The organism is Pseudomonas sp. NFACC41-3, assembly GCF_900109505.1.
In the GTDB taxonomy this organism is placed as follows: domain Bacteria; phylum Pseudomonadota; class Gammaproteobacteria; order Pseudomonadales; family Pseudomonadaceae; genus Aquipseudomonas; species Aquipseudomonas chlororaphis.
The window spans coordinates 386441-501783 of sequence record NZ_FOAE01000006.1; the positions used below are offsets into that span (position 1 = coordinate 386441).

The following is a 115343-nucleotide window of genomic DNA, read 5'->3' on the forward strand; positions in this document are numbered from 1 at the left end:
AAGCTGCTGGTGAGCATGGGCGCCCAGATCGAAAACATCTTCATGGTCGACCGTACCGGCGTGATCCACTCCGAGCGCGACGACCTGAACCAGTACAAGGCGGTCTTCGCCCATACGACCGACAAGCGCACCCTGGCTGACGCCCTCAAAGGTGCCGACGTGTTCGTTGGCCTGTCCGGCCCGAACCTGCTGAGCGCCGAAGGCCTGAGCTCCATGGCTGCCAACCCGATCGTGTTCGCCTGCTCGAACCCTGATCCGGAAATCGCCCCGGAACTGGCGCACGCCACCCGCAACGACGTGATCATGGCCACCGGCCGTTCGGACTACCCGAACCAGGTCAACAACGTGCTGGGCTTCCCGTTCATCTTCCGTGGTGCCCTGGACGTTCGCGCCAAGCGCATCAACGAAGAAATGAAAGTGGCCGCGGCCAACGCCCTGCGCGAACTGGCCAAGCTGCCGGTGCCTCAGGAAGTGTGCGACGCCTACGGCGGCATCAAGCTGGAATTCGGTCGTGAGTACATCATTCCGAAACCAATGGATGCCCGTCTGATCACCGTGATCTCCGATGCCGTGGCCAAGGCCGCGATCGAGACCGGCGTGGCGACCCTGCCGTATCCGAAGAACTACCCGCTCAAAAGCGTGGATGACGTGTTCAACGGCTAAGTCGAAGACGTGTTGAAAAAAAGCCCCGGCTCGCGAGAGTCGGGGCTTTTTTGTGGGTGTCGTTTTGGATCGGGGGGAGATCCGTGGCGGCTTTGTCGCGGGTAGACCTCGTTCCAGTGGAGAGGTCTGCCCGCGAAGGCGGTCAGAACAGATCGATCGGCGCCGACTCGTCCGCCGGCAGCGGGCTGCCAGGAGCGTAGCCATTGCCCAGTTCGTTGACCGAAGGCGGAGTGTCTTCGCTCTTGAACAGTTCGAAGTAGGCGTTCGGCGTGCCCGGTGTCGCGGCGCGGCCGCTGACCGGATCGACCCGCAGGCTGAGAATGCCTTCCGGTTCGGCCTGGGTATGGGCCGGCTTGTCCTTGAGGGCGGCACCCATGTAGTTCATCCAGATCGGCAGGGCCACGGTGCCGCCGTACTCGCGGCGTCCCAGGCTTTCCGGCTGGTCGAAACCGGTCCAGACCGTGGTCACGTAGTCGGCGTTGTAGCCGGAGAACCAGGCGTCCTTGGATTCGTTGGTGGTCCCGGTCTTGCCGGCCAGGTCGGTGCGGCCCAGGGCCAGGGCGCGTCGCCCGGTGCCGAGTTTGATCACGTCTTCCAGCATGCTGTTGAGGATGTAGGTGGTGCGGCCATCGATGATGCGTTCGGCCACCGCAGGTGCCTGTACAGGTGCCTGGCTCGGGGTTTCGCCAGGAACGTTGTTCACCGTGAAGCTTTGTTCTGTTGGTGCCGCGATCCCGCTGCTGGCCGTGTCGCCAGTCGGTACGCTTGGCGGGTTGGCGGTGAACAGGGTTTCGCCGTTGCGGCTTTCGATCTTGTCGATGATGTACGGCGTGACCTTGTAGCCGCCGTTGGCGAACACGCTCCAGCCAGTGGCGATTTCCATCGGGGTCAGGGTCGCGGTGCCCAGGGCCAGCGACAGGTTGCGCGGCAGGTCCTGTTTGTTGAAGCCGAACTTGCTGATGTAGTCGATGGTACGGTCCACGCCCAGGCTCTGCAGGAGGCGGATCGAAACCAGGTTGCGCGACTTGTACAGCGCCTCGCGCATGCGGATCGGGCCGAGGAAGGTGTTGGTGTCGTTTTTCGGACGCCAGACCTTGTCCAGGTACTCGTCGACGAACACGATCGGCGCATCGTTCACCAGGCTGGCGGCGGTGTAGCCATTGTCCAGCGCGGCGCTATAGACGAACGGCTTGAAGCTGGAACCGGGTTGGCGCTTGGCCTGCAACGCCCGGTTGTAGTTGCTCTGCTCGAAGGCGAAGCCGCCCACCAGCGAGCGAATGGCGCCGTTTTGCGGGTCGAGGGACACCAGCGCGCCCTGAACGACCGGGATCTGGCGGAACTTGAGCGAGTTGTCTGCCTGGCGCTGCACGCGAATCAGGTCGCCGACCTGGGCGACATCGCTCGGCTGCTTGGGAGCGGCGCCCATGCTGTTGGTGTTCAGGAACGGGCGCGCCCATTTCATGCTGTCCCAACCTACGTGCTCTTCGCCGGTGCGGGTCAGTACCTGCAGGCCGTTCTTGTCGACCTGGGTGACGATCGCCGGTTCCAGGCCGCTGATGCTGCGTTGCTTGGTCAGTTCCTGGGCCCAGGCGGCGTGGGTCTTGCCGGGCAGGCGCGACTCGGGGCCGCGATAGCCATGGCGCTGGTCGTAGGTGATCAGGCCTTCATGGACGGCGGTGTTGGCCAGTTCCTGCAGATCGCTCGGCACCGTGGTGGTAACGCGGAAACCTTCGGTATAGGCATCGCTGCCGTAACGACCGACCATCTCGGCGCGAGCCATTTCGGCGATGTACGGTGCGTTCACTTCCGGCGTCGGCACGTGATAGCTGGCGTTCAGAGGCTCGTTGATCGCCGCGGTGTAGTCCGCCTCGCTGATCTTGCCGAGCTTGTACATGCGCCCGAGGATCCAGTCGCGGCGCTCTTTACTGCGCGCCGGGTTGGCCAGCGGGTTGAAGCGCGACGGCGCTTTCGGCAGGCCGGCGATCATCGCCATCTGCGCCAGGCTGACATCGCGAATCGACTTGCCGTAATACACCTGGGCCGCGGCCTCGATGCCGTAGGCGCGGTTACCCAGGTAGATCTTGTTGACGTACAGCTCGAGGATCTCGTCCTTGGTCAGTTGGCGCTCGATTTGCAGGGCCAGGAGGATCTCGGTGGTCTTGCGCGAGAAGCTGCGTTCGCTGCTCAGGAAGAAGTTCTTCGCCACCTGCATGGTGATGGTGCTGCCGCCGGACTGGATGTGCCCGCTCTTGACCAGCTGGGTCGCGGCACGCATCAGGCTGCTGGGATCGACGCCGTAGTGGTTGGCGAAATTGTCGTCTTCAGCACTTAGTAACGCATTAATGAAGTTGGGGGGAATGTCGGCGAAACGGATTGGAGTGCGGCGCATTTCGCCGAATTCTGCAATCAACTTGCCGTCGCTGCTGTACACCCGCAGGGGAATCTGCAACTGGATACTTCTGAGCGCCTCTACCGACGGTAACCCAGGACTAAGATAGAGAAACGCGCCGGAGAGAGCGAGGAGCAGCCCGCAGAACACAGCGACGATGGACCACCCGAAAAACTTCAGCAGACGAATCAAGGCTTTTGGATTTCCAGAGAAAGGAATGAATTGGGCGTCAGGTATTCACAGTCAGGAATCGGCTCACGCAGCAGATAAATCGCGGAAAAATCGCTGGGCATTATAAGCATTTTTCCGCCAAGGGCGTCATTTGCCCGTCTGTCAAGACGTGGTGATTGAACGCAATGGACATTCCAGAGTCCGTAAGTCACGGATAGTCATAGGGAATTGGTAGTGCTAGGACTCTTCAGTAAAAAGGCGAGTTCCCTTCTGGGGATCGATATCAGCTCCACCTCGGTCAAGCTTCTTGAATTGAGCCGTGTCGGTGGCCGCTTTCGGGTCGAGGCCTATGGCGTGGAGCCGTTGCCGGCCAACGCCGTGGTCGAAAAAAACATCGTCGAGCCTGAAGGGGTCGGGCATGCCCTGTCTCGCCTGCTAGCCAGGGCCCGGCCGGGTGCGAAGCACGCGGCGCTGGCGATGGCCGGTTCGGCGGTGATCAGCAAGGTCATCGAGATGGAGGCCGGGCTGTCCGACGACGATCGGGAAAGCCAGCTCAAGGTCGACGCCGACCAGTACATTCCCTACCCGCTGGACGAGGCCGCCATCGATTTCGACGTCCTCGGCTATTCGGCCCGCAATCCCGAACGCGTCGATGTGCTGTTGGCGGCCTGCCGCAAGGAGCACATCGAAGTTCGTGAGGCGGCGCTCGAACTTGCGGGCCTGACTGCGCGAGTGGTGGACCTGGAAGTCTGCGCGCTGGAGCGTTCGTTCGCCCTGGCGGCCGGCTCGCCGACTGCCCGGACCGTGGCGCTGGTCGATATCGGCGCCACCCTGACCACCCTGAGCGTCGTGCATGAAGGGCAGATCGTCTATTCCCGTGAGCAGTTGTTCGGCGGACACCAACTGACCGAACACATCCAGCGCCGCTACGGGCTGTCGAAAGAAGAGGCCGGCCAGGCAAAAAAGCAGGGCGGCCTGCCGGACGATTACGCCAGTGAGGTGCTGCAACCCTTTCAGGAGGCGGTCGTGCAACAGGTTTCGCGCTCGTTGCAGTTTTTCCAGGCCTCCGCCCCGCAACACCAGGTCGATTCCATCCTGTTGGCGGGTGGCAGCGCCTCGGTTCCGGGGCTTGTCCCATTGATCGAGCAGCGCCTGGGCTTGCCTGCGCTGATCGCCAACCCCTTCGTTGGCATGAGCATCGGCGCCAGGGTCGACGCCGCGGCCCTGGCCAGCGAGGCCCCATCCTTGATGATCGCCTGCGGGCTGGCCTTGCGGAGTTTCGACTGATGGCGCGGATCAATCTTCTTCCCTGGCGCGAGGCGCGGCGCGAACAGCGGCGTCGCCACTTTTTCCTGGCCCTGGCGGCGGCTGCGGCGGTGGCCCTGGGTGTGTTGTTCGCGGGCGACAGGATCATCGACCGGGCGATCGACAGGCAACTGGCGCGCAACAATCACGTAGGCGCTCAAATCACCTTGCTCGATCAACGGATCGCCAAGATCGGTGAGCTGAAGCTGCATCGCGAGCAACTGGTGGAACGGATGAAGATCATCCAGGACCTGCAAGGCAATCGCTCCACCAGTGCGCGGGTGTTCGACCAATTGGTCCGCACCCTGCCGGACGGGGTGTATTTCACCGATGTCAGGATGAGCGGGCAGACTCTTTCCATCACCGGGGCGGCCGAATCGAACCATCGTGTTTCGGACCTGATGCGCAACCTGGACGCCTCGGACTGGTTCGATGCGCCGAGCCTGACAGAGGTCAAGGCCGCCGGGGCGGACAACGCCGATCAGGTCAATGTGTTTCAGCTGACCGTTCATCAGACCCGGCCCGCCCTGGGTGAGGAAGGGCAATGAACCTGTCCGGCGGGTGGGCACAGATGCGCCGGATCGATCTCGGCGAGCTGGAAATGAGCAACATGGGGGCGTGGCCGGCGCTGGTCAAAGGCGTGGTCGTGGCGCTGCTCATGCTGCTGGTACTGGCCCTCGGCTACAACCTGTACCTCAAGGATCTGTTGCTGCAACTCGACCAGCGCCGGGCGGACGAGGCCGTGCTGAAACAGCAGTTCGCCAGCAAGGCGCGCCTGGTGGCCAACCTCGGGCCTTACACCGAACAGATGAAGACCATGGAAACCGCCTTTGACCTCATGCTGCGCCAGTTGCCCAGCGATACCGAGGTGCCGGGCCTGCTTGAAGACATCAGCCGCACCGGGCTTGGTAGCGGGCTGGAGTTCGAAGAGATCAAGCTGTTGCCGGAGGTGGTCCAGCCGTTTTACGTCGAATTGCCAATCCAGATCAGGGTTACCGGCGGCTATCACGCACTGGCGACTTTCGTCAGCGGCGTGGCCGGTTTGCCGCGAATCGTCACCCTGCATGATTTCGAGATCAAACCGGTCACGCCGCAGGTCGGTTCGAAGCTGCGCATGAACATTCTGGCCAGGACTTACCGCTACAAGGGGCCACGCTCATGAAGCGCGTTCACGGCTTGTTGCTTGTGCTGGCATGTGTCGGGCTGGCTGGCTGTGGCAACGATGACGACTTCAGTGATCTGGATGCCTACATGAACGAGGCGCGTTTGCAGTCGCCCGGCGAGATTGAACCAATGCCGGCATTCGGGTCTTACCCAACGTTCACCTATAACGCCGCACCCTTGCGCAGCCCGTTTCAGCCTGCGATCAGGGTGGACCTGGCGGCACGTCGGGCAGGCTCGCCCGCGGTCAAGCCGGATCCGAACCGTAGCAAGCAGTATCTCGAGGGCTTCAGCATCGAACAGTTCGAGATGGTGGGCACCCTTTCCAATGCTTCCGGCTTCTTTGCGCTGTTGCGTGGCGCCGGTGGCGTGCATCGGCTGAAGGTCGGCGATTACCTGGGGCGTAACGACGGGCGGATTGTCGCGATCAGCGATTCACAGGTCGACGTGGTCGAGATTGTTCCCGATGGAGCGGGAGCGTGGCTGGAGCGACCACGGACCATTCCATTAAAAGAACACTCATAGTGGAACTCGCATCATGAACAGGATCTTTTCAGCCTTCGGTATTGCGCTATGGATGGCGTTGCTTTCACCGATGGCCATGGCGGCCAGCCTCAAGGCCCTGGATGTCGCAGCACTGCCGGGGGATCGCCTGGAGTTGAAGCTGACCTTCGATGGACCGGTGCCCGAGCCGCGCGGCTATACCACCGACCAGCCGGCGCGGATCGCCCTCGATCTGCCCGGTGTCGTCAGCCAGCTGGCAGACAAGAGCCGTGACCTGGGCAATGGCAATGCGCGCAGTGTGACGGTGGTCGAATCGGGGCAGCGTACCCGGGTTGTCGTCAATCTGGTCGCGCTGGCGCCCTACAGCACTCGGGTCGCTGGCAATCAGCTGTTTGTGGTGATCGGCCAGGGGGCGACGGCGGCGCTGAGTGCGCCGGGGCAGCCGGCTGTCGCGTCGGGACGGGCCAAGGCCGTGGCTTCCGTGGGGCGGTCGATTCGCAGCGTGGATTTTCAGCGCGGCGAGCAGGGCGAGGGGAATGTACTGATCGACCTCTCAGACTCGGAAATGAGCCCGGACATACAGGAGCGCGACGGCAAGCTCGTCCTCACCTTCGCCAAGGCCCGCCTGCCCGAGCCCCTGCGGGTCAGGCTGGACGTCAAGGATTTCGCCACCCCCGTGCAGTTCGTCAGCGCCCGGGCAGAGTCCGGCAAGGCCATCGTCACCATCGAGCCCGGCGGCACTTTCGATTACTCGACCTACCAGACGGATAACAAACTCACGGTGAGCGTCAGGCCGATGACCTCTGGCGACCTGCAGAAACGCAACGCCGAGCGCTCGGCCTACAACGGCGAAAAGCTCTCGCTGAACTTCCAGGACATCGAGGTTCGCTCGGTGCTGCAACTGATCGCCGACTTCACCAACCTCAACCTGGTGGCCAGCGATACGGTGCAGGGCGGCATTACCTTGCGCCTGCAGAATGTGCCGTGGGACCAGGCCCTCGATCTGGTGCTCAAGACCAAGGGGCTGGACAAGCGCAAGGTGGGCAACGTGTTGCTGGTGGCGCCGGCCGATGAAATCGCTGCCCGCGAACGCCAGGAATTGGAGTCGCAGAAGCAGATCGCCGACCTGGAACCATTGCGGCGCGAACTGCTGCAGGTCAACTACGCCAAGGCCGCGGAGATCGCCAAGTTGTTCCAGTCGGTCACCCGCGCTGAGGACAAGTCCGACGAACGCGGGTCGATCACTGTCGATGAGCGGACCAACAACATCATCGCCTACCAGACCCGGGAGCGCCTGGACGAGCTGCGGCGGATCGTCAGCCAGCTGGATATCCCGGTGCGCCAGGTGATGATCGAGGCGCGGATCGTCGAGGCCAACGTCGACTACGACAAAAGCCTGGGCGTGCGCTGGGGCGGTTCGATCCAGAATCAGGGCAACTGGAATGCCTCGGGGGTCAGCAACGGCACCAATGGTTCCTCCACCATAGGCACGCCGGGCAGTACCAGCAGCAACTCACCGTTCGTCGACCTGGGCACTACCGCCAATACCTCCGGCCTGGGTATCGCCTTCATCACCGACAATGTGTTGCTGGACCTTGAGCTGACAGCCATGGAAAAGACCGGTAACGGGGAAATCGTCTCCCAGCCCAAGGTCGTCACGTCCGACAAGGAGACGGCGAAGATCCTCAAAGGCACGGAAATCCCCTATCAGGAAGCCGCCTCCAGCGGGGCGACCTCGGTGTCGTTCAAGGAGGCCTCGCTGTCCCTGGAGGTAACGCCACAGATCACCCCGGATAACCGCATCATCATGGAGGTCAAGGTCACCAAGGACGAGCCGGACTACCTGAACAAAGTCCAGGACGTGCCGCCGATCAAGAAGAACGAGGTCAACGCCAAGGTCCTGATCAACGATGGAGAGACCATCGTCATCGGTGGAGTTTTCTCCAATACGCAAAGCAAGGTTGTAGATAAGGTGCCATTTCTCGGCGATGTGCCGTATCTTGGCCGCCTTTTCCGGCGTGACGTGGTGTCGGAGAAAAAATCCGAGCTGCTGGTATTTCTCACTCCGCGTATCATGAACAACCAGGCGATTGCTGTGAGTCGTTGATTCTGTGCGAAATTTGATTCTTGTTGGGCCAATGGGGGCTGGAAAAAGCACCATTGGTCGCTTGCTGGCCAAAGAGCTGCGCCTGCCATTCAAAGATTCCGATAAGGAAATTGAGTTGCGCACGGGTGCCAATATCCCGTGGATCTTCGATAAAGAAGGTGAGCCGGGCTTTCGTGATCGGGAACAGGCCATGATCGCCGAGCTGTGCTCCGCCGATGGCGTGGTCCTGGCGACCGGCGGCGGCGCGGTGATGCGCGAAGCCAACCGTCTGGCGCTGCATGCCGGGGGGCGTGTGGTCTATCTGCATGCTTCGGTGGAGCAGCAGGTCGGTCGCACCGCACGGGATCGCAATCGACCGCTGCTGCGCACAGCCGACCCGGCGAAGACCCTGCGGGACTTGTTGGCGATTCGCGATCCGCTTTATCGGGAAATCGCCGACCTGGTGGTTGAAACCGATGAACGGCCACCGCGCATGGTGGTGCTGGACATACTGGACCGCCTGCAGCAACTGCCTCCCCGTTAATGCGCAGCGTGAAATGCGCTATCCTCGGCGCCTTGCCATGATCGCTCACGGTTGTGGCGCATGGCTATTGCGCGGCGTCAGAAAGCCTGGCGATGCCAGTCGTTAATGCAAGGCAGGACACCAGCTTCCATCTTCACTGTGGGGACACATGCAGACACTTAAGGTCGATCTAGGCGAGCGCAGCTACCCGATTCATATTGGCGAAGGTTTGTTGGACCGGCCCGAGTTGCTGGCTCCGCACATCGCCGGGCGACAAGTGGCGATCGTTTCCAATGAAACCGTAGCGCCGCTGTACCTTGAGCGTCTGAAACGCAGCCTCACCCAGTTCTCGGTGATCTCGGTGGTTCTTCCCGACGGCGAAGCGTTCAAGAACTGGGAAACCCTGCAGCTTATTTTCGATGGCCTGCTGACCGCACGCCACGATCGTCGCACCACGATTATCGCCCTCGGCGGTGGGGTGATCGGCGACATGGCCGGCTTTGCCGCCGCCTGCTACCAGCGTGGCGTCGATTTCATCCAGATTCCTACCACCTTGCTATCCCAGGTCGACTCGTCGGTGGGCGGCAAGACCGGTATCAACCATCCGCTGGGCAAGAACATGGTCGGCGCCTTCTATCAGCCGAACGTGGTGCTGATCGACACTGCCTCGCTCAATACCCTGCCGCCTCGCGAGTTGTCGGCCGGCCTGGCGGAAGTCATCAAATACGGTCTGATCTGCGACGAGCCGTTCCTTACCTGGCTCGAAGACAACGTCGACCGCTTGCGAGCCCTGGACCAGCAGGCGCTGACCTATGCCATCGAACGCTCCTGCGCGGCCAAGGCGGCCGTGGTGGGCGCCGACGAGCGTGAGTCCGGCGTGCGCGCCACGCTGAACCTGGGGCATACCTTCGGCCACGCCATCGAAACCCACATGGGCTATGGTGTCTGGCTGCATGGTGAAGCGGTCGCCGCTGGCACTGTAATGGCACTGGAGATGTCCGCACGCCTTGGCTGGATTACCGCCGAGGAGCGTGACCGCGGCATTCGCCTGTTCCAGCGCGCAGGCTTGCCGGTCATTCCGCCCGAGGAAATGACCGAAGCGGATTTTCTCGAACACATGGCAATTGACAAGAAAGTGATCGATGGTCGTTTGCGTCTGGTGCTGTTGCGCCGCATGGGCGAAGCCGTAGTGACCGACGATTATCCGAAAGAGGTTTTACAGGCCACGCTGGGAGCGGATTACCGCGCCCTGGCTCAGCTTAAAGGTTAATAAGATCCCCATGACTAGTTTGCATGCCGACGAGGCTTTCCTCGGCCACTATCAATTGAGCCATGACCCTTTTGCTCCACGGGTGCCTGGCTTCAAGTTTTTCCCCGCCCAGCGCAAGCCGGTGCTGGGGCAGCTGCATCACCTGGCGCGCTACAGCCAGCTGCTGCTGGTCGTTACCGGCCCGCAAGGCAGCGGCAAGACGCTGCTGCGTCAGGCCCTGGTAGCCAGCACCAACAAGCAGTCGGTACAGAGCGTGGTGGTTTCCGCCCGTGGTGCCGGCGACGCGGCGGGCGTGCTGCGGCAGGTGGCCCAGGCGCTGAACGTCGAGCAGGCCGAAATCGGGCCGATCCTGGCGCAAGTGGTGCAACTGGCCCTGACCGGCCAGGAAGTCTATCTGCTGGTGGATGACGCCGAGCAGCTCGACGAGTCGGCGCTCGAGGCACTGCTGGCGCTCGCCGCCGGCGCACCGGAAGGTCGCCCGCATGTGTTCCTGTTCGGCGAGTCGTCGCTGATTGCCGGCCTGGAGCTGCTGAGCGCGGAAGAAGAGCGCTTCCATGTCATCGAGCTGCAGCCTTACACCGAAGAAGAAACCCGCGAATACCTGGCGCAGCGTCTCGAAGGCGCAGGGCGGGGTATCGAACTTTTCTCCGCGGATCAGATCAGTGATATTCACGAAGGCTCCGATGGCTGGCCTGGCAACATCAACCAGGTCGCCCGGGATGCAATGATCGAAGCCATGATTGCCAGCCGCTCAGCGGTCAAGCGTCCAAGTATGGGGTTCAACATGCCGAAGAAACACGTATTGGCGATATCCGCAGTCGTAGTGGTGGCCGTTGCCGCTGCCTGGCTGATGCCGGGTCGCAGCAAGGCACCAAGTACTGCTGGTGCGCCAGCCAACGAACAGGCGCAGCTGCCGCTGGGCCAGACGCCACAACCGAACAGCAATGGCAGCCCGGCTGTCGAGTTCGCCGGTTCTTCCCAGCCAATGCCGCTGCCATTGGTCGGCCAGTCGCAACCGGTGATGCGCGGTCCTCTGGCCGAAGCCGCCGGTGGGATCACCGAGGGTGACGATGGCGTGCCGGTGGAAGGCTCCAGCGCCACGCCGCCGACCGTGACCACTATCGCACCACCAGCCGGCGTGCCGGCCGGCCCGGCGCCGACGCCTGAAGCCCGTCCGACCCCGGCGCCGACCCAGGTCGCTGCCGCCAAGCCAGCTCCGGTGGTCAAGCCTGCGCCTGCTCCGGTCAGCAAGCCGGCTGCACCGGCCGCCAAGCCTGCCGAGAAACCTGTCACCGTAGCCAAGGCCGCCACTGGTGGTAGCTGGTACGCCGGTCAGGCGCCAGGCAACTACGTCGTGCAGATCCTGGGCACCAGTTCCGAAGCCGCGGCGCAGAGCTTCGTCAAGGAGCAGGGCGCTCAGTACCGTTATTTCAAGAAAGTCCTCAACGGCAAGCCGCTGTATGTGATCACTTACGGCAGTTTCAGCAGCCGTGATGCAGCCGTTACCGCTATCAAGGCCTTGCCAGCGAAGGTTCAGGCTGGTAAACCTTGGCCTCGCACTGTCGCCAGCGTCCAACAGGAACTGGCAGCAACTCGCTGAAGATTCGGCGGCCTTACCCAGGCCGCCTCTCCCAGCACCTCAAAAAAATCCGCATGCGCATGCTGCCTTCAAGGCCGCGTGCCTTGTGGTGTCTGCGTCACAGTAGCTTTTGAGTCGTCGCGGTCCGAACTAAAAAAGTTTTGACTAGCACAGCATATCGCTTTAAACCTTTCATAAATGCGACATAGATTTGCGACATTTCGTCGCCAAATTTGTGAGCGTCTGTGTCGGTGTGTACAATGACCTCCCTTTTGCCCCCGCAAAGCCGGCGTACGTTCGGCGTGGATGGTAACTGGTTGAATTGAAAAGAAATTTGTCTCGATAAGAGGCAGCCTGGTGAGAAAGTGTCTATGAAAGCAGGTCTGTACCAACCAGATGAATTCAAGGATAACTGCGGTTTCGGCCTGATAGCCCATATGCAGGGCGAACCCAGTCATACCCTTTTGCAAACGGCCATCGAGGCCCTGACCTGCATGACCCACCGCGGTGGGATCAACGCGGACGGCAAGACCGGCGACGGTTGCGGTCTGCTGATTCAGAAGCCTGACGCGTTCCTGCGAGCCATTGCCCAGGAAACCTTCAGTGTCGAATTGCCCAAGCAATATGCCGTGGGCATGGTCTTCTTCAACCAGGATCCGGCCAAGGCCGAAGCCGCTCGCGAGAACATGAACCGCGAGATCCTGGCCGAAGGCCTGCAACTGATCGGCTGGCGCAAAGTGCCGATCGATACCAGCGTTCTCGGCCGCCTGGCCCTGGAGCGCCTGCCGCAGATCGAACAGGTCTACATCGGCGGCGAAGGCCTGAGCGACCAGGACATGGCGGTCAAGCTGTTCAGTGCCCGTCGTCGTTCGTCGGTAGCCAACGCCGCCGATACCGACCACTACATCTGCAGCTTTTCCCACAAGACCATCATTTATAAAGGCCTGATGATGCCGGCGGACCTCGCCGCCTTCTATCCGGACCTGGGTGACCCGCGCCTGCAAACCGCGATCTGCGTGTTCCACCAGCGCTTCTCCACCAACACCCTGCCGAAATGGCCGCTGGCGCAGCCGTTCCGCTTCCTCGCCCACAACGGCGAGATCAACACCATCACCGGCAACCGCAACTGGGCCCAGGCCCGGCGCACCAAGTTCACCAACGACCTGATGGATCTGGAAGAACTCGGCCCGCTGGTCAACCGCGTGGGTTCCGACTCCTCGAGCATGGACAACATGCTGGAGCTGATGGTCACCGGCGGCATCGACCTGTTCCGTGGCGTGCGGATGATCATTCCGCCAGCGTGGCAGAACGTCGAGACCATGGACGCCGACCTGCGCGCGTTCTACGAATACAACTCCATGCACATGGAGCCGTGGGACGGCCCCGCGGGCGTGGTCATGACCGACGGCCGCTACGCCGTCTGCCTGCTCGACCGTAACGGCCTGCGCCCGGCGCGCTGGGTCACCACCAAGAACGGTTTCATCACCCTGGCTTCGGAAATCGGCGTCTGGAACTACCAGCCCGAAGACGTGATCGCCAAGGGTCGTGTCGGCCCGGGCCAGATCTTCGCCGTGGATACCGAAACCGGGCAGATCCTCGATACCGACGCTATCGACAACCGCCTGAAGTCCCGTCATCCGTACAAGCAATGGCTGCGCAAGAATGCCCTGCGCATCCAGGCGACCATGGAAGACAACGACCACGGTTCGGCGTTCTACGACGTCGACCAGCTCAAGCAGTACATGAAGATGTACCAGGTCACCTTCGAGGAGCGCGACCAGGTGCTGCGTCCCTTGGGCGAGCAAGGCTATGAGGCGGTCGGCTCCATGGGCGACGACACGCCGATGGCCGTGCTGTCCCAGCGTGTGCGCACGCCGTACGACTACTTCCGCCAGCAGTTCGCCCAGGTCACCAACCCGCCGATCGACCCGCTGCGCGAAGCCATCGTCATGTCGCTGGAGATCTGCCTCGGTGCCGAGCGCAACATCTTCCAGGAATCGCCTGAGCACGCTTCCCGCGTGATCCTCAGCTCGCCGGTGATCTCGCCCGCCAAGTGGCGCTCGCTGATGAACCTCGACCGCCCGGGCTTCGAGCGCCAGGTCATCGACCTGAACTACGAGGAAAGCCTCGGCCTGGAAGCGGCGATCCGCAACGTCGCCGACCAGGCCGAAGAAGCCGTGCGCGCCGGTCGTACCCAGATTGTCCTCAGCGACCGCCATATCGCCCCGGGCAAACTGCCGATCCACGCGTCCCTGGCCACCGGCGCGGTGCACCACCGCCTGACCGAGAAGGGCCTGCGCTGCGACTCCAACATCCTGGTGGAAACCGCCACCGCGCGCGATCCGCACCATTTCGCGGTGCTGATCGGTTTCGGCGCCTCGGCGGTCTATCCGTTCCTGGCCTACGAAGTGCTGGGCGACCTGATCCGTACCGGTGAAGTGCTGGGCGACCTCTACGAGGTGTTCAAGAACTACCGCAAGGGCATCACCAAGGGCCTGCTGAAGATCCTGTCGAAGATGGGTATCTCGACCATCGCGTCCTACCGCGGTGCGCAGCTGTTCGAGGCCATCGGCCTGTCCGAGGAAGTCTGCGAGCTGAGCTTCCGTGGCGTGCCGAGCCGCATCAAGGGCGCGCGTTTCGTCGACATCGAAGCCGAGCAGAAAGCCCTGGCTGCCGAAGCCTGGAGCCCGCGCAAGCCGATCCAGCAAGGCGGCCTGCTGAAGTTCGTCCATGGTGGCGAATACCACGCCTACAACCCGGACGTGGTCAACACCCTGCAAGCCGCCGTGCAGCAGGGCGATTACGCCAAGTTCAAGGAATACACCGCGCTGGTGGACAACCGCCCGGTGTCGATGATCCGCGACCTGTTCAAGGTGAAGACCCTGGACACGCCGATGGACATCAGCGAAGTCGAGCCGCTGGAATCGATCCTCAAGCGTTTCGACTCCGCCGGCATCTCCCTGGGCGCGCTGTCGCCGGAGGCCCACGAAGCCCTGGCCGAAGCCATGAACCGCCTGGGTGCGCGTTCCAACTCGGGTGAGGGCGGCGAAGACCCGGCGCGCTACGGCACCATCAAGAGCTCGAAGATCAAGCAGGTGGCCACCGGCCGTTTCGGCGTGACCCCGGAATACCTGGTCAATGCCGAAGTGCTGCAGATCAAGGTGGCCCAGGGCGCCAAGCCCGGCGAAGGCGGCCAGCTGCCGGGCGGCAAGGTCAACGGCCTGATCGCCAAGCTGCGTTACGCGGTACCTGGCGTGACCCTGATTTCGCCACCGCCGCATCACGACATCTATTCCATCGAAGACTTGTCGCAGTTGATCTTCGACTTGAAGCAGGTCAACCCGCAGGCGCTGGTTTCGGTGAAACTGGTGGCGGAAGCCGGCGTCGGCACCATTGCCGCTGGTGTGGCCAAGGCCTACGCCGACCTGATCACCATCTCCGGCTACGACGGTGGCACCGGCGCCTCGCCGCTGACCTCGATCAAGTACGCCGGTGCGCCGTGGGAACTGGGCCTGGCGGAAACCCACCAGACCCTGCGCGGCAACGACCTGCGCGGCAAGGTCCGGGTGCAGACCGACGGCGGCCTGAAAACCGGCCTCGACGTGATCAAGGCGGCGATCCTCGGCGCCGAAAGCTTCGGCTTCGGCACCGCGCCGATGATCGCCCTGGGTTGCAAGTACCTGCGTATCTGCCACCTGAACAACTGCGCCACCGGCGTGGCGACTCAGAATGAGAAGCTGCGCAAGGACCACTACATCGGTACCGTGGAGATGGTGGTGAACTTCTTCACCTATGTCGCCGAGGAAACCCGTGAGTGGCTGGCCAAGCTGGGCGTGCGTTCGCTGGAAGAGCTGATCGGTCGCACCGATCTGCTGGAAATCCTCGAAGGCCAGACCGCCAAGCAGCATCACCTGGACCTGACCCCGCTGCTGGGCAGCGACCATATCCCGGCGGACAAGCCGCAGTTCTGCCAGGTCGATCGCAACCCGCCGTTCGACCAGGGCCTGCTGGCCGAGAAAATGGTCGCCATGGCCAAGCCTGCGATCAACGACCTCAGCGGTGCCGAGTTCGCGCTCGACATCTGCAACTGCGACCGTTCCATCGGTGCGCGGATCTCCGGCGAAATCGCCAAGGTCCACGGTAACCAGGGCATGGCCAAGGCGCCGATCACCTTCCGCTTCAAGGGCACTGCCGGTCAGAGCTTCGGTGTGTGGAACGCCGGCGGCCTGAACCTGTACCTCGAAGGCGACGCCAACGACTACGTCGGCAAGGGCATGACCGGCGGCAAGCTGGTGATCGTTCCGCCCAAAGGCAGCGCCTACAAGACTCAGGACAGCGCGATTATCGGCAACACCTGCCTGTACGGCGCTACCGGCGGCAAGCTGTTCGCCGCCGGCACCGCGGGCGAGCGTTTCGCCGTGCGCAACTCCGGTGCCCACACCGTGGTGGAAGGCACTGGCGATCACTGCTGCGAATACATGACCGGTGGTTTCGTCTGCGTGCTGGGCAAAACCGGTTACAACTTCGGCTCAGGCATGACCGGCGGTTTCGCCTACGTGCTCGACCAGGACAACACATTCGTTGACCGGGTCAACCACGAGCTGGTGGAAATCCAGCGGATCAGCGGCGAAGCGATGGAAGCCTATCGCAGCCACCTGCAGCGCGTGCTGGACGAATACGTCGAGGAAACCGGTAGCGAGTGGGGCCGTAACCTGGCCGAGAACCTCGATGACTACCTGCGTCGCTTCTGGTTGGTCAAGCCGAAGGCTGCCAGCTTGAAATCGTTGCTTTCCAGCACCCGTGCCAACCCGCAGTGATATGCGCCTGAAGAGTTTGATGAGGTTTTAACTATGGCTGAACGTCTGAATAATGACTTCCAGTTCATCGAGGTCGGGCGCAAGGATCCGAAGAAGAAACTGTTGCGTCAACGCAAGAAAGAGTTCGTGGAGATCTACGAGCCCTTCAAACCCCAGCAGTCGGCCGACCAGGCTCACCGCTGCCTGGGTTGCGGTAACCCGTACTGCGAATGGAAGTGCCCGGTGCACAACTTCATTCCCAACTGGCTCAAGCTAGTGGCCGAGGGCAACATCCTCGCCGCCGCCGAGCTGTCGCACCAGACCAACACCCTGCCGGAAGTCTGCGGCCGGGTGTGCCCGCAGGACCGTCTGTGCGAGGGTGCCTGCACCCTCAACGACGGCTTCGGCGCGGTGACCATCGGTTCGGTGGAGAAGTACATCACCGACACCGCCTTCGCCATGGGCTGGCGCCCGGACATGTCCAAGGTCAAGCCGACCGGCAAGCGGGTCGCGGTGATCGGCGCGGGCCCGGCGGGCCTGGGCTGTGCCGACGTGCTGGTACGCGGTGGCGTGACCCCGGTGGTGTTCGACAAGAACCCGGAAATCGGCGGCCTGCTGACCTTCGGCATCCCCGAGTTCAAGCTGGAAAAGACCGTGTTGAGCAATCGTCGCGAAGTCTTCAGCGGCATGGGTATCGAGTTCCGTCTCAACACCGAGGTGGGCAAGGACGTGACCATGGAGCAACTGCTCGAAGAATACGATGCGGTATTCATGGGCATGGGCACCTACACCTACATGAAGGGCGGCTTTGCCGGCGAGGACCTGCCGGGCGTGCACGACGCGCTGGACTTCCTGATCGCCAACGTCAACCGCAACCTGGGCTTTGAAAAGTCGCCGGAAGACTTCGTCGATATGAAGGGCAAGAAGGTCGTGGTCCTCGGTGGCGGCGACACGGCGATGGACTGCAACCGCACGTCGATCCGCCAGGGCGCCAAGGCGGTGACTTGCGCCTATCGTCGTGACGAAGCGAACATGCCCGGCTCGCGCAAAGAGGTAAAGAACGCCAAGGAAGAAGGCGTGAAGTTCCTCTACAACCGCCAGCCGATCGCCATCGTCGGCGAAGACAAGGTCGAAGGCGTGAAGGTGGTCGAGACCCGTCTCGGCGAGCCGGACGCCCGTGGCCGTCGCAGCCCCGAGCCGATCCCGGGTTCCGAAGAGATCATCCCGGCCGACGCCGTGGTCATCGCCTTCGGTTTCCGCCCGAGCCCGGCGCCGTGGTTCGAGCAGTTCAGCATCCAGACCGACAGCCAGGGCCGCGTCGTGGCGCCGGAACAGGGCCAGTACAAGCACCAGACCAGCAACCCGAAGATCTTCGCCGGTGGCGACATGGTGCGCGGTTCCGACCTGGTGGTGACGGCGATCTTCGAGGGCCGCAACGCCGCCGAAGGCATCCTCGACTACCTGGGCGTCTGATACAGCAAAGGCTATCCCTGTAGCCGCTGCCGCAGGCTGCGATAAGGCCGCAGGCCTTCAGCGATCTCACGATCCTGCGCCCGCGTTGTCGGAATGCCGCCCAGATCGATCGCAGCCTTCGGCAGCGGCTACAGAAGCGGCACTTGTGGCGCGACAAATTGACCCGATAGATAAAAGGCACGGCTCTCGCCGTGCCTTTTGCGTCGCGCTCTGAGAAAATGCCCGCACTTTTTTTCCGGATGCCGACATGACTGCCCTGAAGAACGACCGTTTCCTTCGTGCCCTGCTCAAGCAACCCGTAGACGTCACCCCGGTGTGGATGATGCGTCAGGCTGGGCGCTACCTGCCTGAATACCGCGCCAGCCGTGCCAACGCCGGTGACTTCATGAGCCTGTGCATGAACCCGGAGTTCGCCTGCGAAGTCACGCTGCAACCGCTGGACCGCTATCCACAACTGGATGCGGCCATCCTCTTCTCCGACATCCTGACCATCCCCGACGCCATGGGCCAGGGCCTGTACTTCGAAACCGGCGAAGGCCCGCGTTTCAAGAAGGTCGTCAGCACCCTGGCCGATATCGAGGCCCTGCCGATCCCCGATCCGCACAAGGACCTGGGCTACGTGATGGACGCGGTCAGCACCATCCGCCGTGAGCTCAACGGCCGCGTGCCGTTGATCGGCTTCTCCGGTAGCCCCTGGACCCTGGCCACCTACATGGTCGAGGGCGGCTCGTCGAAAGACTTCCGCAAGACCAAGGCGATGCTCTACGACAACCCGCAAGCCATGCACCTGCTGTTGGACAAGCTGGCGCAGTCGGTCGTCAGCTACCTCAACGGCCAGATCAAGGCCGGCGCGCAAGCGGTACAGATCTTCGATACCTGGGGCGGCAACCTGTCGGCGGCGGCTTACCAGGAGTTCTCCCTGGCCTACATGCGCAAGATCGTCAGCGGCCTGATCCGCGAGCACGAAGGGCGCAAGGTGCCGGTGATCCTGTTCACCAAGAACGGCGGCCTGTGGCTGGAAAGCATCGCCGACGCCGGTGCCGACGCCTTGGGCCTGGACTGGACCTGCGACCTCGGCGAAGCGCGCCGACGGGTCGGCAGCAAGGTCGCCCTGCAAGGCAACATGGACCCGACCGTGCTCTACGCCAAGCCGGAGGCGATCCGTGCCGAAGTCGGGCGCATCCTCGCCAGCTACGGCAAGGGCAGCGGCCATGTGTTCAACCTCGGCCACGGCATCACCCCGGAAGTCGACCCGGAACACGCCGGCGCCTTCCTGCGCGCAGTACACGAACTGTCGGCGCAATATCATCAGTGATCGCGATCCGATAACCAGGCCCGGCATTTGCCGGGCCTTTTTTTTGCGCCCGGGAAACGGCCTGGCGGATTAAGTTTCAATTCAGTCTGACTGGTTAATCTGGCGCTATCGAAACCCACATTGGATCACTGCCATGAAAACCCGTTACCTCGTTCTATTGCTCGCTCCGCTGTTCAGCACCGCTGCCCTGGCTGTCGGCTACACCGGTCCCGGCGCCCAGGCCGTCACCAGCGTCGCGGCGGCCAACGATGCCGCGGACGATACGCCGGTGGTGTTGCAGGGCCATGTGGTCAAGAAGCTGAACAATGACGACAAGTACGAATTCAAGGATGCCAGCGGCACCATCACCGTCGAGATCGACGACGAAGACCTGCCGCCAGTGGCGTTCAACGAGAAGACCCAAGTCAGGCTGACCGGCGAGGTCGAGAAGGGGTTGATGAAGCGCGAGATCGACGTCGACCTGGTGGAGATCGTCAGGTAAGCCGATCGACCGCCTCGGTTATCGCCCATGCCGGCGACCGGACCCCGCACATGGATCGCGGGGGGCTGGTCGCCGGCATGGTCGTTTGGCGACTACCGAGTGGCCAGCGGCGGCAGCTTGGCCAGCTTCAACGCCACCAGCAGCGCCACCACCAGCAGGGCGCTGATAAACAGGCCGATGCCGTTCCACCCGGCCATGTGCCAGAACACCCCGCCCGCCGTCCCGGCGATGCTCGAACCGGCGTAATAGCTGAACAGGTACAGCGATGAGGCCTGGCCTTTGGCCTTGAGGGCGCGCCGGCCGATCCAGCTGCTGGCGACCGAGTGGGCGCCGAAGAAGCCGAACGTGAAGATCAGCATGCCGATGATCACCACCGGCAACGGGCTGAGCATGGTCAGGGCGAGGCCGGCGAGCATCAGCGAGATGGTGGCCCAGAGCATTTTGCGCCGCCCCAGGCGGTCGGCCAGGGCGCCGATTTTCGCCGAGCTGTAGATCCCCGACAGGTACACCACCGACAGCAGGCCGACGAAGGCCTGATCCATGTGATACGGCGCGGCCAGCAGGCGATAGCCGATGTAGTTGAACAGCGTGACGAACGCGCCCATCAGCACGAAGGCTTCGAGGAACAGCAGCGGCAGGCCGGCGTCGCGAAAGTGCATGACGAAGCCGTCCAGCAGGCTGCGCGGGTGCAGCGAGCGGGCGCGGAAGTTGCGCGATTCGGGGAGGATTCTCCAGAACACCGCCGCCGCGATCAGCGCCAGGCCACCGATCACCAGCATCGCCGTGTGCCAGCTGACGAAGTCGATCAGCACCCCGGTGATCAGGCGTCCGCTCATGCCGCCAATGGCGTTGCCACCGATGTACAGGCCCATGGCCAGGCCGATGTGCTGCGGATGGATCTCTTCGCTCAGGTAAGTCATCGCCACCGCCGCCAGGCCGCTCAGGGACAGCCCTACCAGCGCGCGCATCAGCAGCACCCCGTGCCAGCTCGGCATCAGGGCGCTGGCGAGGGTGCACAGCGCGGCGGCGAACAGGGCGGCCACCATCACCGGCTTGCGGCCGATGCGGTCGGAAATCGGCCCGGTGACCAGCAGACCGATGGCCAGCAGGCCGGTGGCGACCGAGAGGATCAGGCTGCTTTGCGCGGCGTTGATGGAAAATTCCCGGGACAGCAGCGGCATCATCGGTTGCACGCAGTAGAGCAGGGCAAAGGTAGCAAAACCGCCGCTGAACAGCGCCAGCACCGTGCGCATGAACATCGGCGTGCCTTTTTCGATGTAGACCTCGTTCAGTTGCGCGACCACCCCATCGAGGGCGGTGGGAGGGAGTTCGTGGGCGAGTGGAGCGACAGCGGTTTTCACGGGGGACCTCGGGGGGAGCGCGGCCGGTCAGGCAATGGAAAAAAGCATATAGCTGGCTAATGTTTCTTTCCAATATATTGTTCGACCTGATTGATATGTTTTACGACCTAATGAGGCGATCATGGAATTGCGTCACCTGCGTTACTTCATCGCGGTGGCCGAAGAGCTGCATTTCGGCCGCGCCGCCCAGGTCCTGGGCATCTCCCAGCCGCCCTTGAGCCAGCAGATCCAGGTGCTGGAGCAGGAGGTCGGCGCGCGTTTGTTCGAGCGTACCAATCGTCGGGTCGAGCTCAGCGAGGCCGGCAGGCTGTTCCTCGATGAGGCACGACAGGTGCTGGCCCAGGTCGACAAGGCCGCGGATGTGGCCCGCCGGGCGCAGTTGGGTGAGCTGGGCGAACTGAAGATCGGTTTCACCTCGTCGGCGCCCTTCAACTCGAGCATCCCCCAGGCGATCTTCGCCTTTCGCCAGCGTTTTCCCGACGTGCACCTGAAGCTGCGCGAGATGAGCAGCACCCAGGTGGCCGAGGCGCTGCTGGACGAGTCGATCCAGGTCGGGATCATGCGGCCGTTGCCGCTGCCGGATTCCCTGAGCGTGGTGGAGTTGCTGCGCGAACCGCTGGTGGCGGTGCTGGGCTCCAAGCACCCGCTGGTGGCCGGCAGCGAAGCCGGCCTGGCGCTGTCGGCCCTGGCCCAGGAGCCTTTCGTGTTCTTCCCGCGCAGCTACGGTAGCGGCCTGTATGCGCAGTTGCTGACCCTGGCCCGGGATGTCGGCTTCACCCCGCATTTTGCCCAGGAAGCGGGCGAGGCCATGACCATCATCGGCCTGGTGGCGGCGGGGCTGGGTGTCTCGGTGTTGCCGGCGTCCTACCAGCGCATGCGCATCGACGGCGTGGTCTATCGACCGCTGCTCGACCCCGAGGCGGTCTCGGCGGTGTGGCTGGCGCAGCGTACCGACCAGCGTTCGCCAATGGCCAAGGCCTTTGTCGAACTGCTGACCCGCAAGGCCGAGTTGTAAGTGAAAGGGCGCCGAAAGGCGCCCTTTGTCGTTTCCGGGGGATGGAAACTGTGGATCAGGTCATGCCGATTTCATCGACAGGCGCCTTACTCCACCTTCGCCAGATCGCCGCGCAGCGCGACGCCTGCCATCAGGGCGCCCGCGTGGCATTCGTAGGTTTTCGCGTCCTTGCGCTCGTTGCTCTTGTAGAAGCTGGCGATGTCGGTCACGGCATTGGCGCCGACTTTCTTGGCTGCCTGGTGCAGGGTGATCAGCGCCGATTGCAGGACCCATTCGCAGGCCACTTCGTCGCTCTTGTTGAAGGCGTTGGTCTTCTTGTTGGTGACCGCGCCGGCGCTGACCACCGTGACCTTGCCGGCTGGCTTGTTGCCGGCCAGGTAGAACTTCACGCTGCCGTCGATCTTGCCGGTGCTGATGGCTTCGGCGACGACCTTGTCGAACGGCAGGTACAGCGCGGTATCACGGGCCTGGCTGACGCCGGGCAGGGTGCAGAGCAGCAGGGTGGCGGCAGCGGCCAGGGTCTTCAGTTGCATGGTGGTCTCCTTGACGTAGAAAAGGGGGCGGCTGGCGCTCAATTAGGCGCGGCAATCGCCTGGGCCGAGCTGGACAGCTGTTGCGCGGTCCGCTCGTTCTGGTTGTCCTTCAGCTCGCGCAGGATGCCCTTGTCCAGCAGGCGCACCCAGCGGATGTAGTTCTTGTGGATCTTGCCGTCCGCGTAGTTCATGCCACGGCTGTCGCGGTAGAGGATCTTGTAGTGGGTCGGTGTGTACTGGATGTCGATTTCCACGTGGTACTGCTCGCGCACGGTGATCTCGGCCTGGATCAGCTCCGGGCTGATGCGCTGCACGGTCCACTTGCGGGCGACCAGGTTTTTCAGGATCGCCTGTTTCATTTCCTCGTGGTCGGCCTTGAGGGTGGGGGGCAGGACCCGGTCCGGGGTGTACATGCGCTTGCTGGTGCACGAGACACAGGTCAACAGGGCCAGCACGATCAGGCATGCGCGAAGCAGGGAAGACATTCCATTTTCTCCGGGGAGTAACGTCATTGAGGCCAGCGGCGGAAAATCAGCGAAGTGTTGACGCCGCCAAAGGCAAAGTTGTTGTTCATCACGTATTCGCAGCTCATCTGCCGGAATTCGCCGCGCAGGTAATCCAGCTCGCCGCAACGCGGGTCCACCGTGTCGAGGTTGAGGGTGTGCACGTAGAGGTCGCGGTTGAGCATCTCGATGCTGAACCAGGACTCCAGCGCGCCACAGGCTCCCAGGGTGTGGCCGAGGAAACTCTTCTGCGAACTGATGGGCATCCGGCTGCCGAACAGGCTGCTGGTGGCCAGTGTTTCGGCAATGTCGCCCTGTTCTGTAGCGGTGCCGTGGCCGTTGACGTAACCGATGGCCGAAGGCTCGAGGCTGGCGTCTTCCAGGGCCAGCTCCATGGCCCGGCGCATGGTGGCCTGCTCCGGACGGGTGGTGTGCTGGCCGTCGGCGTTGCTGCCGAAGCCGACGATCTCGGCATGGATATGCGCGCCACGGGCCAGGGCGTGCTCCAGCTCTTCGAGCACCAGCATGCCGCCGCCCTCGCCGATCACCAGGCCGTCGCGGTCGCTGTCGTAGGGCCGCGGGCTGGTGTGCGGGGCATCGTTTTTCAAGCTAGTGGCGTAGAGCGCGTCGAACACCATGGCTTCGGTCGGGCACAGCTCTTCGGCGCCGCCGGCGAGCATCAGCGGCAGGCGGCCGAACTTGATCGCCTCATAGGCGTAGCCGATGCCCTGGCTGCCGCTGGTGCAGGCGCTGGACGTCGGGATCAGCCGGCCGGTGAGGCCGAAGAAGATGCTGATATTGGCCGCGGTGGTGTGCGGCATCATGCGCACGTAGGAGTTGGCGTTGAGGCCTTCGGCCACCGAGTTCAGCAACATGTTGCCGAACGCCTTGATCTCGTCGGTGCTGCCGGTGGACGAGCCACAGGCCACGCCCATGCGCCCATCCTTGATCGACTCGTCGCCCAGCAGGCCGGCATCGGCCAGGGCTTGCTCGGCGGCCCCCACCGCGAGCCGCGACACCCGGCCCATGCTGCGCAGCTGCTTGCGGGTCCAGTGCGCCGGTACCTTGAAGTCGTCCACGGGGCCGGCCAGGCGGGTATTGAGCTCGCTGAAGCGATCCCATTCGTCCATCCGGCGAATGCCGCTGCGGTTGGCGCTGAAGTTGGCGACGATGGTGTCCCAGTCGCTGCCCAGCGAAGTGATGCCGGCCATGCCGGTGACGACCACACGTTTCATCAGACCAGGCCTCCGTTGACCGCCAGCACCTGGCGGGTGATGTAGGCGGCCTCGGCGGACATCAGGAAGTTCACCGCGCCGGCGACTTCCTCCGGGGTGCCCATGCGCTGGGCCGGGATCATCTTCAGCAGCTCGTCCACCGGCACGTTCTCGTCGAGCATGGCGGTGTCGATCAAGCCTGGCGCCACGCAGTTGACGGTGATCTTGCGTTTGCCCAGCTCGATGGCCAGGGCCTTGGCCGCGCCGATCAGGCCGGCCTTGGAAGCGCTGTAGTTGACCTGACCACGGTTGCCGACCTGCCCGGACACCGAGGCGATGCAGACGATGCGCCCGGCCGCGCGGCGCCGGATCATCGGCATGATCAGCGGGTGCAGCACGTTATAGAAGCCGTCGAGGTTGGTACGCAGCACGGTGTCCCAGTCGTCTTCGCTCAGGGCCGGGAATGCGCCGTCGCGGGTCAGGCCGGCATTGAGCACCACGCCGTAGTAGGCGCCATGGGCTTCCACGTCGGCTTCGAGAGCGGCCTTGCAGCTGGCGCGGTCGGTCACATCGAATTGCAGGATGCGCGCCTGGCGCCCCAGGGCCTCGACTTCGGCCTGCACGGCCTCGGCTTCGCCGCGGCCACTGCGGCAATGCAGGATCAGGTCATAGCCGGCCTGGGCCAGGCGCAGGGCGATGGCACGGCCGATACCACGGCTGGAGCCGGTGACCAATATGGATTCAGTCATGGCTGGACTCCTGTTGATAAAGCGGGTGATTCGTTCAGGTAGCTGTCCGCCTGTGGCGGACAGAACACGTTGAGGCGGGCGACGGCCTGAATGCCGGGGGCACTCAGGTGGCATTCGAATACGCCCATGCCGTTGTCGTCTTGCAGGGAGCGCAAGGCGTGAATCTGCAGTTCGCTGCCTGCGGGGAAGTGTTCCACATTGCATTCGAACTTGCGCGTGCCGAGCAGGAACCCCAGCTCGACGGCCTGGCCTTTCTGGCGCGCATGGCAACCGGCATAGGCGGCGACGCTCTGGGCCATCAGCTCGATGCCGACCCAGGCCGGCAGGCTGCCGTCGGCACGGTTGAACAGGCCATCGGGCTTGACGGTGAGGCGGGTACGGATCTGCTCTTCATCGAACCCCAGGACCTGATCGATCAGGATCATGTCGCCCGCGTGGGGCAGCAGTTCGGCGAGCGGCCAGTCAATCATGGGGCGTCTCCGATAATCAGGCTGACGTTGTTGCCGCCGAAGGCAAAGGAGTTGCTCATCAGGCAGCGCGGAGCGTTCTGCTCCAGACGTGTGGTGGCGGTGACCCAATGCAGCGGCGGCAGTTGCGGGTCGGCCTGGGCGTCCCAGACATGGGGCGGCAGGGCGTGCGCGCTGTTCGCGGTGGACAGGCTCAGCCAGCAGAACGCCGCTTCCAGGGCCCCGGCGGCGCCCAGGGTATGGCCGCTCATGGGTTTGGTCGACGAGCAAGGCACGCCGGCCGGGAACAACTGGTCGACCGCCAGGCTTTCCATGGCGTCGTTGTGCTGGGTGGCCGTGCCATGCAGGTTCAGGTAGCCGATCTGTGCGGCGTGCAGGCCGGCGTTGTGCAAGGCCTTCTGCATGGCTTGCAGGGCGCCGCGGCCACTGGGTTCGGGGGCGGAAATATGGTGCGCGTCGGAGCTGGCGCCGCCGCCGAGCAAGGCGATCGGTTGCGCGCCGAGGGTTTCCTTGCTCATCAGGAACAGCACGGCGGCTTCGCCGATATTGATGCCGTCGCGGTTGACCGAGAACGGATTGCAGCGCTGCGCGGACACCGCTTCCAGGGCCGAGAAACCGTTGAGGGTCAGCTTGCACAGGCTGTCGACGCCGCCGCACAGCACCGCGTCGCACAGGCCCAGGTCGAGCAGGCGGCGGGCGCTCATCAGGGCGCGGGCGCTGGAAGTGCAGGCAGTGGAAATCACATAGGCCGGGCCACTGAGGTCGAGCCAGTCGGCGAGAAAATTCGCCGGCGCGCCGAGTTCCTGCTGCCGGTAGTCGTAATCGGCCGGGAAATGCCGGTCGCGCAGGTAATGGGCGATGCCGCGGCTGGCTTCGTCGATGCCCGAGGTGCTGGTGCCGAGGACGATGCCGATGCGGCTGTGGCCGTAGCGGGCGATGGCCCGGTCGATGTCGCCACGGATCTGCAGGGCGGCCTCCAGCAGCAGCTGGTTGTTGCGGCTGCCCTGTTGCCTCAGCGGCGGCGGCATGCTCGCCAGCGGCCCCTGGACGGCGGCCACGGGCACGCTGCGCTCCGGCACCCAGCCGGCTGCGGCGCGCATGCCGGAGCAGTCGCCGGCAAACAGGCTGCGGGCCACTTGCTGCTTGTCGCGCCCAAGGGCACAGATCACCCCGAGGGCATTCAGGTAGGCCGTCATGAGGCGTTCTCGGCGGTCAGCGGGCTGATGTGGTAGTGCAAGCCACGAGGCAACTCCAGACGGAAGTCCAGAGCCTGGCGATAGCGGACCTGCCAGTGCGGGGCGAGGTCACGCTGCGCGCCGTGCTGCCGGGCGGCTGGATAATTATCTCGCAGTTCGCCCGCGGGCGTCAGGGCGAACAGCAATGCGGCGAACAGTTCGCGGGCCTCCGGGTTCGGCGGCAACAGGCCGTCGGCCTGCCAGCGACCGTCGATCAGTTGCTGGCGCGCCAGGGGAATGCCCAGCGGGTCGATCAGCGACCAACGGATGCCCGGCCCTTCGGCCTGGATCACCAGCAGCCAGTCCTGGCGCTGCCCGGCCTGTTGCCGCTCGACGTGCAATTGCAGCGGCAGGGCCAGGCTCGGGGTTTTCTCGGGCAGCGGCGGCTGGCTGGCGCAGGCGCTCAGCAACAGCAGGCAGCCGACGAGCAGGGCACGGATCATCCAGCGGCACCTTCGTGCAGGGGTTTGCGGGCAACCACATTGACCAGGGTTTCTTCCCGTTGGCCAAAGGGTTTCGGGCGGCGCAGGCCGAAGCGTTCGAGCAGCCCGAAATCCTTGGCACGGCTCCACCACAGATAGGGATAAGACACATTGCGCGGAGTGAATGCAAAACCCTGTCGACGGATCATTTCCAGGTACTGCGCGGCGCTTTTCTGCACGTGCATCGGGTGGCGGAACAGCCAGCGGATCACCCAGGTGTCGATATAGGCCTCGGTGGATTCGGCGAACAGCAGGTAACCGCCCGGCTTGAGCACGCGGTAGAACTCGGCCAGGGCTTTTTCCTGTTCCACCAGGTGGTGAAAGGTCTGGTGGCAGAACAGCAGGTCGACGCTGGCATCGGCCACGTCCAGGGTCGCGCAGTCGCTGCCGATCAGCTCGACCTGCAAGCCCTGGCGCGCCGCTTCTTCACTGCTGAGCCTGAGGCTGTGCGGGTCGGCGTCCAGGCCGATCAGGCGCCGCGGGGCGAACACCTGGCGCAGGTACTGGAACGACTTGCCCTGGCCGCAGCCGGCATCCAGCAGCACCGGGTTGCTCGGCGGCTCGTTGTCGAACAGGCGGCGCAGGTCGTTGATCGCCACCCGCAGCACATGGTGCTGCCAGGTATGGCTGCGCAGGAACCAGAAGCCGAAGCGGGTTTCCTCGACGTAGCTGGCGCTCAGGTACTGCGGCTGGGCGTCGTTCATGGAGCCTCCATGGCGCAGATTTCCGAGAGCATGCGCAGCCGGCGCTTGGGTTCGCTGACGAACGGGTTGCGTTCGTCCCAGGCATACCCGGCGAGGATCGAACTGATCATCCGGCGAATTTCCGGCGAGCTGCCCGGGTGGTAGATCACGTCCTGGAAGGTGCCGGCGTACCAGCCTTCGACGTAGCAGCGGAAGGTGTCGACGCCGCGCTTGAGGGGGATGGCGAATTCGCTTTCCCAATCCACGCTTTCGCCCTGCAACTGCCGATGCAGCACGGCGGCGGCCATGCTCGCCGAACGCATGGCGATGGTCACGCCGGAGGAGAACACCGGGTCGAGGAATTCCGCGGCGTTGCCCAGCAGCGCGAAGCCCGGGCCGTGCAGGGTCTTGACGTTGGCCGAGTAGCCGCCGATGGCCCGCGCCGGGGTGTCCCAGACGGCGTTGTGCAGGACCTTGGCCAGGCTCGGGGTTTCCTCGATGAAACCGCGCAGGCACTGGTCCAGGTCGTCGCCACGGCCGTCGAAATGCTCCTTGGCCGCCACCACGCCGACCGAGCAGCGGCCGTTGCTGAACGGGATGGTCCAGAACCACACGTCGCGTTTGCTGGGGTGAGTGGTGATGAGGATCTTTTCCCGCTCAAAGGCCGGGCTGTCGATACGGTCTTCAATGTGGGTGAACACCGCCTGGCGGACCGGGAAGTTCGAGGGCGCCTCCAGGTCCAGCAGGCGTGGCAGCACGCGGCCGTAGCCGCTGGCGTCGAGGACGAAGTCCGCTTCCACGCGGTACTCGCTGCCGTCTTCGCGCAGCACCTGCAGCTGCGGCCTGGCCAGGTTGAAGTCGGCGCTGACGATGGCCTCGCCATAACGCACTTCAACGCCTTGCAGGGCGGCCTGATCGGCCAGCAGCTTGTCGAAGTCGGCGCGTTGCACCTGAAAGGTGGTGGGCTTGCCTTCGCTGAAGGTGTCGCCGAAGTCGAAGGCGCTGTAGCGCTCGCCCCAGGCGAACGCGGCGCCGTTCTTCAGTTGGAAGCCCGCAGCCTTGACCGCCTCGAGCATGCCGGCCTCTTCGACGAAATCCAGGCAGTGGGACAGCAGGCTTTCACCGATCGAAAACCGTGGGAAATGCTGGCGCTCGACGATCAGCACGTCGTGGCCTTTGCCCTTGAGCAGCGCGGCGGCAATGGCGCCCGATGGGCCAGCGCCGATCACCACAATCTGGCGGCGTTCCATTTCAACTGTTGGCACTGGGGCTCCTTGCCGGTTCGGCGATGTTCGGGTTCAAAGGGACCAAAGGTGTTCGGTGCAGCCCGGCCAGGGCCGGCATCAGGGTGGCGATCAGGCCCATGAGCATCAGCGCGAAGTACAGCGCCGGGCTGATCAGCTGTTGTTGCAGCAGCAGGTTGAGAAAGACGATCTCGCTCAGCCCGCGAATGTTCAGCAGCAGGCTTTCCCGCCAGCGGCTGGCGCCCTTGAAGGAGGCGCCGGCCCAGCCCAGGCCGAGCCAGTTGCCGAGCAGCTTGCTGGCAATCGGCAACAGCAGCAAGGCCCCCAGCTGCACCCAGCCGAGGCTGTCCATGGCGCTGTGCACGTTGATCTGCACGATGCCGAACGTAAGGATCAGCGGGATGGCGATAAAAGTCTGCAAACGGCTCATCCAGGCTGCCTTTAACGGCAGCACCAGCGGCACCTTGAGGGCGGCCATGCACAGCAGGTAGCCGATGCCGAAAATCAGCGCGTTGAGCTTGTAGTGCTCGGCCACCACCAGCAGGCCGAAGAAACCCAGGCTGTGCAGCAGCGGCTGGCGCAGGCCGAGGCCGCGCAGGAGCAGCGGCAGGCAGGCTGCGGCCAGTGGTAGCAGCAGGCTGCTCAGGTGCAGGCTGCCCTGGGCGACGCCGAACAGGGTCCAGCAACTGAGGTCGATGAGGATCGCGGTCTGTACCAGGCGCCGCGTGGCCAGCGGCGGGTAGTCGATGTGCCGCAGGTACAGGTACAGCACCGGAATCGCGGTAATGGCGAACAGCAGGCCAACCGCCAGGGAGCTCAGCCAGGGTTGCGCCGGCAACAGCCAGACCGCCGTGGCCAGGCCGCAGGCGAAGGGGATGGCGAAACTCGGCAGGGCGATCTTCAGGCTCTGGCGGTCCAGGCGCAGGTCGATCACGTCGCTGAGGATATGCCCCAGCAGCAGGGCGAAACTCAAGCCGTACAGGTTCTTCAGCCAGGTCGGCGAGACCAGTTGGGCGCCACTTAGCTGCCAGTGCGGTTCGATCCAGAACAGCATCAGCAGCGGCAGGCCGAAGGTCGCCAGCAGCAACTGGCTGACGATCGGGATCAGGCCAAAACGGCTGCCGATACGGGTGGCGAGCGCAAACAGCAGCAGCGCCATGAGCCAGAACAGGGCGGTCATCACAGGACGGGCTCCGTAACGGGCTGGCGATGGCGCTGGCGACCGGCCCAGGGCGCCAGGATAAAACTGAAGGCCAGGCCCAGGCTCACCGACAGGCCGAAGTTGCTGACCGCCGGGGTGCTGGAAATCGCCAGCAGGCCGAACGACAGCCAGGTGGTCAGCGCTGCAAGTAAGGTGCCGAGCAGGCTCACGGCGGCCCCGCCGACCTGTTCACGCATGAGGATGGCGTAGTCGACGCTGATGGCGGTCACCAGCAACAGGCCGAACAGGCTGAACAGGGTCAGCGGTTGCCCCAGCCAACCCAGGCTGGCGAGGCTGCACAGGGCTGCCAGTAGCGGCAGGGCGACGAGGCGCAGGGCGCCACCGAGGCCGAACGGCAGGATCAGCAGCACAACGATCAGCACGCAGGAAGCGAGCTTGAGCTCGGCGGCGCTGACCTGGGTGGCGGCGAACACTTGGTTCAGGTCGCCCAGGCGGTCCACCAGTTGCACCCCCGGCAGATCCTGCGCCTGTATCCGCAGCAACTGTGGGTTGTTCAGTCCCTGCAGGCTGACCATCGCCGCCACGCCGTTATCGGTGGGGCCCAGCCACAGGGTGCGGTAAGGCTCGGCCAGCGGGCCTTGCAGGGCCGCGTCGATGTCTTCGCTGGGCAGCGCGCGCAATTGCGCGAGTTCCGCGTTCAGGGCCGCCACCGGTACCCCGAGATCCAGCAGCGGCTGCCAGTGCCGCGGCAGCTCGTCCAGGGCCTGGCGCAGGCGCTGTTGCTCGCTGGGCAGGCTCACCAGCTGGTTGAGCGATAGATAGCCCTGGAGTTTCTCCAGGTTGACCAGTTGCTCCAGGCGCTCGCTCAGGGCGCCGAGGCGTTCGAGCAGCTGTGGCTGATCGGCGCCGCGCACCAGGAAGAACTGGCTGGTGGGCTGGTAGCCGGTGATCCGCGCGATGGCCTGGGCTTCGTTGAGCAGTTGTGGCGGCGCGCCGATCCACTGGCGGATATCGTTTTTGCTCTCCAGCTGCCACAGGCCGCCGGCGCAGAAGGCGATCACCAGCGCCAGCAGCCAGGGGCTGGACACGCGCTTGAGCAATTGCGTGCGCAGGTTCAGCAGCCATTCGGCTACCCGCAGCGGCCATTGCGCCGGTTGCAGCTCGACGCCGCGCAGCAGCGCCGGCAACAGGCACACCGCGCTCAGGTAAGCACCCAGCAGCCCGGCGGCGGAGAACACGGCGATCTGGGTCAGGGCCGGGAACGGCGTCCAGGCCAATGCCAGGTAGCCGATGCAACTGGTGGCCAGGCTCAGGGTCAGCCCCGGCAGGGTCAGGCGCAGCGCCGGCCAGCTGTGCCAGGGGCGCAGGCTCCAGCTCTTGGACAGGTAGTGCAGTGGGTAGTCGACGGCGACGCCGATCAGGCTCGAACCCAGCACCAGGGTCATCACGTGCATATGGCCGAAGAGGGCGACGCAGGCCACCGCGCCGAACAGCATGCCCACCAGCACCGGCACGAACGCCAGCAACACCCGCCAGCGCCGGAAGGCCAGCAACAGCAGCAGGAGGATGCCGACGGTAGCGCCGCCGCCGACCCAGGTGATCTCGCGGGAGGCCTGTTGCTGGCCGTTGGCGGCGTAGAGCAGGCCGCTGGCGGCCAGCAACTGGACGTCGGCCTGGGCGGCCTGTTCGCGGCTGTGCTGGAGCAGGGCCGCCACTTGCAGCGGCAGTTGCATGTCGAAGGCGTTGCCGGTGGTGCGCGCCCGCAGCAGCACCCAGCTCTTACCGTCGGCATCGGCGACCAGGGTGCCGCTGCCGATGTCCAGTTGCACCGCGCCACGTTGCGGCTGGCTGTTCTGGATGCGTCCGGTCAGGCCCAGCCAGTCGTCCTGGCTCGGAACCAGGCTGAAACTGCTGAAGGGGTCGAACAGCGCCTGGACGCGCTGCTGGATAAAGGCGTCGGGGTGCTCGATCAACTGCTGGCGGTCGGCGGCGCCAAGCATTGCCAGGCGCCCTTGCAGCAATTGCGTGCGCAGCGCCGGCAGGTCGGCCTGCAGGTTCCACTGGACCTTCTCGAACAGCCCGCTGGCCTGCCATTGCTCACCCAGGCGCTGGGCCATGGCGATGGCCTGCTGGCGCTCGGCGTGGCCCACCAGCACCAGCATTTCGCGGTTCAGCGGCTCCTGCATGCGCTGCTCGGCCTTGAGCTCCAGGGCATCGGGGTCGGTGCCCGGCACCAGCTCCATGAGGTTGGCCGACAGCGGCGCGCCATGACGCCATTGCCAGCCGGCCAGGGCCAGCACGGCCACCAGCAGGAGCAGGAACAGGCGCGGCCACCAGCGTTCACTCGGCAAAGTCATGTTGCTCCGCGTCGCTCAAGGGCTGGTTGCTGATGCTGTCGTGCATCTTCAGCACAGTGCTGTCGCCCTGGGTTTCCAGCAGCTCGATGCGCTGCACCAGTTCGCCACCGTCGATGTTGATCTGGTTGAACACCTGCTTGAGCAGCAGCGAACGTGGGGTCAGGGTCAGTTTCCAGGCCTTGGCGTCGCCGGCCAGGGCCAGCTCGAAGTCCCGTTGCAGGCCGCTGCTGTCGCCTTGCAGCACGGCGAGGAACAGGCGGTTCTGTTCGGCCCCGGCGCTCTTGTTCGGCAACATTTGCCAGCCGCTGCCCTCCCGGCGGGCGATGCCTTGGCCGGTGATGCGGTAGTCCTGTTGCAGCGGTGTTTTCAGCAGCCACAGCAGGCCATGGTTCTTCGCCAGGATGAAGCTGCCCTTGCTGGTCAGCGGCTGGGGCAGGGCGCGCAGGTGTTTCTCCTGGACGAAGCTGCCGTGGATCACCTCGGGCTTGGCCAGCTGGTCGCTGAGCTGTTGCAGATCGAAAGCATTGGCCAACGAGCTGAAGCCGAGCGCCAACAACAAACCCAACAGCCTGTAGCCGCTGCCGCCTGGCTGCGATCGATTGTGCAGCGGGCGTGGCGTTTCGGTACTCAGGGTGTGCGGGTGCTGCGCACCCGATCGCAGGCTGCGCCAGCGGCTACAAAGGGTTCTCATGGCAGCATCCTTTCCACGGCATCGGTGAACACCTTGGGCGAAGCCAGTTGCATCTCGCGGCTGGCGATCTCCACCGCCACCTGCACCGAACTGGCGCGGGTCAGGCGTTCGCCGGTTTCCAGGTCGCTGATCAGGTAGTTGATCTTCAGGCGGTTTTCCCATTCCACCAGGCTGGCGCGGACCTTGAGCTTCTGGCCGAACACCGCGCCGCGCACATAACGCAGCTGCAGGTCGATCACCGGCCAGGCATAGCCGGAATCGCGCATCTGCTGGTAGTTGTGGCCGAGCTTGTCGAGCAGGGCGCAGCGCGCCACTTCCAGGTACTTCACGTAATGCCCGTGCCAGACCACATGCATGGTGTCGACGTCGAAAAACGGCACCTGGATCTCGGTGTCCGCGTGCAGCACGCCCCGACTACGCATGCAGCCTCCAGTGTTGCTCGGCAATGCGTTGCAGGCACAGGCGCAGTTCGCCTTCCAGGGCGCGGTCCTCGATCACCGGCGGGAAGTCCTTGGCCAGCTCTTGGTGCATGGCCGCCAGGGCCGGCGGCAACGGCCGCGCATCCTCGGCCCGGCCACGCAGCCAGACGCCCTGGTTGGCGGCCAGCAGAGTCGCGGCGGCGACCTGTTCGGTCAGCTCCAGCACACGGATCGCATCGCGGGCGGCGATGGTGCCCATGCTCACCTTGTCCTGGTTGTGGCATTCGGTGGAGCGCGAGAACACGCTGGCCGGCATGGTGTTTTTCAGCGCTTCGGCGGTCCAGGCGCTGGTGCCGATCTGCACCGCCTTGAAGCCGTGGTTGATCATGGCGCGGTCCGCCGGGGCGCCGGACAGGTTGCTCGGCAGGCCGTGGTTGTAGCGCTCGTCCACCAGCAGCGCGAGCTGGCGATCCAGCAGGTCGGCGACGTTGGCCACCAGGTTCTTCAGGCTGTCCATGGCGAAGGCGATATGCCCGCCGTAGAAGTGCCCGCCGTGCAGCACGCGTTCGGCCTCGGCGTCGATGATCGGGTTGTCGTTGGCGCTGTTCAGCTCGGTCTCGATGAAGCCACGCAGCCAGCCCAGGCTGTCGGCCAGCACGCCCAGCACATGGGGCGCGCAACGCAGCGAGTAGCGGTCCTGCAGGCGGTGCAGCGGCGCGGTCGGCGCGTCGATGGCCAGGTCCTGGCGCAGCCAGGCGGCGACTTGCATCTGCCCCGGGTGCGGCTTGGCGGCGAACAGGCGCTCGTCGAAATGCTCCGGGTTGCCCTGCAAGGCGACCACGTTCAGTGCGGTGATGCGCGTGGCCAGTTGCAGCAGGTAGTCGGCGCGGGCGAAGGCCAGGCAGGCCAGGCCGGTCATCACCGCGGTGCCGTTCATCAATGCCAGGGCTTCTTTCGGCCGCAGCACCAGCGGCTCCCAGCCCAGCTCGCGGTGTACCTCGGCCGAGGTCCGGCGCTCGCCGCAGAACATCACCTCACGCTCGCCGGACAGGGTCGCGGCTACGTAGGACAACGGCGTCAGGTCGCCGCTGGCGCCCACCGAACCCTCTTCGGGGATCAGCGGCAGGATGTCGTGTTCGAGGAACGCCTGCAGGCGCTCCAGCAGTTCCACGCGCACCCCGGACACGCCATGGCACAGCGACTGCAAGCGCGCCGCCAGTACCGCGCGGGTGGCTTGCGCGTCCAGCAGCTTGCCCAGGCCACAGCCGTGGAAGGTGTACAGATGACGGGGCAGCGCCTCGACGTGCTGCAGCGGCACCGCGACCACGCAGGAGTCGCCGTAGCCGGTGGTCACGCCGTAGATCACGCCTTCCTTGTCCAGCAGCGAATCGAGGAATTGCGCGCCCTTGGCGATGCGCTGGCGGAATGCGCTGTCGCCTTGCAGTCGGGTCGGCGCCTGACGGTTGGCCAGGGCCAGCACGTCTTCGATGCGCAAAGGGAGTTCGCCGAAGGTTACCGGCTCAAGCGGATGCGTCGTCATCGGTCTTCCAGAAAGGGTAAAAGTTGAACCATTGTTGGGGCGCTTCGAGGCAGTACTGGCCCAGGCGCTCGGCGTAGCGGGCAGTCCACTGGGCGATGACCTGTTCGCGGTCGCTGCGCTTCCACGCCACGGCCTCGGTGAAGGGTTCGAGGAACACTCGATAGCGGCCATTGTTTTTCAGGCACAGCAGCAGGTTGACCGGGCATTTCAGCAGGCCCGCCAGCAGCCACGGCCCTTGTGGGAAAGGGGCCGGATGGCCGAGGAAATCCACCCGCACGTTGCGCCCGCCATGCAGCGGTACACGGTCGCCGGCAATCGCCAGCCATTCGCCGCGATCCAGGCGCTGGCTCAGTTGCAGCATGACCGCCGGATCCAGCTCGCTGACCTGGATCAGCCGCAGGTTGGTGGCTCCGGCCTCGCCCAGCAGGCGATTGAAACGCTCGGCGTGCTTGGTGTGCACCAGCACGTTCATGGTGACCTTTTCGCCCAGCTCGGCCAGGGCGCGGCAGACTTCGAGGTTGCCCAGGTGCGCGCCCACCAGCATCTGTCCGCGGGTGCCGCGCAACTGGTCGCGCAGCCGGGCCGGGTCGACGATCTCGATCTGTTCCAGGCGCAGCTTGCCGTTCCACACGTCGAGCTTGTCCAGCAGGGAGTCGGCGAATGCCATGAACTGGCCGAACACCCGCCAGTGGCTGGGACGCAGTTCGGCCTTGCCGCTCCAGTCGGCCAGGCGCTGCTGGTACAACCAGGCGCTGCGGCGGGCACCGCGGCCGAACAGGAAGAAATAGAACACGATGATGTACAGCACCGGGCTCAACACCCGGCGGCCGAGCACGCGCACGCCGAAGGCGGTGAGCTTCATCAGCCAGAAGCTGCCGCGCTCTTTGTGCTCGGCCCAATGTTGCTTGTCCTGCTTGTCGTGTAGCGCCGTCATGCTTGCCACCGTCGCCAGAGAATCAGCGGCGCGCGCAGCAACATGCCGAAGAACAGCCGGGCGTGCATGCTGGAAATCAGCAGGTTGTCGTGGAACAGGCGAAAGTGCGAAAGGCCATCCGCCGGGTAACGGACCTGGGTCGGCAACCAGCGCATCGGCTGGTTGCGCCAGGCCAGGCGCACCAGGATATCGGTGTCGAAATCCATGCGCTGGCCGATCTTCACCGAGTCGATCAGCGCCAGGATGGGCGGCAGGGGGTAGACCCGGAAGCCGCACATGGAGTCGGGGATCTGCAACGACAGGGTATTGATCCAGACCCAGACGTGGGTCAGGTAGCGCGCGTAAAAACGGCCCTTGGGTACGCTGGCGTCGTACTGTGGATAACCGCAGACCAGCGCTTCGGGGTGGGTGCGGGAGGTGGCGATAAAGTTATCCACATCGCGCAGGTCGTGCTGGCCGTCGGCGTCCACTTGCAGGGCGTGGCTGAAACCCAGGCGCGAGGCTTCGCGCAGCCCGGCCATGACCGCGCCGCCCTTGCCCTGGTTGACCGCAAGCTTGACCAGGAATACCTGTTCGCGCTCGGCCAGTTGCTCCAGCACGGCGGCGCAGGCCGGGCTGCTGGCGTCGTCCACCAGCACACAGGGCAGGCCGCTGGCGAGCAGGGCCTCGACCACCGCCGGCACGGCGGCTTCATGGTTGTAGACCGGGATGACGGCGCAAGGGTTATGCATGGGAGTTGCCTCCCGGGCGTCCGCTGCGCGGCCGATCGCAGCCTTCGGCAGCGGCTACAAAAAGCCGCTGGGGGCTGCGCTCGCCTGGCGCCCATAACTTATCCACAGGCGTTCTCCAGCAGGATGCGGCCGCTGGAGCAGGCGGCGGTGTCATTGCGATAAGCGAAGTAGAGTTTGCCGCGCTCATGATCGAAGCGCAGGTGCAATTGCACCTGGTCGCCGGGGCGCACCAGTTGCTGGAACTTCAGCACTTCCATGCCGGCAAAGCGCCCCGGCAGATCGAGCAACTGCTGGCCCAGCGCCAATGCCCAGTCCACCTGGACCACGCCCGGCAGCACCGGGGTCTGGGGGAAGTGGCCACTGAAGTAGGCCAGGTCCGGTGGGATCGCCAGTTGCAGGCTCCATTCGCCGTCGGCCTCGAGCTGTTCCAGCACTTCCGGCGCCCGTGGGCGCGGGGCCAGCAGCAGGGCTTCGATGTCGGCCTGGGGCAGCTTGCCCTGGCTGTTCAGGGGCAACTGGCGCAGCAGGCGCCAGCGGCGCGGCAGCGCCAGGGCCTCGCAATGCTGGCTCAGGTGCTGGCGCAGCGCTTGGGTGAGGGCCCTGCGACCCTGATTGCGCAAGGCGTGCAGGCCTTGTTCGCTGAGGACCAGCAGCGCGCCGAGGGAAGCGCGGTTTTCCCGGACCACCCCAAGGCGCGCTTCGGCGACCCAGGCATGCTCGGCCAGGGCCTGTTCCAGCATCGGCAGGGAAATGCGTTTTTCTTCCAGCTTGACGATCCGGTCCAGACGCCCGAGCAGCTCGAAACGCCCATCGGCGGCGATGCGCGCGGCATCGGCGGTGTGTTCGACATGCCCGGTCGGCAGGTAGGGCGAGGCGATCAGCAGGGCGCCGTCGCTGTCCTGGCTCAGCTCGACCCCGGCGAAGGCTTGCCACAGGCTGTCGCCCTGGCGCCAGGCGATGCCGCCGGTTTCCGAGCTACCGAGGATTTCCGTTGGCCATTGTCCAAGACGCTGGTGCAGGCCTTGCGCGGCGTCGGCAGGCAGCGCGCCGCCAGAGGAAAACACCCGGCGTACCGGGCTCAGGGCCGGCCAGTCGAGGTTGTCGCCCATGCGCTTGAGCAAGGCCGGGCTGGCGACCCAGGCAAAGGCCGGGTGTTCGCGGCTGGCGCGCTGCAGGTCTTCCGGGAACGGCAGTTGCCGACGGACGAAGGTGCGCCCGGCGCAGAGCGGCCAGAGCACACGGAACAGCAGGCCGTAGATATGTTGGGTGGCGACGCTGCCGATGATGCAGGCCTGGCCCAATCCCTCGCCCCACAGTTGCTCCAGGGCCTCGACTTCGTTGGCCAGCTGGCGCAGGGATTTGTCGATGCGCTTGGGTTCGCCGCTGGAGCCGGAGGTGCACAGGCTCAGGCGGCAGCCGTCGAGATCGAGTTCGGCGGCGGGCAATGGCGGCGAGTCGAAGTCGGCCAAGTGGGCATCGCCCGGCTGGTCGGTCAGCCACAGATCGACCTGGGTCGACCAGCGTTGCCGGGTCTGCGGTTGCAGGTCGGCGGGCAGCAGTACGCTGACCCCGGCGCGCCAGGCACCGAGCAGGGCGATGGCCAGTTCGGCGGCATCTTCCAGGTGCAGGGCCAGGCGCTGTACGCCCCTGGCCTGCAAGCCCGCGGCCAGGCTCAGGGCCTGGTGCCGCAGGTGGCTGTGATCGAGTGCCGGCTCGAGCGTGACGGCCCGTTCCGGCAACGACTTGAGCAGCAACTGCTCAAGTTTTATCCAATTCATGCGCGGCCTCGTACGCGTTGTCGTAACAGCCATTCAATGGCAAACAGCAAACCCATCAACCCGTAGGAGATCAGGCCGTTGTACAACGTCCACCAGCTCAGCGGCGCCCATAGGGTCAGGGCCGCGGCGAGCAATCCGTTACAGAGGAAAAACACACTCCAGGCGACAGTCACCTGGCGGGTATAGCGAATCGCCTTTTCCGGCAGCGCAGGCTCGCTGAGGCGAGCCAGGCGTTCAGCCACCGGCGGGCCGTATTTCAGGCTCAGGCCGAACAGCGTGAGCATGAAGCCGCTGATCAGCACCGGGTACCAGCGCAGCAACAACGGGTTATCGAACAGCGCCAGCAGCAGGCAGAAAACCAGGGCGGCGCCCGCCATCCACAGGCTGCCGGGACGCCGTTCGCCGGTCAGAGCCCGGGCCAACCACAGGCCGCCGAGCAACAGGCCGAACTGCCAGGGAGCGAAATGCTCCATGCCGAAATACACCGCAAAGGGATACAACAGGCCCGCCAGCAGCAGGCCAAGGCCGATCAGCCGGCTCATGCGGCCGGCTGGACCAGACGGTATACCGCCTCGACCACGTCATTGACGGTACGCACCGACTTGAATTCCTCGGCGGCGATTTTCTTGCCGGTCTTGCGCTTGATGTGATCGATCAGGTCGACGGCGTCGATGCTGTCGATTTCCAGGTCCTGATACAGATTGGATTCCAGGCTTACGCGTTCCGGTTCCAGTTCGAAGAGTTCCACCAGGGCATCACGCAGGGTGTTGAAGATGTCGTCACGAGTTTGCATGGTCCGGTCTCAAGCTGCCTGTTTTGCAGTGACGAACGCCGCAAGGCTCGCCACGTTGGTGAAGTGATTGCGGGTGTCCTTGGCGTCGGCGTCGATCTTGATGCCGTAGCGTTTCTGGATCGCCAGGCCCAGCTCCAGGGCGTCGACCGAGTCCAGGCCCAGGCCTTCACCGAAGAGCGTCTGCTCGTTGCCGATGTCTTGCACGCTGATGTCTTCGAGGCCCAGGGCATCGATGATCAGCATTTTAATTTCCTGGTGCAGATCGCTCATCTTCGGCGAGCTCCTTAATGAAGTAGTGATGCAAATAATCGTTGAGCTTGCGCGAGGCCTGCGGCGCGGGGCCTTGGGCGGCAAAGGCATACGGGTCTATATCGGCTCCGACGCGAAAACTGAAGTGCACGCGGCGCATCGGGATGCGATACCAGGGTTCGGCCTTGGTCAGGGTGGTCGGGCTGACCTTGATCACCACCGGGGTGATGATTCTCGCACCCCGCAAGGCGATTGCCGCGCCCCCCCGATGAAAGGCCGGCGCCTGGCCCGGCTGGGTTCGGGTGCCCTCGGGGAAGATCACCAGGGTCTGGCCGTTGCGCAGGGCTTCGCCGGCGGCGTCGAGCATGTCCATGCTGCCGTCGTTGCTGATGTATTCGGCTTCGCGTATCGGGCCGCGAGTGAACGGGTTCTGCCACAGGCTCTGCTTGACCACGCAGTTGGCGTTGCGCACCAGGCCGATGAGAAAGACCACGTCGATCAGCGATGGGTGGTTGGCAATGATCATTTGTCCGGGGCGGCCGAGCTTTTGTGCGCCTTCGACTTCATAGGTCAGCACGCCGCTGCGGGCCATGAAACGGATGAACAGCCAGAACAGCCGGCCGATGGTGCGACGCGCGCGCTGGCGATGCGCTTCGGCGTCGCCGGGCAGGCAGGCGAGCAGCGGGAAAATCACCAGGCGCAGGCACAGGCCGCCCAGGCCGAACAAGGCGAAGCTTGCCGCGGTGGCGACCAGGCGCCAGTAGTAGGCGTCGCGGGGCTTTGTATTTACAGGTTGCGTTGCCAGTTCCATACACGGTTCTTCCAGGCATGTTGGCAAAAGGTTTGCTCGCCGAGCAGGGTACGCAAGAGATTCAGGGCATGGGGCCACTCGGCGCGCGGCGCTCCCTCGGTGGCGGTGCCGAGCGTCAGTTGCCACTGCTGGCCGGAGGTCAGCAACAGACCGACCGCATAGGGGAAGGGCACGTCGTCGATCCAGGTGGCATAGGCGGCGGGCGGCTGCTCTTCGGTGACCACCAGCAGCACCGCCGGGGCGCCTTCCTCAAGCAGCGCCGCGGCCTCTAGCATGCCGTGTTCGAGGCCGTCGCCGGCAGCGGCGAGGGCGGTCATTTCGCTGGTTTCGCCACGCATGATCGACCACAGGCCGATCACCGCGTTGTGCACCGAGAGGCTGAACTGGGTCGGGGACAACGGCTGGTCGGCCGCCAGGTCGCTGAGGATGTCGAAGGTGCGCGGCGTTTCGCCATGCCGGGAAATAAAGACCAACGGTAGCTGTTCCAGGCCTTCGGCCAGCGGCCAGCCCACGCTGAAGGCCATGCGCGCCAGACGGCTGAGGCGCCGGCGCTGCATGGCCGGTAGAAACGACACGTCCGGGGCCGCATCACTGCTCTGGAGCACGACCGGTTGTCGGCTCCAGGCCTGCCAATCGTCCACGCTTTCGAGCCCAGGGGCCCACGCGCGCCATTGGGCGATGTTGAAGTTGATCACTTGAAAATTCATCCCGCCCCTGCGGGCTTACTTGACGTGGTCAGGCGTTTCGATCGCAGACTCACCTGCCACGGAGCTACAGCCGAGTGGCGCGCATTATCCCGGTGTGACTGGCTTGTAGCAAACATTGGTTATGTTTCGCTCAGTGAAAATGACCCGCTCGACGGCAGAAAAGTGTCATTTGGCCATTATCGAATGGTACAGGTCGGGCGCGCGGGGACTTTACAAGAAAGTCTAGGCTGATTCTGGCCGCTGGAACTGGTTTGGCGGTCTGCCGTCAGCGAGGTAGCGAAGCGGCGGTACTGGCTACTACACTCGGTGATCTTTGATGCAGGGAGGTTCTGACATGCGGCGCGTGGTGTTCAATCAGAAAGGGGGAGTCGGCAAGTCGAGCATTGCCTGCAATCTGGCGGCCGTAAGTGCCAGCGAGGGGTATCGCACGTTGCTGGTGGACCTGGATGCCCAGGCCAACTCCACTCAATACCTCACCGGCCTGACCGGCGACGACATCCCCATGGGGATCGCCGACTTCTTCAAGCAGACCCTGTCCTCCGGACCGTTCTCGAAGAAGAATCAGGTCGATATCTACGAAACGCCGTTCGACAACCTGCATGTGGTGACGGCCACCGCCGAGCTGGCGGATCTGCAGCCCAAGCTTGAGGCGAAGCACAAGATCAACAAGCTGCGCAAACTGCTGGACGAGTTGGCCGAGGACTACGACCGGATCTACCTGGACACCCCGCCGGCCTTGAATTTCTATGCGGTTTCGGCGCTGATTGCCGCCGATCGCGTATTGATTCCCTTCGACTGCGACAGCTTTTCCCGCCAGGCGCTGTACGGCCTGCTGGCGGAAATCGAAGAGCTCAGGGACGACCATAACGAGGATTTGCAGGTCGAAGGCATCGTGGTCAACCAGTTCCAGGCCCGTGCCAGCCTGCCCCAGCAAATGCTCGATGAACTGATCGCCGAGGGCCTGCCGGTATTGCCGGTGTACCTGGCCAGTTCGGTGCGCATGCGCGAATCCCACCAGGCCAGCCTGCCGCTGATCCACCTCGATCCCCGGCACAAACTGACCCAGCAGTTCGTCGACCTGCACAACCTGCTGGAAAGCGCCTGACCTTCTTCCTAGGGTTCAAGGCACTTTTGAAATAGCGGTCAGATGCCCTGGCTGCGCAGCCAGCTCATCAGTTGCGGTAACGGGAAGGCGCCACTCTGGCGTGCCACTTCCCGTCCGTTCTTGAACAGAATCAGGCTCGGGATCGAGCGAATTCCCAACTGCGCCGACAATTGCTGATTGGCCTCGCTGTCGAGCTTGGCCAGCCGGCACTTGCCTGCCAATTGCGCCGCCGCCTGCTCGAACACCGGCGCGAAGGATTTGCACGGCCCGCACCAATCCGCCCAGACATCCACCAGCAACGGCAGGTCGCCCTTGATCTGGCTGGAATAGTCGCCTTGTTTCAGCTCGAAAGGCTGGTTCAGCAACACCTGGCCTTTGCAGCGCCCGCATTTGGGCTGGTCGCCCAGGCGCTCCGCGGGGATGCGGTTGAGGCCGTTGCAGTGGGGGCAGGGGATTAGCAGTGGATCGGACATGAGGGGGGCTCCAGGAGAGTGGGCGATGGGCGTTATCTGGAGTCTGGCGCGGGGTTTATCAAGCGAGGGGCGGGTCTGTTGCATTCCTTCATACATCTTTGAGCTGCGTGGCGGCTGGCGAATCTAGGCTGAAACGGAGCCGTGGGTTTATGCCGTTGGTCTGTTCAGGCGCATAGCAACTTGCTATGGCGCGCTTCCGACACTACCGTCTATAGCAATATGCGATAGGGACATTGCATGCATATCATCACCGCCAAACGAATCTGGGAGGCCAAGAGCCGCTGGCCACAATCGGCCAATGCGCTGGAAACCTGGTACAGAAAAGCCAAAAGCCTCAATCCGGCCGATTTTGCAGCCATCAAGGCGGTATTTCCGGCCACCGACAAAGTGGGGGCGTTTCACGTCTTCGATATTGGTGGCAACAAGTTACAAATCATCGCCGTGGTGCGTTATGAAGTACGACGTCTCTATATCAGGCACGTGCTGGACCATCACGAATACGACAAAGGCAGGTGGAAGGAGGAAACCAGATGAACGTTCTGGTGAAGCAGGCGGCGGATCATTGGCATTTCGTGGCGCCTGTGTTGCGTAAACCCAAGACCGAAGCCGATTACGATGCATTGGTCGCGGCGCTGGATGAACTGCTGGATCTCATGGGAGAGGACGAGAACCATCCAGTGACTTCGCTGGTGGACATCATCGGCGACTGGATCGAAGCCTATGACGAAGAACACCGACCGATGCCGATAGCCAGTGGTGTTGACGTCTTGCGCTCCCTGATGCGCGAACATGGCCTGACCCAGAGCGATCTGCCAGGCGTAGGCGCGCAGTCGGTGGTTTCCGAAGTGCTGAGCGGCAAGCGCCAGCTCAACCTGCGGCAGATCCGCTGGCTGGCCGAACGTTTCAAGGTCTCGATGGAAACCTTTATCTGACCCCTCAGGACGAGCAACTGATTTCCAGGTGCTTGCCCCATTCGGGCGGTCGTTCGGCGTAGCTGTCCATGCCGGCCTGTTGTTCGAACGGCTTGCTCAGTACCGCGTGCAGGCGGCGCACCTCGGAGTAGTCCCCTTGTTCGGCGGCGTCGATAGCCTTCTGTGCCAGGTAATTGCGCAGGATGTACAGCGGGTTGACGGCGTGCATGCGTTCCCGGCGCAACTCCTGACCCTGGACCGGATCACGGGCGACCCGGGCCTTGTACCGATCGGCCCAGGCATCGAAGCCCTGGCGGTCGACGAAGTCGTCGCGCAGCCGGGCCACGGCCAGTTCCGCCGACTCATCCCCCAGGTGGCGGAAGAACAGGCTGTAGTCAACACCGCTGCCCTGCATCAGTTGCAGCAGTCGTTCCACCAGCTTCTGATCCTCGTCTTCGGCGCTGGTCAGGCCGAGGCGGCGGCGCATCAGGTCCAGGTAATGGGCCTGGAACAACGGCAGGAACAGGCCGAGGGTTTCCCGCAGGGCCTCGACACTGATGAAAGGCGTCAGCGCCTGGGCCAGGGCGCTGAGGTTCCACTGGCCGATCGGCACCTGGTTGCTGAACGAGTAGCGCCCCTGGTCATCGGAATGGTTGCAGATGAAATGCGCATCGAAGTCGTCGAGGAAGGCGAATGGCCCGAAGTCGAAGGTCACGCCGAGGATCGACATGTTGTCGGTGTTCATCACCCCGTGGCAGAAACCGTAGGCCTGCCATTTTGCGATCAGTTCGGCATTGCGCTCGACCACTTCGCGGAACATCGCCAGGTAAGGTTCCGGCTGCTCCAGGCACGCGGGAAAGTGCATGGCCAGCACGTGCTCGCCCAGCTGTTTCTGCTGCTCGGGGCGTTTTGTGTAATAGAAGTATTCGAAGTGGCCGAAGCGGACATGGCTGGGCGACATGCGCAGCAGCATCGCCGCGCGTTCCTGCTTCTCGCGCCAGACCGGGGTGTCGGAGCCGATCACGCACAGCGCCCGGGTGGTTGGAATACCCAGGGCGTGCAGCGCCTCGGAAGCCAGGAACTCGCGGATCGACGAACGCAGTACGGCGCGGCCATCGCCCATGCGCGAGTAGGGGGTCTGGCCGGCACCCTTGAGGTGCAGGTCCCAGTGCTCGCCGGCGGCGTTGTACACCTCGCCCAGCAGCAAGCCGCGACCATCGCCCAACTGAGGGTTGTAGGAGCCGAACTGATGCCCGGAATAGACCATCGCCCGGGGCTCCGCTTCGGCCCACAGCTTGTGCCCGCCGAACAGTTCGGCGAACACCGGGCTTTGCGCGACCTCGGGGTCCAGGTCCAGCAGCGCCATGGCCGCCGGGCTGGCCACCACCAGGCGTGGGCGATCGATCGGCTCGGGCAGTACATGGGTTGAGAACGCATCGCCCAGGCGGGCGAAGCGATTGTCGAAGGTCAGTTCGTCGAGGGCTTTCAACGGCCATCTCCAGCAGAATGTCCGAGCATTCTGCTAGGGATAGCGTCCTTAGTCGAGCCTGCTGGGAGGCGGTTCCTGCAGCGGTTTGCCGTCGGGCAGCGGAACAATGGTCTTGGTCTCCGGCTCGATGGGCACCATCTTGTATTCCTGGCCATGGAGGTTCTTCAGGTAGACCTCCATCTGGCGGAACGAGATGTTGATGTGCTGCTTCTTGAACTCGCGGTTGATGAAGCGGTTGACCTCGTCGAGCACCGGGTTGCGGTCCCCCAGCTCGCGCACATGCATGCGCAGTTCGTGGTCCAGGGTGCTTTCGCCGAAGTTGAGGAAGTACACATGGGGCTCGGGTTCTTTCAGTACCCGCGGGTTATCGCGGGCCGCCTTGAGCAGCAGTTCCTTGACCAGATCCAGGTCCGAGCCATAGTCGACGCCGAGCTTGAGGGTTACCCGGGTGACGGTGTCGGTCAGCGACCAGTTGATCAGTTGCCCGGTGATGAAGGTCTGGTTCGGGACGATGATGTCCTTGCGATCGAAGTCGGTGATGGTGGTGGCGCGGATGCGGATCTTGCTCACCGTGCCCGACAGGTTGCCGATGGTGATGGTGTCGCCGATGCGCACCGGCCGCTCGAACAGGATGATGATGCCGGAGATGAAGTTGGCGAAGATCGCCTGCATGCCGAAGCCCAGGCCCACCGACAGCGCAGCCACCAGCCACTGCAACTTGTCCCAGCTGACGCCGAGGGTCGACAGGGTCGAGACGAAGCCGACGCCGGCAATCACATAGGACAGCAGCGTGGTGGTCGCGTAGGCGCTGCCCTGGGCCAGGTTCAGCCTGGACAGCACCAGCACCTCCAGCAGCCCCGGCAGGTTGCGCGCCAGGGCGAAGGTGATGCCGACGATGATCAGTGCGCCGAGCATGTCGCCGATGCTGATGGGCACCATGCTCATGTTGGCACCGGTGCCGCTGGTGTATTCGTAGAGGGTGATGTTGTCCAGGTAGGAGAACACGCTGATCAGGTCCGACCAGACCCAGTACAGCCCGGCGATGAAACCACCGAGCAGGGCCAGGCGGATCAGGCGCAGGGACTGTTCGTTGACCTTCTCGATGTCCAGGGTCGGCTCTTCGACCACCGCTTCGCCGTCGCCGCTTTCCTTGGCGGCCTGGCGTTTGGCCAGGGCCCGCTGGTAGGCCAGGCGCCGGGCGGCGACGCTCAGTCCGCGGACGAAAGTGGCTTCGATCACCAGCCAGAACATCAGCAGGTACAGGGTATTGATCAGGCGGTCGCTGAGCTTCAGCGCGGTGTAGTAGTAGCCGAAGCACACCGCGATGAACAAGGCGATCGGCAGCGCGGTGAAGAGCACCGCCACCGCCTTGCGGAACAGCGAGGCGTTCTGGTGCGTCGGACTGCTCAGCAGCAGGCGGCTGAGCAGCCAGGCCATCAGGGCGTAGCAGGTCAGGACTACGGCGATGCCGAGCACGTCATCGGCCAGCGCCGCCGGTTGATGTTCGGCCACGGCGACCACGGCCACCAGGGCCATGACCACCAGCCCGAGGCGGCGGATCCAGCCCTGGAGGAACTCGACCTGGGGCTTTTCCCAGCGAAAGTGCAGTTCCGCCACGCCGCCGGGGGCGAGGATCCGGTAGGCGGTATAGAACACCAGCCAGGCCTGGGCCATCTGCAACAGCGCCGCGCCGAGGTTGGCGTTCTGTCCGCGGGCGTCGATCTGCAAGGCCAGGCCGCACAGCGCCAGGCCGAGGGCGACCGGCATCGCCAGCAGGATGTTGACCAGGATCGCCTGCGGCGTGTGCCATTGGCTGTCGCGCTTGAAGTGACCGATGTCCTTGTGAACCTTGGTCAGGCGCAGGTACAGGTTCTTGCGCCGCCACAGCAGGGCCGCGATCAGGAGCAGCAATGGCAGGAACAGCAGCGGCCGTTGCGCCAGGCCGTCGGCCAGCTCGCTCAGGCTGGACGACCAGGGCAGGGTGGTGACCTGTTTTTCCAGGCGCAGCGGTATGGTTTGCAGCCATTCGGCATCCAGCGGCTTGTTGCTGGGAATCCAGAACATCTGTTCGTCGAGGGTCGCGCGCAGGCTTTGCGAGGTGCTCAGCAGTTGCTTCTGATTGAGCTGCAGGGTGATGGATTCGTTGAGCAGGGCGCTCAGCTCGCGGCTCAGGCGTTCCAGCAGGTCGGCACGGGTGATGGCCAGGTCCAGCAGGGTTTTGCGCAGCTGCGGGGTGATTTGCTCGGACGGCTGGGTGGCCAGCAGGTTATCGACATAGCCGCTGGGGCTGCTGATCAGCTCGCGTTGCTGGTTGACCTCGAACTGATACAGGCGGATGTCGGCGATCTGGTCCGCCAGGTCGCGGTCGAGCCGCAGGTGCGGCAGCGCCTGCTTCTGTTTATAGAGGATCTTCGACAGCAGCAGGCTGCCCTTGAGCACGCTGATCTGCTCGTCCAGCGCGGCATCGCTCTGGGTCACGCTGTCGAGTTGCTGCTTGGTCTGCAGGTTCTGCTGGGTCAGCTCATTGAGGCGGTCGGTGCTTTTGAGCAGATAGTCGGAGAGCTTCAGGTTGGCCGCGCTTTCGGTGGCCAGGAGGCTGCTGCTGCCGGCCTTTTGCGCTTCGATCGATTGCTGGGTGACGGTTTCCTGGGACTGGGCCAGGCGCTTCTGGTTGATCAGGGTCTGCAGGTCCTGGATTTCCTGCTCCAGGCGCGCGGTCTTTTCCATCAGCAGGTCATGCTGGCTGTTGCCCAGGTCCTGCAGCTGGCTGTTGCCGGCCAGCTCCTGGCGGCGCAACGGGATCAGCGCGTTGATCGCCGCCAGTTCGGCATTGAGCTGATTGCGCTGGTCGGCGTTGATCGGCTTGCCGGAGTCCTTGCCGTTCTTGAGGATCGTATTGATCTGCTGGGTGCGGGTCTGGCTGCTGCTGATCTCGGCCTGGGCGCGTTCGGGGCGGGTCTGTGCGGTAATGGCCAGGCTGTTGGCCTCGGCCAGGGCTTTCTGCATGTCACCCTGCTGGGTGGTGCGTTCGGTCAGCAGTTGTTCGAGCTGCGACACCGGCAGGTTGGCGTAGCGCTGGGCCACCGGCACCACCTTGGTGGCTTTCAGGCGGGTCAGCTCGCGCTGGTTTTCGCTGGTCTGGCGCGGGGCATTGCTCAGCTGCTGCTTGAGGTCGTTCAGGCGCTGCTCGTAATCCTGCTTGTTCGACAGCTGGGTCAGCGTCTGTTGCAGCACCGCTTGCAGGGCCTTTTGATCGGCCTCCGGCAATTTGCGCTCGGCGATTTTATCCAGGCTCTGCTGGACGGACTCGGCACTGGGCGGCTCGGCCGCTTGCAGTGGGCCGACAGAAAGGCTCAGGCCCAGCAGGGCAATGGCGAAAAGGGTACGCAGGGTTGGCATAGAGACCGGTCAAGCTGGATGAGAAGTTAGGCAGTTTAGAGGAAGAGTCCGGGGCCCGGGCGACTTCCTTCGGGGAATCTGACGCCCACTTTGCTGATCTTGTTCCCCTCCATCACGGCAACCGTCCAGATGGTGTTGTTCCATTCCACCTGGTCGCCGACCACTGGAGCGCCCCCTACTTTCTGGGTGATGAAGCGGCTCAGCGGCATGTCCGGATCGAGCCCTTCGAGCTTGAGTCCGTACAGCGCCGAAACCGCGCCCAGCTGGGCGTCGCCTTCGAGAACGAAGTCGCCGAAGAAGCGCAGATCGAGGCCCCGTTGCGGCGCCTGGCTGAAGAGTTTTCCAAGGGCCGGCAGGTTGTGTTCATGGCCGATGACGCAGAGCAAATCGTCGGCTTCCAGCACCGTACTACCCGACGGATGGAGCAGTTGCTGGTGACGAAACAGGGCGGCGATACGGGTGCCTTCGGGCATTTTCAGCTCGCGCAACGCCGCGCCGATGCACCATTTTTCCGCGCCGAGGCGGTAGACGAACAACTCCCATTCGCTGGTGACATGCACCTCCAGGGCGGCGCGGGAGATCGGCGCGGGCTCCGGTGGCACCGTGACTTTCAGCAGCTTGGCGACCCACGGCAGGCTGGTGCCTTGCACCAGCAGGGACACCAGCACGATAAAGAAGGCCAGGTTGAAGTACAGCTGGGCCTCGGGCAGCCCGGCCATCAACGGGAACACCGCGAGAATGATCGGTACCGCGCCGCGCAGGCCGACCCAGGAAATAAAGGCTTTCTCACGGCCGTGGAAGGCCTTGAACGGCAACAGGCCGACCATCACCGACAGCGGGCGGGCGAACAGGATCATCCACAGCGCCAGGCCCAGCGCCGGCAGGGCGATGGGCAGCAGGTCGTGGGGCGTGACCAGCAGGCCCAGCACCAGGAACATGCCGATCTGCGACAGCCAGGCCATGCCGTCGAGCATATGCAGGATGCCATGCCGGCTGCGCACCGGGCGGTTGCCGATCACCAGGCCGCACAGGTACACCGCGAGGAACCCGCTGCCGTGCAGGGCGTTGGTCAGGGCGAAGACCACCAGGCCGCCGGCGATCACCAGGATCGGGTACAGGCCGGTGGCCAGGTTGATGCGGTTTACCAGTTGCAGCATCAGCCAGCCGCCGCTCAGGCCGATCAGGCCGCCGATGCCGAACTCGCGCAGCAGATGCCCCAGCAGGCTCCAGTGCAGGCCGGTCTGGCCGCTGGCGAGCATGTCGATCAGGGTCACGGTGAGGAACACCGCCATCGGATCGTTACTGCCCGACTCGATCTCCAGGCTGGCGGTGACCCGTTCGTTCAGGCCCTTGCCGCCCAGCAGCGAGAACACCGCCGCGGCGTCGGTGGAGCCGACGATGGCGCCGATCAGCAGGCCCTGGATCAGGTTCAGGTCGAACAGCCAGGCGGCCGCCATGCCGGTCAGGCCGGTGGTGATCATCACGCCGACGGTGGCCAGCGACAAGGCGGGCCACAAGGCCACGCGAAAGCTCGAGACCCGGGTGCGCAGGCCGCCGTCGAGAAGGATCACCGCGAGTGCGAGGTTACCCACCAGGTAAGCCGTCGGATAGTTGTTGAAGATGATGCCGCCACCGTCGACGCCGGCGGCCATGCCCACGGCCAGGATGATCACCAGGATCGGGATACCGAGGCGGGACGAAAGGGAACTCACCAGAATGCTCGCACCTACCAGCAACGCGCCGATCAAGAACAGGCTGTTGATGGTCGTCGCATTCAAAGGCAGTACTCCAGAAGCAGAAAGGCGGGCACAAACTGACCATGCAGTCTGCGTGCCAGCGATTCTAACCTGTTGAAATACGATGCTGTCAAAAAGCTTTTGCGCCTGTTTACAGGCGGCGGAAAAGCGTCGCCTGGCGCCGGCCACCGACGGACTTCATGGCGTTCCGTAGTGGCTGGCGCAGGTGGCGATCAGCGCTATTGGCGGCTTATTACAGGGTGAACCGCGCCACCATGCCGTTCAGGTCCACGGCCAGGCGTGACAGCTCGTGGCTGGCATCGCTGGTCTGGTTGGCGCCGGTGGCCGATTGCACCGACAGGTCGCGGATGTTCACCAGGTTGCGGTCCACTTCGCGGGCCACCAGGGCTTGCTCCTCGGCGGCGCTGGCGATGACCAGGTTGCGCTCGTTGATTTCGTTGACCGCGGTGTTGATGGTGTCCAGGGCACCGCCGGCGCCACGGGCGATGCTCAGGGTCGAGTCGGCGCGCTCGGTGCTGGTGCGCATCGACTCGACGGCGTGCTCGGTGCCGCTCTGGATGCTGCCGATCATGCGTTCGATTTCGCTGGTGGATTGCTGGGTGCGGTGGGCCAGGGCACGCACTTCATCGGCGACCACGGCGAATCCGCGTCCGGCATCGCCGGCCCGGGCGGCTTCTATCGCGGCGTTCAAGGCCAGCAGGTTGGTCTGGTCGGCCAGCCCGCGGATCACGTCCAGCACCTTGCCGATGTCGCGCGATTCCTCGGCCAGTTCGCTGATCCTGTTGGCCGAACTCTGCACTTCGCTGCTCATCAGCTCTATGGCGCTGACGGTCTCGCGCACCAGGTTGCGGCCTTCGCTGGCCGACTGGGTGGCGTCGTTCGAGGCCTCGGCGGTGCTCACGGCGTTGCGCGCGACTTCCTCGACGGCGCAGGTCATCTCGTTCACGGCGGTGGCGGCCTGTTCGATTTCATTGTTCTGCTGGGTCAGGCCGCGGGCACTTTCGTCAGTGACGCTGTTCAGTTCTTCCGCGGCGGAAGCCAACTGGCTGGCGGAGCCGGAAATATGCAACAAGGTCTGGCGCAGTTTTTCCTGCATGCTCGCCATGGCCTGCAGCAGGCGTCCGGGTTCGTCGCGCCCGTTGACCCGGATGCTTTGGGTGAGGTCGCCTTCGGCGATGTGTTCCGCGGCATGCAAGGCGCTGGCGATGGGTTGGGTAATGCTGCGGGTCAGCAACCAGGCAAACACCACGGTCAGGGTGGTGGACAGAACCAGCAGGGCGACTACCAGGTTGAATGCCGAAGCGTATTCCTCGGCGGCCTGCTCGTTGGCGTCCTTGGAGCGCTGGCTGTTGATCTGTACCAGCAGGTTCAGAACCTTGTTGATCTGCTGCGAGTTCTTCATCAACTCGTTGTTCAGCACCTCTTGCAGCTCACCCAGCTGGTTGTTGCGCGACAGCTCTTTGATGCGCTCTTCGAGCTTGCGGTATTCGGCCAGCAGCTTGAGGTAGTGGTCGTAGGCCTCGCTTTCCTCCGGGCTGCTGACCAGTTTTTCATAGGTGGTGCGGATTTTTTCGATCTGCTGGTTGCCGAGTTCGAGCGACTCGCGGGTCTTGGCTTGCACCTCGGGACCGCGGTTGATCACCAGGCGATAGGACAGCACCTGCAGCCGCAGCATTTGCTGGGTGAACTCATCGATGCTCTGGATGCTGGGCATGTTGTCGGTGGAAATGGTGACGGTCGCCGCGCGAATCTTGCTCATCTGGTTCAGGGCGAAGATGCCCAGGAACAGCATCAGGCAGCCGATGAATGCAAAGCCGAGAAATGCCCTCGGTGCAATGTTCATGTTGCGAAGAGACATGGGGATCTACCTCGAGAATGCGCAATCCATGCCGCGGTGGTTGATAGGGCTCCCCAGACCTATCGCGCGGAAAAATGGATTCTTGAAGCAGGAGCGAGAGTTTCAGAAAGATCTGATGGGCGACGAAGTGTCAGGAACCAGATGGGGGAATGACAGTCTTTAAAGTTCGCAGGCAAGGTCACCCACCAGACAAATCAAGGCGTTGCGCCGGGAAAATCTGGCGTCCAGGGTGACTTTTCTTTATCGTACGCGCCCTTTGAAAAATGCTCGGAAAATCAAAATGTTGGAAGCATCCCTAAGCCAATTGGAACAGCTTGTCAGTGACCTGGTGCAACAGAATCAGGAACTGTCGGGCACGAACGAAACCCTCAAGGCAGAACTGGCCCAGGCCAAGGATGAGAACGAAAGCCTGCAACTGAGCCTGATGGAACAGGAAGAGAGGCAAGGCGCCACCGCGGCCCGCATCCAGGCCCTGGTCGAGCGCGTCAGCGCCGGTCCTGTCAGCGCATGAGGCAGGGTGCCGACGGGGTAAAAGTCGTCTCGATTCTCGGTGAGGACTACTCGATCAAGGCGCCGGCCGGGGAAGAGCAGACCCTGCTGGACGCCGCGTTGATGTTGAAGGCCACCCTGGCCGAGACCAAGAAGAAATACCCGACGCTGATCGGTGACCGCTTGCTGGTGCTGGCGGCGATGAACCTGTGCTCCCAGCAGCTCGAGATGCAAAAGCGTCATCAGCAGGAGCTCGACCGTTACCAAGAGCAAGTCAGCGCCACGGTCGAAGTGATCTCCAAGACCATCAGCCAGAACTGATGGATTTACGCGCAACCTGCAACGCCGTTGCGGTTGTGTCGGACTGATTGTTTTCGCGAGCAGCCGGGCGGCGCTCGATTGCTCGCGATGCTTTTAGCGCTTCAGAACCACTCGTCCTGCATGCCCAGGCAGGTATCGTCCCGCGCCTCCAGCAAGGCCAGTTCGTGATGACAAGCCGGTACTTCCCAGGTCAGGAAGTAACGCGCCGCCTGCAGCTTGCCCTTGTAGAAGCCCACATCCGCCGGGTTGCCCCTGGCCAGGCCTTCCTGTGCGCGAATCGCCTGTTCCAGCCAGCGCCAGCCGATCACCGCATGACCGAAGGCTTTCAGGTACAGCGCCGAGTTGGCCAGGCTGCTGTTGACCTTGCCCTGGGCCAGGTCGCTGAGCAGGCCCAGGGTCACGCTTTGCAGGCGCGCCACCAGTTTTTCCAGCGGTTGGCGCAGCGCCGTCAGGGCGTCGTGGGCCTGGGCCCGCTTGCTGGTGTCGGCGATCAGGCGGATCAGTTGTTTCAGGCCCGCGCCGCCGTTCTGCGCCAGCTTGCGCCCCAGGAGGTCCAGTGACTGGATGCCGTGGGTGCCTTCATGGATCGGGTTCAGGCGGTTGTCGCGGTAATACTGTTCCACCGGGTATTCGCGGGTGTAGCCATGGCCGCCGAGGATCTGGATCGCCAGTTCGTTGGCCTTCAGGCAAAACTCCGAGGGCCAGGATTTGACGATGGGCGTCAGCAGGTCCAGCAGTTCGTGGGCCTGCTTGCGCTGATCTTCGCTGGCCAGGGTGGTGGTGTCGTCGAACAGTCGCGCGGCGTACAGGCCGAGGTCGAAAGCGCCTTCGACATAGGCCTTCTGGGTCAGCAGCATGCGCTTGACGTCGGCGTGCTGGACGATCGACACCGGCGCGGTAGTCGGGTCCTTGCTGTCCGGCAGGCGACCTTGCGGGCGTTCGCGGGCGTATTCCAGGGAGTACAGGTAGCCGGCGTAGCCAAGCATCACCGCGCCCATGCCGACGCCGATCCGCGCCTCGTTCATCATCTGGAACATGTAGCTCAGGCCGTGGTGCGGCTTGCCCACCAGATAGCCGACACACTCCCCGTTATCGCCGAAGTTCAGCGCCGTGGAGGTGGTGCCGCGCCAGCCCATCTTGTGGAACAGCCCGGCCAGCAGCACGTCGTTGCGCGGGCCCAGGCTACCGTCGTCGTTGACCAGGAACTTGGGCACGATGAACAGCGAGATGCCTTTCACCCCAGCCGGTGCGTCCGGCAGCTTGGCCAGCACCATGTGCACGATGTTTTCCGACAGCGGGTGATCGCCGCCGGAGATGAAGATCTTGTTGCCCTTGAGCCGGTAGGTGCCGTCCGCCGCCGGTTCGGCGCGGGTGCGGATATCCGACAGCGACGAGCCGGCGTGGGGCTCGGTCAGGGCCATGGTGCCGAAGAAGCGCCCATCGATCATCGGCTGCAGGAAGCGCTGCTTTTGCTCGTCGGTGCCGAAGCTTTCGATCAGGTTGGCCGCGCCCATGGTCAGGAAGGGGTAGGAGGTGGAGGCTGCGTTGGCCGCCTGGAAGTGCGCGAAGCAGGCCTGGGACAACAGCGTCGGCAACTGCATGCCGCCGGCCTCGAAGCTGCGCGCGGCGTTGAGGAAGCCGGCTTCGAGAAAGGCATCGACTGCGGGTTTGACTTCCGGAATCAGGATCGCCTTGCCGTCTTCATAACGCGGCTCGTTTTCGTCGCCCTTGCGGTTGTGCGGGGCAAAGAATTTCTCGGCGATGCTGCGCGCGGTGCCGAGGGCGGCGTCGAAGGTTTCCCGGTTGTGCTCGGCGAATCGCTCGCGCTGGGTCAGGCCCTCGGCATCGAGGACTTCATACAGCTCGAAAGCCAGATTGCGGGAACTGAGCAACGTCTCGGACATGGCGGCCTACCTGCTTTATAGGGAATGCGCCGAGTCTAGGCGGGTGAATAAACACTGAACAGCAAGATTGATGCGGGTGATAAAGATGCCAAACAGGCACAGCCCCTGTAGCCGCTGCCGAAGGCTGCGATCGGTCGGAACGGCCGTAGCGATTTCATTGTCGCCGAAGTCCCTGCGGGACTTATCGCAGCCTGCGGCAGCGGCTACAGGGGATTGCATCGGGCAAAAAAAAGGGCGCCGGTGAGGGCGCCCTTTTTCATGCCGCTGACTATCGGCTTCAGCCGATGGTCATCAGGCTGGCGTTACCGCCGGCCGCCGCGGTGTTGACGCTCAAGGCGCGCTCGATCACCAGGCGTTCCAGGGCAATCGAGGTTTCGCCTTGCGACAGGCCGTGAACCCCGACGATGGCGCCGGCACGCTTGGCCACTTGCTGGCAGACCGCGCGCAGCTGGTCGGAGTCGCCGTGATGCAGGACCGCATCGAACACCACGTCGTCCTTGGTCCAGTCAGCCACGCGCTGGATGCGCGCTTGCACCTCCGCAGGCAGGCGGGCGTAGAGCGCCTTGCCCGGTTCGCCTTCCGGCCAGACCGCCGAACCACCCACGGCCAGGACCGCAGCCAGTTGAGTCAGCAGGTCGCCTTCGACTTCCGCCAGGCACAGCACATGTTCGCGCGGCAGGATGGCGTAGCTGTTGCGTTCGCCGGTCGGGCCCGCCAGCACACGGGTGACACCGCTCTGCGACTGCGCCGCGAACTGTGCGCACAGGGCGCTGAGGTCCGCCATCTTGTTGCTGTCGGCCCAGGCTTGCAGAGCGTTCAGCGGCTTGCTCATGGCATCACGCAGGCGCACGTCCGGGGCGTTCAGGGCGTCGCCACGGGCGAACGACTGCTCGATGGCGTCGGTCGGACGGGTCGACAGCAGGCGGTACAGGTACAGCGGGCCGCCGGCTTTCGGGCCGGTGCCCGACAGGCCTTCGCCGCCGAATGGCTGCACACCGACCACGGCCCCGACGATGTTGCGGTTGACGTAGACGTTACCGGCGTTGACGTTGTCGATCACCTTGGCGATGGTCTCGTCGATGCGGGTGTGCACGCCCAGGGTCAGGCCGTAGCCGGAAGCGTTGATCTGCGCGATCAACTGGTCGATGTCCTTGCGCTTGTAGCGCACCACGTGCAGCACCGGGCCGAAGATCTCCCGTTGCAGTTCGTCGAAGCTTTCCAGCTCGATCAGGGTCGGCATCACGAAGGTGCCGCGCTTGACCTCTTCGCCATCGGCGATCGCTACCTGATACACACTGCGGCCTTTGTCGCGCATGGCCTGGATGTGTTTCTCGATGCCAGCCTTGGCTTCGGCGTCGATCACCGGGCCGATGTCCACGGACAGGCGCTCCGGGTTGCCCAGGCGACTTTCCGCCATGGCGCCCTTGAGCATTTCGATCACGCGGTCGGCGGAGTCTTCCTGCAGGCACAGTACGCGCAGGGCCGAGCAACGCTGGCCGGCGCTGTCGAAGGCCGAGGAGACGACGTCGATCACCACTTGTTCGGTCAGGGCCGAGGAGTCGACGATCATCGCGTTCTGGCCACCGGTTTCGGCGATCAGCGGGATCGGCCGGCCCTGGGCGTCCAGGCGGCCGGCGACGTTGCGTTGCAGCAGGCGCGCGACTTCGGTGGAACCGGTAAACATCACGCCCTTGACCCGATCGTCGCCGACCAGGCGGGCACCGACGGTTTCGCCACGGCCCGGCAGCAATTGCAGCACGCCTTCCGGAATGCCGGCTTCCAACAGGATGCGCACGGCTTGCGCGGCAACCAACGGGGTTTGCTCAGCAGGCTTGGCCAGTACCGGGTTACCGGCGGCCAGGGCGGCGGCGACCTGGCCGCTGAAGATTGCCAGCGGGAAGTTCCACGGGCTGATGCAGACCACCGGACCCAGTGGGCGGTGCGCGTCGTTGCTGAAATCGTTGCGCGCCTGCACCGCGTAGTAGCGCAGGAAGTCCACGGCTTCGCGCACTTCGGCGATGGCGTTGGCGAAAGTCTTGCCGGCTTCGCGGGCCAGCAGGCCCATCAGCGGCTGGATCTCGCCTTCCATCAGGTCGGCGGCGCGTTCGAGGATCGCGGCGCGCTCGGCCGGTGGCGTGGCCTGCCAGATCGGTGCGGCGTTCAGCGCGCACTGGATGGCGTTGTCGACGTCTTCGACCGTGGCTTCCTGTACGTGGCCGACCACATCGCGGTGATCGGACGGGTTCAAGACCGGCGCCGGGGTTTCGCTGCTGGAGGCGCAACCGAGCATCGGCGCGGCTTTCCAGTGGTTGTGGGCGGTGGCCAGCAGGGCGCAGGACAGCGACGCCAGACGGTGTTCGTTGGCCATGTCGATGCCGGCGGAGTTGGCGCGCTCGTTGCCGTACAGGTCGCGCGGCAATGGAATGCGCGGATGCGGCAGGCCGAAGCCGCCTTCCAGGGTCGCCATCTGCTCGATCTGGCTGACCGGATCGGCCACCAGTTCCTGGATGGAGATCGACTGGTCGGCGATGCGGTTGACGAACGAGGTGTTGGCGCCGTTTTCCAGCAGGCGGCGTACCAGGTAGGCCAGCAGGGTTTCGTGGGTGCCGACCGGGGCGTACACGCGGCACGGACGGTTCAGCTTGCCATCGGCAACCTTGCCTACTACCTGTTCGTACAGCGGTTCGCCCATGCCGTGCAGGCACTGGAACTCGTACTGGCCCGGGTAATAGTTCTGACCGGCGATGTGGTAGATGGCCGACAGGGTGTGGGCGTTGTGGGTGGCGAACTGCGGGTAGATGACTTCCGGTACCGACAGCAGCTTGCGGGCGCAGGCGATATAGGACACGTCGGTGTACACCTTGCGGGTGTAGACCGGATAGCCTTCCAGGCCTTCGACCTGGGCGCGCTTGATCTCGCTGTCCCAGTAGGCGCCTTTCACCAGGCGGATCATCAGGCGGTGACGGCTGCGGCGCGCCAGGTCGATCACATAGTCGATCACGTACGGGCAGCGCTTCTGGTAGGCCTGGATCACGAAGCCGATGCCGTTCCAGCCGGTCAGCTGCGGCTCGAAGCACAGGCGCTCGAGCAGATCCAGCGACAGCTCCAGGCGGTCGGCTTCTTCGGCGTCGATGTTCAGGCCGATGTCGTATTGCTTGGCCAGCAGGGTCAGCGACAGCAGGCGCGGGTACAGCTCGTCCATCACGCGCTCGTACTGGGCGCGGCTGTAGCGCGGGTGCAGGGCCGAGAGCTTGATCGAGATGCCCGGGCCTTCATAGATGCCACGACCGTGGGAAGCCTTGCCGATCGAATGGATGGCCTGTTCGTAGGACGCCAGGTATTTCTGCGCGTCGTGCTCGGTCAGTGCCGCTTCGCCGAGCATGTCGTAGGAGTAACGGAAGCCCTTGGCTTCGAACTTGCTCGCGTTGGCCAGGGCTTCGGCGATGGTTTCGCCGGTGACGAACTGCTCGCCCATCAGGCGCATGGCCATGTCGACGCCCTTGCGGATCATCGGCTCGCCGCTCTTGCCGATGATGCGGCTCAGGGACGAGGTCAGGCCGGCTTCGTTGTGGGTGGCGACCAGCTTGCCGGTCAGCAAAAGGCCCCAGGTGGCGGCGTTGACGAACAGCGACGGGCTGTTGCCCAGGTGCGGCTGCCAATTGCCGGTGCTGATCTTGTCGCGGATCAGCGCGTCACGGGTGCCTTTGTCCGGGATGCGCAGCAGGGCTTCGGCCAGGCACATCAGGGCCACGCCTTCCTGGGACGACAGGGAGAATTCCTGCAGCAGGCCCTGGACGATACCGGCACGGCCGCCGGCGCTCTTCTGGTTGCGCAGTTTTTCGGCGATGGTCGCGGCCAGCTTGTTGGTTGCTTCGGCCATGGTGGCCGGCAGGCGCGCCTGCTCCAGCAGCATCGGCACCACTTCCGGTTCCGGACGGCGATAAGCAGCGGTGATCGAAGCGCGCAGCACCGATTGCGGCAGGATGCTTTCGGCGAATTCGAGGAAGCACTGGTGGGCGTGGTCGGTCTGCACTTCGCCAGCGTCATCGCCGTCGGTGCGGGTCGAACCGCTCAGCTCGGTCAGGGTTGCACCACCCTCGAGTTTTTCCAGGTAATTGAAAATTGCCTGCTTGATCAGCCAGTGCGGCGTGCGATCGATCGAGGTCGCGGCAGCCTTCAGGCGTTCGCGGGTCGGGTCGTCGAGTTTGACCCCAAGGGTGGTGGTAGCCATATTTTTATCCTCATGTTTACCACGGTTGCGTGGCATCAGCTGGCGGCAAGATTAGCCGTGAGCCGAGAGAGGTGCAACCGGGTGCAACCTGTTTTTTATCGAAATAATCGGCAGCTCATCAGGAATTAATTTCCGGTCCCTGGGCGGCGCTTCTGCTTGGTGCTTTTAATTCTGTAGCGATGGGTTTTTGCTCCAAAAAGGAGCAAAAACGGGGCGTTCGCCGGAAAAATCGCTTGGGTGCAACTTATTCTCGCGAAACAGGTTGCACCTTCTTTGAGTTGTTGAATAGCATTCGCGCCCAAGGTGCAACCGGCCCTCGCGACCGGTTCATCGGCTGATGGCTTTCCTGGGGAAACATCAGTCATAAATGCGCGGAGTACCCAGCCGTCTCTCAAACGTAGCCGTTTGAAAGCGGTGGTGCTGACCGCCGCTACATAAAAACAAAGCCAGGGCGTAACTCAATGAGTGCAAGCAATCCAACCTTGATCACGTTCGTGATCTACATCGCAGCTATGGTGCTGATCGGCTTCATGGCCTATCGCTCTACCAACAACCTTTCTGACTACATCCTCGGTGGCCGCAGCCTGGGTAGCGTGGTGACCGCGCTTTCCGCCGGTGCTTCCGACATGAGCGGCTGGTTGCTGATGGGCCTGCCGGGCGCCATCTACATGTCCGGCCTGTCCGAGAGCTGGATCGCCATCGGCCTGATCGTCGGTGCCTACCTGAACTGGCTGTTCGTCGCCGGTCGTCTGCGAGTACAAACCGAACACAACGGCGATGCATTGACGCTGCCGGACTATTTCTCCAGCCGCTTCGAGGACAAGAGCGGGCTGCTGCGGATCATCTCCGCGATCGTGATCCTGGTGTTCTTCACCATTTACTGCGCTTCCGGCATCGTCGCCGGTGCCCGTCTGTTCGAAAGCACCTTCGGCATGCCTTACGAGACCGCCCTGTGGGCCGGTGCCGCGGCGACCATCGCCTACACCTTCGTTGGTGGTTTCCTGGCAGTGAGCTGGACCGACACCGTACAAGCCACCCTGATGATCTTCGCCCTGCTGCTGACGCCGATCATCGTGCTGCTGGCCACCGGTGGCGTCGACACCACCTTCCTGGCGATCGAAGCCCAGGACCCAAGCAACTTCGACATGCTGAAAAACACCACCTTCATCGGCATCATCTCGCTGATGGGCTGGGGCCTGGGCTACTTCGGCCAGCCGCACATCCTGGCACGCTTCATGGCCGCGGATTCGGTCAAGTCGATCGCCAACGCCCGTCGCATCTCCATGACCTGGATGATCCTGTGCCTGGGCGGCACCGTGGCCGTGGGCTTCTTCGGTATCGCCTACTTCTCGGCACACCCGGAAGTGGCCGGTCCCGTGACCGAGAACCACGAGCGTGTGTTCATCGAACTGGCCAAGCTGCTGTTCAACCCATGGATCGCCGGTGTGCTGCTGTCGGCCATCCTGGCGGCGGTGATGAGCACCCTGAGCTGCCAGTTGCTGGTGTGCTCCAGTGCCCTGACCGAAGACTTCTACAAAGCCTTCCTGCGTAAACATGCTTCCCAGCTGGAGCTGGTGTGGGTCGGTCGCGCCATGGTGCTGCTGGTTGCCCTGGTCGCCATCGCCATGGCCGCCAACCCGGAAAACCGCGTACTGGGCCTGGTCAGCTACGCCTGGGCCGGTTTCGGCGCGGCCTTCGGTCCTGTGGTGCTGATCTCGGTACTGTGGAAAGGCATGACTCGCGACGGTGCGCTGGCCGGCATCATCGTCGGCGCCGTGACCGTGATCCTGTGGAAGCACTTCAATGTGCTGGGCCTGTACGAAATCATCCCGGGCTTCATCTTCGCCAGCCTGGCCATCCTGCTGGTGAGCAAGATGAGCGCGCCGAGCGCCGGCATGGTCCAGCGTTTCGAGGCGGCCGAGAAAGACTACAAGCTCAACCACTGATCGGGAGCCGTTGAGGCGCTAACCCAGCAGTGATTCGAAAAGCCCGCATTCCCTGGGATGCGGGCTTTTTTATGGGCGTGTCTGCGCCGTGGAAGCTCCCGACACGACCTGACGCCGGCCGTGGCACAGGGTAAACTTCGCCCCCTGCGCAGGAGCAACCATGAACTATCGTCACGCCTTCCACGCCGGCAACCACGCCGACGTCTTCAAACACCTGACCCTGACCCGCCTCATCGCCCTGATGTCGCGCAAGGAGCAGCCGTTCGCCTACCTCGACAGTCATGCCGGCATCGGCCTGTACGACCTCCAGGGCGATCAGGCCAACCGCACCGGCGAGTACCTGGAAGGCATCGCGCGCCTGTGGGGCGAGCAGGACCTGCCAGCGCTGACCGCCGACTACATGGCGGTGCTGCACAAGATGAACCCCGATGGCGAACTGCGTTATTACCCGGGCTCGCCCGAGCTGGCGCGGCGCCTGACCCGTTCCCAGGACCGGGTGCTGCTCAACGAGAAGCACCCGGAAGACGGGTTGCTGCTCAAGGAAAACATGAAGGGCGATCGCCGGGTGGCGGTTCACCTGGGCGAGGGCTGGCATGTGGCGCGAGCGCTGCTGCCGGTGGCCGAGAAGCGCGCGGTGATGCTGATCGACCCACCGTTCGAACAGCTCGACGAGATGCAGCGTTGCGCCGCGTCGTTGAAAGAAGCCATCGGCCGGATGCGCCAGACCGTGGCGGCCATCTGGTACCCGGTCAAGGATCAGCGGGCGCTACGCCGCTTCTACCAGGACCTGGCCGGTACCGGCGCGCCGAAGCTGCTGCGTGTGGAACTGCTGGTGCATCCCCTGGATACGCCCAACAGCCTGAACGGCTCGGGCCTGGCGATTGCCAACCCACCGTGGGGGCTGGAAGAGGAATTGCGCGAGCTGCTGCCGTGGCTGGCGCAGAAACTGGGCCAGACCCAGGGCGGCTGGCAGATGGATTGGCTGATCGCCGAATAATGTGAGGTGTAGCCGCTGCCGAGGCACGAGGCTGCGATGGGCAGCGAAGCGGCCCCCGAGGGCGCTCCTGCGGACCGCATCGCAGCCTCGTACCTCGTCAGCGGCTACCGGTCAGATCGGGCAGGTCACGCCAGTGCCGCCGATCCCGCAGTAGCCTTCCGGATTCTTCGCCAGGTACTGCTGGTGGTAGGCCTCGGCGTAATAGAAGGTCGGGGCTTCTTCGATTTCCGTGGTGATGGCGCCCAGCCCGGCCTTGGTCAGCTCGGCCTGGAACACTTTTTCGCTGGCCTTGGCCTGCTCCAGTTGGGTCGGATTGGTGGCATAGATCACCGAGCGGTACTGGGTGCCGATGTCGTTGCCCTGGCGCATGCCCTGGGTCGGGTTATGCAGTTCCCAGAACATCGCCAGCAGTTCCTGGTAGCTGACTTTCTCCGGCTCGTAGACCACCAGCACCACTTCGCTATGGCCGGTCAGGCCCGAGCAGACTTCTTCGTAGGTCGGGTTCGGGGTAAAACCGCCGGCGTAGCCCACCGACGTGCTGAACACGCCCTCGCGCTGCCAGAACTTGCGTTCCGCGCCCCAGAAGCAACCCAGGCCGAAGATGGCGAATTCCACGTTGCCCGGGAACGGGCCCAGCAGTGGGTTGCCGTTGACGAAGTGTTCGGCTGGCACGGTCATCGGGGTTTCGCGGCCAGGCAGGGCTTGTTCTTTGGTAGGTAGCACGTTTTTGTTCACCAGAATTTCCGAGCGCAGAACCATGATCAGTCCTCTCAGTCAGGGTGGGATTGAGTAATTAACCAGACACGCAGTTTGCCCGAGTGTTACAGCGCTGTCAGGCGATTGGGCCGCGCGGATAACGTTTGAGCTTGTCGATCAGCTCCGAGCCGGGGATCGGCCGGTCGAACAGGTAGCCTTGGCCGACATCGCAACGGTGGCGACGCAGGAAGGACAGCTGCTCCGCGGTTTCGATGCCCTCGGCCACCACCTGGATTTTCAGGTTGTGGGCCATGGCGATCACCGCCGAGGTGATTTCCATGTCGTCCTGGTTGGCGGGGATTTCGTGGATGAAGCTGCGATCGATCTTGATGATGTCGATCGGGAATTTCTTCAAGTAGCTCAGCGACGAATAGCCGGTGCCGAAGTCGTCCATGGCCAGGGTCAGGCCGAGCTTTTTCAGCTGGTCGAGTTGCTGGTGGGTGTCTTCGGTGGCTTCCAGCAGCAGGCCTTCGGTCAGTTCCAGCTCCAGCAGCGAGGCGGGCAGCTGTTCTTCCTTGAGGATGCTGGCGATGGAGGCCACCAGGTCCGGGTCGGAAAACTGCTTGGGCGACAGGTTGATCGCCACCTGCAGGTTGCCCAGGCCGGCGGCGGTGAGCTGCTTGCTCATGCGACAGGCCTGGCGCGCGATCCATTTGCCGATCGGGATGATCAGGCCGGTCTCTTCGGCGACGCTGATGAACTGGTCCGGGCGGATCATGCCCTTTTCCGGATGGTTCCAGCGCAGCAGCGCCTCCAGGCCCAGCAGGCGTCCGCTGCGCAGGCACAGCTTGGGCTGGTAGAACACGTCCAGCTCGTTCTGGGTCAGGGCGCGGCGCAGGTTGTTTTCCACGAACAGCTTGTAGCTGGCTTCGGCGTTCAGGGCCTCGGTAAACACCTGCACCTGATGTTTGCCGTTGGCCTTGGCCTTGTGCAGCGCCAGGCCGGCGTTGCGCATCAGGGTCTGCGGGTCGCGGCCGTGCAGCGGTGCGCAGGCCAGGCCCACGGAACCGGTGACGCTGATGAGTTGGTTATCGACGAACATCGGCTTGTCGAGGGTCATCAGCAGCTGGCTGGCGATCTGTTGGCCGGCCTCCAGGTCGGTGTCGTCCAGCAGCACGGCGAACTCGTTACTGGCGAAACGCGCCAGGCTGCCGCTCGGGCTCAGGCTGTTGCGCAGGCGCCGGGCCAGGCTGATCAGCAGCTTGTCGCCGGTCTGGTGGCCGAGGCTGTCGTTGATCCGCTTGAAGTTGTCGATGTCCACCAACAGCAGGCTGATAGGGCTGTCGCTGTCGCGGGCGAAGCGTTCGTCGAGGTTGCGGATGAAGGCGGGGCGGTTGCCCAGGTTGGTCAGGTTGTCGGTGTAGGCCAGGCGCTCGATGCGTTGCTGGGCCAGCTTGGTCTGGGTGATGTCTTCGTAGATGCCGATGTAGTGGGTCAGTTCGCGGTTGTCGCCATAGACCTTGGAGATCGACAGCTGGCCCCAGTACGGCTCCAGGTTCTTGCGCCGGCTCTTGAACTCGCCCTGCCAACTGTTGCTCTTGGCCAGGCTGGAGGGCGCGTCGAACAGCAGTTCGCTGAGGTTCTCCAGCGCCGGCAGTTCCGCCAGCCGATGGCCGTGGACTTCCTCGGTGCTGTACTGGGTGATCGCCGTGAAGCTCGGGTTGACGTACTCCACCACGCCGTCGCAGTTGACCAGCAGAAAGGCATTGGCGCTTTGCTCGACCGCGCGCTGGAACAGGTGCAGGGCGCTGGTGGCGGTACGGCGGTTGTGGTTATTGATGACCTGGGCGAACTGGTCGGCCAGTTCGCCGGCAAAGGCGATTTCATCGGATTGCCAGGCGCGGGTATTGCCCACTTGTTCCAGGCACAGCACGCCGACCACCTGGCCGTCGATGCGGATGCTGGCGTCGAGCATGGCGTTGATGTTGCGCGGGCGCAGGCTTTCGGCCATTTCCCGGGTGCGCGGGTCGCGCATGGCATTGTGCGCATCGATGGCCCGGCTGGTGTGCAGGGCTTCGAGGTAGTCGGGGAAATCGCTGACGTCGATCGCCTCCGGCAGGATGTATTCCTGCAGGTCGCGGTGATAGGCGCAGATCGGCACCAGCAACTGGCCTTCCAGGTTCCAGATGCTGGCACAGTCGATTTCGTAGATGTCGCAGGCGCTGCGGGTAATCAGCTCGGCGGCTTCCAGCAGGGAGTTGTTGGCGCTGTAGCGCTGGCGGGCCAGGAGCAGGATCAGGTCCTGCTGGGCGCGCACCCGTTCGAGGTGCTGGAGTTGTTCCAGCTGGGCCCGCTGGTTGAGTTCCAGGGCGATTTGCAGGCGACTGTTCTGGGTTTCCAGGTCAGGCGCGGAGAGCGGCTGATCGTTGTCGAGCAGGCCGTCGACCACCAGGAAATAACCACGCAGCAGGTGTCGATTGTGCTGTTTGTAGGCTTCGCCGAGTTCCAGCAGGCTGAGTGAGCCCTTGGCGGTGTGCAGGGTGTAGCGAATCAGATAATGCGGGCTGTGGGTCAGTTGCTGCTGGATCGCATCGTGCAGCTGATAACGGGCTTCCGGCTCCATCAGGCTGGCATAGGGCGAGCCGACCAGGGCGCAGAGCTCGACGGCGGGCAGGCCGAATTGGCGTTCACAGTTTGGATCGAGAAACAGCAGGGCCCAGCTCGCTTCATTCAGCCGTTCGAAACGCAGCATGCCGAGCCGCGAGGGCACGGGCAACTGCGTCACTACCTCGGCCACCATACGGCTGGCGGCATCGGGTTGGCTTTTCATGGGGAAACTCGCTTGGTAAATGCTGATCGCGCCGGGCTCACGCCCTCTTTACTGTTGCCTGCGGCAAGGTTGCATCATGCGGCACTGACTGACAAGTGAGATGAAGGCTAAGTGCTATAAGAATCTATCGGCAGAACGGAAGATTTCTGAACGCTAATCTTTCCCGGTGTTTTACCGGGCTTTGGCGGCTGGTTACGGCGATTTTTCGGCAAAAAAAAGCCCCGCCAAATCGACGGGGTTGAGGTGCGAGCGTGGCGCTCGAAAAGGGTGCAACGGCCGGCTTCCCCATGACAGGGAAGCCGGCCGAGTCTTACAGCAGGATGGTGCGGATATCCGCCAGCAGATCGCTCAGACGCTTGGTGAAGCGTGCAGCAGCGGCGCCGTTGATCACGCGGTGATCGTAGGACAGCGACAGCGGCAGCATCAGCTTCGGCTGGAAGGCTTTACCGTCCCAGACTGGCTGGATGGTGGCCTTGGAAACGCCGAGGATCGCCACTTCCGGTGCGTTGACGATCGGCGTGAAGCCGGTGCCGCCAATGTGACCGAGGCTGGAGATGGTGAAGCAGGCGCCCTGCATGTCGTCCGCCGAGAGCTTCTTGGTCCGGGCCTTTTCAGCCAGGGAAGCGGCTTCGGCAGCCAGTTGCAGCAGGCTCTTCTGATCGACGTTCTTGATCACCGGTACCAGCAGGCCATCCGGGGTGTCGACCGCGAAGCCGATGTTCACGTACTTCTTGCGGATGATCGCTTTGCCGCTAGGCGCCAGCGAACTGTTGAAGTCCGGCAGTTCCTTGAGCAGGTGCGCGCAGGACTTCAGCAGCAGCGGCAGGATGGTCAGCTTGACGCCGGCCTTCTCTGCAACGGCTTTCTGGGCGATCCGGAAGGCTTCCAGCTCGGTGATATCGGCCGAGTCGAACTGGGTGACGTGAGGCACGTTCAGCCAGCTGCGATGCAGGTTCGATGCGCCAGCCTGCATCAGGCGGGTCATCGGCACTTCTTCGATCTCGCCGAAGCGGCTGAAGTCCACCACCGGAATCGGCGGGATGCCCGCGCCACCGGTTGCGCCGCCAGCAGCCGGCGCTTCCTTGGCCTTTTGCATCATCGCTTTGACGTAAACCTGCACGTCTTCCTTGAGGATGCGACCGTGCGGACCGCTGGCGCCAACAGCGCTCAGCTCGACGCCGAACTCACGGGCCAGTTGGCGCACCGCAGGACCTGCGTGAACTTTGGCGCCAGGCTTGGCAGGTGCAGCGGCCGGGGCGGCAGCAGGTGCAGCGGCAGCCGGAGCAGCAGCGGCAGGTGCCGGAGCGCTTGGCGCAGCCGCGGCAGCTGGAACCGGGGCAGCAGCAGGTGCCGCGCCTTTGACTTTCAGCTTGAGGATCAGGTCGCCGGTACCGACTTCGTCGTCCAGCTTGATCGCAACGCTTTCCACGATGCCGGCGGCTGGCGATGGGATTTCCATGCTGGCCTTGTCGGACTCGAGGGTGATCAGCGACTGGTCGGCTTCAACGCTGTCGCCAGCCTTGACCAGCACTTCGATGATCTTGGCCTTGCCGGCCGAACCGATGTCCGGGACGTGGATGTCCTGGACGCTGTCGGCCACTGGGGCAGCCGGAGCTGCCGCAGGAGCAGGCGCAGCGGCAGGTGCCGGAGCAGCCGCCTGGGCCGGAGCTGCCGCAGCAGGGGCCGCAGCACTTGCCACTTCCAGATCCAGGATCAGGTCGCCGGTGCCGACTTCGTCGTTGAGCTTGACGCTGATGGCCTTGACCACGCCAGCGGCTGGCGAAGGGATTTCCATGCTGGCCTTGTCGGATTCCAGGGTGATCAACGATTGATCAGCCTCGACCTTGTCGCCGACCTTGACCTGGATCTCGATGATCTGGGCCTTGCCCGACGAACCGATGTCCGGCACGTGCACTTGCTGAACCGAAGCGGCAGCAGGAGCAGCTGGCGCGGCAGCCGGTTTGGCCTCGGCTTTGGCAGCCGGTGCAGCGGCAGGCGCAGGCGCAGGAGCCGCTTGCGCGGCACCCTCGACTTCCAATTCCAGCAGCTCGTCGCCTTCTTTCAGGCGATCGCCCAGCTTCACTTTCAGGCTCTTGATGACGCCGGCTTTGGGCGCCGGCACTTCCATGCTCGCCTTGTCCGATTCCAGCGTCAGGATGCTCTGGTCGGCTTCGATACGGTCGCCGACCTTCACAAACAGTTCGATTACTTCACCTTCACCGCTGCCGATGTCAGGTACGCGAATGAGTTCGCTCACAAAAAATCTCCTCAGCAGTCCAGTGGGTTGCGTTTTTCCGGGTTGATGCCGAACTTGGTGATGGCCTCGGCCACGACCTTAGGTTCGATGTCACCACGGTCAGCCAAGGCTTCCAGGGCTGCCAACACCACGAAATGACGGTCGACTTCGAAGAAGTGACGCAGCTTCTTGCGGCTGTCACTGCGGCCGAAACCGTCGGTGCCCAGGACTTTGAATTCCTTGGACGGGACCCACTGACGAATCTGTTCGGCGAACAGCTTCATGTAGTCGGTAGAGGCGATGACCGGACCTTTACGGCCGCTCAGGCACTCTTCGACATAGCTCAGCTTAGGCTTCTGGCCCGGGTGCAGACGGTTGCTGCGCTCGACTGCCAGGCCATCGCGACGCAGTTCGTTGAAGCTGGTAACGCTCCAGACGTCCGCGCCCACGTTGAATTCTTCACGCAGGATCTTCGCCGCTTCACGGACTTCGCGCAGGATGGTACCGGAGCCCATCAGCTGTACGTGGTGCGCCGCTTCGCGGGTGTCTTCCTCGAGCAGGTACATGCCCTTGATGATGCCTTCCTCTACACCGGCCGGCATGGCTGGCTGCTGGTAGGACTCGTTCATCACGGTGATGTAGTAGAAGACGTCCTGTTGCTCTTCGGTCATCTTCTTCATGCCGTCCTGGATGATCACCGCCAGCTCGTAGCCATAGGTCGGATCGAAGGTGCGGCAGTTCGGGATGGTGCCCGCCAGCATGTGGCTGTGACCGTCTTCGTGCTGCAGGCCTTCACCGTTGAGGGTGGTACGGCCGGCGGTACCGCCGATCAGGAAGCCACGGGTACGGCTGTCGCCAGCGGCCCAGGCCAGGTCGCCGATACGCTGGAAGCCGAACATCGAATAGAAGATGTAGAACGGCAGCATCGGCTGGTTGTGGCTGGAGTACGAGGTACCGGCTGCAATGAAGGAGCTCATGGCGCCCGCTTCGTTGATGCCTTCCTCGAGGATCTGGCCCTTCTTGTCTTCGCGGTAGAACATCACCTGGTCTTTATCGACTGGCTCGTAGAGCTGGCCGACGGACGAGTAGATGCCCAGCTGACGGAACATGCCTTCCATACCGAAGGTACGGGCTTCGTCGGGGATGATCGGCACGATGCGCTGGCCGATTTCCTTGTCCTTGACCAGCTGCGCGAGGATCCGCACGAAGGCCATGGTGGTGGAGATTTCGCGGTCGCCCGAACCGTCGAGGATGGCCTTGAGGGTATCCAGTGGCGGGGTCGGGATGTTGAAGCTCTTGGCGCGACGCTGAGGCACGAAACCGCCCAGCGCGGCACGACGCTCGCTCAGGTAGCGGGCTTCGGCACTGCCTTCTTCCGGCTTGAAGAACGGCAGGTTTTCGATTTCTTCGTCCTTGACCGGAATGTCGAAGCGGTCGCGGAACAACTTCAGGCTGTCGACATCGACTTTCTTGGTGTTGTGCGCGGTGTTCTTCGCTTCGCCGGCGCCGGTGCCATAACCCTTGATGGTCTTGGCCAGGATGACGGTCGGTTGCTCTTTGTGGTTGACCGCCTCGTGGTAGGCCGCATAGACCTTGTACGGGTCGTGGCCGCCACGGTTGAGTTTCCAGATTTCGTCGTCGGACAGGTCTTCGACCATCGCCTTGAGTTCTGGCGTGTTGAAGAAGTGCTCACGCACGAAGGCGCCGTCTTTGGCCTTGTAGTTCTGGTACTCGCCGTCGATGACTTCGTCCATGCGGCGTTGCAGGATGCCGTCGGTGTCCTTGGCCAGCAGTGGGTCCCAGAAGCGGCCCCAGATGACCTTGTTCACATTCCACTGGGCGCCACGGAACACGCCTTCGAGTTCCTGGATGATCTTGCCGTTGCCGCGAACCGGGCCGTCGAGGCGCTGCAGGTTGCAGTTGATGACGAAGATCAGGTTGTCCAGCTTCTCGCGGCCAGCCAGGGAGATCGCGCCCAGGGATTCCGGCTCGTCGCACTCGCCGTCGCCCATGAAGCACCAGACTTTCTGCTTGCCTGGCTGGATGAAGCCGCGGGCTTCCAGGTACTTCATGAAGCGCGCCTGGTAGATCGCCTGGATCGGACCCAGACCCATGGAGACGGTCGGGAACTGCCAGAAATCAGGCATCAGCCATGGGTGCGGGTAGGAGGACAGGCCGTTGCCGTCCACTTCCTGACGGAAGTTGTTCATCTGGTCTTCGCTGATGCGGCCTTCCATGAAAGCGCGAGCGTAGACGCCAGGGGAGGCGTGGCCCTGGAAGTAGATCAGGTCGCCGCCATGTTCTTCGGTTGGCGCCTGGAAGAAGTAGTTGAAGCCGATGTCATACAGCGTCGCACTGGAAGCGAAGCTGGAGATGTGACCGCCCAGGTCAGAATCTTTCAGGTTCGTACGCATGACCATGGCCAACGCGTTCCAACGTACCAGCGAGCGAATGCGGCGTTCCATGAACAGGTCGCCAGGCATGCGTGCTTCGTGGGTAACGGGAATCGTGTTGCGGTACGGCGTGGTGATGGCGTAGGGCAGTTGCGAGCCGCTGCGGGTCGCGAGTTCGCCCATACGGGTCATCAGGTAGTGAGCACGGTCTTCGCCTTCTTTGTCGAGAACCGATTCCAGGGCGTCCAGCCATTCCTGGGTTTCGACGGGATCGAGGTCTTGCATGGCTTGCTCCAGGGCGGAAAGGCTTCCAGAATCGGTTGCCTGAGTTTGCGACTGGCCTTGTGGGCAGACGATAAAATTCTTGGATTGCCGGAGGTTGATACGGCGGCGTGTAGTTTTACTACAAATCGTCGGCCATTTCAGCCTTTCGAATGTATAGACGAGTAGTAAAACTACAGAAGATTGGCTTGTGGCCTCCTGCTGCGTTGTGAGAATAATCGTTACTGTTGGTCGATTTCCAACACCAATGGGTAAGAATTTGATGCTGGCTGCCAAAATAATAAAAGATTCAGCTATTTCTAACTTTTGTTCGACAGTCCTTCAAGGGCCGCGCCCGCAGAATTTGCCCCGACCGCCCCTTTCTACGCCGATCAAGGATAGCCCATGAGCCTGCCCGCGCTTGCCGAACTCCCAGCGACTCTCCTGCCTTTTGTCAGCCGTGCGGAGCAGTCGTTCCGTAGTGCCGTGGCGACCCTGGACGACGATCACGGGCTCGCCGCCTGGACCCCCGAGCGCTGGGCCGAATTCGCCCGGGTGAGCGCCGCCAGCGACTTTTTCATTGAACAGAGCCTTCGTGACCCTTTGATGTTGCTGGAGCTGGTGCGCGGCGGCGAGCTCGACCGCGGCTTCGTCCCGGGCGAGCTGTGCGCGCAGATCGCCGCGGCGGTGCAGCAGGCCACCAGCGAAGACGAGTTGGGGCGAGTACTGCGGCGTCAACGCAATCGTCATCAGGTGCGGATCATCTGGCGCGACCTGACACGCCAGGCGGATCTGGTGCAGACCTGTCGCGACCTGTCGGACATGGCCGACGCCTGCATCGACCAGGCCTATCAATGGTTGTACCAGCGCCACTGCGAGCAGTTCGGTACTCCTACCGGTCGGCGCAGCGGCGAGCCGCAGCAGATGGTCATCCTCGGCATGGGCAAGCTGGGCGCCGTCGAACTGAACCTGTCGTCCGACATCGACCTGATCTTCGCCTACCCCGAAGGCGGGGAAACTGTAGGCGTGAAGCGTGCGCTGGATAACCAGGAGTTTTTCATCCGCCTGGGGCAGCGCCTGATCAAGGCGCTGGACCCGATGACCGTCGACGGTTTCGTGTTTCGCGTCGACATGCGCCTGCGGCCCTACGGTTCGGCGGGCGCCCTGGTGCTGAGCTTCAATGCGCTGGAGCAGTACTATCAGGATCAGGGCCGTGACTGGGAGCGCTACGCGATGATCAAGGCGCGGGTGGTGGCGGGTGACCAGGTCGCCGGCGCGCAGTTGCTCGACATGCTGCGGCCTTTTGTCTATCGGCGTTACCTGGACTTCTCGGCGATCGAAGCGCTGCGCACCATGAAGCAGCTGATCCAGCAGGAAGTGCGGCGCAAGGGCATGGCCGACAATATCAAGCTGGGCTCCGGCGGGATTCGTGAAGTCGAGTTCATCGCCCAGGCTTTCCAGCTGATCCACGGCGGGCGCGACCTGAGCCTGCAGCAGCGTCCTCTATTAAAGGTGCTGACCACCCTGGAGGGGCAGGGTTACCTGCCGCCCGCGGTGATCGCCGAGCTGCGGGAAGGTTACGAATTCCTGCGTTACACCGAGCACGCGATCCAGGCGATCGCCGACCGGCAGACGCAGATGTTGCCGGACAATCCACAGGATCAGGCGCGTATTGCCTTCATGCTGGGTTTTGCCGACTGGGCGGCGTTCCATGAGCGGCTGATGTACTGGCGCGGTCGGGTGGAATGGCACTTCCGTCAGGTGATCGCCGATCCGGATGAAGACGAAGGCCACGAGTGCGAAGTGGTGGTCGGCGGTGAATGGCTGCCGTTGTGGGAAGAAGCCCAGGACGAAGAGGCTGCCTGCCGGCAGTTGCAGGAAGGCGGTTTCAATGACGCGCCCAAGGCGCTCAGGGCGCTGGCCGGCCTGCGTGGTAGCCCGCAATTGCGAGCCATGCAGCGTTTGGGGCGCGAACGCCTAGATGCCTTTATTCCCCGCCTGCTGGCCCAGGCGGTGGAGCATGCCGATCCGGATTTGGTGCTGGAGCGGGTGTTGCCGCTGGTCGAGGCGGTGGCGCGGCGTTCGGCCTATCTGGTGTTGCTCACCGAGAATCCCGGGGCCTTGCGCCGTCTGCTGACCCTGTGTGCCGCCAGCCCGTGGATCGCCGAACAGATCACCCGCTTCCCGCTGCTGCTCGATGAGTTGCTCAACGAAGGCCGGCTGTTCAAGCCGCCATTGGCGCCGGAACTGGCCGCCGAGTTGCGCGAGCGCCTGACGCGCATCCCCGAGGACGATCTGGAACAGCAGATGGAGGCGCTGCGTCACTTCAAGCTGGCCCACCGCCTGCGGGTGGCAGCCTCGGAAATCGCCGGCAGCCTGCCGTTGATGAAGGTCAGCGATTACCTGACCTGGCTGGCCGAGGCGATCCTCGAACAGGTGCTGGCCCTGGCCTGGCGCCAGACGGTGGCCAAATACGGCGCTCCGCAGCGCACCGATGGCACCTTGTGCGATCCCGGCTTCATTATTGTCGGTTATGGGAAAGTCGGCGGCCTGGAACTCGGGCATGGTTCCGACCTGGACCTGGTGTTCATCCATGACGGCGATCCGCAGGCGGAAACCGATGGCCCGAAACCGATCGACGGCGCGCAGTTCTTCACCCGTCTGGGCCAGCGGATCATTCACCTGCTGACCACCCAGACCAACTCCGGCCAGCTGTACGAAGTGGACATGCGTCTGCGGCCGTCCGGGGCGTCGGGCTTGCTGGTGAGTTCGCTGGGGGCTTTCGCCCGTTACCAGGAGAACGAAGCCTGGACCTGGGAGCATCAGGCGCTGGTGCGTGCCCGGGTGCTGGTGGGTAGCCAGGATGTCGGCCAGGCCTTCGAGAAAGTGCGGGCGGCGGTGCTGGGTCGTGCCCGTGATCTGCCCAAGTTGCAGCAGGAGGTCAGCGAGATGCGGGCCAAGATGCGCGACAACCTGGGGACCAGGGCGACGGCTGCCGGAACCGCGGCAAATGCCTTCGAGGCCACGGCGCCGTTCGACCTCAAGCAGGACGCCGGAGGTATCGTCGACATCGAATTTATGGTGCAATACGCGGCCCTGGCGTGGTCGCAAGAGCACCCGTCATTGCTGCGCTACACCGACAATATCCGCATTCTGGAAGGTCTGGAGGAAGTCGGGCTGATGCCCGCGACCGACGCCAGTCTGTTGCGCGAGGTCTATAAGGCCTACCGCTCCGCGGCTCACCGCCAGGCCTTGCAGAACGAGGCCGGGGTCATCGCCGGCGACCAGTTCGCCAGCGAGCGACGGGAGGTATTGCGGATTTGGCGCGAGCTGGGGCTAAGCTAGGCAGCGTGCGCTGCGTTGCCACAAATGTATCCGGCGAGCCCTGTTGCGGCTCGTCCACAATGAGCCGGCGGTGAATGCCGCAGGGCTGGATTCTCGAGGCGGGGAGGCGTAAGCCTCCCCGGTTCGTTTTTGGAAACCACATGAATATTCTGATCGTTGGGCCCAGTTGGGTCGGTGACATGGTGATGGCGCAGACACTCTTCCAGTGCCTGAAACAGCGCCATCCTCAATGCGAGATCGACGTGCTGGCCCCCGAGTGGAGCCGGCCGATCCTGGAGCGCATGCCGCAAGTGCGGCGGGCCTTGAGCTTCCCGCTCGGCCACGGCGTGCTGGAACTGGCGACTCGCCGGCGCATCGGCAAATCCCTGGTCGGCCAGTACGACCAGGCCATCCTGCTGCCCAACTCGTTGAAGTCGGCGCTGGTGCCGTTTTTTGCCGGCATCGCGCAACGCACCGGCTGGCGTGGCGAGTTCCGCTACGGCCTGCTCAACGACGTGCGCACGCTGGACAAAGAACGTTATCCGCTGATGATCGAGCGCTTCATGGCCCTGGCTTATGAGCCGGGCGCCGAGCTGCCCAAGCCATATCCGCGTCCCGACCTGCAGATCGATCCGGCCAGCCGCGAAGCGGCGCTGGCCAAGTTCGGCCTGACCCTGGATCGCCCGGTGCTGGCGCTGTGTCCGGGAGCCGAATTCGGCGAAGCCAAGCGCTGGCCGTCCGAGCATTACGCCAAGGTTGCCGAGCTGAAGATCCGCGAGGGCTGGCAGGTCTGGCTGTTCGGTTCGAAGAACGATCACGTGGTCGGCGAAGACATTCGCGCCCGATTGATTCCTGGGCTGCGCGAAGAGTCGGTCAACCTCTGCGGCGGCACCTCCCTGGCCGAGGCCATCGACCTGTTGTCCTGCGCCGATTCCGTGGTGTCCAACGACTCCGGGTTGATGCACGTGGCGGCGGCGCTGAATCGCCCGCTGGTGGCGGTGTACGGTTCGACATCGCCGGGTTTCACCCCGCCCTTGGCCGACCAGGTCGAAGTCGTGCGCCTGGGCATCGAGTGCAGCCCATGCTTCGATCGCACCTGTCGCTTTGGCCATTACAACTGCCTGCGCCAGCTGTTGCCCGACTCGGTGGACCAGGCCTTGCAGCGGTTGCAAGGCACTGCGGTCGAGGTTCGGTAAGTGCGGGTACTGTTGATCAAGACCTCTTCCCTGGGCGACGTGATTCATGCGCTGCCGGCGCTGACCGATGCGGCGCGGGCGATCCCGGGGATCAAGTTCGACTGGGTGGTGGAAGAGGGGTTCGCGGAAATCCCGACCTGGCACCCGGCTGTGGATAAAGTGATCCCGGTGGCGATTCGCCGCTGGCGCAAGAACATCTGGCAGACCATCAAGAGTGGCGAGTGGCGGCGCTTCAAGCAAAGCGTGCGTGCCACCAAGTACGATCTGGTGATCGACGCCCAGGGCTTGCTGAAAAGCGCCTGGCTGACGCGCTACGTCAAGGCGCCGGTGGCCGGCCTGGACAAGCAGTCGGCACGCGAGCCCCTGGCGGCGCGTTTCTATTCGCGGCGCCTGGCCGTCGCCCGCGGCCAGCATGCCGTGGAGCGTGTGCGCCAGCTGTTCGCCGTGGCGCTGGGGTATGACTTGCCCCAAGGCCTGGGCGATTACGGCCTGAACGTCGAGAAATTGGTGGAGTTGCCGCGGCCCAAGCCGTTCGTGGTGTTCCTGCACGGCACCACCTGGGACACCAAGCACTGGCCGGAAGCCTACTGGCGCGAGCTGGCCGAACGCATGGGCCAGCTGGGCGTCGAGGTCAGGCTGCCGTGGGGCAACCCGGCGGAGAAGGCCCGGGCCGAGCGTATTGCCCAGGGCCTGAGCAACGCCACGGTGCTGCCGAAGCTGAACCTGGCGGGCGTCGCCAGGGTGCTGGCGCAAGCCCAGGCCTGTGTCGCGGTGGATACCGGGCTTGGCCATCTCGCGGCGGCGCTGGATGTGCCGACCATTTCCCTGTTCGGCCCGACCAACCCGGGCCTGACCGGTGCCTATGGCAAGGCGCAGATCCATATGGCCAGCGACTTCCCCTGCGCGCCGTGCCTGCAGAAAAAATGCACCTATCAACCGACGGCTGAAGATCAGCGGCGGTTCGACCTGAAACGCGAGTGGCCGCTGTGCTTCACGCGTCTGAATCCTGAGCGTGTCGCCAGCCGGCTGAGCAGGTTGTTACTGGCTGAGGAGCTGCGCTGATGCAATTGGCTTTTGTCCTTTATAAATACTTCCCGTTCGGCGGCCTGCAACGGGACTTCATGCGCATCGCCCTGGAGTGCCAGAAACGCGGGCACCAGATTCGCGTCTATACGCTGATCTGGGAAGGCGATGTGCCGCCGGGTTTTGAGGTGCTGGTGGCGCCGGTCAAGGCGTTCTTCAACCATCGTCGTAACGAGAAGCTCAGCGCCTGGATGGAGGCCGACCTGGCCAAGCGTCCGGTGGACCGCCTGATCGGCTTCAACAAGATGCCCGGCCTGGACGTGTACTACGCCGCCGACGGCTGCTTCGAAGACAAGGCGCAGAACCTGCGTCATTCGCTGTACCGCCGTTGGGGTCGCTACCGGCACTTCGCCGAATACGAGCGGGCGGTGTTCGCCCGGGACGCCAAGACCGAAGTGCTGATGATTTCCGAGGTCCAGCAGCCGCTGTTCATCAAGCATTACGACACCCCGGTGGAGCGTTTCCACCTGCTGCCGCCAGGCATCGCCCAGGACCGTCGCGCACCGGCCAACGCGGCCGAGATCCGCGCCGAATTCCGTCGCGAGTTCGCCCTGAAAGACGATGATTTGCTGCTGGTGCAGATCGGTTCCGGGTTCAAGACCAAGGGCGTGGATCGCAGCCTCAAGGCCGTGGCCGCCTTGCCGCCGGAACTGAAGAAACGCACCCGGCTATTTGTAATTGGCCAGGACGACCCCAAAGTATTCCAATTGCAGAGCGCGGCATTGGGCCTGGGCGAGCATGTGCAGTTCCTCAAGGGGCGCAGTGATATCCCGCGTTTCCTGTTGGGCGCCGACCTGTTGATCCACCCGGCGTACAACGAAAACACCGGCACTGTGCTGCTGGAAGCGCTGGTGGCCGGCTTGCCGGTGCTGGTCAGCGCGGTCTGCGGTTATGCCCATTACATCGCCGAGGCAGACAGCGGCCTGGTACTGGATGAGCCACTGGAGCAGGGACAGCTCAATCAATACCTGAACACCATGTTGACCGACGACGCTGCACGCGCGACCTGGAGCCGTAACGGCCTGGCGTTCGCCGAGACGGCCGACCTCTATAGCATGCCGCAGCACGCTGCGGATGTGATTCTGGCGGAGCAACACTGATGAAGTTGATTCTTGCCGAACCGTTCAAGACCCTTTGGGCCGGACGCGATGCGTTCGCCGAAGTCGAGCGTCTGGACGGCCAGGTCTACCGTGAACTGGAAGCCCGCCGTACCTTGCGTACCGAGGTGGCTGGCGAAGGGTTCTTCGTAAAGATTCACCGCGGTATCGGTTGGGGCGAGATCTTCAAGAACCTGCTCACCGCCAAGCTGCCGGTGCTCGGCGCGGGTCAGGAATGGCAGGCCATCCAGCGCCTGCAGGAAGCCGACGTGCCGACCATGACCGCCGTCGCCTATGGCGAGCGCGGCAGCAACCCGGCCAACCAGCATTCGTTCATCGTTACCGAGGAGCTGGCGCCGACCATCAGCCTCGAAGACTTCAGCATCGACTGGGTCAAGCAACCGCCTCAGCCCAGGCTCAAGCGCGCGCTGATCGCCGAAGTGGCGCGCATGACCGGCATGATGCACCGCGCCGGGGTCAACCATCGCGACTGCTACATCTGCCACTTCCTGCTGCACACCGACAAGCCGGTGACACCCGATGATTTCAAGCTCTCGGTGATCGACCTGCACCGCGCCCAGACTCGTCCGGCCATCACCCGGCGCTGGCGCGACAAGGACCTGGCGGCGCTGTATTTCTCGGCACTGGATATCGGCCTGACCCGGCGCGACAAGCTGCGCTTCCTCAAGGGTTATTTCCAGCAGCCGTTGCGCCAGATCCTGAGCGACGAAGCGCCTCTGCTGGCCTGGCTGGAGGGCAAGGCCAGCAAGCTCTACGCACGCAAGCAGCGATACGGAGATGCGCTCTGATGGCGGGTTGGAACCTTGAACCTGGGTATCGGGAGCTGGCGCAGGACTTCGGCAGTCTGGATGCGGTCTTTGCCCTCGAGGGCGAACACCTGACCCGCGACCCGCTGTCGGAGGTCATCCGGGTCGAACGCAACGGCATCAACTATTACGTCAAGCGCTACACCGGTGCTGGCAAGAACCTGCGGCGCTATCTGGGCAAGCCGCGGGTCAAGTCCGAGTGGCAGAACCTCAAGCGTTTCGCCAAGTGGGGCATTCCCACTGCCGAGGTGGTGGCCTGGGGCCTGGAGCGCCGTGGCCTGGCGTACGACCGTGGAGCGATGATCACCCGCGAGCTGCCACGCACCGAAGACCTGTCGGTCCTGGCCGAGCGCAACGACCCGCTGCTGGCCGATCGGGCCTGGGTGGACCGGGTCAGCCAGCAGCTGGCGCGCTACACGCGGATCATGCATGAGCATCGCTTTACCCATAACGACTTGAAGTGGCGCAACCTGCTGATCGACGATGAGGTCCGGCTGTACCTGATCGATTGCCCCAATGGCGATTTCTGGCGCGGTTTCTGGCTCAAGTACCGGATCACCAAGGACCTGGCGTGCCTGGACAAGGTGGCCAAGTATCATTTATCCGCCACCCAGCGCCTGCGCTTCTATTTGCAGTACCGCCAGCGCACCCGGCTGAATGCCGCGGACAAGTGCCGTATCCGGCACGTGCTGAGATTTTTCGAGGGACGCGAATGACCGATTTCCTGGCGGCTCAGGACCGTGCGTTGCTGGAGCGCCACGGCCTCGACAGCTTCGACGCGTTGTGGGCCAAGCAACTTGAAGCGGTGGACGAGCCCAACACCGATGGCGGGGGCTGGAGCAGCGTGTATCGCCTCGACCTGGAAGGCCACGGCTACTACCTCAAGCGCCAGAGCAACTACCTGACGCGGACCCTGCACCGGCCGTTCGGCGAGCCGAGTTTCGCCCGCGAGTTTCGCAATATCAGCCGCTACCAGCAGTTGGGCATTCCAGCGCTGCAGGCGGCCTTCTTTGGCGAGCGCAAGGTGGCTGGCGAAACCCGGGCGATCCTGCTGACCCGGGCGCTGGATGGCTGGAACGACCTGGATTCGCTGCTGCAACAATGGGCGCAGCTCAGCCCGGACCAGCACGCAGCAATCCTGCGGGCCTGTGGCCTGCTGGCGCGTCAGTTGCACGCGGTGCGCCAGGTGCACGGCTGCTTTTATCCCAAGCATATTTTCCTGCGGGCCACCGGCGACGGTTACCAGGCGCAATTGATCGACCTGGAAAAGACCCGTCCGCTGTTGTTCGGCCAGCGTGACCGGGTCAAGGACCTGGAGCCGCTGTTGCGTCGCGCCCCGGTCTGGAGTGAGGGCGATGTGCGCGCCTTGCTTGCGACCTATCTGGATCAGCCGCGGGACAGCTCGCTGGTCGATGCCTGGCTGAACCGCCTGAGTGCGCGCCGCAGCCACAAGGAGACTCGTTGATGCGTCTGTCCGAACTTGAACGGGCCGGCCGCGCGCCAAGCCTGCCGTTGAGTCTGGAGCTGGCCGACGCTGCCGGGCCGGCCACGCTGCAGTTGCTCAGCCTGCTGCGGGTGCTACCGGGGCAGCGCTACGTCGGCGCCGGTGTATGGCGCGGGCGTCCGGTGCTGGCCAAGTTACTGGTGGGGCCCAAGGCGGCGCGGCATTTCCAGCGTGAGCTGCAGGGTGTGCGCCTGCTTGAAGAGCAGGGCATGACCACGCCGCTGTTGCTGGCCGACGGCCTGAAGGAAGGCGAGGGCGGCTGGCTGCTGTTCGAGTTCCTGGAAGGCTCCGAGAGCCTGGGCGATGCCTGGAAACAGGTGGAGTCGTTGCCGGCGCTGGCCGATGAGCAGCAGGCAGTACTCGCCGAGGCCCTGGCCGCCATTGCCGAACTGCATGGCAAGGGCCTGTGGCAGGAAGACCTGCATCTGGACAACCTGCTGCGTCATCAGGGCAAGCTGTATCTGATCGACGGTGCCGGGATCTGCGTGGAGCAGGCGGGCAAACCGCTGTCCCGGCAGAAAGTCCTGGAAAACCTCGGGGTGTTTTTCGCCCAGTTGCCCAAGAGCCTGGAGCCTTTTACCGAAGAGCTGCTGGTGCATTACCTGCTGAATAATGCCGAGCATGCCTTGCCGCTGGAAGCCTTGCAGAAGCAGGTGGACAAGGTGCGCAGCTGGCGCTTGAAGGATTTCCTCAACAAGGTCGGTCGCGAGTGCACCCTGTTCAGCGTGCTGCGCGGGCCCTTCGCCTTGCGGGCGATTCGGCGCGAGGAAGAGGCGGCAATGCTGCCGGTGCTGGAGCAGGCCGACGCGCTGCTGGACCGCGGGCACCTGTACAAGACCGGTGGCGCCGCCAGCGTCGGCCGGGTCGAAGTGGCGGGCCGCACCCTGGTGGTCAAGCGCTACAACATCAAGGGTTTTGCCCATTGGCTCAAGCGCTTCTGGCGCCCCAGCCGGGCCTGGCATTCGTGGCAGGAGGGCAATCGCCTGGCATTCCTCGGCGTCGCCACGCCCAAGCCGCTGGCCTTGCTGGAGAAGCGTTTTCTCTGGCTGCGCAGTCGGGCCTATCTGGTGACCGAATACCTGGCGGGGCCGGACATTATCGAACGCTTCGCGCCCTATATCGACAGCGGCGCGGCTCCGGAAGCGGAGTTGCAGGCGCTGGACCGGCTGTTTGCCGAGTTGATCCGCGAACGCATCAGCCATGGCGACTTCAAGGGGCACAACCTGTTCTGGCAAGAGGACCGTTGGGCGCTGATCGACCTGGACTCAATGTGCCAGCACCACAGCCTCGGCAGCTTCGCCCCGGCCTACGCCCGCGACCGTGCGCGCTTCATGCGTAACTGGCCAGAAAGCAGCGCGCTGTATCAGGTCATCGACCAGCGCCTGCCTAAAACCGCCGAATCGTCCATGGGCTGACCTGCGACTTGTAGCCGCTGCCACAGGCTGCGATCGACTCCGCAGGAGGCGCTGCTTTTGAGGCCCTCGGAAGGCCCTGCGGGCCTTATCGCAGCCTGCGGCAGCGGCTACAGGGAGTGAGGCGCTTCAGCCTTGGCGCTTGTCGCTAGAGGCTTGCCCCTTCTTTTACGTTATAATCCCGCCCTTTCGTTGTTTCTCGCCCCTTGCGAGCACACATCATTTTCAAGGCGCATCGCGCCCGCATGCAGACTAAACGAGGCTAGACCCCTGTGGCATTGACGATTCTTGGCCTGTCCGGCGCCCTTAGCCATGATCCTTCCGCAGCGCTGTACATCGACGGCAAGCTGGTGGCGGCTGCTGAAGAAGAGCGCTTCGTACGCGATAAACATGCAAAGAACCGCATGCCCTACGAATCGGCGAAGTTCTGTCTGGAACAGGCCGGCATCAAGCCTTCCGACGTTGACGTGGTGGCGATTCCGTTCGCCCCGATCAGCCTGTTCGGCAAGGCCCGCTGGCACTACGCCAAGCGTTACTGGTACGCCCCGGACCGCGCCCTCGACGCGATCCTGATGGGCAACCGCCGCTACAAGCGTTATCGCAACAAGATCGTCTGGTGCCTCGAGCAACTGGGCTTCGATCCGAAGAAGATCAAGATCGAGCCGGTCGAGCACCACCTGGCCCACGCTTCCAGCGCCTACCACTGCTCCGGCTTCAAGGAGAAAACCGCGATCCTCGGGATCGACGGCAAGGGCGAGTACGCCACGACCTTCTTCGGCTACGGCGAAAACGGCAAGATCCACAAGATCAAGGAATTCTACGACCCGGACTCCCTCGGCGGCCTGTACGGCGCGATCACCGAGTTCCTCGGCTTCGAAATGCTCGACGGCGAGTTCAAGGTCATGGGCATGGCACCGTACGGCGATGCCAGCAAGTACGACTTCTCCCGCCTGGCCAGCTTTGAAAACGGCGAACTGGTGATCAACACCGATTACGCCAACGTCATCGGCCTGCGCCGTTATAAAGAGAAGGGCAAGGGTTTCTACTTCTCGCCGAAACTGATCGAGTGGCTGGGTCCGAAGCGCGAAGGCGACATCGCCGACGAGCCGTACATCCACTACGCGGCCAGCATGCAGGCGCTGTTCGAGAAGCTGGCGCTGCAGATGATCGACCACTACCTGGGCGACATCCTCAAGGAAACCGGCAAGCTGGCCTTTGCCGGCGGCTGTGCGCTGAACGTCAAGCTGAACCAGAAGATCATTGCCCGTCCGGAAGTCAAAGAGCTGTTCGTGCAGCCTGCGTCCGGCGATGCCGGTACCGCGGTCGGTGCCGCGGCCTATGTTTCCCACGCTCGCGGCGTGCCGGTGGAGAAGATGGAACACGTCTATCTCGGCCCGTCCTACAGCAACGAAGACGTGATCGCCGCCTGTGCCCGCCACCCGAACAAGCCGGCCTGGCGCCAGATCGACAACACCCCCGAGCGTATCGCCAAGATCATGGTCGACGGCAACCCGGTGGCCTGGTTCCAGGGCCGCATGGAGTTCGGTCCGCGCGCCCTGGGCGGTCGTTCGATCATCGGTTGCCCGAGCGCCACCGGCGTGGCCGACCGTATCAACGAGCAGATCAAGTTCCGCGAGCGCTGGAGGCCTTTCTGCCCGTCGATGCTCGACACCGTCGGTCCGCAGATGATCAAGGTCGATCACCCGGCGCCATTCATGACCTTCACCTTCGAAGTGGCGGAGGAGTGGAAGACCCGCGTGCCGGAAGTGGTCCACGAAGACGGCACTTCCCGGGCCCAGGTGCTCAAGCGCGAATACAACCCGCGCTACTACGACATGATGAAGGCCCTGGAAGTCCTGACCGGCAACGGCGTGTCGCTGAACACCTCGCTCAACCGCCGCGGCGAGCCGATGATCTGCTCGCCGACCGACGCCCTGAACATGTTCTTCGGCTCCGATCTGCAGTACCTGATCATGGAAGACATCCTGGTGGTCAAAGACGGCGTGGATCCTTATGACACGCTCGGCTGAGCGCCACGTCCTGCAGTTCTGCCACGGCTATGACGGGCCGTTCCTCGACTGTGCCCGGCAATACGCCAGCCTGTTCGCGGGCAGCGGCTATCGCGTGACCACGGTGTTCCTCACCGGGGTTGCCGATGCCGAGGTGGCCGATGCCTGTGCCAGCGACGAAGTGCTGTTCATGGAATACAGCTCCAAGGCCATTCGTGGCCTGAAGCTGGGGGCGATACGCGACCTGCGCAAGATCGCCGCGTCGCGCAACTTCAGCTTCTGCATCGCCCACCGTTTCAAGCCGATCTACATCGCGTTGCTGGGCACCGCGTTGCCGGTGATCGGCGTGCATCACGCGTTTGGCGATTACCAGCGCGGCAGTCGCCGCCTGTTCGCCAACCTGTTCCGCAAGCGCCTGAGCCTGCTCGGCGTGTCCGACGCGGTGCGCGATGACATGCGCAGTTGCCTGCCACAATGGCCGGCGGCGCGGATTCAAACGCTGTACAACCGGATCGACGTCGAAGCCTTGCAGGCGACCCAACTGCCCAAGGCCGAAGCGCGCCAGGAGCTGGGGCTGTCGTCTTCGGCCTGGATCGTCGGCAATGTCGGGCGTCTGCATCCGGACAAGGACCAGGCCACCCTGCTACGCGGGTTTGCCGCGGCATTGCCGGGGCTGCCTCGGGAAAGCCAGCTGGCGATTCTCGGCAGCGGGCGCCTGGAGCAGAACCTCAAGGACCTTTCCCGCGAGCTGGGCATCGCCGACCGCGTGCTGTTCCTCGGCCAGGTCCCGGAAGCCCGGCGTTATTTCCGTGCTTTCGATGCCTTTGCCCTGAGTTCCGACCACGAGCCATTCGGCATGGTGCTGTTGGAGGCCATGGCCGCTGGCGTGCCTTTGCTGGCGACGGCCTGTGGCGGTGCCAAGGAAGTGGTCGAAGGGGTCGGCATCCTGTTCCCGCTGGGCGATGCCGAGCATATGGCCCAGGGTCTGCAACACCTGGCCGGGATGGATGAGAACCAGCGCTTGCTGTGCGCCGAGTTGATGTTCGAGCGCCTGCGCGAGCGCTTCTCCGACCGTGCTGTACGCGACGCCTTCTGGCGTCTGCCGCAAGTTACCGATCTGACCGCGAGGCCCTGATGCTCAATCGATTCCAAGGCTGGCGCGAGCGTGGCTGGTCGGTCGTCGACGCCTCGACTTATGCCGCCGCCTGGCAGCGTTTTGGCGGCAGCGTCGCCACCCATCCGCTGGTGGTGGAGCGCCTGGCGAACCTGGCGGGCATCCCGGTCCGCTACCTGGCCTGGGAACACGCCGGCGAACTGCGGGCGGCGATCCCGACCTGGGGGCGCGACCTGGCGCTGTCCAAGGACGTGCTCAAGCGCCGTGGCAAGAAAGGCCTGTTCGACCTGGGCAACGCCGAGTTGATCCTGCCGGCGGCGCCTGAGACCCAGGCCCCGCTGCGTCATCGTGGCCGTTACCTGTCGGCCTTGAACCAGGGCCGGTTCAGCACCCTCAAGCTCCAGGCCGAGCAATTGGCCATGGCCCGCACGCCTGAAGAGCTGTCGAAGAAGTTTCGCTACAACCAGCGCCGCGAACTGCGCCTGCTGGAAGAGGCGGGCGGCGTGGTGCGCCCGGTCAGCGAGTTCTCCAGCCAGGAGCTGGCGGCCATCTACTGCGATCTGTTCCAGCGGCGCTGGGGGTTCCCGGCCACCGGTGCCGAGCGCATGGCCGACGTCATCGAGTTGCTGCGCGAGTTGCTGATCGGTTCGGTGATTTTCCTCAACGATGCGCCGATCGCCATTCAGCTGGTGTACCGGGTCGAAGCGCCGGAGTGGATCAGCGTCGAATACATCAACGGTGGCGTCGATCCTGAAACCCGCGAGTTCAGCCCCGGCAGCGTGTTGAGTTTCCTCAATACGCAAAGCGCCTGGGAGCAGGCGCGGGCCATCGACAAGCCGCTGCGTTTCTCCTTCGGTCGCGCCGATCGCGAGTACAAGGATCGCTGGTGCAACCCCGTTCCGGTGTTCACGGTATGAATCAGCCGCCGAGTCGCAAGCAACAGTTGCTCAAACGCCATCGCCGGCAGAAGCGCCTGGGCCTGCTGATCGGCCTGCTGGTACTGGTGGCTATCGGTGTGCTGGTGGCCTGGTGGCTGCCGCTGCTGCTCGCGGTGCTGGCCTGGGTGGCCCATGAGGCCTGGTTTGCCGACCACCTGTTTTATTCGCCCCGGGACGATTATCAGTACAGCTTTCCGTTCGGCACCGAGCAGCCCAAGGTCCACCTGGACAAGCAGCGCTTGGTGCTGGACCAGGCGGTCGACCTGGCGGGGGACGAAACCCTGATCCTCGCGGTAAAGGTCAGCAGCAGCTGGCTGGGACGCTTTTTCGACCCCTCCGTCTCCTTGGCGGGGCAGGATCGGCAGACGTTCGAGCGGGGCGTGAACGGCCTGCGTTACCTCAATCTCAGTGGGTTGGCACGACCTCTGGCCAGCGGCGAGCTGCAATTGCGCGGACGTTTCTGTCGGGTGCACGGCGAACCGCTGTTGTCGGTGTTCCGTGAGCCGGACTATCGTCACCAGCGGGTGATGGTCATCGCCCCCCACGCCGACGATGCCGAACTGGCTGCCTTCGGCCTGTACAGCCAGGCTGACGAAGCCTGGATCGTCACGTTGACCGCGGGCGAGATCGAGGCCGAGCATTACCGGCGGATGGGGATGAGCGCTGCGGATGCGGCGCGGATCAAGGGGCGTCTGCGGGCCTGGGACAGCATTGCGGTGCCGCGTTGGGCCGGGGTCGCCGAAGAACGTTGTGTGCAGCTGGGGTATTTCTGCCTGCAACTGCCGGCCATGCAGGCGGCGCCGAACCGGCCTGTGGCGTCCCGTGAGGCCGAACTGTCGGATATCCGCCTGTTCCGCCAGTTCAACCCGTTCCCGCTGCCGGCGGATGCCGATGGCGCGCCGACCTGGAACAATCTCCTGGCCGACCTGCGGGCGCTGCTGCTCAAGGCGCGCCCCGAGGTGATCGTGCTACCGCATCCGACCCTCGATCCGCACCCGGACCACATCTGCGCCCAGCAGGCGGTACTGGAAGCGTTGCAGGGGCTGGAGTGGCAGCCGACCACCTTGCTCGGTTATGCCAACCATTTGCATGACAACGACCGCTGGCCGATGGGCGATTCAGGGGCGGGCATTGCCCTGCCGCCGGTGTTCGACTCGGCCCAGGTGCTCAGGCCCTGCTGCTTGCAGCTATCGATCGAGCAGCAACGGGACAAGGCGATGGCCCTGGGCATGATGCATGACCTGCAGCCGCGGGCGCCGTTCAAGCGCCGCCTGCGCCGGGTCCTGCAGCGTGTGCTGGCTGGCCGCGCCGCTTCGCCTTATGGCGAGAACGAGTTTTTCCGCAAGGCGGTACGCCGGCATGAGCTGTTCTGGCGTTTGTAAATTGATATTGCATGACACCCTTTTGCCTGTCGGCCAGGGTAGTTTCGCTCTTTTGTCCGGTTGCTCACGGCTGCAAGGAAGATGATGAAGGTTCTATTTCTGGTGCAGAAAGAACAGCGGGCCATTCTGGACCGCCTGTACGAAGGCGTTGCCGCTCATTGCGAATGCGACCTGCGGTGGTTGAGCAGCGACGAGCAGCGCAACCTGCGTGGCTATTTCCGCCGTGAGGTGGATGTATCGCGCTACGACCGCATCGTGTTCTTCCTGCGTTTCAAGCAGGAAATCCGCCAGGCGAGCTTCATCCGCAGCATTCCCAACCTGGTGATCCTCGAGCACGACGCCTACCAGAACTACATCCCCTGCAAGTACACCGGCAAGTTCAGCGCGCACTACCGCCGCCTGCCGTGGGCACGGGTGATCAGTTCGGGGTTCATGGTCAGCGAGCGCCTGCGCGAGGAAGGTTTCGACGCGGTATTCGTGCCCAAGGGCTACGACCAGACCCTGCTGCAGGATCAGGGCCGCGAGCGGGATATCGAACTGGCATTCGTCGGCAGCACCAACAGCGTGGCCTACAGCGGGCGCAAGGCGCTGCTCGATGAGCTCGGCCAGGTCGAACCCTTGGTGGTGACGCGGACCAAATCGGGCGAAGAGTATTGCGACACGCTCAACCGTATCCGCTTTTTCGTCAGTGCCGACGTCGGCATGGGCGAATACATGATCAAGAATTTCGAGGCCATGGCCTGTGGCTGTGTGTTGCTGGCATTCGACCAGGGTGAGGCGGAAAACCGCGCGCTGGGTTTGCAGGACCTGCACAACGTGGTCTTTTATCAGAACATCCCGCAATTGCAGGAAAAGCTCGCCATGTTGCGCGCCGACCCGGCCCTGGCGCAGAGCATCGCGCGAAACGGACGCGATCTGGCGGTCTCTCGGTTCAGCTTCGCCCGTATCGGTCAGCGTATCGTCGAGGAACTCCAGCCCGCATTGCGGCCTCGTGCACCCTTGAGCTTTATCGAGCGTGTACGCTCGAAGCTGGGTGTTTGACAGCGGTCACCTAGCCCTTAATAGTGATCGCACTTTGTCGTAGGTGAGAATCAAGTGCAGTTTAGTCAAGAGAGTGACATCACGTTGGTGGTCACCAGTTGCGGTCGCCTGGACCTGCTCAAGCTCACGCTGGAGAGTTTCGATCGCTTCAACAGTGCGCCGATCCGCGAAGTCTTCATCACCGAAGATGCGGGCGACGAGCGGGTGCGCACGACTGTGCCCGCCCACTGGAAAGATCACTGTACCTTCTTCGTCAACCGGCCGAAGCTCGGGCAGTTGGCGTCGATCGACCTGGCCTACGAGCAGGTCAAGACCCCCTATATCTTCCATTGCGAAGACGATTGGGAGTTCTACCGCCCGGGTTTTGTCGAGGATTCGAAAGCGATTCTCGAGCAGCGCCAGGACATTCTGCAGGTCTGGTTGCGCAGTTATGCCCACGACCTGCGAGTCCATAGCCCTTACATCCACTTGGGGGCCCGCGAGGTGATCGGCGGTGTGCCCTGTTATCCGCTGATCTCCGACAAACCCGAGTGGCAGAGCTTTTCCCTGAACCCGGGCCTGCGCCGGATGGCGCAATATCGGCTGTGCGCGCCTTTCGCCGGGCACGGCGGCGAGAAAGCGCTGTCCAAGCGCTATGCTGAGCTGAACCTGACGGCTGTCAGCCTGGAAGGCGATGCGGTGTTGCATACAGGTTTCGGTCTGCATGTGGAGACTGCCGCTGAGCGGCAGCGTAAGGCTCGGCGCAGTCGTCGCGAGCAAATCAAGCTTGTTTTAGTCCTGTTGGCTGGAGTCGGTATTGGCTGGTTTATCCATTAGTTCTACCGGTTTCACTTTCCCGAATACCGCGAAAGGGCTGTGCGCCCAATGAGCATTCTCAACGTCATGTGGGCAGGCGGCAGTGCGTTTGCCTCCGTTCACAAGGTTCACCAGCAGATCCTCTCTCAGGCCGAGCCAGGTACTGTGGTCAAGACCTGGCTGCTGCAAGGCTCGTCCACCGGATGCGTTGCCGAAGTGGGGGAGTGCCGGGAGTGGAACCTGTCGTCGGCGCGGCTGAAGGGCAAGCATTTCTGGCGCTTGCTCAAACCCTGGTTGCGGGCCAGTTTTCGCAAGGCGTTGCAGGAGAGCGACGCCCAAGTGCTGTTGCTCGATGGCCTGGGAGTGGCGCGTACCTTGTTGCCGGTCCTCAAGTCATTACCGCACATGCGTGCGGTGGTGGTGATCCACGGCTCCACGCGCTTGCACCGCGAGGATCAACAGCTGTTCCGGCAGTTCCCCGCCTCGCAGCTAACCCTCGCGGCTGTTTCGCAGACCCTGGCTTCATCCCTCGAATACGATCTGCAGATGCCGGTGACGGCCTTGCGCAGCGCGTTCAATCCGCACGAGTTCAACGCAAGGCTGCTACCGCGTGCCGAGGCCCGGGCCACCCTCGGCCTGCCCGCGGACGATGCGCCGGTATTCGGCGCGGTCGGGCGTCTGGTGGACGATAAGGGTTTTGCTTGCCTGCTGGAGGCCTTCGCCAAAGCCCTGGCGAGCCGGCCGGAGATGCGTCTGGTGATTATCGGCGAGGGTTCGAATCGCGCAGCGCTCGAGGCCCGCATCAACCGGCTGGGCCTGCAAGACAAGGTCTCGCTGCCTGGGCATCTGAAGCATGCGGCGATGCTTTACAAGGCATTCGACTGGGTGGCCATCCCGTCGCTGGATGAGGGCCTGGGGTTGATCCTGCAGGAAGCGGTGATGTCCGGTGTACCGGTGCTGACCAGCGATTTGCCCGTCTTTCGTGAGCAGTTGGCTGAAACCGGGCGTTATGCGCCGGTGAATGACATCGACGCTTGGCAGGAGGCCATCCTTCAAGCCCTTGGCCTGCCCGCCCAGGGCATCGCGGCGGATCAGTACGCTGCTCTGGCCCCCGACCTGGCCTGGCAGCGCTTCAGCCAGGCGGCCACTACCCTGCTGTCATGCCGAAAGTAGGGCCTGTTCCAATGCTTGCAGCGGAAAGCTCCCATTCAGCTTCTCCCGGGCAATATAGCGGGCGAAGTGTTGCAGGTTGCGTTTGATCAAATGGCGCGGCAATGGCCCGCGGAAGAAGCGCATATCGGCCACATCGATCAGGCCGAAGCGGTTATCCGGGGTGATGACGATGTTGCCCAGATGCAGCGAGCGAAAGTAAATCCCCGAGGTATGCAGGCTACGAATCAGCTCGACCAAGGCCGGCAAGGTCTGTTGCCAGTCGAAACCTTCCTTGCTGGCGACCTGGCGCAGGGTTTCGCCTGGCAGCGGTTGGTAAAGCACCGCGGTCATGCCGGGTTGTTCCAGGCGGTAGAAGTCCAGAACCTGCAGCGTGGGAACGCCGAGTTGTTCCAGACGTGCGGCGTTGTCGATGAAACGCTTCGAATAGGGCCGAAACAGGGCGGATGAAAAAAGACGCTTGCGCCGGAACAGTTTCAGAATATTCCCATCCTGCAACAGGTAGACTTTCGGGCCGTAACTGTCGGCCTCCAGAATCCTGGCGCCTTCAATCATCTGATTCAAAGTGGCTTGGGGAAGCCGGGAGCATTGCATCGTAGGAAGCCTTGTCGAAGTGGCGGGCACAGTGACGGGCAATGATGCCGAAAAGTTGTTGTTTTAACCATGCCGGGTTGGCTGGGTGATCCATTTAGGAGCGAGTAGATGCAGGCCACACGTTGGGCGCAAGTATGGATGACAGTCGGGTTGCTATGGTTTTTGCTAGCCATCGCACTGGCGCCCACCAACAAACTCTACCAGCAGGGGCTGGTGGCCTTCTTGTGGTTGCCGGCAATGATTCTGGCCTGGCCCGCGCGCCAGCGACTGGTCGAATGGTGGCATGCCCAGCGTTGGCTTGGCCTGGCGTTGCTGGGGCTGGCGATATGGGGGCTGGTCAGCCTGCTTTGGACGCAAGCGGCGGACCCGTCGCGCGAGGCCAAGCGCCTGTTGTACATCGCTGTATTCCTGCTGTTCTTCCCGGTTTTCGCCAATGCCCGGACTGAGCAGGTGATCCGCGCCATGCAGTGGGGCGGGCTGGGGCTGGCGGTGACGGCACTGATGGCCATCATCCAGTTCTACTGGATCAACGGAAATGTCTGGTGGGCACGCCTTGTAGGGTTGGGGGAGCTGGCTCATCCGATCCTGGGCGGTTATGTCATTGGCCTGGCCGCTATCTGGCTGCTGCACTGGGTGCCGCGTACTCGCGGTCTTCAAGCCGTATGGCTGGTGGCGTTGGCGCTGCTTGGTGGGTTTGTCGTGCTGTGCCAGAGTCGCGGTGCTGCCCTGGCCCTGTTCCTGACCGTGCTGGCGATGCCGATCTGGTGTCGTGACCGACTCAGCCGAATTTTCGCGGCGGCGGCGTTGTTGCTGGCAATGTCGGCATTCTGGTTTCTCGAACCTTTGGTCCTGGCGCGTGGTGTTTCCTTTCGTCCGCAGATCCTGATGGCCAGCCTGCAGATGATCGCCGAACATCCATGGACAGGCCTCGGCCTGGGATCAGGTTATAGCGTGCATGCCGAAGGACAGGCCTTCGATCACGCCCACAACCTGTTCAGCCACATCGCCATCGAACTGGGTATCCCCGGGCTGCTGCTCTGGGTCGTGGCCTGGTTTGCCGTCCTGCGCGAAGCCTGGCGCGCCCGTGAAACGCTTTATGGCCGGGGCGTCATCGGGATCTGGCTGTTCTCTTTCCTGGCCATGCAGTTCGATGCTGCGAGCCTGACCGGAACCCCTCGTGCCGAATGGTTCATCAGTTGGCTGCCGATCGGTCTGGCCACTGTTTTGGTCTGGGCACGGGGCGGTCACACAGGCTGTGATAAAATCCCGCGTTCCTCCTAAACAGTGAGCTCGACGATGAGTGATGCACCGCTCAAAGCGGAACAGGATTCCAGCCTGAAAATCTATTTTCGGCTCTTGGGGTATGTAAAACCCTACATAGGCATTTTCCTGCTGAGTATCGTGGGCTTCGTGATATTTGCATCCACCCAGCCGATGCTGGCGGGCATTCTCAAATATTTCGTCGACGGCTTGAGCAATCCCGAAGCGGTGCTCTTCCCCAACGTTCCCTATCTGCGGGACTTGCAGCTATTGATGGCGGTGCCGCTGCTGATCATCCTGATCGCGGCGTGGCAGGGGCTCGGCTCTTTCCTCGGCAACTACTACCTGGCGAAGGTTTCCCTGGGGCTGGTGCATGACCTGCGGGTCGAGCTGTTCAACAAGCTGCTGGTCCTGCCGAACCGCTATTTCGATACCCATAACTCCGGGCATCTGATTTCCCGCATCACCTTCAACGTCACCATGGTCACCGGTGCCGCCACCGACGCCATCAAGGTGGTGATTCGCGAAGGCCTGACGGTAGTGTTCCTGTTCGTCTACCTGTTGTGGATGAACTGGAAGCTGACCCTGGTGATGCTGGCGATCCTGCCGTTGATTGCGGTCATGGTTGGCAGCACCAGCAAGAAATTCCGCAAGCAGAGCAAGAAGATCCAGGTGGCGATGGGCGATGTGACCCACGTGGCCTCCGAGACCATTCAAGGCTATCGCGTGGTCCGCAGCTTCGGTGGCGAAAGCTACGAGCAGCAGCGTTTCGTCGACGCCAGCCAGAGCAACACCGACAAACAGCTGCGCATGACCAAGACCGGTGCGGTCTACACGCCGATGCTGCAGTTGGTGATCTACTCCGCCATGGCGGTGCTGATGTTCCTGGTGCTGTTCCTGCGTGGCGATGCCACCGCGGGTGACCTGGTGGCCTATATCACCGCGGCGGGCCTGCTGCCCAAGCCGATTCGCCAGCTCTCGGAAGTCAGTTCGACCATCCAGAAAGGCGTGGCGGGCGCGGAAAGCATCTTCGAACAGCTGGACGTCGAGCCTGAAGTCGATCGGGGACAGATCGAGCGTGAGCGTATCGAGGGTCGCCTGGACGTGCGCAACCTGAGCTTCACCTATCCGGGCACCGACCGGGAAGTACTGAAGGACATCAGCTTCTGCGCGGCTCCCGGGCAGATGATCGCGCTGGTCGGCCGCTCCGGCAGCGGCAAGTCGACCCTGGCCAGCCTGATTCCACGCTTCTATCACCACGAAACGGGGCAGATTCTCCTCGATGACGTGGAGATCGAGGATTACCGCCTGCGCAACCTGCGCCGGCATGTGGCCCAGGTGACCCAGCATGTGACCCTGTTCAACGACAGCGTGGCCGCCAACATTGCCTATGGCGACCTGGCCGGGGCGCCGCGGGAAGACATCGAGAAGGCGGCGACGGATGCCTATGCCATGGACTTCATTTCGCAGTTGCCCGAAGGCCTGGACACCCAGGTCGGCGAGAACGGCGTGCTGCTCTCCGGCGGTCAGCGTCAGCGTCTGGCGATTGCCCGGGCCCTGTTGAAGAATGCGCCGTTGCTGATTCTCGACGAAGCCACCTCGGCCCTGGATACCGAGTCCGAGCGGCATATCCAGGCGGCCCTGGACAAGGTGATGAAGGGGCGCACCACCCTGGTGATCGCACACCGCCTGTCGACCATCGAGAAGGCCGACCTGATTCTGGTCATGGATCAGGGGCGGATCGTCGAGCGCGGTACTCATGTCGACCTGCTGGCACAGAACGGCTACTACTCGCGGCTGCATGCCATGGGCCTGGACGAGCCTGCTTCCGAAGGCATTGCCTGAGCCAACGCCAGGGTGGGCACTGCCCACCCTGGAACGGCCCCGGCGTGCAATGCGCCGGCGGTCTTTGTATCCCGCCCCTTACAGTCTTGACCAAGCCTAAGTAATCCAGCATTTCGTGCTTGTTATGGTTCCAGCCTCAATCGTCGACTGAATCGAGGTCTCTATCAGGCGGCGAGCGAAGGGCGTATCCGGGACTTCGCCGGGCTCGACAGCCCCTATGAAGCGCCATTGGATCCTGACTGCGAGATCGATACCGAAACGGTTGGATTGGCCTGCGCGACAGACCGGCTCATGGCGATTTTGCTCAATAAATGAACAGTTTGGGTCGATCGCGAATACTCGTGCAGCGGTAGAACTAGGCAGCGTTCACCCTGTGTTAATATCGCGCCCCTGTTCATTTTGTATGTGGGTTGCTCCATGAAGTTGTCCATGCCGCGATTCGATCAAGCCCCTGTCTTGGTGGTCGGCGATGTCATGCTCGACCGTTACTGGCATGGTGGTACCTCACGGATTTCCCCTGAGGCGCCGGTACCGGTAGTCAAGGTCGAGCAAATCGAGGACCGCCCGGGCGGTGCCGCGAACGTTGCCTTGAACATTGCCGCGCTCGGCGCACCGGCCTCGCTGGTTGGCGTCACCGGCGACGATGAGGCTGCCGACAGTCTCTCCAACAGTCTTGAGGGGGCGGGCGTACGCGCCTTGTTCCAACGCATTGCCCACCAGCCGACCATCGTCAAGCTGCGGGTCATGAGCCGGCACCAGCAACTGCTGCGTATCGATTTCGAAGAACCTTTCGCCACCGACGCCCTGGCGTTGGGCGCTGAAGTCGACCGGTTGCTGGACGGCATCAAGGTGTTGGTGTTGTCCGATTACGGCAAGGGAGCCCTGAGGAATCATCAGGCGCTGATCCAGGCCGCACGTGCCCGTGGCATCCCGGTGCTGGCGGACCCGAAAGGCAAGGACTTTTCGATTTACCGCGGCGCCAGCCTGATCACCCCGAACCTCAGCGAGTTCGAAACCATAGTCGGCGGTTGCATCGACGAGCACGACCTGGTCAGCAAAGGCGCGAAGCTGATGCACGACCTGGAGCTGGGTGCCTTGCTGGTGACCCGTGGCGAGCACGGCATGACCCTGCTGCGTCCCGATCACCCGGCGCTGCACTTGCCGGCCCGGGCCCGTGAAGTGTTCGATGTCACCGGTGCCGGCGATACGGTGATTTCCACCCTGGCGGCGGCAATCGCGGCGGGTGAAGAGCTGCCGCACGCGGTGGCCCTGGCCAACCTGGCCGCCGGCATCGTGGTCGGTAAGCTGGGTACCGCAGCCATCAGCGCACCGGAGTTGCGTCGCGCGATCCAGCGTGAAGAAGGTTCCGAGCGCGGTGTGCTGAGCCTCGACCAGCTGCTGCTGGCGATCGACGATGCGCGTGCGCACAAAGAGAAGATCGTCTTCACCAACGGCTGTTTCGACATCCTCCACGCCGGCCATGTGACCTACCTCGAGCAGGCGCGGGCGCAAGGCGATCGCCTGATCGTGGCGATCAACGACGATGCCTCGGTCAGCCGCCTGAAAGGGCCGGGCCGTCCGATCAACAGCGTCGACCGGCGCATGGCGGTACTGGCTGGCCTGGGCGCGGTGGACTGGGTCATCAGTTTCCCCGAGGGTACGCCGGAAAACCTGCTGGCCCAGGTCAAACCGGACGTGTTGGTCAAAGGCGGGGATTACTCGGTCGACCAGGTGGTCGGCGCCGATATCGTCAAGGCTTATGGCGGTACGGTGAAGGTGCTGGGCCTGGTGGAAAATAGTTCCACCACGGCCATAGTCGAGAAGATCCGCAAGACCGAGTAAGGCTTGCCGCCAAGCCGCCCACTCTCGCGAAAGCTGGAGTGGGCGGATTGGCGCTCAACGTTGCCGGCTGGTCTTGGTCGGTACCATCTTGCGCAATATCTGCCGTGCCTTGCCGGTAAGGCGCTGGAGTTTGGAGTCCTTCTCCGGCGCGCTCAATCCCTGCTGCTTCAGCCAGTCCTTCCAGCGAATCCGCTCGTCACGCACCAGCCAGCCTTGCTGCCGGGCGAAGCTTTCGGCCAGATACAGGCCGCGGGTGCTCGCCGGGTGCAACTGATCCTTCTTCAACGTATAGAGCTCGGCGCAGGGCTGACCGTCCTTGAGTGGCATCAGGTACAGGTCCGGGCGCTTGCGATCCAGGCGCGCCACCAGTTGGTCGCCTTCCAGGCGTTCGTCGACATGGAACAGGCTCAGGGACTTGGCCTCTTTCGGCACGTCCAGGCGCAGGTCATAGATCAGTTGCAGTGAAGCGGTGGGCAGGTGCACATAGGCCCGCGGCCGTTCCAGCAATTGCAGGTTGGCGCAGCGCACCGGGCGTGCCGCGCCTGACAGCGGCGTCAGGCGAAAGGGCAGGGCCTCGCGATAATGCAGGGCCGCCGAGTAGGGCGCGGGCAGCCAGGTGTCGTTGAAGCGCCCGCCAAGCCAGCCTTCCGGGGTTTCCAGCAGGCATTCCTCGGCGATTTCCTGGATGGCGGTATGCAGCGGCAGGTTCAGCTCATGGGCCGGGACGTAGCCGGAAATCAGCTTGAGCACCACATCGCCGCGGTCCTGCCGGCGCTGGCGGACCAGCACCCAATAGTCGCGGTTCTGCCAATGCAGGGTCAGGCGTACCGAGACACCGAGGTTGGCCAGTTCCAGGGCGAAGCGCTCGGCGTCGGGCACTGCGACCGGGCGCCGGCGCTGCAGGGTCTGCGCAAAGTTCAGCGGCATGCCGACGCTCTGGTAGCTGAGGCCTTCGGGCGTCGCTTCGACGAACAGCGGCAGGGTCTTGAAGTTGCTGGGGTTCTTTCTTATGAGCGTACGCGGCATGTCGGCTCCTTCTTGCGTCGGGGTCGGCCGCGTGGGCGGCATCAGTTCTTGCGCAACACCTGCGCGACAGTGGCGACATTATGGGCCAGGTGCAACGGATTGATGGTCCCGACAATAGCACTGGCGACGCCCGGTTGATCGAACAGCAGTTCGAAGCTGGCGCGCACCGGGTCGACACCGGGGCTCAGGCACACATGGCCGCTGGCCAGGGCTTTTTTCACCAGAATGCCCTTGCCGTGGGCTGCGGCGTAATCGATGACGGCTCGCTCGTTCTGTTCGTTCAGATTGTAGGTGACCATGGCACAGTCGCCTTGTTCCAGGGCCTTGAGGCCACCCTCGACGGTTTTCCCGGAGAAGCCGAAGCCACGGATCTTGCCTTCCTGCTTGAGCTCGGCCAGCGTCTGGTAGACCTCGCACTGCTCAAGGATGTGCAGGTCATTGCCGTCGGAATGCACCAGCACCAGGTCGATGAAGTCGGTTTCCAGGCGCTGCAGGCTGCGTTCCACCGACAAGCGGGTATGCGCGGCGCTGAAATCATGGCGCGACAGGCCGTTTTCGAACTCTTCGCCCACCTTGCTGACAATCACCCAGTCCTGGCGTTGCCCGCGCAGCAGCGGGCCCAGGCGCTCCTCGCTGCGGCCATAGGCCGGCGCGGTGTCGATCAGGTTGATGCCCAGGTCGCGGGTCAGCTTGAGCAGCATGCGGGCTTCGGCGTCATCCGGAATCTGGAAGCCGTTGGGGTACTTCACCCCTTGGTCGCGCCCGAGCTTCACAGTGCCCAGACCCAGTGGGGAGACCAGCAGCCCGGTGCTGCCGAAGGGGCGATGCAGGTCGTGCAGGGTCGCTTGGCTCATGGCAGCAGTTGCTCCCAGGCCGGTTGCGCGATGGCGGGTTTGGGCAGCGTCGGCAACGCAGTCGCGGGGCCCGGCTTGATACCGTCGCGCTCGAGGGCGGCGAACACCCGGTCGGCGAAGTCCGGGGCCAGGGCCAGCTTGGTCGGCCAGCCGACCAGCAGGCGGTCCTGTTCGGCGAGGAAGGCATTGTCCGGACGGGTCAGACCCGACTGCGCGGGCTCGGCGCGGTCCACCCGCAGGGTGGCCCATTGCGCCTGGCTGAGATCGACCCATGGCAACAGGTTGCCGAGTTCTTTCTGGGCGGCCGCGATCTGCGCCGCCGGCTCGCGCGCCACGCCTTCGGCTTCGGCGATGTCGCCGCCGAGGTACCAGACCCACTGGCCGTCGGCCGCCGGGTGGGTGGTCACGGTGATCCGTGGCTTCGGCCCGCCGCCCAGGCAGTGGGCGTACAGCGGTTTCAGGCTCGGGCCCTTGACGATCACCATGTGCAACGGCCGGCGTTGCATGGCCGGCTGGCTCAGGCCGAGGCTGCTCAGCAACTCGGCATTGCCGGCGCCAGCGCTGAGCACGATGCGTTGCGCGCGGATTTCCCGCTCATCGACCCGCAGGCCCAGCAATTGTCCGTTTTCCAGCAGGGGTTCGATCTTCTGCCCGGCCAGCAGGCTATCGCCGCCCAGTTCGGCCAGGCGCCCGATCAGGCTCGGCACGTCCACCACCAGCTCGGCCAGGCGATACACCTTGCCCTTGAAGCGGCGGTCCTGTAGGGCCGGCGGCAACTGGTCGCCCTTGACCTGATCGACACGGCCACGCACAGCCTTGCTGGCGAAAAAGCTGGTGAGGTTGCCGGCCAGGGTGCCGGGGGACCACAGGTAATGGGCCTCGGACAGCAGGCGCACACCGGACAGGTCCAGCTCGCCGTTGCCGGCCAGGGCCTCGCGCCAGCGGCGCGGCATGTCGGCGATGGCTTCCGAGGCGCCGGTCAGGGCGCCGTGCAGGGCGTACTTGGCGCCGCCGTGAATGATTCCCTGAGACTTGACGCTTTGTCCGCCGCCGAGGCTGGCGCTCTCCACCAGCACGGTGGAAAAGCCCTGGCGACGCAGGCGGGCGTTCAGCCAGAGGCCGGCGACTCCGGCGCCGACAATCAGCACGTCGGTGGAAATAACGGATGGCATGCAGCGACCTCAGTGTTCAAGACTAGGGGCGCAGTATACAGGCTCGAGCCGCGCAGGCTTTGTTGGCGATCAAACAGGCGAAGGCGTGCTTGGCGGAGCGCTTTGTGTAGCCGCTGCCGAAGGCTGCGATCGAGCGCGAAGCGGTCGCGCTCTTGAAGGGCCTGCGGCAGCGGTCATGGATCAGTGCCCGGCAGTCTTGGAAAACAGCTGGATCACCACCACGCCCAGGACGATCAGGGCCATGCCGAGCATTGCCGGGATATCCAGCTTCTGCCCGTAGAGGAACAGCGCGGCCACGCTGACCATGACAATGCCCATGCCGGCCCAGACCGCGTAAGCCACGCCCACCGGCACGGTGCGCACCACCAGGGTCAGCATCCAGAAGGCCACGCCGTAACCGACGATGATCAGCAGCAGCGGCAGTGGGGTGCTCAGGCCTTTGACCGCTTTCATCGAAACAGTGGCGATCACTTCGGCGCAGATGGCGATGGCCAGGTAGGTGTAAGCGTTCATGGGAGAGTCCTCGTGTTTGGGCTTGCTTGATGAGGTCGGCATTCTAGAGATTGTGCAGATGGGGTAAAGTCATTACCTATCTGTTTTGAAGATGGGTTGCCTTATGAATGTGCAGTGGAATCTGGAGCAGATACGGCTGTTCGTCAGCGTCGCCGAGCAACGTTCGTTTTCCGCGGTGGCCCGTGACCAGCACAAGGCGCAATCGGCGGTCAGCAGCGCGATTGCGCTGCTCGAGGCCGATCTCGGCGTGCTCCTGTTCGAGCGCAGCAGCGGTCGCCAGCCGAAACTCACCGAGGCGGGTCGTGCCTTGCTTGCGGAGGCGCGGGAAGTGCTGCGCCAATGCGAGCGCTTGAACGGGCGGGCGCTGGCGTTGATGCGGGGTGAGGAGGCGCGCTTGCGGCTGGCCCTGGACGAGGCGATGCCTTTCCAGCCGGTGCTCGATAGCCTTGAGGCGTTGTCCGAGCGTTTCCCCAGTCTTGAGGTTCAACTGGCCAGCAGCGCCCAGGGTGATGTGGCGCGCAAGCTGCTGGACCGTCGGGCCGACCTCGGTTTGCTGTTTCACCATGAACAGATGTCCGAGGCCCTTGAGCGACGGGCCCTGGGCAGCGTCGAGATGGTCACGGTGTGCGCGGTCGGGCACCCGTTGGCCGGTGAGAAACAGGTGGATCGCCAGCAACTGGGGCAGCATCGACAGTTGTTGATTTCCCCGCAGTTGAGCACTTACCCCAGTGGCGAGCAGGTCAGCCCGCAAGTCTGGCGCGCCGACAGCTTCTACGCGATGGCCGAGCTGCTGATGCGCGGCCTGGGCTGGGCCTGGCTGCCGCGGCATGTGGTGCAGTACCCGGCCTATCAGAACCAGATGGTTGAGTTGGCCAGCGAGTGGACGCCGCCGGCGCTGGTGGTGGAACTGGTCTGGCGCCGCGATGAACCCCTGGGGCCGGCGGCGCATTGGCTGGCGGAGCGTTTTGCCGTGCACTTGCGGGCGATTGGCTGAAAAAGCCGATAAACTCCGCCGCCATGAATAGAACTCTCTACACCGCGCTGTTTTACCTGGGGCTGCCATTGGTGGCGATTCGTCTGTGGCTGCGGGCGCGCAAGGCGCCGGCCTATGCCAGGCGGATTGGCGAACGTTTTTCCTGGGGGCTGCCGGCGATGCAGCCGGGCGGGATCTGGGTGCACGCGGTGTCGGTGGGCGAGAGCATCGCCGCCGCGCCGATGATCCGTGCCTTGCTGGCGCGTTATCCACAGCTGCCGATCACGGTCACCTGCATGACCCCCACTGGCTCGGAACGTATCCAGGCGCTGTTCGCCAACGAGCCGCGCATCCAGCACTGCTACCTGCCTTACGACTTGCCTTGCGCCGCCGCGCGTTTTCTCGATCGGGTCCGGCCGAAGCTGGCGGTGATCATGGAAACCGAGCTGTGGCCCAACCACATTCACCAGTGCGCCAAGCGCGGGATTCCGGTAGCGCTGGCCAATGGGCGGTTGTCGGAGCGCTCGGCCCGGGGTTATGGGCGTTTTGCCAAGCTGACCGCACCGATGCTCGCTGAAATGAGCCTGTTTGCGGTGCAGACCGAGGCCGAGGCCGAGCGTTTTCGCCAGTTGGGCGCGCGCCCGGAAACAGTCGAGGTGACGGGCTCGATCAAGTTCGACCTGAGCATCGACCCACAACTGCTGGTGCGCGCCAGCGAGCTGCGCGAGCAATGGCAAGCCGGCGAGCGTCCGGTGTGGATCGCCGCCAGTACCCATGAAGGCGAAGACGCCGTGGTGCTGGATGCCCATCGCCAACTGCTGGCCAGCCACCCGGATGCCTTACTGATCCTAGTGCCGCGTCATCCGGAGCGTTTCAATCCGGTGTTCGAGCTGTGCCGGCAGCAGGGCTTTGAGACCATTCGCCGCTCGAGCGCCGAGCCGGTCACCGCCAGCACCTCGGTGCTGCTGGGCGACACCATGGGCGAGCTGCTGTTTCTCTATGCCCTGGCGGACAGCGCTTTTGTCGGTGGCAGCCTGGTGCCCAATGGCGGGCACAACCTGCTGGAACCGGCGGCCCTGGCCAAGCCGGTGCTGAGCGGGCCGCACCTGTTCAACTTCCTGGAGATCGCGGCAATGCTGCGCGAGGCGGGCGCCCTGCAGGAAGTGGACGATGCCCATGGCCTGGCGGTGGCGGTGCAGCGCCTGTTCGAGTTGCCTCGGGATGCGCAGAAAATGGCCGATGCCGGGCTGCGGGTGATGCGTAGCAATCAGGGCGCCCTGCAGCGCCTGCTCGACGGGTTGGATCGCTTGCTATAGCCGCTGCCGCAGGCTGCGATCCTGTCCGAAGGACAGGCAAAAAGGCCACCGCGATTCTGTTGAATGGCGGTGGCCTTTTTTACGACTGTTCCGGTCGATCGCAGCCTGCGGCAGCGGCTACAGGTTACTGCCCCGGCCGGGCCTTGAGCTGTTCCGCCGCGGCCTTGGCCAGGTCCGGCGGGAGGAAGTCGCGGTCCGGGTTGTAGTCGGCTTTCAGGTAGCGCGACAGGTCCTGCAGATCGCCCGGATTGAGGGTGCCGGCGGCTTGCTTGAGGCGCAGGTTGTCGAGGATGTAGTCGTAGCGGCTGTTGTTGTAGTTGCGCACCGAGGTGTACAGCTGGCGCTGGGCATCGAGCACGTCGACGATATTGCGCGTGCCGACCTGGTAGCCGATTTCCGTGGCTTCCACGGCGCTCTGGTTGGAGATGATCGACTGGCGCCGGGCCTGGACCTGCTCGACATCGGTGTTCACCGCGCGGTGCAGGTTGCGGGTGTTTTCCACCACCTGGCGCCGCAGGGCTTCACGGCGCTGCTCGCTCTGGGTCAGGCGCGAGTAGGACTCGCGGACCTGGGAACTGGTCAGGCCGCCGCTGTAGATCGGAATGCTCAGTTGCAGGCCGATGCTGCGTTGTTCGACGTCACTGCCGTAACGCTGGCCCAGTGGGGCCGGGTTGCTGAAGCCGAGGGCGTCGTTGTCGCCTTTCTTGTATTGCGCCACGGCGTCGAGGGTCGGGGCGTGGCCGGCCTTGCGCTGCTTGAGGGTTTCCTCGGCGGCGCTGACTGCGTAGTTGCTGGCCAGCAGGTTGAGGTTCTGCTTGGCCGCGGTATCGACCCAGGCCTTGGCGTCATTCGGGGCCGGCGCCAGCACCGGCAGGCTGTGGACGATGCCCTGGATCGCGTTGTACTGACGGTTGGTCAGGGTGATCAGGGCTTCGAAGGCGTCATCGACCTGGCGCTGGGCGAGGATCCGGTTGGCCCGCGCGGTGTCGTAGCTGGCCTGGGATTGCAGGACGTCGGTCTTGTCCGACAGGCCGACGTCGAAGCGTTCGTTGGACTGGTCGAGCTGACGCTTGAAGGCGGCCTCTTCGGCCTTGGTCGAGGCCAGGTTGTCCTGGGCGCGCAGGACCGAGAAGTAGCTCTCGGCGCTTTGCAGGATCAGGTTCTGCTCGGTGGCCGAGAGTTCCAGCGCGGCTTGTTCGTTGACGTCCTTGGCCGCCTGCAGCTGGAACCAGCGGTCGGCGCGGAAAATCGGCTGGGCCAGGGTCGCCTGGTACACGGTGCCGCTGCGGGTGGCGGTCATCGACGGCTCGTCGAACTTGGTCCGGGTGTTGTTCAGGTCGGCACCGGCCGAGAGGTTGGGCAACAGCCCGGCGCGAGCCTGCGGCACCACTTCCTTGCGTGCGTCGTAATCGGCGCGGGCGGCGGCGAGGTCGGCGTTGTTGTCCACCGCCTCCTGGTAGACGCTGACCAGGTCGGTTTTGGTGGTCAGGGGCGCTTCTGCTGCCCAGGCCATTCCATTGGACGCACAAGACACGGCGATGGCCAGTGAGAGTTTGCGCAGCATTCGGCGATCCCTAGAGTTGATATTACGAGGATAATTCTGGCGCCAAGGCTAAGTCTCGGCCTGTGCAGCGTCAAGGTTCGACGCAACCTGAGCGAGTGTAGATGCGCCTGCGAAGGGCAACAATCCTGCATTTACGCCATTCATCACGCTGTTTGCCGTGGGGTTGGCGTTCTGCACCGGCTTTGTCTAGACTGGCCGGGTTCTTGTCGGGGTGCCTTGCTATGAGGCTGAGATCGGATAATCCGGATCCCGTTGAACCTGATCAGGTTAGCGCCTGCGTAGGGAACAAGATTTCTCGTCACCCGGCGAGTCCTCTTGTGCTTCGTCCGGGATGTTGTTCGACAATCGAACACCCCTCGAGCACCAAGCACTGCACCAGCTGGTTTTCGCCTCTGGCTCCAGCCATGGTTGCGTCCGTTCGTTACAGGTTCGCTCCGACAAAAATCCACTGCCTGGATGCTGTCTGGAGAGCCCGTGATGACTACAAAATTAAAAAACGCTACCCACCTTAGTGAATCGGCCAAGGTCGATGAGCAGTCGGTTCAGCCCTTTACCCGCTCGCAAAAAATCTATGTCCAGGGTTCGCGCCCGGACATTCGCGTGCCGATGCGCGAAATCAGCCTCGACGTGACCCCGACCGACTTCGGCGGCGAGATCAACGCGCCAGTCACCGTCTATGACACCTCCGGCCCGTACACCGACCCCAACGTGGTCATCGACGTGCGCAAAGGCCTGGGCGATGTACGCTCGGCCTGGATCGACGACCGTGGCGACACCGAGCGCCTGCCGGGCCTGAGCTCCAACTTCGGCCAGCAGCGCCTCGCCGATCCCGAGCTGACCAAGCTGCGCTTCGCCCACGTCAATAACCCGCGCCGGGCGAAGGCCGGGGCCAACGTCAGCCAGATGCACTACGCGCGCAAGGGCATCATCACCGCCGAGATGGAATACGTCGCCATCCGCGAAAACATGAAGCTGCAAGAGGCTCGCGCCGCGGGTCTGCTCGATCAGCAGCACGCCGGCCACAGTTTCGGCGCCAGCATCCCGAAAGAAATCACCCCCGAGTTCGTCCGTGAGGAAATCGCCCGCGGTCGCGCGATCATTCCGGCCAACATCAACCACGTCGAACTGGAACCGATGATCATCGGCCGCAACTTCCTGGTGAAGATCAACGGCAACATCGGCAACAGCGCCCTGGGCTCGTCCATCGAAGAAGAAGTGGCGAAACTGACCTGGGGCATCCGCTGGGGTTCGGACACGGTCATGGACCTGTCCACCGGCAAGCACATTCACGAAACCCGCGAGTGGATCATCCGCAACTCGCCGGTGCCGATCGGCACCGTGCCGATCTACCAGGCGCTGGAGAAGGTCAACGGCGTGGCCGAAGACCTGACCTGGGAGCTGTTCCGCGACACCCTGATCGAGCAGGCGGAGCAGGGCGTCGACTACTTCACCATCCACGCCGGCGTGCTACTGCGCTATGTGCCGCTGACCGCCAAGCGCGTGACCGGCATCGTTTCCCGCGGCGGTTCGATCATGGCCAAGTGGTGCCTGGCGCATCACAAGGAAAACTTCCTCTACACCCATTTCGACGAAATCTGCGAAATCATGAAGGCCTACGACGTCAGCTTCTCGCTGGGCGACGGCCTGCGTCCGGGCTCGATCGCCGACGCCAACGACGAAGCGCAGTTCGGCGAGCTGGAAACCCTCGGCGAACTGACCAAGATCGCCTGGAAGCATGACGTGCAGTGCATGATCGAAGGCCCCGGCCACGTGCCGATGCAACTGATCAAAGAGAACATGGACAAGCAGCTGGAATGCTGCGACGAGGCGCCGTTCTACACCCTCGGTCCGCTGACCACCGACATCGCCCCAGGCTACGACCACATCACCTCCGGTATCGGCGCGGCGATGATCGGCTGGTTCGGCTGCGCCATGCTCTGCTACGTGACGCCGAAGGAACACCTGGGCCTGCCGAACAAGGATGACGTGAAGACCGGGATCATCACCTACAAGATCGCCGCGCATGCTGCGGATCTCGCAAAAGGCCACCCGGGCGCACAGATCCGTGACAACGCACTGTCCAAGGCGCGCTTCGAGTTCCGCTGGGAAGACCAGTTCAACCTCGGCCTCGACCCGGACACCGCGCGCGCCTACCACGACGAGACCCTGCCCAAGGATTCGGCCAAGGTCGCGCACTTCTGCTCCATGTGCGGGCCGAAGTTCTGCTCGATGAAAATCACCCAGGAGGTCCGTGAGTACGCGGCTAACCAGCGCATCGAAGCGGTGGACGTGGATGTCGCCAAGGGGCTGGCGGAGCAGGCCGAGCGCTTCAAGCAGGAAGGCAGCCAGCTGTACAAGAAGGTTTAAGCGACAAGTAGCAAGCTGCAAGTTAAAGGCAAAAGTGGTCCTGCTTTTTCTTGCAGCTTGAGGCTTGCAGCTAACGCGCCCTTTTCCCATCCCGAGATAACCGTCTTGAACACTTATTCACCAGACACCGCGGTCCCCGCCGACAGGCGCGTATTCGGCGCGCGCGACCTGTTTTCCCTGTGGTTTTCCCTCGGCATCGGCCTGATGGTGTTGCAGACCGGCGCGCTGCTGGCGCCAGGCCTGGGCCTGTCCGGTGCCTTGCTGGCGATCTTTCTCGGTACGGCGGTCGGCGTCTTGCTGCTCGCGGCGGTCGGGGTGATCGGCAGCGATACTGGCCTGTCGTCCATGGCGGCGCTCAAGCTCAGCCTCGGTACGTACGGCGCGAGCCTGCCGGCGTTGCTCAACCTGTTGCAACTGGTGGGCTGGGGCTCGTTCGAGATCATCGTCATGCGCGATGCCGCCAGCCTGTTGGGTACTCGTGCGTTCAGCGAGGGCAGCCTGCTGGCCAGTCCTTTGCTCTGGACCCTGTTTTTCGGCGCGCTGGCGACTTTGCTCGCGGTCAGCGGGCCGCTGGCCTTTGTGCGCCAGATCCTGCGCAAGTGGGGCATCTGGCTGCTGTTGGCGGCCTGCCTGTGGCTGACCTGGAACCTGTTCGCCAAGGCCGATCTTGCCGCGCTCTGGGCCCAGGCCGGCGACAGCTCCATGCCGCTCGGCGTGGGCTTCGATATCGCGATCGCCATGCCGCTGTCGTGGTTGCCGCTGATCGCCGACTACTCAAGGTTCGGCAAGCGTGCGCGCAATGTCTTTGGCGGTACGGCGCTGGGCTTCTTTATCGGCAATTTGTGGCTGATGAGCCTGGGCGTGGCCTACACCCTGGCCTTTGCGCCGAGTGGTGAAGTCAATGCTCTGTTGTTGGCCCTGGCTGGCGCGGGCCTGGGGATTCCGCTGTTGCTGATCCTGCTGGACGAGTCGGAAAACGCCTTTGCCGATATCCACTCGGCCGCAGTTTCCAGTGGCATTCTGCTGCGCCTGAAAGTCGAGCACCTGGCTTTGGCCATTGGCGTGCTCTGTACCCTGATCGCCTGCCTGGCGCCATTGGCTCAGTATCAGAACTTCCTGCTGCTGATCGGCTCGGTGTTCGCGCCGCTGTTCGGCGTGGTGCTGGTGGATCACTTCATCCTGCGCAAGCGCGGTGCCCAGGTGCCGTCCGTGGGCTTGCGCTGGCCGGCGTTGCTGGCTTGGCTGGGCGGGGTCAGCACCTATCACCTGCTGGCCAACTTCTATCCGGATGTTGGCGCAACCCTGCCGTCACTGGTGCTGGCAGGGCTGCTGCAAGGCCTGCTGGGACGAGCCTTCAGTTACGGCCAGGAAACAGCTCGGGTTTGAGAATGCCGTTCAGGCGGTTGTAAGGGATCTTCAGTTCGATGTGGCCCAGCGCGTAAGGCGCGATCACCGACACGTTGTACTTGAGGATCACGCCGCCGTAGGTCAGTGCCACGTTCGGGGTTTTCTGGAACGGCCAGCTCTTGATGAACTCCGGCTCCTGGTCCAGCTTGGTGCTGATCAGCCAGCTGTTATGGGCCACCTGGGCAGCTTTCCAGAACGCAGCTTCCTGGCCCGGGCGCAGCATGTCGGACAGGGTCAGCTCCTTGTGCAGCTCGCGGGAGTAGTTGATGAAGCCGCGACCGGGCGTGCCGTGGGCGCCGCCGGTGTCCAGGTAGCTGGCCAGTTCGATGATCACCAGGCCGTCATGCTGTTCGCGTACCTTGGCTTGCAGGTACATGCTGTTGCGGCTGTCGGCCTCGCGCAGGAACTTCTCCCGATAGGCACTCAGCGTCGCTGGCACGGCCTGGTCCGCGGTGGTGCGGGTCATCTGCAGCAGGCGCTTTTCAATCAGCGCATCCAGCTGCGGCTCGTCGGCAAAGTGCACGGTGTCGATGTTCACCAGCGGGCAATCCTGATTGCTGCAGCCGGGCTTGATCTGTTCCGACTTGTCGCTGGTGCTTTGCAGGGGCTTTTGATAGCTGGGTTGGAACAGGCTTTGGCAGGCGCCCAGGGTCAGGGCCAGGCAAGCCACGGAGGCGATTTTAAGAAGCGACATGTGCGTCCTTGATAAACCAGAGGTAGGCAAAAGTTACCGGCTTCGACTGCCTGCGGGGCAATCAGTTCGCCACTAAGCTCAATAGAGGCAATTAGATTAGGTTTGCCCCCTTGCCGTCTATCCCGCTGATGGCAAAGGGGCTGCATCATCGGTCAGCAGCGCGTTAGGATGGCGCGATATCGAGGGGGAGCCTCGAATCGGACAGCAGGATACGAGGATTGCTATGACGGACTTTGCCAACACCACGCCGACCACTGTCGATATCGTTCGGCGCGAGAAATGCTTCCAGGGTTTTTATCAGCTCGACCGTGTGCACCTGCGCCACGAACTGTTTGCCGGTGGCATGGGGCGCGAGATCAGTCGTGAAATCTTTGTCCGTCATGATGCTGTCTGCGTGCTGCCGTACGATCCGCAACGCGATGAAGTGGTGTTGATCGAGCAGTTTCGCGTCGGCGCCATGGGAAAAACCGCGACTCCCTGGTTGATCGAGCTGGTCGCCGGTCTGATCGACAAGGACGAGCAGCCGGAAGAAGTTGCTCACCGCGAGGCGCAGGAGGAAGCTGGACTGACATTCTCCGCGCTGTGGCCGATGATCCAGTATTTCCCGTCGCCGGGGGGCAGCACCGAGTTCGTGCATCTGTACCTGGGGCGCTGCGACAGCAGCGGTGCCGGTGGCCTGCACGGACTGGAGGAAGAGGCGGAGGATATCCGTGTGTCGGTCTGGGCTTTCGAAGACGCACTGCAGGCGGTAAGGGATGGGCGGATTTCCAACGCGGCGAGCATTATTGCCTTGCAATGGCTGGCTTTGAACCGCGTTGAAGTGAGGGGGTTATGGTCGTAAACAAAGTGCGCGATCGCTATCGGGTCGATCTCGTGGGGCTGCAAGCGTCCTGCGAGGCGAACTATGCCCGGCTGATGCGCCTGCTGCCCGACATGCGCAACCAGCCGGTGGCGCGGCGGATCGCGGTGACCCAGGGCGACCAGATGCTTGGCGTGCTGGCGCTGGAAGTGCTGCTGGCCTGCCCCTATACCACCACCCTGCAGGTGCGTCAGGAGCACAGCCTGCCCTGGCTGCCGGTGCCGCAGCTGGAGGTCCAGGTCTACCACGACGCGCGCATGGCCGAGGTCGTCAGTGCCGAGCACGCTCGGCGCTTTCGTGGCATTTATCCGTATCCGAATGCCTTCATGCACCAGCCGGACGAGAAGGCCCAGCTCAATGTGTTTCTCGGTGAATGGCTGAGCCACTGCCTGGCTTGCGGTCATGAGTTCGAGGCCGTGCGGTAGATGTGAACTGCGTCCGGTTCGCCGGTTTCCTCTTTTGAGCTTCCCCCAGCATAATTGCCCCCATTCCTCACTTCCCGTGACACGCCCTGGGAGGCCGCCTTGCCGAGCGTATCCACTCTGACCACCGACGATCCCGTGTTGCTGGTGCAGTTGTCCGACAGCCATCTGTTCGCCGAAGCGGACGGCACGCTGTTGGGTATGAATACCCGCGACAGCCTGCAGCGGGTGATCGACCTGGTGCTGGAACAGCAACCGCGGATCGACCTGATGCTGGCCACGGGCGACCTGTCCCAGGACGGTACGCTGGAGTCCTATCAGCTGTTTCGTGACATGACCCGGCAGATTCCGGCGCCGGCGCGCTGGATTCCCGGCAACCACGACGAGCCGCAAATCATGGCGCAGGCGGCGACCCAGAGTTCGTTGCTGGCACCGGTGGTGGACATCGGCAACTGGCGGATCACCCTGCTCGACTCGGCCGTACCCGGTTCGGTGCCGGGCTATCTGCAGGACGATCAATTGCAGCTGCTCGCCAGTGCCCTGAGCGAAGCCCCCGAACGCCATCACCTGATATGCCTGCACCATCATCCGGTCTCCATCGGGTGCGCCTGGATGGAGCCCATCGGGCTGCGCAATCCGCACGCGCTGTTCGCCGTGCTGGAGCGCTTTCCACAGGCGCGCGCGGTGCTCTGGGGCCATGTGCATCAGGAAATCGACCGTCAGCAGGGGCCTTTGCGCCTGCTGGCGTCGCCCTCGACCTGCATCCAGTTCGAGCCGGGCAGCGAGGATTTCAAGGTCGGCGAGACTGCGCCGGGTTATCGCTGGCTGCGCCTGCTGCCCGACGGGCGCCTGGAAACCGGTGTCGAGCGGGTCACCGGCTTCGACTTCGAGGTCGATTACGGCAGCGACGGCTACTGATTCCGGCCCGGAGCCGCAGTTGGCGGCGGCAGGACAAAGGGATACACCTGAACACAAGTCAAGCGGCGATACACCCTGTAAACTGCGCCTTTTTGCACGATGCAAAGGGAGTGCGCATGTCCGGTTCGATCCTGTATATCCACGGCTTCAACAGCGCACCGGCGTCGAAGAAAGCCAGCCAGCTGATCGCTGTCATGGAGGCGATCGGTAGCGGTGAGCAGCTGCGGGTGCCGGCCTTGAACCATCATCCACGCGAGGCCATTGGCCAGTTGGAGCAGGCGATTGCCGAACTCGGACGGCCGCTGCTGGTCGGCAGCTCTCTCGGCGGCTACTATGCGACTCACCTTGCCGAGCGTCACGGCCTGAAAGCCCTGCTGATCAACCCCGCGGTCAGTCCGCACCGGATGTTCGACGGCTTTCTGGGCACGCAGACCAACCTCTATACCGGGGAAACCTGGGAATTGACCCACGACCACGTGATGGCCCTGGCCGAGCTGGAAGTGCCGGCGCCCCAGGACCCGCAGCGGTTCCAGGTCTGGCTGCAGACAGGTGACGAGACGCTGGACTATCGCAGTGCCCAGCTGTATTACCGAGCCTGTGCCTTGCGCATCCAGGCCGGCGGCGACCATAGTTTCCAGGGTTTTGCCGGACAATTGCCGGCGTTGTTGAATTTTGCCGGCATCGGCCCGGATCAGTACCAGGCGATCGATTTCACCTCGCTGTGAACCCTCGCTTCTATTTCATTGAACGACTAACGACGAGACCCCATGGCCACTCCCAGCGCTAGCTCTTATAACGCAGACGCCATCGAAGTCCTCTCGGGCCTCGACCCGGTGCGCAAACGCCCGGGCATGTACACCGATACCACCCGGCCGAACCACCTCGCCCAGGAAGTCATCGACAACAGTGTCGACGAAGCCCTGGCGGGGCACGCGAAGTCGATCCAGGTCATCCTGCATGCCGACCATTCCCTGGAAGTGTCCGATGACGGTCGCGGCATGCCAGTGGACATTCACCCCGAAGAGGGCGTGTCCGGCGTCGAGCTGATCCTCACCAAGCTCCATGCGGGCGGCAAGTTCTCCAACAAGAACTACCAGTTCTCCGGCGGTCTGCACGGGGTGGGTATTTCCGTGGTCAACGCCTTGTCGACCCAGGTGCGGGTGCGGGTCAAGCGTGATGGCAACGAATACCAGATGACCTTCGCCGACGGCTTCAAGGCCACTGAACTGGAAGTGGTCGGCAGCGTCGGCAAGCGCAATACCGGGACCAGCGTGTATTTCGCCCCGGATCCGAAATACTTCGATTCGCCGAAATTCTCCGTCAGCCGCCTCAAGCATGTGCTCAAGGCCAAGGCCGTGTTGTGCCCGGGGTTGCTGGTCAGCTTCGAAGACAAAGGCACCGGCGAGAAGGTCGAGTGGCATTACGAAGACGGCCTGCGCTCCTATCTGGTGGACGCGGTCAGCGAATTCGAACGCCTGCCGGCCGAACCTTTCTGCGGCAGCCTGGCCGGTAACAAGGAAGCGGTGGACTGGGCCCTGCTGTGGTTGCCGGAAGGCGGCGACAGCGTGCAGGAAAGCTACGTCAACCTGATCCCGACCGCCCAGGGCGGTACCCACGTCAATGGTTTGCGCCAGGGCCTGCTGGACGCCATGCGCGAGTTCTGCGAATTCCGCAACCTGCTGCCGCGTGGCCTGAAGCTGGCACCGGAAGACGTCTGGGAGCGCATCGCCTTCGTTCTGTCGATGAAGATGCAGGACGCGCAGTTCTCCGGCCAGACCAAGGAACGCCTGTCGTCCCGCGAGGCGGCCGCCTTCGTTTCGGGCGTGGTCAAGGACGCGTTCAGCCTGTGGCTCAACGCCAACCCGGAACTGGGCATGCAACTGGCGGAGCTGGCCATCAGCAACGCCGGCCGTCGCCTCAAGGCCAGCAAGAAGGTCGAGCGCAAGCGCATTACCCAGGGCCCGGCATTGCCAGGCAAGCTGGCCGATTGCGCCGGCCAGGACCCGATGCGTTCCGAGCTGTTCCTGGTGGAAGGTGATTCCGCCGGTGGTTCGGCCAAGCAGGCGCGGGACAAGGAATTCCAGGCGATCCTGCCGCTGCGCGGCAAGATCCTCAACACCTGGGAAGTCGACGGTAGCGAAGTCCTGGCCAGCCAGGAAGTGCACAACATCGCCGTGGCCATCGGGGTCGATCCGGGCGCCGAGGACATGAGCCAGCTGCGCTACGGCAAGATCTGCATCCTCGCCGACGCCGACTCCGACGGCTTGCACATCGCGACGCTGCTCTGCGCGCTGTTCGTCCAGCATTTCCGCCCGCTGGTGGATGCCGGTCACGTCTACGTGGCGATGCCGCCGCTGTACCGTATCGACCTGGGCAAGGAGATCTACTACGCCCTCGACGAAGCCGAGCGCGATGGCATTCTCGATCGCCTGGTGGCCGAGAAGAAACGTGGCAAGCCGCAGGTCACCCGATTCAAAGGCCTGGGTGAAATGAACCCGCCGCAACTGCGCGAAACCACCATGGACCCGAACACCCGGCGCCTGGTGCAGTTGACCCTGGGTGAAGACTTCGCCGCGACCTCGGAAATGATGGACATGCTGCTGGCGAAGAAACGCGCCGGCGATCGCAAGAGCTGGCTGGAGTCCAAGGGCAACCTGGCCGAGGTTCTGGCCTGATGCGCAGAGGCTTTGCCCTGGCATTACTGCTATTGGCAACCTCGGCGATGGCCGACCCCTTGCCCGAGTTGAGGCTGCTGGCCGAGCATCCGGTGGACGGCATGCGTGGCGGCAACCTGTCGGGGCTGGCGTTGTGCGGCAAGGAGCTGTGGACGGTCTCCGACCGCGACGATGACCAGATCTATCGGCTCGATACCAGCGACCGCGTCTGGCAGGCCGAAACTGTGCGCATCGACGTGCCGCCGGTGCCGGACAGCGGTTTGCCCTGGGGCTTGAATTCGCGCACCTGGGTCGCGTCGTTCGTGCGCGGCGGCGACCTGGATTTCGAGGGCATTACCTGCGACAGCGCCGGCAACAAGTATGTGGTCAGCGAGTCCCACGCGGCAGTGTTGCAGCTGCCGCCGACGGGTTCGGCCGCCTGGCTGAAGATTTCGCCGATCATGGTGCGCGAGGCGCGGGCCAGCGTTATGTTGCTGCACTTCAATGCTTTGTTCGAAGGCCTGGCGGTCAACCCGGCCGGCGACCGGATCTGGCTGGCCGCCGAGCGCGAGCGCCGCGGGCTGCTGTTGATCAAGCGCCAGCAGAGTGTCTGGGACTGCGACGGTGGCTGTGTGCTGCTCAGCGAGGCCGGGCTGGAAATGCAGCCGCCGCAGATGCCCAAGGCCAAGGCGGTGTCCCGGGATTTCGCCGACCTGTCGCTGTTCGAGGGCAAGTTGTTCACCCTCGAGCGCAATGCGTTCCAGGTCTGTCGTCGTGATGCGTCGACGGCCAAGGTCGAGCGTTGCTGGTCGTTTGCCGCCGAGGCGTTGCAGGAAAACCGGCGTTATCCACAGGCCTATGGCCTGACCGAGGCCCTGGTGGTGGATGCCGACGGCGCCTGGATCGGTGTGGATAACAACACCGGAGCCCGTGCCGACGGTGAAAAACGCCCGATCGTCTGGCGCTTCGCCGCGCCCGAGGGTGGTTGGAGTGCCAAGTCGTGAGCCAGCAGCCACCGGGTAAACGTGCCGGGCGCGTGCTGCTGGTGCTGGCCTGGGGCGCCGGGCTGTTCCTGGCGACACGGTTTTTTGGCGAGTGGGAACAGCGTCAGGAGAACCCCAATGCTGTCGTCACTTCGCAACAACATGAGGGTTACATCGAAGTGAAACTGGTCGGCAACGGCCAGGGGCATTTCGTCGCCAGCGGCCAGATCAACGGCCAGCCGGTGAATTTCATGCTCGATACCGGAGCGACCGATGTGTCGATCCCGTCCGGGCTGGCCGAGCGTCTTGGCCTGGAGAAGGGCGCACCGGTGACCCTGAGTACCGCCAACGGTCGTAGCGAGGGTTATCGAACCCGCCTCGACCGCCTGCAACTGGGCGATATCGTCCTGCGCGATGTCCGTGCGCTGGTCGCGCCGGGCCTGGGTGGCGAGCAGGTGTTGCTGGGCATGAGCGCTTTGAAAAAACTTGAATTTACCCAGCGCGGCGGCACTTTGCTGCTGCGCCAGACAACGAACTGATGAGGCCCGCATGAGCGACTCCCTGGATCTCAGCCTGGATGGCGTAGAACGCCGATCGCTGGCTGACTTCACTGAAAATGCCTACCTCAACTACTCCATGTACGTGATCATGGACCGTGCTTTGCCGCATATCGGCGACGGCCTGAAACCGGTACAGCGGCGTATCGTCTACGCCATGAGTGAGCTGGGGCTGGATGCCGACTCCAAGCACAAGAAGTCCGCCCGTACGGTCGGTGACGTGCTGGGTAAGTTCCACCCCCACGGCGACTCAGCCTGCTACGAAGCCATGGTGCTGATGGCGCAGCCTTTCAGCTATCGCTACACGCTGGTGGACGGCCAGGGTAACTGGGGTGCGCCGGACGATCCCAAGTCCTTCGCCGCCATGCGTTACACCGAAGCGCGCCTGTCGCGTTACTCCGAAGTGCTGCTCAGCGAGCTGGGCCAGGGCACCGCGGACTGGGGGCCGAACTTCGACGGTACCCTGCAGGAGCCCCTGGTATTGCCGGCACGTTTGCCGAACATCCTGCTCAATGGCACCACCGGTATCGCCGTGGGCATGGCCACTGACGTGCCGCCGCACAACCTGCGCGAAGTCGCCACGGCCTGCGTGCGCCTGCTGGATGAGCCCAAGGCCACAGTTGAACAGCTTTGCGAGCACATTCAGGGCCCGGACTATCCGACCGAAGCGGAAATCATCACGCCGCGCGCCGACCTGCTGAAAATCTATGAAACCGGTCGCGGTTCGGTGCGCATGCGTGCCGTCTATCGCATCGAGGATGGCGACATCATCGTCACCGCGCTGCCGCACCAGGTGTCCGGCGCCAAGGTGCTGGAACAGATCGCCGCGCAGATGCAGGCCAAGAAGCTGCCGATGGTCGCCGACCTGCGCGACGAGTCGGACCACGAGCACCCATGTCGGATCGTGATCATTCCGCGTTCCAACCGGGTCGATCCCGACGAGCTGATGCAGCATCTGTTCGCCACCACCGAGCTGGAATCCAGCTACCGGGTCAACGTCAACATCATCGGCCTGGACGGCAAGCCGCAACTGAAGAACCTGCGCGCCCTGCTGGTGGAATGGCTGGAGTTCCGCGTACTGACGGTGCGCCGCCGCCTGCAGTTCCGCCTGGACAAGGTCGAGCGCCGCCTGCACCTGTTGGACGGCTTGCTGATCGCCTACCTCAACCTGGATGAAGTGATCCACATCATTCGTACCGAGGACCAGCCGCGGGCCAAGTTGATCGAGCGTTTCGCCCTGAGCGAAGTGCAGGCCGACTACATCCTCGATACCCGCCTGCGTCAGTTGGCGCGGCTGGAAGAGATGAAGCTGCGCGCCGAGCAGGACGAGCTGCTCAAGGAGCAGGCCAAGCTGCAAGCCTTGCTCAACAGCGAAGCCAAGCTGAAGAAGCTGGTGCGCACCGAATTGCTGCAGGACGCTGAAACCTACGGCGACGACCGTCGTTCGCCGATCGTCGAGCGCGCCGAGGCCAAGGCCTTGTCGGAAAACGAGCTGATGCCGACCGAGCCGGTCACCATCGTTCTGTCGGAAAAAGGTTGGGTACGCTGCGCCAAAGGGCATGATATCGACGCCACGGGGTTGTCCTACAAGGCCGGCGACGGCTTCAAGACCTCGGCCATCGGGCGCTCCAACCAGTTCGCGGTGTTTATCGACTCCACCGGGCGCAGTTATTCGGTGGCGGCGCATACGCTGCCATCGGCCCGTGGCCAGGGCGAGCCGCTGACCGGACGCCTGACGCCGCCGCCTGGGGCCAGTTTCGAATGCGTACTGCTGCCGGACGACGAGGCGCTGTACGTGATCGCCTCCGACGCGGGTTACGGCTTCGTGGTCAAGGGCGAGGATCTGCAAGCCAAGAACAAGGCCGGCAAGGCGTTGTTGAGCCTGCCGAACAACGCCAAGGTGCTGTTGCCGCGGCCGGTGAGCGATCGTGAACAGAACTGGCTGGCTTCGGTGACCACCG

94 protein-coding genes and 1 riboswitch (2 of these 95 running past the window's edge) are annotated in these 115343 nt (G+C 63.7%); of the genes, 52 read left to right on the plus strand and 42 right to left on the minus strand.

From position 1 onward, the window contains the following. A protein-coding gene (locus BMY68_RS26330; protein ID WP_085533518.1) for a malic enzyme-like NAD(P)-binding protein crosses the window boundary here: on the plus strand, positions 1-663 show its 3' portion. 606 nt of this gene lie to the left of the window's left edge; only the last 663 of its 1269 coding nucleotides appear in the window; the start codon falls outside the window, past its left edge; its stop codon occupies positions 661-663. 142 nt (positions 664-805) lie between these two features. Here BMY68_RS26330 and BMY68_RS26335 read toward each other — a convergent pair whose 3' ends face one another. Next, entirely contained in the window at positions 806-3241 is a 2436-nt protein-coding gene (locus tag BMY68_RS26335) for a penicillin-binding protein 1A (protein ID WP_164485849.1), read from the minus strand. Between the two features lie 216 nt (positions 3242-3457). On the opposite strand from BMY68_RS26335, the gene BMY68_RS26340 reads away from it, so the two are divergent. The 12 genes from BMY68_RS26340 to BMY68_RS26400 all read left to right on the plus strand — a co-directional run bounded on the left by BMY68_RS26340 (position 3458) and on the right by BMY68_RS26400 (position 19716). Next, positions 3458-4510, plus strand: a complete 1053-nt coding sequence (locus BMY68_RS26340) for a pilus assembly protein PilM (RefSeq protein ID WP_037004437.1) — start codon at positions 3458-3460, stop codon at positions 4508-4510. After that, entirely contained in the window at positions 4510-5076 is a 567-nt protein-coding gene (locus BMY68_RS26345; protein WP_009041820.1) for a PilN domain-containing protein, read from the plus strand. The genes BMY68_RS26340 and BMY68_RS26345 overlap by 1 nt, the downstream gene beginning before the upstream one ends. After that, positions 5073-5690 carry a type IV pilus inner membrane component PilO gene (gene pilO, locus BMY68_RS26350; protein ID WP_085533522.1) on the plus strand — a complete coding sequence of 206 codons (618 nt, stop codon included), beginning with the start codon at positions 5073-5075 and terminating at the stop codon, positions 5688-5690. The genes BMY68_RS26345 and pilO overlap by 4 nt, the downstream gene beginning before the upstream one ends. Then, on the plus strand, positions 5687-6214 hold the full coding sequence (locus BMY68_RS26355) for a pilus assembly protein PilP (protein ID WP_085533524.1): 528 nt from the start codon (positions 5687-5689) through the stop codon (positions 6212-6214). The genes pilO and BMY68_RS26355 overlap by 4 nt, the downstream gene beginning before the upstream one ends. A gap of 13 nt (positions 6215-6227) precedes the next feature. After that, complete coding sequence (locus tag BMY68_RS26360; RefSeq protein ID WP_085533526.1) at positions 6228-8300, plus strand: type IV pilus secretin PilQ; 2073 nt, start codon at positions 6228-6230, stop codon at positions 8298-8300. Between the two features lie 4 nt (positions 8301-8304). Then, positions 8305-8823, plus strand: coding sequence for a shikimate kinase AroK (aroK, locus tag BMY68_RS26365; RefSeq protein ID WP_009041824.1), 519 nt, complete (start codon positions 8305-8307; stop codon positions 8821-8823). A gap of 148 nt (positions 8824-8971) precedes the next feature. Continuing rightward, positions 8972-10072, plus strand: a complete 1101-nt coding sequence (gene aroB, locus BMY68_RS26370) for a 3-dehydroquinate synthase (protein WP_085533528.1) — start codon at positions 8972-8974, stop codon at positions 10070-10072. A gap of 10 nt (positions 10073-10082) precedes the next feature. After that, positions 10083-11672 carry an SPOR domain-containing protein gene (locus tag BMY68_RS26375; protein WP_085533530.1) on the plus strand — a complete coding sequence of 530 codons (1590 nt, stop codon included), beginning with the start codon at positions 10083-10085 and terminating at the stop codon, positions 11670-11672. A gap of 350 nt (positions 11673-12022) precedes the next feature. After that, positions 12023-16468 carry a glutamate synthase large subunit gene (gene gltB, locus BMY68_RS26385; protein WP_009041827.1) on the plus strand — a complete coding sequence of 1482 codons (4446 nt, stop codon included), beginning with the start codon at positions 12023-12025 and terminating at the stop codon, positions 16466-16468. A 33-nt stretch (positions 16469-16501) separates the two neighbouring features. After that, complete coding sequence (locus BMY68_RS26390; protein ID WP_009041828.1) at positions 16502-17920, plus strand: FAD-dependent oxidoreductase; 1419 nt, start codon at positions 16502-16504, stop codon at positions 17918-17920. Between the two features lie 247 nt (positions 17921-18167). Continuing rightward, positions 18168-19235 (plus strand): uroporphyrinogen decarboxylase, encoded by a 1068-nt coding sequence (gene hemE / locus BMY68_RS26395; protein ID WP_009041829.1) that lies wholly within the window; start codon positions 18168-18170, stop codon positions 19233-19235. A gap of 133 nt (positions 19236-19368) precedes the next feature. Beyond that, on the plus strand, positions 19369-19716 hold the full coding sequence (locus BMY68_RS26400; RefSeq protein WP_062823899.1) for a YgiW/YdeI family stress tolerance OB fold protein: 348 nt from the start codon (positions 19369-19371) through the stop codon (positions 19714-19716). Between the two features lie 92 nt (positions 19717-19808). On the opposite strand, the gene BMY68_RS26405 is transcribed toward BMY68_RS26400, so the two are convergent. Beyond that, positions 19809-21077: an MFS transporter gene (locus BMY68_RS26405; protein WP_085533532.1), complete on the minus strand. Its 1269-nt coding sequence runs from the start codon at positions 21075-21077 to the stop codon at positions 19809-19811. Positions 21078-21198: 121 nt separating this feature from the next. Between BMY68_RS26405 and BMY68_RS26410 the strand changes: the two genes are divergently transcribed. Further along, on the plus strand, positions 21199-22092 hold the full coding sequence (locus tag BMY68_RS26410) for a LysR family transcriptional regulator (protein WP_085533534.1): 894 nt from the start codon (positions 21199-21201) through the stop codon (positions 22090-22092). Between the two features lie 86 nt (positions 22093-22178). On the opposite strand, the gene BMY68_RS26415 is transcribed toward BMY68_RS26410, so the two are convergent. The 22 genes from BMY68_RS26415 to BMY68_RS26520 all read right to left on the minus strand — a co-directional run bounded on the left by BMY68_RS26415 (position 22179) and on the right by BMY68_RS26520 (position 41374). Continuing rightward, the gene (locus BMY68_RS26415) at positions 22179-22625 is read right to left on the minus strand and encodes a hypothetical protein (RefSeq protein ID WP_007925830.1); all 447 of its coding nucleotides are present in this window, start codon (positions 22623-22625) and stop codon (positions 22179-22181) included. 38 nt (positions 22626-22663) lie between these two features. Further along, complete coding sequence (locus BMY68_RS26420) at positions 22664-23110, minus strand: hypothetical protein (protein WP_085533536.1); 447 nt, start codon at positions 23108-23110, stop codon at positions 22664-22666. A 23-nt stretch (positions 23111-23133) separates the two neighbouring features. After that, positions 23134-24363, minus strand: coding sequence for a beta-ketoacyl-ACP synthase (locus BMY68_RS26425; protein WP_085533538.1), 1230 nt, complete (start codon positions 24361-24363; stop codon positions 23134-23136). Beyond that, a complete protein-coding gene (fabG, locus tag BMY68_RS26430; protein WP_007925825.1) occupies positions 24363-25091 on the minus strand; it encodes a 3-oxoacyl-ACP reductase FabG in 729 nt (242 codons plus the stop codon). Before fabG ends, BMY68_RS26425 begins: the two co-directional genes overlap by 1 nt. Then, on the minus strand, positions 25088-25561 hold the full coding sequence (locus BMY68_RS26435) for a hotdog family protein (protein ID WP_085533540.1): 474 nt from the start codon (positions 25559-25561) through the stop codon (positions 25088-25090). The genes fabG and BMY68_RS26435 overlap by 4 nt, the downstream gene beginning before the upstream one ends. Then, positions 25558-26754 (minus strand): beta-ketoacyl-[acyl-carrier-protein] synthase family protein, encoded by a 1197-nt coding sequence (locus BMY68_RS26440; RefSeq protein ID WP_085533542.1) that lies wholly within the window; start codon positions 26752-26754, stop codon positions 25558-25560. Before BMY68_RS26440 ends, BMY68_RS26435 begins: the two co-directional genes overlap by 4 nt. Beyond that, the gene (locus BMY68_RS26445; protein WP_085533544.1) at positions 26751-27236 is read right to left on the minus strand and encodes a DUF3261 domain-containing protein; all 486 of its coding nucleotides are present in this window, start codon (positions 27234-27236) and stop codon (positions 26751-26753) included. Before BMY68_RS26445 ends, BMY68_RS26440 begins: the two co-directional genes overlap by 4 nt. Further along, complete coding sequence (locus BMY68_RS26450; protein WP_085533546.1) at positions 27233-27979, minus strand: class I SAM-dependent methyltransferase; 747 nt, start codon at positions 27977-27979, stop codon at positions 27233-27235. The genes BMY68_RS26445 and BMY68_RS26450 overlap by 4 nt, the downstream gene beginning before the upstream one ends. Then, complete coding sequence (locus BMY68_RS26455; protein ID WP_085533548.1) at positions 27976-29223, minus strand: NAD(P)/FAD-dependent oxidoreductase; 1248 nt, start codon at positions 29221-29223, stop codon at positions 27976-27978. Before BMY68_RS26455 ends, BMY68_RS26450 begins: the two co-directional genes overlap by 4 nt. Further along, positions 29210-30385 (minus strand): cation:proton antiporter, encoded by a 1176-nt coding sequence (locus BMY68_RS26460; protein ID WP_062823892.1) that lies wholly within the window; start codon positions 30383-30385, stop codon positions 29210-29212. Before BMY68_RS26460 ends, BMY68_RS26455 begins: the two co-directional genes overlap by 14 nt. Next, positions 30382-32721 carry an MMPL family transporter gene (locus BMY68_RS26465; protein ID WP_085533550.1) on the minus strand — a complete coding sequence of 780 codons (2340 nt, stop codon included), beginning with the start codon at positions 32719-32721 and terminating at the stop codon, positions 30382-30384. The genes BMY68_RS26460 and BMY68_RS26465 overlap by 4 nt, the downstream gene beginning before the upstream one ends. Then, complete coding sequence (locus BMY68_RS26470; protein WP_239694136.1) at positions 32705-33412, minus strand: outer membrane lipoprotein carrier protein LolA; 708 nt, start codon at positions 33410-33412, stop codon at positions 32705-32707. Before BMY68_RS26470 ends, BMY68_RS26465 begins: the two co-directional genes overlap by 17 nt. Further along, a complete protein-coding gene (locus tag BMY68_RS26475) occupies positions 33409-33834 on the minus strand; it encodes an acyl-CoA thioesterase (protein ID WP_085533552.1) in 426 nt (141 codons plus the stop codon). Before BMY68_RS26475 ends, BMY68_RS26470 begins: the two co-directional genes overlap by 4 nt. Further along, entirely contained in the window at positions 33827-35371 is a 1545-nt protein-coding gene (locus BMY68_RS26480; protein WP_085533554.1) for an HAL/PAL/TAL family ammonia-lyase, read from the minus strand. The genes BMY68_RS26475 and BMY68_RS26480 overlap by 8 nt, the downstream gene beginning before the upstream one ends. After that, complete coding sequence (locus tag BMY68_RS26485) at positions 35352-36305, minus strand: LpxL/LpxP family acyltransferase (protein ID WP_085533556.1); 954 nt, start codon at positions 36303-36305, stop codon at positions 35352-35354. Before BMY68_RS26485 ends, BMY68_RS26480 begins: the two co-directional genes overlap by 20 nt. Then, positions 36302-37036: a glycosyltransferase family 2 protein gene (locus BMY68_RS26490; RefSeq protein ID WP_085533558.1), complete on the minus strand. Its 735-nt coding sequence runs from the start codon at positions 37034-37036 to the stop codon at positions 36302-36304. The genes BMY68_RS26485 and BMY68_RS26490 overlap by 4 nt, the downstream gene beginning before the upstream one ends. A gap of 98 nt (positions 37037-37134) precedes the next feature. Then, positions 37135-38814, minus strand: a complete 1680-nt coding sequence (locus BMY68_RS26495; protein WP_085533560.1) for an acyl-CoA synthetase family protein — start codon at positions 38812-38814, stop codon at positions 37135-37137. After that, positions 38811-39356 carry a COG4648 family protein gene (locus tag BMY68_RS26500; RefSeq protein ID WP_062823888.1) on the minus strand — a complete coding sequence of 182 codons (546 nt, stop codon included), beginning with the start codon at positions 39354-39356 and terminating at the stop codon, positions 38811-38813. The genes BMY68_RS26495 and BMY68_RS26500 overlap by 4 nt, the downstream gene beginning before the upstream one ends. After that, positions 39353-39607, minus strand: a complete 255-nt coding sequence (locus tag BMY68_RS26505) for an acyl carrier protein (RefSeq protein ID WP_007926835.1) — start codon at positions 39605-39607, stop codon at positions 39353-39355. The genes BMY68_RS26500 and BMY68_RS26505 overlap by 4 nt, the downstream gene beginning before the upstream one ends. A gap of 9 nt (positions 39608-39616) precedes the next feature. After that, positions 39617-39877 carry a phosphopantetheine-binding protein gene (locus BMY68_RS26510; RefSeq protein WP_007926834.1) on the minus strand — a complete coding sequence of 87 codons (261 nt, stop codon included), beginning with the start codon at positions 39875-39877 and terminating at the stop codon, positions 39617-39619. Further along, on the minus strand, positions 39852-40667 hold the full coding sequence (locus tag BMY68_RS26515; RefSeq protein WP_009041848.1) for a lysophospholipid acyltransferase family protein: 816 nt from the start codon (positions 40665-40667) through the stop codon (positions 39852-39854). Before BMY68_RS26515 ends, BMY68_RS26510 begins: the two co-directional genes overlap by 26 nt. Next, positions 40643-41374 (minus strand): beta-ketoacyl synthase chain length factor, encoded by a 732-nt coding sequence (locus tag BMY68_RS26520; RefSeq protein ID WP_085533562.1) that lies wholly within the window; start codon positions 41372-41374, stop codon positions 40643-40645. The genes BMY68_RS26515 and BMY68_RS26520 overlap by 25 nt, the downstream gene beginning before the upstream one ends. A gap of 334 nt (positions 41375-41708) precedes the next feature. On the opposite strand from BMY68_RS26520, the gene BMY68_RS26525 reads away from it, so the two are divergent. Further along, positions 41709-42479, plus strand: coding sequence for a ParA family protein (locus BMY68_RS26525; protein ID WP_009041850.1), 771 nt, complete (start codon positions 41709-41711; stop codon positions 42477-42479). Between the two features lie 38 nt (positions 42480-42517). Here BMY68_RS26525 and trxC read toward each other — a convergent pair whose 3' ends face one another. Beyond that, the gene (gene trxC / locus BMY68_RS26530) at positions 42518-42952 is read right to left on the minus strand and encodes a thioredoxin TrxC (protein WP_062823885.1); all 435 of its coding nucleotides are present in this window, start codon (positions 42950-42952) and stop codon (positions 42518-42520) included. Between the two features lie 237 nt (positions 42953-43189). On the opposite strand from trxC, the gene BMY68_RS26535 reads away from it, so the two are divergent. Further along, on the plus strand, positions 43190-43486 hold the full coding sequence (locus BMY68_RS26535; protein ID WP_085533563.1) for a type II toxin-antitoxin system HigB family toxin: 297 nt from the start codon (positions 43190-43192) through the stop codon (positions 43484-43486). Then, positions 43483-43884 (plus strand): helix-turn-helix domain-containing protein, encoded by a 402-nt coding sequence (locus BMY68_RS26540; protein WP_085533565.1) that lies wholly within the window; start codon positions 43483-43485, stop codon positions 43882-43884. The genes BMY68_RS26535 and BMY68_RS26540 overlap by 4 nt, the downstream gene beginning before the upstream one ends. A 4-nt stretch (positions 43885-43888) precedes the next feature. On the opposite strand, the gene BMY68_RS26545 is transcribed toward BMY68_RS26540, so the two are convergent. From BMY68_RS26545 to BMY68_RS26560, 4 genes are all read right to left on the minus strand, one after another. Beyond that, positions 43889-45352, minus strand: a complete 1464-nt coding sequence (locus BMY68_RS26545; RefSeq protein ID WP_085533567.1) for a protein adenylyltransferase SelO — start codon at positions 45350-45352, stop codon at positions 43889-43891. A 48-nt stretch (positions 45353-45400) separates the two neighbouring features. Beyond that, positions 45401-48751, minus strand: a complete 3351-nt coding sequence (gene mscK / locus BMY68_RS26550; RefSeq protein WP_085533569.1) for a mechanosensitive channel MscK — start codon at positions 48749-48751, stop codon at positions 45401-45403. A 35-nt stretch (positions 48752-48786) separates the two neighbouring features. Further along, positions 48787-50529: a potassium/proton antiporter gene (locus BMY68_RS26555; protein ID WP_007926822.1), complete on the minus strand. Its 1743-nt coding sequence runs from the start codon at positions 50527-50529 to the stop codon at positions 48787-48789. 211 nt (positions 50530-50740) lie between these two features. Next, positions 50741-52366, minus strand: coding sequence for a methyl-accepting chemotaxis protein (locus BMY68_RS26560; RefSeq protein ID WP_009041855.1), 1626 nt, complete (start codon positions 52364-52366; stop codon positions 50741-50743). Positions 52367-52646: 280 nt separating this feature from the next. Here BMY68_RS26560 and BMY68_RS26565 point away from each other — a divergent pair, with 280 nt between their 5' ends. Beyond that, positions 52647-52877 carry a hypothetical protein gene (locus BMY68_RS26565; RefSeq protein ID WP_085533571.1) on the plus strand — a complete coding sequence of 77 codons (231 nt, stop codon included), beginning with the start codon at positions 52647-52649 and terminating at the stop codon, positions 52875-52877. Beyond that, positions 52874-53176: a cell division protein ZapA gene (locus BMY68_RS26570; RefSeq protein WP_009041856.1), complete on the plus strand. Its 303-nt coding sequence runs from the start codon at positions 52874-52876 to the stop codon at positions 53174-53176. Before BMY68_RS26565 ends, BMY68_RS26570 begins: the two co-directional genes overlap by 4 nt. 101 nt (positions 53177-53277) lie before the next feature. Here BMY68_RS26570 and BMY68_RS26575 read toward each other — a convergent pair whose 3' ends face one another. Together BMY68_RS26575 and putA are read right to left on the minus strand one after the other, a co-directional pair. Then, entirely contained in the window at positions 53278-55080 is a 1803-nt protein-coding gene (locus tag BMY68_RS26575) for an acyl-CoA dehydrogenase (protein WP_085533573.1), read from the minus strand. A gap of 277 nt (positions 55081-55357) precedes the next feature. Beyond that, on the minus strand, positions 55358-59311 hold the full coding sequence (gene putA, locus BMY68_RS26580) for a trifunctional transcriptional regulator/proline dehydrogenase/L-glutamate gamma-semialdehyde dehydrogenase (RefSeq protein ID WP_085533575.1): 3954 nt from the start codon (positions 59309-59311) through the stop codon (positions 55358-55360). A 461-nt stretch (positions 59312-59772) separates the two neighbouring features. Here putA and putP point away from each other — a divergent pair, with 461 nt between their 5' ends. Together putP and rlmJ are read left to right on the plus strand one after the other, a co-directional pair. Then, complete coding sequence (gene putP / locus BMY68_RS26585; RefSeq protein ID WP_009041859.1) at positions 59773-61257, plus strand: sodium/proline symporter PutP; 1485 nt, start codon at positions 59773-59775, stop codon at positions 61255-61257. Between the two features lie 160 nt (positions 61258-61417). Continuing rightward, the gene (gene rlmJ, locus BMY68_RS26590) at positions 61418-62254 is read left to right on the plus strand and encodes a 23S rRNA (adenine(2030)-N(6))-methyltransferase RlmJ (RefSeq protein ID WP_007926805.1); all 837 of its coding nucleotides are present in this window, start codon (positions 61418-61420) and stop codon (positions 62252-62254) included. A gap of 111 nt (positions 62255-62365) precedes the next feature. Here rlmJ and msrA read toward each other — a convergent pair whose 3' ends face one another. The 4 genes from msrA to aceE all read right to left on the minus strand — a co-directional run bounded on the left by msrA (position 62366) and on the right by aceE (position 70694). Continuing rightward, positions 62366-63013: a peptide-methionine (S)-S-oxide reductase MsrA gene (msrA, locus tag BMY68_RS26595; RefSeq protein WP_007926804.1), complete on the minus strand. Its 648-nt coding sequence runs from the start codon at positions 63011-63013 to the stop codon at positions 62366-62368. A 73-nt stretch (positions 63014-63086) separates the two neighbouring features. After that, positions 63087-65780 carry a putative bifunctional diguanylate cyclase/phosphodiesterase gene (locus BMY68_RS26600; RefSeq protein WP_009041860.1) on the minus strand — a complete coding sequence of 898 codons (2694 nt, stop codon included), beginning with the start codon at positions 65778-65780 and terminating at the stop codon, positions 63087-63089. Between the two features lie 310 nt (positions 65781-66090). Further along, a complete protein-coding gene (gene aceF / locus BMY68_RS26605) occupies positions 66091-68037 on the minus strand; it encodes a dihydrolipoyllysine-residue acetyltransferase (RefSeq protein WP_085533576.1) in 1947 nt (648 codons plus the stop codon). Positions 68038-68048: 11 nt separating this feature from the next. Further along, positions 68049-70694, minus strand: coding sequence for a pyruvate dehydrogenase (acetyl-transferring), homodimeric type (gene aceE, locus BMY68_RS26610; protein ID WP_007926801.1), 2646 nt, complete (start codon positions 70692-70694; stop codon positions 68049-68051). 381 nt (positions 70695-71075) lie between these two features. On the opposite strand from aceE, the gene glnE reads away from it, so the two are divergent. The 15 genes from glnE to BMY68_RS26685 all read left to right on the plus strand — a co-directional run bounded on the left by glnE (position 71076) and on the right by BMY68_RS26685 (position 89565). Then, complete coding sequence (gene glnE / locus BMY68_RS26615) at positions 71076-74015, plus strand: bifunctional [glutamate--ammonia ligase]-adenylyl-L-tyrosine phosphorylase/[glutamate--ammonia-ligase] adenylyltransferase (protein WP_085533578.1); 2940 nt, start codon at positions 71076-71078, stop codon at positions 74013-74015. Positions 74016-74155: 140 nt separating this feature from the next. Continuing rightward, entirely contained in the window at positions 74156-75190 is a 1035-nt protein-coding gene (gene waaF / locus BMY68_RS26620; RefSeq protein WP_007926799.1) for a lipopolysaccharide heptosyltransferase II, read from the plus strand. After that, on the plus strand, positions 75191-76252 hold the full coding sequence (gene waaC / locus BMY68_RS26625) for a lipopolysaccharide heptosyltransferase I (protein ID WP_085533580.1): 1062 nt from the start codon (positions 75191-75193) through the stop codon (positions 76250-76252). Next, complete coding sequence (locus tag BMY68_RS26630) at positions 76252-77373, plus strand: glycosyltransferase family 4 protein (RefSeq protein WP_009041865.1); 1122 nt, start codon at positions 76252-76254, stop codon at positions 77371-77373. The genes waaC and BMY68_RS26630 overlap by 1 nt, the downstream gene beginning before the upstream one ends. Further along, the gene (gene rfaP / locus BMY68_RS26635; RefSeq protein ID WP_085533582.1) at positions 77373-78179 is read left to right on the plus strand and encodes a lipopolysaccharide core heptose(I) kinase RfaP; all 807 of its coding nucleotides are present in this window, start codon (positions 77373-77375) and stop codon (positions 78177-78179) included. The genes BMY68_RS26630 and rfaP overlap by 1 nt, the downstream gene beginning before the upstream one ends. Beyond that, on the plus strand, positions 78179-78913 hold the full coding sequence (locus BMY68_RS26640) for a lipopolysaccharide kinase InaA family protein (protein ID WP_007926795.1): 735 nt from the start codon (positions 78179-78181) through the stop codon (positions 78911-78913). The genes rfaP and BMY68_RS26640 overlap by 1 nt, the downstream gene beginning before the upstream one ends. Beyond that, positions 78910-79662, plus strand: a complete 753-nt coding sequence (locus BMY68_RS26645) for a lipopolysaccharide kinase InaA family protein (protein WP_085533584.1) — start codon at positions 78910-78912, stop codon at positions 79660-79662. The genes BMY68_RS26640 and BMY68_RS26645 overlap by 4 nt, the downstream gene beginning before the upstream one ends. After that, positions 79662-81116, plus strand: a complete 1455-nt coding sequence (locus BMY68_RS26650; protein ID WP_085533586.1) for a lipopolysaccharide kinase InaA family protein — start codon at positions 79662-79664, stop codon at positions 81114-81116. Before BMY68_RS26645 ends, BMY68_RS26650 begins: the two co-directional genes overlap by 1 nt. Before the next feature lie 269 nt (positions 81117-81385). Beyond that, complete coding sequence (locus BMY68_RS26655; RefSeq protein WP_009041869.1) at positions 81386-83143, plus strand: carbamoyltransferase family protein; 1758 nt, start codon at positions 81386-81388, stop codon at positions 83141-83143. Next, on the plus strand, positions 83127-84257 hold the full coding sequence (locus tag BMY68_RS26660) for a glycosyltransferase (protein WP_085533588.1): 1131 nt from the start codon (positions 83127-83129) through the stop codon (positions 84255-84257). The genes BMY68_RS26655 and BMY68_RS26660 overlap by 17 nt, the downstream gene beginning before the upstream one ends. After that, positions 84257-85153: an antimicrobial resistance protein Mig-14 gene (locus BMY68_RS26665; RefSeq protein ID WP_053259394.1), complete on the plus strand. Its 897-nt coding sequence runs from the start codon at positions 84257-84259 to the stop codon at positions 85151-85153. The genes BMY68_RS26660 and BMY68_RS26665 overlap by 1 nt, the downstream gene beginning before the upstream one ends. Next, the gene (locus BMY68_RS26670) at positions 85150-86556 is read left to right on the plus strand and encodes a PIG-L deacetylase family protein (protein ID WP_037004447.1); all 1407 of its coding nucleotides are present in this window, start codon (positions 85150-85152) and stop codon (positions 86554-86556) included. The genes BMY68_RS26665 and BMY68_RS26670 overlap by 4 nt, the downstream gene beginning before the upstream one ends. Positions 86557-86640: 84 nt before the next feature. Next, a complete protein-coding gene (locus BMY68_RS26675) occupies positions 86641-87597 on the plus strand; it encodes a glycosyltransferase family protein (protein ID WP_053259396.1) in 957 nt (318 codons plus the stop codon). A 54-nt stretch (positions 87598-87651) separates the two neighbouring features. Then, positions 87652-88413 carry a glycosyltransferase family protein gene (locus BMY68_RS26680; protein ID WP_085533590.1) on the plus strand — a complete coding sequence of 254 codons (762 nt, stop codon included), beginning with the start codon at positions 87652-87654 and terminating at the stop codon, positions 88411-88413. A 48-nt stretch (positions 88414-88461) separates the two neighbouring features. After that, positions 88462-89565, plus strand: coding sequence for a glycosyltransferase (locus tag BMY68_RS26685; protein ID WP_085533592.1), 1104 nt, complete (start codon positions 88462-88464; stop codon positions 89563-89565). Here the strand turns inward: BMY68_RS26685 and BMY68_RS26690 are convergent. After that, complete coding sequence (locus BMY68_RS26690) at positions 89551-90156, minus strand: BUD32 family EKC/KEOPS complex subunit (RefSeq protein WP_085533594.1); 606 nt, start codon at positions 90154-90156, stop codon at positions 89551-89553. The two genes, BMY68_RS26685 and BMY68_RS26690, sit on opposite strands and share 15 nt — an antisense overlap. Before the next feature lie 108 nt (positions 90157-90264). On the opposite strand from BMY68_RS26690, the gene BMY68_RS26695 reads away from it, so the two are divergent. From BMY68_RS26695 to hldE, 4 genes are all read left to right on the plus strand, one after another. Next, on the plus strand, positions 90265-91437 hold the full coding sequence (locus tag BMY68_RS26695; RefSeq protein WP_085533596.1) for an O-antigen ligase family protein: 1173 nt from the start codon (positions 90265-90267) through the stop codon (positions 91435-91437). Positions 91438-91452: 15 nt separating this feature from the next. After that, positions 91453-93261: a lipid A export permease/ATP-binding protein MsbA gene (gene msbA / locus BMY68_RS26700; protein WP_009041878.1), complete on the plus strand. Its 1809-nt coding sequence runs from the start codon at positions 91453-91455 to the stop codon at positions 93259-93261. Between the two features lie 147 nt (positions 93262-93408). Next, positions 93409-93576: an adenylyl-sulfate kinase gene (locus BMY68_RS26705; RefSeq protein WP_275668609.1), complete on the plus strand. Its 168-nt coding sequence runs from the start codon at positions 93409-93411 to the stop codon at positions 93574-93576. A 102-nt stretch (positions 93577-93678) separates the two neighbouring features. After that, positions 93679-95103, plus strand: a complete 1425-nt coding sequence (gene hldE / locus BMY68_RS26710) for a bifunctional D-glycero-beta-D-manno-heptose-7-phosphate kinase/D-glycero-beta-D-manno-heptose 1-phosphate adenylyltransferase HldE (RefSeq protein WP_085533598.1) — start codon at positions 93679-93681, stop codon at positions 95101-95103. Between the two features lie 54 nt (positions 95104-95157). On the opposite strand, the gene BMY68_RS26715 is transcribed toward hldE, so the two are convergent. The 4 genes from BMY68_RS26715 to BMY68_RS26730 all read right to left on the minus strand — a co-directional run bounded on the left by BMY68_RS26715 (position 95158) and on the right by BMY68_RS26730 (position 98668). Continuing rightward, positions 95158-96129, minus strand: a complete 972-nt coding sequence (locus tag BMY68_RS26715; RefSeq protein WP_085533600.1) for a metal ABC transporter ATPase — start codon at positions 96127-96129, stop codon at positions 95158-95160. Positions 96130-96170: 41 nt separating this feature from the next. Then, entirely contained in the window at positions 96171-96983 is an 813-nt protein-coding gene (locus BMY68_RS26720) for an aldo/keto reductase (protein ID WP_009041880.1), read from the minus strand. Beyond that, entirely contained in the window at positions 96980-98155 is a 1176-nt protein-coding gene (locus tag BMY68_RS26725) for an NAD(P)/FAD-dependent oxidoreductase (protein ID WP_053259404.1), read from the minus strand. The genes BMY68_RS26720 and BMY68_RS26725 overlap by 4 nt, the downstream gene beginning before the upstream one ends. Positions 98156-98335: 180 nt before the next feature. Next, entirely contained in the window at positions 98336-98668 is a 333-nt protein-coding gene (locus BMY68_RS26730; protein ID WP_007921448.1) for a DMT family transporter, read from the minus strand. A 109-nt stretch (positions 98669-98777) separates the two neighbouring features. Between BMY68_RS26730 and BMY68_RS26735 the strand changes: the two genes are divergently transcribed. Both BMY68_RS26735 and waaA read left to right on the plus strand, forming a co-directional pair. Next, positions 98778-99662, plus strand: a complete 885-nt coding sequence (locus BMY68_RS26735) for a LysR family transcriptional regulator (protein WP_175534875.1) — start codon at positions 98778-98780, stop codon at positions 99660-99662. Between the two features lie 23 nt (positions 99663-99685). Continuing rightward, positions 99686-100957: a lipid IV(A) 3-deoxy-D-manno-octulosonic acid transferase gene (gene waaA, locus BMY68_RS26740; protein WP_085533603.1), complete on the plus strand. Its 1272-nt coding sequence runs from the start codon at positions 99686-99688 to the stop codon at positions 100955-100957. 124 nt (positions 100958-101081) lie between these two features. Here waaA and BMY68_RS26745 read toward each other — a convergent pair whose 3' ends face one another. Then, positions 101082-102521 carry a TolC family outer membrane protein gene (locus BMY68_RS26745; protein WP_009041884.1) on the minus strand — a complete coding sequence of 480 codons (1440 nt, stop codon included), beginning with the start codon at positions 102519-102521 and terminating at the stop codon, positions 101082-101084. A 197-nt stretch (positions 102522-102718) separates the two neighbouring features. Further along, positions 102719-102823, plus strand: a riboswitch (TPP riboswitch). Between the two features lie 175 nt (positions 102824-102998). Here BMY68_RS26745 and thiC point away from each other — a divergent pair. Then, entirely contained in the window at positions 102999-104888 is a 1890-nt protein-coding gene (thiC, locus tag BMY68_RS26750; protein WP_085533605.1) for a phosphomethylpyrimidine synthase ThiC, read from the plus strand. 96 nt (positions 104889-104984) lie between these two features. After that, positions 104985-106274 (plus strand): putative hydroxymethylpyrimidine transporter CytX, encoded by a 1290-nt coding sequence (gene cytX, locus BMY68_RS26755; protein WP_085533792.1) that lies wholly within the window; start codon positions 104985-104987, stop codon positions 106272-106274. On the opposite strand, the gene BMY68_RS26760 is transcribed toward cytX, so the two are convergent. Next, on the minus strand, positions 106243-106989 hold the full coding sequence (locus tag BMY68_RS26760; protein WP_009041886.1) for an RsiV family protein: 747 nt from the start codon (positions 106987-106989) through the stop codon (positions 106243-106245). The two genes, cytX and BMY68_RS26760, sit on opposite strands and share 32 nt — an antisense overlap. Positions 106990-107212: 223 nt before the next feature. Between BMY68_RS26760 and BMY68_RS26765 the strand changes: the two genes are divergently transcribed. From BMY68_RS26765 to parC, 8 genes are all read left to right on the plus strand, one after another. Further along, positions 107213-107830, plus strand: coding sequence for an NUDIX domain-containing protein (locus BMY68_RS26765; protein ID WP_007921427.1), 618 nt, complete (start codon positions 107213-107215; stop codon positions 107828-107830). Continuing rightward, positions 107821-108273 (plus strand): DUF1249 domain-containing protein, encoded by a 453-nt coding sequence (locus BMY68_RS26770; RefSeq protein ID WP_009041887.1) that lies wholly within the window; start codon positions 107821-107823, stop codon positions 108271-108273. Before BMY68_RS26765 ends, BMY68_RS26770 begins: the two co-directional genes overlap by 10 nt. Positions 108274-108372: 99 nt before the next feature. Beyond that, the gene (gene cpdA, locus BMY68_RS26775) at positions 108373-109188 is read left to right on the plus strand and encodes a 3',5'-cyclic-AMP phosphodiesterase (protein WP_085533607.1); all 816 of its coding nucleotides are present in this window, start codon (positions 108373-108375) and stop codon (positions 109186-109188) included. 116 nt (positions 109189-109304) lie between these two features. Then, on the plus strand, positions 109305-109913 hold the full coding sequence (locus BMY68_RS26780) for a YqiA/YcfP family alpha/beta fold hydrolase (protein WP_085533608.1): 609 nt from the start codon (positions 109305-109307) through the stop codon (positions 109911-109913). Between the two features lie 42 nt (positions 109914-109955). Then, on the plus strand, positions 109956-111863 hold the full coding sequence (gene parE, locus BMY68_RS26785) for a DNA topoisomerase IV subunit B (RefSeq protein ID WP_009041889.1): 1908 nt from the start codon (positions 109956-109958) through the stop codon (positions 111861-111863). Then, entirely contained in the window at positions 111863-112846 is a 984-nt protein-coding gene (locus tag BMY68_RS26790) for an esterase-like activity of phytase family protein (protein WP_085533610.1), read from the plus strand. Before parE ends, BMY68_RS26790 begins: the two co-directional genes overlap by 1 nt. Beyond that, entirely contained in the window at positions 112843-113364 is a 522-nt protein-coding gene (locus BMY68_RS26795) for a retropepsin-like aspartic protease family protein (protein ID WP_062823852.1), read from the plus strand. Before BMY68_RS26790 ends, BMY68_RS26795 begins: the two co-directional genes overlap by 4 nt. Positions 113365-113374: 10 nt before the next feature. Next, positions 113375-115343, plus strand: partial view of a DNA topoisomerase IV subunit A gene (gene parC / locus BMY68_RS26800; protein WP_009041892.1) — the 5' portion only. The gene runs 290 nt beyond the window's last position; 1969 of the gene's 2259 nt are visible here — the first part of the coding sequence; its start codon is at positions 113375-113377; the stop codon falls past the right edge of the window.

What these genes read in the sequence shown, in the direction of transcription:
- BMY68_RS26520 (WP_085533562.1), bottom strand. Translation starts at nt 41,374, where the DNA reads ATGAATTTTCAAGTGATCAACTTCAACATCGCCCAATGGCGCGCGTGG.
- BMY68_RS26360 (WP_085533526.1), top strand. Translation starts at nt 6,228, where the DNA reads ATGAACAGGATCTTTTCAGCCTTCGGTATTGCGCTATGGATGGCGTTG.
- BMY68_RS26675 (WP_053259396.1), top strand. Translation starts at nt 86,641, where the DNA reads ATGAAGGTTCTATTTCTGGTGCAGAAAGAACAGCGGGCCATTCTGGAC.
- BMY68_RS26780 (WP_085533608.1), top strand. Translation starts at nt 109,305, where the DNA reads ATGTCCGGTTCGATCCTGTATATCCACGGCTTCAACAGCGCACCGGCG.
- BMY68_RS26505 (WP_007926835.1), bottom strand. Translation starts at nt 39,607, where the DNA reads ATGCAAACTCGTGACGACATCTTCAACACCCTGCGTGATGCCCTGGTG.
- BMY68_RS26375 (WP_085533530.1), top strand. Translation starts at nt 10,083, where the DNA reads ATGACTAGTTTGCATGCCGACGAGGCTTTCCTCGGCCACTATCAATTG.
- pilO (WP_085533522.1), top strand. Translation starts at nt 5,073, where the DNA reads ATGAACCTGTCCGGCGGGTGGGCACAGATGCGCCGGATCGATCTCGGC.
- hemE (WP_009041829.1), top strand. Translation starts at nt 18,168, where the DNA reads ATGACTGCCCTGAAGAACGACCGTTTCCTTCGTGCCCTGCTCAAGCAA.
- BMY68_RS26760 (WP_009041886.1), bottom strand. Translation starts at nt 106,989, where the DNA reads ATGTCGCTTCTTAAAATCGCCTCCGTGGCTTGCCTGGCCCTGACCCTG.
- BMY68_RS26515 (WP_009041848.1), bottom strand. Translation starts at nt 40,667, where the DNA reads ATGGAACTGGCAACGCAACCTGTAAATACAAAGCCCCGCGACGCCTAC.
- BMY68_RS26575 (WP_085533573.1), bottom strand. Translation starts at nt 55,080, where the DNA reads ATGTCCGAGACGTTGCTCAGTTCCCGCAATCTGGCTTTCGAGCTGTAT.
- parE (WP_009041889.1), top strand. Translation starts at nt 109,956, where the DNA reads ATGGCCACTCCCAGCGCTAGCTCTTATAACGCAGACGCCATCGAAGTC.
- BMY68_RS26355 (WP_085533524.1), top strand. Translation starts at nt 5,687, where the DNA reads ATGAAGCGCGTTCACGGCTTGTTGCTTGTGCTGGCATGTGTCGGGCTG.
- BMY68_RS26665 (WP_053259394.1), top strand. Translation starts at nt 84,257, where the DNA reads ATGCTCAATCGATTCCAAGGCTGGCGCGAGCGTGGCTGGTCGGTCGTC.
- waaF (WP_007926799.1), top strand. Translation starts at nt 74,156, where the DNA reads ATGAATATTCTGATCGTTGGGCCCAGTTGGGTCGGTGACATGGTGATG.
- BMY68_RS26645 (WP_085533584.1), top strand. Translation starts at nt 78,910, where the DNA reads ATGACCGATTTCCTGGCGGCTCAGGACCGTGCGTTGCTGGAGCGCCAC.
- BMY68_RS26500 (WP_062823888.1), bottom strand. Translation starts at nt 39,356, where the DNA reads ATGAGCCGGCTGATCGGCCTTGGCCTGCTGCTGGCGGGCCTGTTGTAT.
- BMY68_RS26790 (WP_085533610.1), top strand. Translation starts at nt 111,863, where the DNA reads ATGCGCAGAGGCTTTGCCCTGGCATTACTGCTATTGGCAACCTCGGCG.
- rfaP (WP_085533582.1), top strand. Translation starts at nt 77,373, where the DNA reads ATGAAGTTGATTCTTGCCGAACCGTTCAAGACCCTTTGGGCCGGACGC.
- BMY68_RS26535 (WP_085533563.1), top strand. Translation starts at nt 43,190, where the DNA reads ATGCATATCATCACCGCCAAACGAATCTGGGAGGCCAAGAGCCGCTGG.
- BMY68_RS26685 (WP_085533592.1), top strand. Translation starts at nt 88,462, where the DNA reads ATGAGCATTCTCAACGTCATGTGGGCAGGCGGCAGTGCGTTTGCCTCC.
- BMY68_RS26565 (WP_085533571.1), top strand. Translation starts at nt 52,647, where the DNA reads ATGTTGGAAGCATCCCTAAGCCAATTGGAACAGCTTGTCAGTGACCTG.
- BMY68_RS26480 (WP_085533554.1), bottom strand. Translation starts at nt 35,371, where the DNA reads ATGACGACGCATCCGCTTGAGCCGGTAACCTTCGGCGAACTCCCTTTG.
- BMY68_RS26650 (WP_085533586.1), top strand. Translation starts at nt 79,662, where the DNA reads ATGCGTCTGTCCGAACTTGAACGGGCCGGCCGCGCGCCAAGCCTGCCG.
- BMY68_RS26670 (WP_037004447.1), top strand. Translation starts at nt 85,150, where the DNA reads ATGAATCAGCCGCCGAGTCGCAAGCAACAGTTGCTCAAACGCCATCGC.
- putP (WP_009041859.1), top strand. Translation starts at nt 59,773, where the DNA reads ATGAGTGCAAGCAATCCAACCTTGATCACGTTCGTGATCTACATCGCA.
- BMY68_RS26435 (WP_085533540.1), bottom strand. Translation starts at nt 25,561, where the DNA reads ATGATTGACTGGCCGCTCGCCGAACTGCTGCCCCACGCGGGCGACATG.
- BMY68_RS26400 (WP_062823899.1), top strand. Translation starts at nt 19,369, where the DNA reads ATGAAAACCCGTTACCTCGTTCTATTGCTCGCTCCGCTGTTCAGCACC.
- BMY68_RS26660 (WP_085533588.1), top strand. Translation starts at nt 83,127, where the DNA reads ATGACACGCTCGGCTGAGCGCCACGTCCTGCAGTTCTGCCACGGCTAT.
- BMY68_RS26495 (WP_085533560.1), bottom strand. Translation starts at nt 38,814, where the DNA reads ATGAATTGGATAAAACTTGAGCAGTTGCTGCTCAAGTCGTTGCCGGAA.
- BMY68_RS26425 (WP_085533538.1), bottom strand. Translation starts at nt 24,363, where the DNA reads ATGAAACGTGTGGTCGTCACCGGCATGGCCGGCATCACTTCGCTGGGC.
- BMY68_RS26770 (WP_009041887.1), top strand. Translation starts at nt 107,821, where the DNA reads ATGGTCGTAAACAAAGTGCGCGATCGCTATCGGGTCGATCTCGTGGGG.
- BMY68_RS26765 (WP_007921427.1), top strand. Translation starts at nt 107,213, where the DNA reads ATGACGGACTTTGCCAACACCACGCCGACCACTGTCGATATCGTTCGG.
- BMY68_RS26510 (WP_007926834.1), bottom strand. Translation starts at nt 39,877, where the DNA reads ATGAGCGATCTGCACCAGGAAATTAAAATGCTGATCATCGATGCCCTG.
- BMY68_RS26690 (WP_085533594.1), bottom strand. Translation starts at nt 90,156, where the DNA reads ATGCAATGCTCCCGGCTTCCCCAAGCCACTTTGAATCAGATGATTGAA.
- mscK (WP_085533569.1), bottom strand. Translation starts at nt 48,751, where the DNA reads ATGCCAACCCTGCGTACCCTTTTCGCCATTGCCCTGCTGGGCCTGAGC.
- thiC (WP_085533605.1), top strand. Translation starts at nt 102,999, where the DNA reads ATGACTACAAAATTAAAAAACGCTACCCACCTTAGTGAATCGGCCAAG.
- BMY68_RS26345 (WP_009041820.1), top strand. Translation starts at nt 4,510, where the DNA reads ATGGCGCGGATCAATCTTCTTCCCTGGCGCGAGGCGCGGCGCGAACAG.
- BMY68_RS26445 (WP_085533544.1), bottom strand. Translation starts at nt 27,236, where the DNA reads ATGATCCGTGCCCTGCTCGTCGGCTGCCTGCTGTTGCTGAGCGCCTGC.
- hldE (WP_085533598.1), top strand. Translation starts at nt 93,679, where the DNA reads ATGAAGTTGTCCATGCCGCGATTCGATCAAGCCCCTGTCTTGGTGGTC.
- aroB (WP_085533528.1), top strand. Translation starts at nt 8,972, where the DNA reads ATGCAGACACTTAAGGTCGATCTAGGCGAGCGCAGCTACCCGATTCAT.
- BMY68_RS26695 (WP_085533596.1), top strand. Translation starts at nt 90,265, where the DNA reads ATGCAGGCCACACGTTGGGCGCAAGTATGGATGACAGTCGGGTTGCTA.
- BMY68_RS26560 (WP_009041855.1), bottom strand. Translation starts at nt 52,366, where the DNA reads ATGTCTCTTCGCAACATGAACATTGCACCGAGGGCATTTCTCGGCTTT.
- BMY68_RS26725 (WP_053259404.1), bottom strand. Translation starts at nt 98,155, where the DNA reads ATGCCATCCGTTATTTCCACCGACGTGCTGATTGTCGGCGCCGGAGTC.
- fabG (WP_007925825.1), bottom strand. Translation starts at nt 25,091, where the DNA reads ATGACTGAATCCATATTGGTCACCGGCTCCAGCCGTGGTATCGGCCGT.
- rlmJ (WP_007926805.1), top strand. Translation starts at nt 61,418, where the DNA reads ATGAACTATCGTCACGCCTTCCACGCCGGCAACCACGCCGACGTCTTC.
- BMY68_RS26570 (WP_009041856.1), top strand. Translation starts at nt 52,874, where the DNA reads ATGAGGCAGGGTGCCGACGGGGTAAAAGTCGTCTCGATTCTCGGTGAG.
- msrA (WP_007926804.1), bottom strand. Translation starts at nt 63,013, where the DNA reads ATGGTTCTGCGCTCGGAAATTCTGGTGAACAAAAACGTGCTACCTACC.
- trxC (WP_062823885.1), bottom strand. Translation starts at nt 42,952, where the DNA reads ATGTCCGATCCACTGCTAATCCCCTGCCCCCACTGCAACGGCCTCAAC.
- BMY68_RS26440 (WP_085533542.1), bottom strand. Translation starts at nt 26,754, where the DNA reads ATGACGGCCTACCTGAATGCCCTCGGGGTGATCTGTGCCCTTGGGCGC.
- BMY68_RS26475 (WP_085533552.1), bottom strand. Translation starts at nt 33,834, where the DNA reads ATGCGTAGTCGGGGCGTGCTGCACGCGGACACCGAGATCCAGGTGCCG.
- BMY68_RS26410 (WP_085533534.1), top strand. Translation starts at nt 21,199, where the DNA reads ATGGAATTGCGTCACCTGCGTTACTTCATCGCGGTGGCCGAAGAGCTG.
- BMY68_RS26540 (WP_085533565.1), top strand. Translation starts at nt 43,483, where the DNA reads ATGAACGTTCTGGTGAAGCAGGCGGCGGATCATTGGCATTTCGTGGCG.
- BMY68_RS26720 (WP_009041880.1), bottom strand. Translation starts at nt 96,983, where the DNA reads ATGAGCCAAGCGACCCTGCACGACCTGCATCGCCCCTTCGGCAGCACC.
- BMY68_RS26630 (WP_009041865.1), top strand. Translation starts at nt 76,252, where the DNA reads ATGCAATTGGCTTTTGTCCTTTATAAATACTTCCCGTTCGGCGGCCTG.
- BMY68_RS26730 (WP_007921448.1), bottom strand. Translation starts at nt 98,668, where the DNA reads ATGAACGCTTACACCTACCTGGCCATCGCCATCTGCGCCGAAGTGATC.
- BMY68_RS26600 (WP_009041860.1), bottom strand. Translation starts at nt 65,780, where the DNA reads ATGAAAAGCCAACCCGATGCCGCCAGCCGTATGGTGGCCGAGGTAGTG.
- glnE (WP_085533578.1), top strand. Translation starts at nt 71,076, where the DNA reads ATGAGCCTGCCCGCGCTTGCCGAACTCCCAGCGACTCTCCTGCCTTTT.
- BMY68_RS26525 (WP_009041850.1), top strand. Translation starts at nt 41,709, where the DNA reads ATGCGGCGCGTGGTGTTCAATCAGAAAGGGGGAGTCGGCAAGTCGAGC.
- BMY68_RS26450 (WP_085533546.1), bottom strand. Translation starts at nt 27,979, where the DNA reads ATGAACGACGCCCAGCCGCAGTACCTGAGCGCCAGCTACGTCGAGGAA.
- BMY68_RS26465 (WP_085533550.1), bottom strand. Translation starts at nt 32,721, where the DNA reads ATGACTTTGCCGAGTGAACGCTGGTGGCCGCGCCTGTTCCTGCTCCTG.
- waaA (WP_085533603.1), top strand. Translation starts at nt 99,686, where the DNA reads ATGAATAGAACTCTCTACACCGCGCTGTTTTACCTGGGGCTGCCATTG.
- BMY68_RS26490 (WP_085533558.1), bottom strand. Translation starts at nt 37,036, where the DNA reads ATGCATAACCCTTGCGCCGTCATCCCGGTCTACAACCATGAAGCCGCC.
- BMY68_RS26390 (WP_009041828.1), top strand. Translation starts at nt 16,502, where the DNA reads ATGGCTGAACGTCTGAATAATGACTTCCAGTTCATCGAGGTCGGGCGC.
- BMY68_RS26745 (WP_009041884.1), bottom strand. Translation starts at nt 102,521, where the DNA reads ATGCTGCGCAAACTCTCACTGGCCATCGCCGTGTCTTGTGCGTCCAAT.
- BMY68_RS26640 (WP_007926795.1), top strand. Translation starts at nt 78,179, where the DNA reads ATGGCGGGTTGGAACCTTGAACCTGGGTATCGGGAGCTGGCGCAGGAC.
- BMY68_RS26485 (WP_085533556.1), bottom strand. Translation starts at nt 36,305, where the DNA reads ATGACGGCGCTACACGACAAGCAGGACAAGCAACATTGGGCCGAGCAC.
- BMY68_RS26415 (WP_007925830.1), bottom strand. Translation starts at nt 22,625, where the DNA reads ATGCAACTGAAGACCCTGGCCGCTGCCGCCACCCTGCTGCTCTGCACC.
- aceE (WP_007926801.1), bottom strand. Translation starts at nt 70,694, where the DNA reads ATGCAAGACCTCGATCCCGTCGAAACCCAGGAATGGCTGGACGCCCTG.
- gltB (WP_009041827.1), top strand. Translation starts at nt 12,023, where the DNA reads ATGAAAGCAGGTCTGTACCAACCAGATGAATTCAAGGATAACTGCGGT.
- BMY68_RS26715 (WP_085533600.1), bottom strand. Translation starts at nt 96,129, where the DNA reads ATGCCGCGTACGCTCATAAGAAAGAACCCCAGCAACTTCAAGACCCTG.
- BMY68_RS26420 (WP_085533536.1), bottom strand. Translation starts at nt 23,110, where the DNA reads ATGTCTTCCCTGCTTCGCGCATGCCTGATCGTGCTGGCCCTGTTGACC.
- msbA (WP_009041878.1), top strand. Translation starts at nt 91,453, where the DNA reads ATGAGTGATGCACCGCTCAAAGCGGAACAGGATTCCAGCCTGAAAATC.
- putA (WP_085533575.1), bottom strand. Translation starts at nt 59,311, where the DNA reads ATGGCTACCACCACCCTTGGGGTCAAACTCGACGACCCGACCCGCGAA.
- BMY68_RS26470 (WP_239694136.1), bottom strand. Translation starts at nt 33,412, where the DNA reads ATGAGAACCCTTTGTAGCCGCTGGCGCAGCCTGCGATCGGGTGCGCAG.